This is a genomic window from Pedobacter hiemivivus, from assembly GCF_005144565.1.
Classification (GTDB): domain Bacteria; phylum Bacteroidota; class Bacteroidia; order Sphingobacteriales; family Sphingobacteriaceae; genus Pedobacter; species Pedobacter hiemivivus.
Map to the genome: position 1 here is coordinate 519044 of NZ_SWDX01000005.1, position 115343 is coordinate 634386.

Sequence of the window (115343 nt, forward strand, 5' to 3'; positions counted from 1 at the left end):
CAGCATAGAAGAACAGAACATAAATATGACTGTATATCTCAGAAACCTTCTGTATTTTACATAAACAGAAATGATATTCAACAGCGCTTCCTGTAGGTTTTGCCTGTCCACACTTATTTCTTTAAGCGCCAAGCGCGCCCTGAACAAAAAGATCACCATTACTATACAGCTTAAGACTAAAGCTGCAAGTGGCAGATATTGTACCCTTGAGGTATAATCAAAAGGATTCCCGAAAAAACAAAATGCAAGACATATTATGTAAAACAAAAAAAGGCATATCATTTCCGTATAACGCCTTCTAATCCTGGCTATTCTCGAAACGGATCTTTCCCTGATCATACTTGCAATCACTTTTTGGTTAATTTCTTCCGTAGCCTGTAATCTGCTATCATATTCCAGCCATGCTGTTTTCAACTCATCTAAGTTCATAGCGATCTGATTTAATTATTTTTTCTAGTTTTATTTTAATCCTGTTGATCCGCACCCCAACATTACTCTTGCTGATCCCAATGATCTCACTAATTTCTTCGTAATTCTTTTCTTCCAGGTACAACAGAATGATTGCCCTTTCTATCTCCGTAAGACCTAAAATAGCCCGATTTAACATTGATATCTGCTCATCACTATCAGAAAAGGTGCTCATATCCGGAATTTGAAACTCTTCGCCCGACAATGACATCCGCTCAGGCCTTTTGCTTTCTTTTCTAAAAATGGTGATTGCAGTATTCAAAGCAACCCGGTACATCCAGGTACTTTGCTTCGACTCCGATCTGAAGGATGGAAATGCTTTCCAAAGCTGTAACACAATCTCTTGGAACAGGTCATTCTTATCTTCCTGACTTGCTCCATAGAGGTTACATACCTTGAATATGATTCCGCGATGTGTGTTTATCATTTCGACGAATACCTTTTCCATCATTTTTCAATTTGCACAATAAGTCGCAGAACAGCAGAGGAAATTACACATTCCCTAAAAATTTCTCAAGGGTTTAAATTGTGGTGATTTAGTTATTTCGCATATTTGTTAGAAAAACCACATGTCCGATTTCCGTTTAGCTGTTTTTCATACTGTTGCCAAAAGACTTAGCTTCACCAAAGCTGCTGAAGAATTATTCATTAGTCAGCCTGCCGTTACGAAGCATATTCATGAGCTGGAACAGGAATATGACAGCAAATTATTTGACCGCAATGGAAATACCATCAAACTTACCCCAGCAGGAAATCTACTGTTAAAACATGCCGAAACCGTATTTGCCATTTATAGGGCTATAGATTTCGACATGAATGCGCTACAACAGAAAGATAAGGGCTTGTTGCACCTTGGCGCAAGTACAACCATATCCCAATATATCATTGCCCCAATTCTGGCTGGTTTTAAAAAGAAATTTGCCGAGATTGAGTTAAAGCTGATTACCGGCAATACGGAGCAAATAGAAAAAGCATTAATCGACAAAGAGATTGAACTTGGGATTGTAGAGGGGCAGTCTAAAAATCAGGAGATCAGCTATTCCGACTTCATCAAAGATGAGATCGTATTGGTTTGTCATAAAGACCACCCCCTTGCAAAAACTACCGAGATTGAGGCTTCAGCACTTCCATCTTACAACTTTATTGTGCGTGAACAAGGATCTGGAACACGTCAGGTGATTGATCATGCGTTAAAAACTCAGGGACTAAACTTGTCCGATCTACCTGTCGAGATCCAGCTAGGCAATACAGAAAGCATCAAAGCATACCTATTACATTCTACCGCAGTAGCCTTTTTGTCTATACACGCGATCAGCAGGGAGCTATTAAGCGGAGAATTACGTATGATAGAAATTAAAGACATCAGTATAACCCGAAACTTCTATTTCATTCATCTTAAAGGCAAATCAGACCCTATTGCGGAGAAAATGATGCGGTTTGCAAAGCTGCATTATAACTTGAAGTAATGCCGGATAAACATTCGGAATAACAATACCCAAACATACCGGGGTATTTTTGCAGTATCAAATCTGCAATACGAATGGAATACCCTATAAAACATCTGAGTCAAAAAATCATCTTTATAACTGCTGCATTACTTTCTTTGCTCCCACTTATCTCCCCTGCTATTGCTCTATTAATGGGGCTGATCCTGGCACAAGTAATCGAGCATCCTTACGCTGCTGCAAGTCAAAAAACGACACATATTTTATTAAAGATTTCGGTTATAGGTTTGGGATTCGGAATGAACATCTTTAGCACTATCGAAGCAGGCAAAGAAGGCATATTATTTACCGTCGCCTCCATCTTCGGTGTATTAACCATTGGTTACCTCATTGGAAGATGGCTAAAAATAGACTTTAAAACTTCTTCTTTGATCTCTGCCGGGACGGCTATATGCGGGGGAAGTGCCATCGCAGCTCTTTCACCAGTCATGAAAGCCAATCCAAAACAGATTTCTGTCGCACTAGGAACGGTATTTATCCTCAACTCGATTGCTTTGTTTATGTTTCCAATGATAGGTCATTTGCTGCACCTTTCACAAACCCAATTTGGCCTATGGTGTGCCATTGCTATTCACGATACCAGCTCTGTTGTAGGTGCTGCGAGTAAATATGGTGAGCAAGCACTACAAATAGCGACTACAGTAAAACTAGCAAGAGCACTATGGATTATCCCAGTATCTCTTGCCACTACCTATTTCTTTAAAACTGATAGGACTAAAATGCAAATCCCCTATTTTATCGGATTATTCATCCTTGCCATCATCGCAAACACCTACCTACCCTTTGTCACCAAAACGGGACCGTATCTAGTTGCCTTTGCCAAATCTGGGTTAAGCTTAACCCTATTTCTCATCGGCTCTGGCTTATCATTTAAAACTTTTAAAAGTGTTGGCATTAGTCCCCTTGTTCAGGGCACCACTTTATGGATATTGATATCAATTGCTAGTCTTTGTGCGATTATGGTGTTGGCAAATTAACTTGGCAGCAACTCGAAGTGCTTAACTATAAATATTTTTCAAAGATATCTTCCCCGTTATGAGAAATACGATATAAGCTATTTTCATCCAAAATCGCAATTACGGCTTTACCATTATCCACGGACATTTTCAATTGAATACTTTCCCTACAAGAATCCATCTCAACTATAACTTCTTCGTTGATGGGAAGATTAAAAATAAAAGATTCCGGCTCGTGTATTAATTCTAAATCAGAATTTGAGTTATTGAAAATTTTAAAACTTGTTTTTTGCTCCATAATTATATTTTTTCTAATTCCCGAAGAATGACCTTGCTAAATCCATAGCCTGATCTCTTCTTACTATTGCTGCTAGATTTTTTGCTCCTACTAACTGGGCTTTTACAATTTGGTCATTATAAGCTCTTGCCAATTTGACCAAGTTTTCCTTTGTCCATCCATTTTTTAACAGTTCCTCCTTTGTAAAATTTGAAATTGATTTTGTCAAGGTCGTTTTATTTCCCCATCCAAAAAACTCTGAGGCTCCCTTTGTATTTGTATTCATAGATTCAAACAGTCGTGTTAAACTAGTTCCCGCCCCCTTAGCAGAAGCAGTAATTTCAACAATATTCCCATTTATGGTCGCATCAGTAATCATCTTCGGGGAGATCGGGAGATAGGGGTCTATACCTTCTACTGCTCCAGACCAAATATTCGAACCTGCTTTTGATGTTAATGCACCTAACAACCCTCCCCCAATTCCTCCCAACAATGCTTCTTGACCAAATGACTTTAAAGAATAAGGGTCACCAAAATAAACTTGATTTCCAAGCCCAAGTACAGGGCTGGACACCATAGAACCAGCTAAACCACTAACAATGCCACCACCAATACTTGTTGCAGTAAATCCAGAAGCCGCCAACGCAGCTCCTCCAGTTGCTGCACCTATTCCCCCTGCAACCGCACCAATTCCAAATGCTGCAAGCCCATCGCCAAAGTTATGTATTTTTCCTTGTAGCGCTTTTACTCCTAAATTTATTACCCCACCAATAATTGCTCCTGCTACGATATGTATAAACCTCCCGTCAGGGTCTACATAAACTAAAGGATTATTACCCATTCCAGAATAAGGGGTAAGATCGTCAAATTGGTTGGCCGGATCCATCACACTCCAGCGGCCTAAAACAGGGTCATACATTCTGGCGCCATGATCGTACCAGTTTACGCCCCCCTGCTCCTGTAATTCCTTTCCACTATAGAGGTACATGCTTTTCTCGCCCGACGCAAATGCAAGGTTTAAACCATTACCTGCATCTCCGTACATGAGCATCCCATAAGGATAATAACTGTTTTGTTGTATTACTCTAGCTGTGGTTTGTGTTGGATCATTTGGATCGGCCATAAAGGTAACCCTAACATTACCCAGATGATCGGTAATATCATACTCATAACTATAAGTTTCACCAATTTTACGTACACGCCCTTCACCAGTTTGGAGGAATGCCAGTTGGTTTTGTTCATATTGTATACCATCAATATAGTCGGTAGTAAATAAGGTTGTACCCTGAGTAAACTTACGCTGCAATTTCCGTCCGGTGCAATCGTAGACAAATTCTATTTTTGTATCTGGGTTGGCTGTAAAGCTAATTGTCTCAGGTAAGTTAAAGACATTGTAACTTATAGAGATATCTTTGTTAAGGTCTTGTACCATATTGCCATTATCATCATAAAGATATTCATCTGGCTGGTTCGCTATATCTTCAAATCCTAAAGCCTTAACACCTCCAGTAGCTGTACTCAAATCATCTACACGACTATGTTTATTCCCATTATAGGTATATTCAAGCTTATCGATTTGTTGTTTTGCTCCTCCCGTATAAGCCCATCTATCCAAATTAGTGATGTTGCCTTGTTGATTGTAACTGATCAACTCATTATGATTGCCATCCTCGATACCATTGGTCGATGAAATTGCTACAATTAGCTGATTTACATTATCATACCTGTAATTATAACCCAACTGGGGTGGTGCAACTGACATAGAAGGTACAATTCCTGTTTTCCAAGTCATAGCAGCAATATTTCCATTATACTGAGGATTGTCAGAGGCATTTTCATACTTAAGTGACGTTCCAAACAGATCCGCTCCACTACTGGTATCATCAAGATTTGACTGTGTGTTATTTCCTAACTCAGGATCGTTTATTGTGCTCAACCATCCCCTTACATTATAACGGTAATCAATACTTTGCAGATACTTACTTTCGCCCTGTTTAAGGTGTAGTTTTTTATCTATAAGTTGCCCCAACTCATTATAAGTATTATGCACAAGCGTAATTTCTGCATCGTTACCAGTTTTTTGCTTAACATCAACCAGCCTTGAGCCATGGTCATAGATATAATTATTCTTTATAGTAACCGACTGACCATTAGATCCCGTATGTGCACGCTGACTATTAATCATTTTTCCGGAAAAGTCATAACTACTGCTCATTACGTCTTTTCCGCCAAGGTGATTGCCTGAATGAACCTGTATAACCTGTGCGTCCTGGTTATAATACTGCACTGTCCAAAGGAAGGTACTTGCATCGTTAAGCAACCGAACTTTACTCGCAGTTAAAAGACCTTTAGGTTGGTCTTTCTTTACATTACTTGAAAAATCTTGATAAGAATAAGGTAGTCCGGGTATTTCATAGTTATCATAATAATTTATAATATAATAGCTAGAAATGTTGACAGGCCAGGCTAGATTTGTGTAGCCAATACCATCTCCAACTTTAGTTTCCCATAGCCTATACTGCTGATCTATTTGGATTTGGTTTTGTAAAACTTGACGACTACTATTGTCGATCAGAACACCTGTAATAACTACGCGCCCAAACTTATCGTATTTACTTACCAACCATTCATTTTTGAGCCTTTGGTTTGCATCCTGACTGCCTACCAATTGATTAAGCGGATTATAGAGCATATACTCTACTCCCTTACCTGGAATTTTTTGCTCTATTTTTCTCCTCTTATAATCATACTTATATTGATAACAGATATCATTTAGCAGCGTAGTATTTGGAATCGAAAGATCGGCAAAGGAACCAGGAGGAAGTATAAAGGTAAGGTTGCCAAGGTCATCATAGACATAATAAGTCGATAAGATCTCAATCTGTCCATTCTTTTTATTAAAGCCTCGTTTAAGAACGACTTTACCTTCTTGGTCTGTATATTCTTCCGCAGTCCCAGCACGCCCATCTGCCGCTTTCCAGTTTTCTCCTCTAACCATATTGACGATTAATTGATTCGCTGGATAAACTTGTCCTCCAATTAAAGTTGGTTCAATTCCGGATAAACTAACTCCGTACATCATAACCGCACGGGTATTACTTAAATCTGTTAATGCAACCGTATTGTTAAATGTAGTCACTGCTTTTACAGTATGTCCGCTCTCATTTGGCTGTGGTTGCCACTCCGAGCCTTCGGCACCTTGTTCCAGCACCCTGTTCATCGGCGAATTCTCTAATATAGCTTTCGTGTATGGATGACTGTTTGCAGGCTGACCTAAAGGTGGGCTTTGATAAAATATGGCTTGTTCATTTAAGACTTCGGATCTGTACTGCCCATGATTATTACCTATAGTATAAGGCAAGTATTTTTTATCTTCCCTTCCCAATACATCGTAAACAACTGGTCGTAAAATATCTTTATTTGTTGGACTTGCATTAATAGCGATATCTTGTTCAGGTCTTCCAAAGTCATCGAAGTACTGGACGCTTTTGCTTGACTCATTAATAGCGCTATTAATCAATTCATTAGGATTTGCAAATGGTATATTAGCCTTCCAAACAAAAGTATAATTACCCGCATAAGGCTGGGTCATTACATTTGGCAATCGTACCATAACAGATTGAACCTCGCCATTACCATACGAGTAGGCGGATCCTTCTCCACAAGTAACTTTTCTGCGGTAATAAGTCGTTTGTTCCAAGGGAGAAATGAAACTGAGGGTGGCATCCTTTGAACCTGGCATGGCGATAAACACCTTATTATCTATAGATTGTTCCCATTGATAAGTATAGTTTCCATCACAAAGACCTTCCGAAGGTTCTGTTGTATTAATCAGATTGGGGATCGCTGTAAAAGAAGTTAATACCTGATTAGATGTTGTTATGCGGCCAGGTTCAAAAGGTACAATATCGATTAATGCGTAACTATATAACTCAACGCTAGTGGCAAGACTCACAACAGCAACTCGGTATAATTTCTTCGTATCCGTTGCTATAGGTAAATAAGTTCTTTCGTTCGCCCCAATTATATCCTCCCATGAACCACTTGTCATAATATATTCTTGCCACTGATAATGATAATTACCCTGAATATCCGGTTCATTTATTGACAACATCTCAACAGGGGCATTTTTTGCAATCATTTGTCTTTGCGGCATCACATCACCAATCGTAAAAATATCATTAGGCATTATTTTCACGATATTAGAACTTCTTCCGTCTAATAAGAGTCTTCGAATATAAATGGGCTGATCGAGCATAAAGTCCTCTGAGGGCAGGAAATGTTGTTCAGTCCCTCCTAATAAGTTTTCCCAGTATCCATTACCAATGGCATTTAACCTGGTAATAACCGGATCATAGTCCCGGCTTATCTGCCAAACATAACTGATGTCATTTTCTGTGCCTTCTAGTTTTTCAAAACTTCCATCCGAATTAAAATTGGAAACAGAAGGTGAAACCCCTCCTCCCGCATACTCAAGATAAATGCGCAAGATATCGGAATAGGCAATTTCATTACCACAAATAACCTTACGTCTAAAATACAAAATTGCGCCACTTTCGCCAGGCAAGACTTTAGGCGCAATTTCACCAGAGTGCGCCTCATCATATTGCTTATCAGTGTATCCATATAAATCTTCCCAATCAACTTCATTATATGACAACTGCCATTGATATTGATAAAATCCAGAGCAAGTACCCCCGCTAGCATTCCCGAGATTGCTTATTCTGATTCTTCCATTTCCATAAGTCATATTAATGGTTTCACTAGGAGGTTGGTAATGCCCAATTCCACCACCTATTAACTCCTGGCCTTTTAGGGGCAGATAACTTAGAATTGAAACAAACAACAATGCTATAAAACGGTATGTATAAGTATTGAGTACCATAAAATTTTGTTAATGGTTAAAAAATTGCCTGTTGAATATTTATTGATCTTTGTAATGATGTTCAAACTTTTGGACAATATTCCGATTCCGATCTCTGATATGGATTACTCTACCCAATCCATCGTATTCATAAAATGTTGTATTTCCGAATGAATCCGTTTCACTGGTTTTGCCGAAAAATGGATCAAAAGTATAAGTGGTGATCAAGGCATCCTCAGGGTAAACTCTCACTTCATCTATATCTGTACCGTCCTCTAGGGTCATGTTATTATAATAGTCTTTAATCTTATAATTCCAGTTGCCATCCGCATAGTAATAATAGTCAATTTTGTACCTACGATTAGGATCTGCATCAAACGGCACTCTATAAACTCCGTGATGTCCACCCTTACCTGCATACGGTATAGCTTTGGGCACAACCGGAGGAGCAGGCTGATCTTCAAAATCCTGGAAATAATATTCATTACTTGGGCGATTAAGTGAGAGGGGAACAATAGAAATGTAATCAACTGCTATGCCATCTTGCAAAATCATGTTATCGTAATAGAGCTTACTCACCCCAATCCAAGATCCCTTACTGTAGTAACGATAACTAATTAAGTAATAAACCCCATCCACAAGATCTGTTACTTTAAATGGAACCCTATATTTTCCGGTATGATACCCCCTTCCAGAATAGGCTTTAATAATTTCCTGATCAGAAGCGACCGTCTTCGGCTCAAATCCTTCATAAAAGAATTCTGATTTACCTGTTATTATAGAATCCCGACTAACCAGATCAATACCTCGATAAGAAAACTTCAGTTCGCCAGCCGGGGATTTCCCGTGCTGAGCAGTTTGACATATAACATCGTAGAGTTTTATTGTATAGCTGCCTTTTTCCAGATTAATGGTTTTTGGAATTTGAAGAAACCTATCAGGCTGTGATTTGTAATTGTTCCCCCATGAATTATCCATTTGGGTATCTCCACTTTGTGTAGTATACATTCCGCCAGATTGTAGAATACTACCCCAACAATCATTTTTAAATATTGTATAGTCGGCGAACCAATTTTGGTAAGGACTGCCAAATGACAACAACTCCATTTCCCCATACTCTTCCATAGTAAAGGTCACTTTATATTCAGCTTTATTTATCGAAGAAGGAGAAGAAGGATAATAAGCCCAATTTACTGCCGCAACAAGAGGAATAGCTACAGTTTTGGTTCTTTTCACATAGTTGTCAGTGTAGGATACATATTTATTGTTAATCGCATTGCTAATTTTTACTACAGGCATATTACTTTTATCGTATCCGACAGCATTTGATAATCCATAATTATCTTTAGTTGCTATTACTCGGGAATTAACATCGTACTCAAAATGTTTTTGATCTACTAATTGATTACCTATATAACTTGCAGATGAAATAAGATTTATGGTCTTATTTTTAAGGATACCGTAAGTATAATGAACCTGTGTAACTATATCATTTTTTGTGCTTTTTTCGTGTATAAGGACACTCGTTATATTACTCTCGCGCATAACATTGTGAGCGGATCTTTCATCATCAGCTAACATAGGTATATTATTTTCACCCAAATAGTACGATGTTTTATTAATTATGTTACCTTTTGAATCTGTAGTCCTTACATTATTTATCTGAAATTTATTAGGATGATAAGTGTATACATTCGAAACCTCCGCATAATTATTCTGTTCTAGCTGATCATAGTTACGTTGAATAGTTTTAACCAACCGATAGTTTTCTACATTTGTCCAATACCTACTGGTTATTTCACTCGTACATTGTGTACCTCCACAGTCTGCCATTATAATTTCTGTTCTGACACCATACGCCTTGTTTTCTATAGTCGAATTTAGGGCCGCATACTCGTATAAATTCTCAGATATTTTGTTGCCTGATGCAGTAAAAATTGTTTCAGAAAGCGGCAGGCCTCTTTTGTAAGCATTACTTATAGAAGATACAACATTCGGGGTCATTGAAAATAAAGTTGAAATGCTGTTAAGCTTATCCGGAAAATCCGAAAAATTGGTGAAATTGCTTACAGTATAACCGCCATTTCCACTTAGAACCTTTACCTTAGAATAGCCCACAAAGTTACCGTTAACGTCATGTGTAAGTGACTGAGATTCAGAATGATTATTACGCCACCCGCTACAGGTATTTACTTGAAGGTTGGCATAGGTATTTGTTAATATCTGCCCTGTCGACCGCCCTGCATCATCGTAAATATAGTTCACAGATAAAGCAGGTATGTTGGGTGATTGCTTAGATATAGAAGTAACGCGCAGTCCCCCAACAAATTTGTTCTGATTAAGCGCTACGTCATAATAGGTATTCAGTCCATAACTAATGGTTGTCTCGCCATTAGCAAGATCGCTTACTTTTGTTAAAACATTCGTTTTAGCGAAAACTTCATTCGGCTCCCGAATTGATGGGACAACCAAAGGATCTTCTCCCGAAGGAAAAAGAGTATAATAACCCCAAAAGTCAAATTGATCTGAAGTAGGTGCGGGTAAAGTAAGACTTCTATTATAAGTAAATTTCTTGTAGGGTAGTTCTTTAGTATCTTTACTATATTTCAACCTTATTTGATCAAGACAAAGCCTAAAATCATTTTCATCAGTTCCAAAATAATTATAATCAAAATGATATGATTGCTCTTTAATCATATTTGCGGGCATCACATCCACACTTGCTAACCTTGCGTAATAAGAAATATCTTTCCGATCGAATAAATAATTAAACTTTACCTGACCTTTTTCCGTTATAATTTTAGAGAGGTACTTTGGTTCAACAATATCAATGCTTCTATTTCTGCTAATTCTCTCTTCACAGTCGGATCCTACGTTATAAATTACCGAATAATATCGTTTTAAATTGTAAGTATTTCCCGTAGCATACTCAAAATTAATTGTTTCCGCTTGGTTCGCAGATACTATTTTGTCAAGATACCAGCTAGAGATATACGAGTTACCATTCTTTTCTACAGAACTTGGTGAGGTACCAAAGTAGTATTGGGTCCCACTGCCATCTATTGCTATAAACCCATTCTGACATTCGCCTGAATATGTAGTAATCCTGAGGTTGGTGCTATTAGAAAAAACAGGCTTCCCATCTTCATCAAAAACAAATTGTGCTGAAAAAAATGGGGTTTTAATATAAAAGATATCAGGCTCCCCATCTGCTGTTGCTGATTTATATTTGATACCACCACCTATTCCCAAAAATCCACCACTGATAGAGGCATGCGGACTGACCTCTTCAGGTAAAGCTGAGTTACTTCGGATTGCATCACCAATTCTCTTAGCCCAGTAACCTCCAAGATAACCCCAGTAACCTCCAAGATATCCATTTGAGCTATCATCAGGAAAGCCACGAACAACTCTTGTTATGCTACCTCCTGCATTTAATTGCCAACCTAATCCCACCTGACTTGCATAATCTTGAATTTTGATTCCCCTTGCTCCTACATAACTTAACGACACAGGAATCGTCATTTGCCCAGAGGATAAACTTGTGACTGGAATATTGATTTGCGCAGTGCCGGTGTATAAATCGACTCCTATTTCTGCACCAGCACTCGCAATACCCAAAAAACGATTATTTGGGGAGGGGAGACCTATACTATTTTCCTGAGCCATTAATTCAACGCCGCTTAAAAGCAAAAAAATCAACAAATAATAATATCTTTTCATGGATCATTGAATTAAATCCAATACTAATCCATTTGCGTGCACAGGGCGTGCTCGGAAGAAAATATTTAAAAAAATTTAAAGCTTAAAAAAACGGGTAAATAATAGCAATAGAGGCCACAAACAGACCGGTTTAACAAAAAGTCCAAATCCTTCCGTGCATAAAACGACAAATATCTTACTCAATATCCCCGTCAGTATGATTATATTTTTTTTGCCAATCATGTTTGTACCCATTTCATCAACTTTTGCTTTAACATTAGTTAAGGTTCCGACATCCACCATTCTTCGGAATAATACTAGGCTTCCTTTAACCCTGAGGAGGCTATTGGCGCATCCAAACTGGAGAACCTGTTGCCTGCTTCAAATGCACATTAATAAATTCTTTTTAAGAGTGTGAAATCTACTTTCATAACATTATTATGTTAAGCATTAAAACTATTACTCATCTGGAACATTGGCAAATACATAGCACTCCAACCACTAACCCTAAAAAAATAATGATCAGTGGATCCACTAAACTACCCGACTCTCCTTCTCGCCAACCATTATGAATTTTACAATCCCCTAAAATCCAGTCTCAGCACACACTTCTTCCCCCTATCTCCAACCACATCTGCCTTTGGCGCCTTTACCTTCAATGCAGAAATCTTTCCTATTCCCCGGCTGCGCTCCAGTGTATCCACTAGCTTTACCAGCTGTATATACCCACCGTAAAAATGCAAGGCCTGCAACCTTCCCACTGTCGTATTATCCGCCTCTATCGGTGGCTTATCTAAAGTAAAATCAACCGAAACATTCTGTTTCGCTGCAATGGCCGAGGACTGCATCCACAATTTATCGTTCCATTGCTCATCTACTTTATAGCTTTTTAGTATCAAATTCAATGCAGCCAGTTTCTCCTGTACATAAGCAGGGTTAAAAGAAATATCATTACCCTTTTCCGACTCCTCTTTCAACTTACGATTCAACTTAACCGCCTCGAAAGTTTTATCAAAAGCCAGAAACCAGCACAGCAACAAGCCCAAAACAAATAAAGGAAGCAGCAACTTATTTTTCTGAATATGATCTAACCTGCTCAACATCACCTAATATTTTAAAAGTATGGTAAACACCTGTGTCTCGCGCTGGTCATCAGCAGTATACTTCTCCAACTGCACATCCTTCACCCAGCCCTTTTGTTTCAACTCGTAAATCCAGCCATTAATGGCATACACACTACTCGTCTGCCCTTTAATCTTCATGCTTCCCAATTCCAGAGGTGCCTCTTTAATCAAGCCAATGCCGACCCCAACTAAAGGATTAATCTGTAACTCATCTAACGTAATATCTTTCGGCATGGAAGCACCAATCTGATCACACAAAAAGGCATACTTATAGCCCTTGTTCCAACCTAGCTTCTTCACCAAAGCTTCCTTCTCTTTCACATCCTGCTCTAGCTTTGCCCGGTTCTCAAAAATGTACGACTGTCGTCCAGCCCTGCTCATCAATTCCTCATTGCTCGAATTATACCCACTCAATAGTAAAAAATTAAGCATCAGCAGGGCGAAAAAGAAAAACACCATGGCCATGCCATATCTCTTAAACTTCAACTTAGCAGAAAGCCCAACCAGTCTATCTTTGATCGCATCGACCTCTACTTCAACCAGATCCAAACGATCGTGCAAAATCAACTGAAAAGCAGTAGCATAAGCCAGCAAAAACTCCTCAGGAATCGTCTCTATATCTATCTTCAACGGAAAGCCAGTATCTGTCCCTGCAACGAAACTATAATCGATCCACTCTTTAGCCGCATTCAGCACCACCTGGTGCCCATCAAACTTCAAAGTATCTCCGTACGAATTCAACTGAGGGATCACCTGATCAACAGTAAAAGCCCCCAAACTTAACATCAATACCTCTGCACCCTGCTTCTTAAAAACCGCCATTACCGCATCTGCTATTTCCCTTCTCACAATAGCCACAAAAGAGTGCGCCCCTGCCGGAAAATGCTGTACGTAAAACTCATCCAATTTCAGCGTTGGAAAAAGATGCTGTAGCGTTTGCGCAGAAGCCAGTTCAAGCCTTGCCGTCTTTTTAATCAACACGCCCTTACCCGTCAATGTTACCGCAAGCGGTTCATCTAATACAAAATCTGTAATCTTCGCCGAAGTACCCGAATAGCGCTTCTTCCCATCTATCTGGACCAGCTTTTTGCGAAGCGATAACTTCAATAACCTTACATCATAGCTACCATCTTGCTTCAAATGCACTTCTGCCCCTGCGCAACTGCTAAAACCATGATGTAAACCCAACAGCGAAACCATATTAATAAATGATTGTAGGCTTAATAAATACGATGGTCACCACCTTGCTATTCGACTTGCTTTTGCTGCTAAACAACCATTTCAAGATTGGAATCCTCGATAATATTGGAACCCCAGAACCGCTCTCGCTGCTTTCTGTACGTTCCAAACCACCCAAAATAATCATGTCTTCATTTTTAGCTCTTACAATCGATTCGAACTTACTTGTTGAGGTTGGTGGTGGTGCATTTTCAGGTGGATCACCGATAAAGTCAGAAATGTCAACCTTAATATTTAAAGTCACCTGACTATCGCCCGAAACTAAAGGCTTAATCCGAATTTCCAGATTTGCATCCACCGGCGTAAACTGCTCTGTTACCACAGTCTGGGTGGTTAATGATGGGATTACATTCTGTGTTTTTGTGCTGTAATATCTTTTACTACCTATGCTTAAATTGGCGGTATGCCCATTTAAAGTAGAAAGCTTAGGAACAGACCTGACTTCAACATTGCTGTTGTTTTCCAATGCACTCAACGTCACATAAAAATTAGGCGTCACCCGCCCGATATTGATGGAATTGTTCCGCCCCAACCTGCCCAGCAGATCATTGATTGCACCCGAACCGAAAGTATAATTTAAACCAGGAAACACCGTTCCGCCCCTTTTAATACTGTCCGATACTCCAGCCGTAATTCCAGTCTTAATACTCTTGCCTTTGCGAACATCAATTAACGTCACCTCTATTAAAACCATAGGCACCAGCTTATCCAATTGTTTCACATAAGCCTCAATCTCTGCTATTTGCGGCGCAGAACCCGATAAAAGTATAGTATTCTGCTCCCTAAATTCCTTGATCTCCACCCCCTTGCGCCATTCCGTAGGGATCATATTCTGAATCGTATCAATAGATCGGTTTTGAAGCTTCAATAATTTATGTGTCCGCAAGCCTTCATTCCTTCTGTCGCCAATCATGTAAACCCCATCCTCAACCCGATACGTATATTCGGTACCCTGAAATATAGAAGCCAATAAATTATCAAAGCTGATATCATTTACCCGCGAAGTAATGTTCCCTTTGATATCCGAATACAGAAAATAGCTGACATTGATTTCCTGTGCCCCATTTTTCACTACATCCATGATCGGCACATTTACCGCGTCTATACTCAATAGCTTTTTCCCTTGAAGAATCCGGTTCGACAGTCTAAAGCCACTATTGGATGTCCCAGCCGCCGAATTTAATGGTTTAGGATTTCTCCTTATCGCCGTATTCTTTTCACTGTTGATATAAAGCTCTTCTCCATCGTCCAAAGCTTCAAAAACATATACATTGTCATTCGTTTTCGCCAGCTTCAAGTCGTTGGCATAAGCAATTTTCTCTAAAGCCGTTTCAAAAGGAGCATCGGACAAAAATGCAGTTACCTTTTTGGAGAGCAAAGCATTAGGCACCACCACATTCTTTTGCGAAAGCTGTGTAATTTTACGTGCCACTTTAGATAGCGTATCACTATTTAACTCTACACTCAGCGAGTTGTCGGCCTTGTTATAGCGGACATTAATTTCTTTCATAGGCACAATCGGCCTTGCTTCCTGCACCTTGCTGACCGACATAATCGAGCCCACCAGGTTGATGTCCAAACCATACTCCTTGGTTAAAAACACCAGTACATTCAATGCCGTTTCATTGGTAAAATTATTGTAGACCTTAAAATTAAGGCTTGGATCAATATTGATATTCAAATTATTAGCCTGTGCCAGTGCACGTAAAAATTCCTGTACCGAAACGTTAGATACATTCAACTGTACCTTCTGGTTTAATCCCGGGACAGTAATCGCCAGGTTCTTCAACCGTTCCTCCACTATCCGTACCCGATCTGTAGTTGTTGGCATTTGTGCCAAAGCAATATTAAACTGAAAAAACAACAGCAATGTACAGATCATACCTTGCACTACTCCTTTATAACTGGTGGTTTGAGCGTTCATTAATTTGTAAATAATAATGGATAAATTTCTTCTATGGTGGTTTCACCCGAAGCAAAAAGAGCGAAAGCATTTTCACCCAAAGTTTTAATTCCCCTTTCCGCAAGCAAAGGGTTAATGTACATGTTGCCCTGTTTTATTTCGTGTGTCAATTCCTGATCCAAAGGAATCACTTCATATACTGCCTTACGACCGCTATATCCTGTATAATAACAATGTTCACAGCCCTTAGCTACATAATGTTCTGTAACCACCGAAAACGGTTTAAACTGTTTAGGATAAGCAACCACATCAAAAGCTTCCTGCACCTTACATTTATTACACAGCAAACGCAGCAGACGTTGCGCAACAGAGGTGTTTAAGGTATTTGCCACTAAAAATGGCGGAATACCCATATCCATTAAACGCGACACAGTTCCCCAAGCCGAGTTGGTGTGCACTGTAGAAAGTACCAGGTGACCGGTTAAGGCTGCCCTTATGGCCATGTTAGCCGTCTCCGGGTCTCTAATCTCCCCCACCATAATCACATCCGGGTCCTGCCTTAAAAAAGTACGCAATGCCGCAGCGAAAGTAAGTCCAATGCTTTCCTTCAGCTGAACCTGGTTAATGCCTTGTAAGGTGTACTCAATAGGATCTTCTATGGTCAATATATTTCGGGTCTCTTTGTTCAGATATTTTAGCGTAGCATATAGGGTGGTTGTTTTACCAGATCCGGTAGGACCACTGATCAATATAATCCCATTAGGTCTTTTTACCCCCTGCAGGTAATTGGCCAGATCAAAATCCGAGAAACCAACATGGTTCAGGTCAATATTTGCGGCATTGTTATTCAGCAAACGCAGCACGACCTTCTCTCCGTGTAAAGTAGGCAGCACAGATACGCGGATATCAAAAGCTTCTTCCCCTTCTTTAAAATTGATACGACCATCTTGCGGTAAACGCTTTTCAGCAATATCCAGATTTGCCATAATCTTGATCTTATTGATCAAAGCTGGATACTCTGTTTTTTTAAGCACATAACGCTCTACCATCATCCCATCAATGCGGATCCTTACCCTGCATTTCTCCTCATAAATCTCAATATGAATATCACTGCTTTTTAAGCTTCTGGCCTCACGAATCAGGTCGTTCAAAAAACCATCTCCTTCAATAGCCAATGCCATTTTCTGAAACTGGTGCTGCCCATTTTCTTTTAAGTAATGCTTATTCAGTAACATGCTGATGGTAGCCAAAGGCTGCTGTTCCAGACTGATATTTTTACCCAGTACAACCTCTAACTCATCGCTTAATTGGCTTACATCCGCATCATCATCACATAGCAACACCAATCCTGAGGAATTACTTTCCTTCGGCAAAATCCGATAGTGCCAAGCCTGCTCTTTGCTGATGGCATGGATAAATGCAGGATCAAAAGTATAGCCAGCTGTCATCATATAACATAAATTTTGGAGAGACAAAATCGACCAACATTACCACAACTAACAATGCGGCTTGTAAACCTGCCAGAGGAATATGGGGGTTGTTGGCTTTACCCTTTAGCGAAGCGACAACAATGGTGTATAACAATACTGCAATCAGGCTTATCACATAAAATAAAATATAATTTACTGGAGATAAGTAGAACGGGATAGCGGCTAAAAATAAAACATCGCCCCAACCCAGATAATCATTGGTCAGGCTTATTACTTTCCTATTTTTAATGGAGAAATAACCCCAAAGAATCAGTAGCTGAACCATAAGAAAAGTAAAGCCATATGTAGCATTTGTTACCGTTTCTTGAAATCCCACTAGATTATACTTCAACATAAACATCACTGCCGTTAATACAGGAAAACACAACCAGTATACCGCCCGGTAAACTAAGTCCTGATAGCAAATAAAAGCAAGGCTGAGTAGCATTACAACTTGTAATAAGATCATTAATCCGCGATTACTTCTTTCAGATTCTTTGCATGATCGATCTCCCATACATTAAAAGTTCCATCACCGTCGAAATCCGTAACCGCTGTAGCTCGAGCAAGGAAAGCATTATTTGTGGAATTGACTATTTCGATTTTATAATTAGCTCTGCCGTCTTTTCCATCTGTAGTTAACTTCTCCTGGATAAAACCAAGCTCGGTCAGATCGGAACTGTATTTGGACTTCTCGTAGAAGAAACTTTGCTGCAAGGTTGATAAATGCTCCAGCTGAACTTTAGCTTCTGTGCTTTTAGCTTTAGTAATTAAAGGGAGTAAATTAGGGAGCGCCAATAAAACCAGAATACCAATAATAACCAATACTACCAGTATTTCTGTAAGCGTATATGCGTTAACCTTTTGTTTTAGGAGCCGTTTAATCATGAGCAGCGATAATTTTTATCTAAAATAGTATTTTAATTGGATAGGCAAAAACTTATTGAAGAAAATTAGAGCTCTGTCATCATTAACAGTATATCTTAAAACAGATTTCATAAAATAACTAATTGAATATCGAGAAGAACCAAAATAGTTAACCATTAACTTAGGGGCACAGGATATAAAATGACTAAAGAAGAGCAGCTCGATTATAAGCAAAATCCCGAGGAACGGGGCTTTGAAATCATTTATTATATTCTATTTCCTTTAGATGCTCTATTCCTATGGGAGGCATTTGGCTTTCCCTTTGATTATTGCATAAATGCCTTTACCTTCTTACATCTAAGTTCTGATAGTACCTGCAAGAACAAATTTTGATTTCTCTCTCAATATTTCTTCGTTCTCGTTTTCATCAAAATCTCCAATCAATAAATTTCCATTTATAGCAACAGACTCAACTCCATTTTTCAATTCAATAAAATTTTTTTCAGCATATCTCGGATACAAAACAAAAATATCACCCGAAACGCCCTCAAAGTCTAAAAGGTAATTGGCTTTAAATATTATACAAGTAGCACTTAATATTTTAATGATAATTCCATTAATTATATTTTCGCCATCAACACTATTAAAGTCCCACGGTTCGCCAACTGATATAAAATATTTTTCTTGTTCCATAATTATTATCTTAAATGTTGCCAATTAATCAATTTTACTTTTACGGCGTCTAATGTCATAAACTCAGCCCCTTTTCCCATCATTCCATTTGCAGGTAGAACCTTTGTACCATTACTTAAAAGTGTCGGATTGTTTAGAATTTGAAACTCTACACGAAGTGTAGGAGCTGTAGGTAACGCCAAACGATTTTGAGCACTCGCTGCTGATTTATATAAATCCTTTGTAAAGAATGTTTCCCCCGCTCTACCACCTCTTAGTAATCCTGTAGTTTGAACAGCTTTTAATTCTGCTTCCGTCATATATCTAAAAGCGCTAGCTCCCCCCTCAGCCGCCGTACCTCCGAGTAATCCAACTCCTTTAAAAACCGCTCCACCAATTAACACTTCTTCAAAAAAAGTATTCGTTTCTATTCTTCCAGAATAGCTATTAATTCTTCCTGTAGACTCATTAAAACGTCCCATTTTCCAATCAGAGCGCATCGCGATAGACCTATCCAGATTGCCTTGAATCTTACTCGTCTTAGATTCGGAAAAATGTCCCCTAACGCTCCCATCTTTATCTGAGGTATTAAACCCCCAGGTATTACCATTGTTATAAATCTCATCAGGACGCTCACCTCTTACAAATGATGCAACATGACGCCATAAAGCTCCTATCAATGAATATCCACCATCCGGATCCACCGAAGATATAGGATTATTCCCCATTCCCACATAAGGAGAATCAAATTGCCCATAAGGGTCAGTACTCATCCACCTACCTATTGCTGGATCATACATCCGAAGATCAAAATTATTCCAACCCGTTTCTTTATCAACTTCAGAAAACTGCCCTTGATAACCATATCGATAATCATTATTGGCTAAAGTAAGAGGACTACCAAACGGATAATAATCGGAATAAGAAAGTACATCTGCATCTCCACTCGCTGTTTTACTCTGGTTAATAACAACTCGAACGTTCCCTAAATGATCCGTAAGCTCATATTTATAAGAATCATTACTTCGACTATAAACTCCAATACGAGAAGAAGTATACAAAGGTAATTCCTTTTGCTGTAATGCCGAGCCGTGATTATCATATATGGCCATAACATTTCCAGCGGCATCAGTAACATAATAAGTTGTTATATTTTGAACATGATCAGTCTTGCTTATCCGCGTTCCCATCTCATCATAACCAAATGAAACCTTTAACAGCGTATGACTTGCATCAGAATAAATAGAAACAATCCGACTACTAACATCATATACAGGATAATAACCCAAACCACCAGTCCTAACTTGGCCAGTCATACGGCCTAAATCATCATATATATAATCTCCATAACTATCTACAGATGTTAACTTATTCGTTCCTAGTTGATAATGAAAATTACTTCCTGAAAAGTTATTTTTTATATTTCCAGACTGATCAGTACGGCTTAAACTATTAATGTTCCCATTCGCATCATAGCCCAAATTAAACTCTCTGTTTACATTAATTGTCTCATTAAAGAAATTAGTGTTAAAATCAGGACTCCCATATTTATTATTATTGAACTGATATCTGTTATCATACTCATAAGTAAACATTGCAGGGTTATTTACTCCACCCCCGTAAACACCAACTACCGCACTCGGTTTTAAACTCCTCCAGCTTTGTCCTGATACACTGCCGTTAAAATAAGTCTTATTTGTACCTGTATTTAAACTGCTAATTCCTGTATTATTTCTATTGTAGTCTCCGTAAAAATATTCAAGCGTCATCCCAAAAGCATCTGGTGCAAAACCATTACCAACACCATCTTTGCCCGGGTCCTTAGCATTATCAGGATGATTAATCGCCTTAAGTAATCCCTGCGAAGTATAAGTATAATCTACCCCCTGAAGATTCTCCGCCAGTTCTATTCGCTTCAATGGGCCATGAAGATAATAATGGTAACGTGCTTGTTCTTTACGGCCAAGAAGCGGATCTGTTGAAGTGTAAGCAACCTGAAGGCGGTTATCTCCATCGTACTCATACTCGTGGATAAAACGTTCTGATGAAATATTTTTCTGATAATCTACCTTTACCACATTACCTTTAGCATCATAAGTATAATCAATAGTCTTAACCCCTAAACCAACAATTGATTTAACTAGCCATTTGACACGCCCTTCGCCATCATAGTTATACCAGGTTTTACTCCTCGCATTCTCCGTCCAACTTACGCCTGCACCTAAAAATCCTTCATCCTGTACATAACCAGGCAAACCATGATCATTATTTACATAGTCATAATGAACTATTATATTACTTTGGCGTGCTCCCCCTATCAATCCACCATCCAACGCTATACTTTCTTGCAAAACTTCATTTGTTTTGGCTGATGTAAAAGTAATATCGCCTGAAAAATACTCTCCAGACTCAGAGGATCTTCCCCATTGATCATAATTTGTATAAGAGAACTTCCCCGTTTTACGTTGCTCAGCATTTTGAGAAAAACGAATATTACCATCCTTCCGGTAAATATACTCTGCTCTACCTGCATCAGTATTGATTGTGGCAATTAATCGTCCTTGTAAATCATATTCGTTTCTGGCCACAAAAGGCACATCATCTAATGTGTTAAAGCTGCCAATGCCAAGATCCACGATTTTCTTTACACCTTCTGGAGCTATAGAGGATATTAACTGTCCCAAATGATTATAAAAATTAAAACTCAAATCAGTATAACTATTACTATACGATAAAGTAGCGTCTCCATTACCTGAAATTGCAGCCTTATAATAGCCCTTACTTAGTGTACCGCCACTCGTGAAGCTAATTTCCTGCTCATCCCCATCCATATTGTATAATTTCAACCCATCTCCTACAATCGTTACTGTCGAATTTTGTAGCAATTGAAAATAGTGAACCTGCTTTTTACCAAATGAAGAAACTGAAGCTTGGCATCTATCGCACACCCTAAATTCTGGGCCGACAGAAGGAACCGCATTATAACTTACTTCAAAAACCAGTGGGGATTCTATGCGATATAACCAAGAACCGGTTGATCCAGGATAATCACCTGCGCTCCCATTATAGTACAACTGGTAACTCAGTCCTCCATCATGACTTTCATAAACAGAAACAAATCCTTCTCCTCTTATTGAGATATCCTTAACAGTACCATATGTCCCTCCATTGATCTCAAATCTGTAGCCAACTTTATTATTAAGCTGTACATTATTATTAACAAATAATTGCCAATCGGCCCCTATCCCTGGCCGTGCACTAATTAAAGGATTCCCAGATAAGTCTGAGATTGAAATTCCTTGATTCCCATTCTCGTCAGTAACAACACTCTGAATTGCTTTATTTATTAGAGATTCGCTTTCCCCAATTAGCCCCGGTGAAAAGAACTTGTCTCTTACCTGTTTATAAAAATCAAGCTCATTAATTACAGGGATGTCTACCCCTCTGTTCTCGTGCCCCGCACCCATCTTTAACTGCTCTCCCACTCCAGCAGAACGTTTTAATCCACCGCTCCCATCTTTAAAATAATCACTTCTAGCATAAGGATATACTGTCGCTCCAACATAAGGCTCTGTTGAATTATTATTACTATAGTACCACCCTAATGTTCCCTTATTATTAATTCCAACCTGAGAAGGGTTATCAGTATTATTAAGATCAAAGTCATTGTAACTGTATTTCGCATCTGAAGTATTTTGAACAAAACCGTCTTTATAATTAAAAGCAGTATTATCAATTGGCGCAACTAGCGTACTTATAGCGGGGCGACCGAGAGCATCGTAAAGCTGTTCTGAGGCTAATACTTGCCCTTTTGATAAACTTTTAACCTGAGTCTGTAACGTCTTACCGTTATTGTCCATAAAGGCTTTTGATTCTCCTGTTAAATTACCATCTTCATCATAGGATTTAGTAAGGATCCAATTTCTCAATTGATCGGTGGAAGTAGCTAGAGTAACCTCAAAATTTAAAGTAGCACTACTACTCCCAGCACTGTTAAAAGCTGTGATGGTATACGTTGCAGCTGGCCAAACGCCTGAAGGGGTACCACTAATCTCACCCGTTGTATAATTAAAACTTAATCCAGGAGGTAATGAAGGACTGATCGTATAGGCTGTCATCAAAGTCATTTTACGAACCAAATTAGCTGCATTTTCAGCAACATACATTGTCCCATCCGGACCTTTAGAAATTCCAAACGGAGAGTTAAAACGCACTTCCCCTCCTGTCCCATTCACTGAACTTGCTATTGTTGCGCCTGCAAATGTAGTGACCTCTCCTCCAGGACTCACCTTACGAATCATGTTATTTCCTTGATCCACAACGTAAATATTCTCATCTCCATCCAATACCAAGTTATTTGGAGACCAAAACATCACACTAGCACCCGATCCATTTGCAAACCCTCTTGATCCGTTTCCAGCAATAGTACTCACCACACCCGAAGAACTAATTTTTCTTATCTTATCATTGGCCCGATCAGCTACATATAAATTGCCTGCTACATCAAAGGCCAGCCCCATAGGTAGATTAAAACTAGCAGAACCCGGAGCCCCATTTGCCGCCCCAGCACTACCTGAACCCGCAAAATCACTCACCACGCCCAAGGGACTGATCTTCCTGATTTTATGGTTATAAGCATCCGATACATAAAGATTCCCTGAACCATCAAAAGCCAAACCCATGGGAAATTGGAAACTTGCAGCTGTTCCTGTTCCATTAGCAGAACCAATAGAACCACTCCCGGCAAAGGTACTCACTACCCCTGCTGGAGTAATTTTTCTAATCCGGTGGTTTTGCTGATCGGATACAAATATATTCCCGGATGAATTTACAGCCATAAAAGATGGATGACGAAATAAAGCCGAGGTACCAACTCCATCCGCATACCCTGCATAACCACCACCAGCAAAAGTTGTCACCACTCCCGACGGAGTAATCTTGCGAATACTCTGGTTACCCACATCACTAACAAATACATTACCTGACGCATCTACTACAGTATTCAATGGATTATTGAAACTCGCTCCTGTGCCTATCCCATTTGTAAAACCAGCATATCCAGCCCCTGCAAGCGTAGTGGTACTTTGCCCCCCTAATGAAACTGCACCACCAGTATTAACCGGAATTAAACTTACCACTGAGCCAACAGTAAGACTGGAGGGACTAGTATAGGAAATCACGGGCAAAGAAGGCAAAGGTGGCGCCACAGACCCAACAACATTAATCGAGGTGGTGATATTTCCAACATTACCAGCATACCCCTCCGAAACAACGTAATAAGTCCCCGCTGGAAGAGTTGTTTGTATATAAGATTGTACTCCAGGGCAAGCTCCTTCCGGACTATCATCATTAAAAGCTATCTCATTTCCAGAAGCATCCAGCAAATGCATATAGGTATCGAATCCACTCCCGCAATGCGAAAGCGTAACTTCTGACTCACCTGATAAGCTGAATTGGTAATAAATATCATTACTTGCCTGCCCTATATCATTTCCCAGACAACCATCGGCATTGCTCCTACTATCTGTATAGCTACCAGAACTACCAAAACTACCAGCATGGATCGCATTACCAATATTGGCTCCTTCAGATGGTGTACCACCCGTACTCGAAATATCAAAACTAAGTGCTATATCCCCCGTATTATAACCTGAACCTTCTGCTACAATATAATACGTACCTGCACCAAAGTAAGTATAGATATAGGAAGTAACCCCACCGCACATTGACCAATCATCATCACTAGATGCAATCACATTATAATTCCCGTCAAGTACATACAAATAAGTATCGAAAGTACTCCCACAAAGAGAAATACTAACGTCTGTGGCTGACAACAGGTTAAAACTATACCATACTTCAGGGTTAGGATTACCAAAACTGTCGTTAAAATAATAATTATTCTGGTAATCTGTAAAGGTCGTATTCCCACATGAATTTATCGCGATGGGAAATGCATCATACATCGAAGTACCACTTTGAGCCTTTGCCGGATTCCAGCCAAGCCCCAGTAGCACAAAAAGTAGCAATATATGTTTCATATCAGGGGTTATTAAGTTAAATACGAATGCTTATGGTTTACTTACCTTCTTCAGGTTTTCCCTCTCCGTAGTCGGAATCACCTTATCCAGCTGCTCGGGACTAAGCACCTTTTGTAACTTGAGATTCTTACTATCAATAAGCGTACTAATCCTAGCACGTTTTGCTACAATATTCAATCCGGTATCCGACACGACTAACTTTAGTGCAGCTTTATAACTATCTTGGATCTCGGCTACTTGTTGCGCCTTTAGAGAATCCAACTGTAAAGTCTTACGGTAATAATTTCGTTGTTGCTTTTGTCTTTGGACATCTACTGATTCTTTTTTTTCGCCTCCTTGTTGTCCATAACTATTAAAGGCTATTCCTGTTAATAACAAGAACAAAAAATATATTTGTAGCTTCTTCATATGATTAATTTTATGACCTGGTATAAGAATCGTTACGTTTAACAACTCGCTTAAGCTTGCCTCCACGAGTTTTCGTCTTTGCATCTTCAAAGAACCTTGATTGCTTTATTTGTATATCTTCGTAGTACTTTTTAGTATTGGGGGAGGCGTCTGATTGCAGCTTACTGACTTGTTCAGGTGTCAATAATTTATTTAATTTTTGTTGTCGTTCCTTAATAATCACCTCCAGCATTTTACGCTTATCTATCGGCTTTAATTTGTTATCCTTTAAAGTCTGCATAATTAGTTCCTTTTTATAGTCTAATGCCTCAATAATTGCTTTCGACTTTTCAGGTGAAACAGATAATGTTTTCCCAATTTGAGACATACGTTCATCACTCACCTCCTTGGTTTGCCCAAAGGTTATTGTTGGTGACATGCTGCATATAGCAGTTATAAAAATCAATCTTCTTATCATATTAATATTGTAAGGTCGGCAAAGCATAATAACGACTGCTCGTCAAAGAAGTCACCTCAAAAAATCTATCATAGGTATTTAATGTGCCTGAAGAATTGGTGGAATAAGAGTTTGTTAAAAGCTGTCCTATTGAAATCTCTGAGGACCCTTGATAACCTTGGTATGGGCCATCATAATAAACAACTTGATTATAATCCCCAGAGTATATATCAGTTATCATCGTTGAGAAATCCATATCTGCCGAAAGCACGGCAGGAATTGTACATTCATAATCCTGATAAAAACGTATATACGCTTCTTTCCAGGTTTCAGTAACATTCCAACCATCAAGCTCATACGTCGATGTATAACCATTTAAAACTTCGGCACGGACGTAAATCTCCTGGGTACAAACTCCCGCCCCCGTATTTGCATAATTTTGACCATTGGCATTCACGTCAGCCCATGCAATCGCATCTGCACCAGCCTGTGTAGAAGATGAGTACCTACCGGCCGGAACTATATATTTTACAACGCTCCCCATGTAGCCTGGTCCGCATTCCTTCCTAAAGTCTGCACTAACCTCAGCATTCCCTTTAAACATAGTACCATAGTTATAAACAGTTTCATGTCTCAACGGTATTGTTTCTTTACCTAAAACTTCTCTATAAGTTTTCACTAATCGTCCCATCAAATCGTACTCATATTTTGTATAGATATTATTATTATCCAAAACATAGGTAAGCTCACCAGAGAAAGTATCGTAAACATAGGATTGAACAACTGAATTTAAAGGTTGAAAACGTATATCATCGAAATACAAGTTCTCCGATCCATCTATATTTTTACATCCCACTGTTAGATTACTATTAGAAGCAGCAATAGCGGAAGCCGGTATACGCATTTCGATTAAATACCACCCCGCTGCCGACTTGTTAAAAACAGGATTATTAAAGACCGGAGATGCCCCATCAATTTGATAAAAAATCCGCGCGTTGGAAACATCACTACCTTTAACCCATACTGAAACCTGATAATCCTTAGATATTGGATCCAATTTTGAACGGGAAACCTGGTAAGAAAAACCCTGATTCCCAGGAGATAAGGACAAGCTTTTATTCCCTGAATGCGCCACGGAACTAACTACTACTCCAGCCCCCGTAGAAATATTACAACTAAATTTCCCATTGCTTAGCAGAGGATCTTCGGCTCCTGCATAAGCTATCTCATCATACCGAGCCAAGCTAGCAGAAACAATAGCTTTACTATTGTTATATCCCATTCTTGTTGCAGCATATTGATTATTAACATCCCTTGCTTCAAGTGCTTTGGAATATACATCATAAAGGGTTACGTCAAAAGACTTCTTCCACGATGAATTCTGCGAGTTCAAATTATCCCAATCAAAGTCAATAAAATTCCCTAATGCTGTAATACCATTCTGACTCTCTCCAGATGGGCTCCATATATAACTTGCACTTCTCCTCCAAACTTTACCATTTGCTAAATCATTTTGAACAATCTGGTTCCCATCAGCATCTAACACCGGTACACTATTACTCCAAAGTCCCACACTAGCTGACACCAATCCAACTTTGTTATTACCTGCATCAACCTTATAAATATACCTTGCAGCTTCCTGGCTAAGCATATTTTTACTATAACCAGTATATAACTTAGGTCCCAATTCTCTATGTTTTTTGTATGCAGGAATCATTTCTGACATCATCCGATTTCCGTAAGAATCAGTACTAACAGATTTTGTTACCGCTCCACTATAAAAATCAAAGGCTAAATTGTTCTGGGAGGTTGTTGTTCCAGCTACATAATCAAAAATAGTTTGTCCGATAGGAATTGCAGGATAAGTTTCCCTCGCTGATAAAGTAGCTTTGATATGGTGATCATTATTACTACCCGTCCATACAGACTTAACTTCAGAATACCTTTCCTTTATTAGACCTTGTTTTTGGTACTCACCCAAACGCTGCTCATACTGAGTCATAAAATCAGAGAATGGTAACAACTCTAATCCATCATGCAGATAATGATTAACAATCTCCTTCAGTTTGTTGCCAGTTTTATCATAAACTACAGATCTCTTCAATGCACCGATATTACTCAAGAATTTTTTCATTACAATATTCTTTGTAAAATATGATTCAGTTGAGGAGCGAGGCGCAGATCTTGGAGGAGAAACATTTTGTCTTCCAACCATATTATCACGAAAAACTTCAAATTGAAATGTAGTTTTCCCATCCCCGACTCGTTCAATATTATCCTCCGCGTTTATTACCGAATTTTCAGTTGTCACATATTCATACATCACACCCGGACTAGGAACCTCTCTTGATATAGAAAGCAAATGATTCATGTCTCTATACAATAGCCTTCGATAGTCCTTCAAATTTGATTCGGCATTAGGGACAGCCAATGATGGTACTATAATATTTTCAGCTTCATCTACTTCAAGGGTAATCGGTTCATACGAGGTGACACCCGAAGAGCGTTGTAGCCCTACAGGATCATTAATATATTGATAATTATAATTGTTTATATTTTTTATACCGGAAAGATTATCAATAGTAATATTTTTAACTCTTACTCCTCCTCCATAATATCGAGAATCACCACTAGACTGTAAATTCCCGGTTCTTATAACGGACGGAAAACCTCCAGAGCTCAAGATATCCGTGTTCATTTGCTGACTAACTCTAAAAAATATACGATTATTAGATATGGATGTAATTATTGGGCCATCAGGATAAGAATCACTACTAATAGGTAAGAAATTACTCTTAACATAAGTAGGAAAACCATTAAGTGACTTGACTTCCTTAAGCAATATAAAATCCAACTTATCATTGATCTTAAAAATACTAGCCAAATCCTGCCCCAGGCTATTTACATCAAAATAATAATTATTTGAGCCTTGCTTGGTAAAATTGCTTATTACGAAGGACCTGTTTTTATTTAATACAGACCTACTATAAGTATCTCCTTCGAGATTTATATTAACCTCCGCACCAAGAACGGTACTTACTTTCTTTAACGACCAGACGTCTGTAGCATTGTTTGAAATATGAGTCGTTCTTCTCGATAAATTTTCATTATTTGAAGCAATATAGTCTGCCTTATACATACCCCAGGAATCATAAAAATCCTTATTGTATGGTGGATTTTTAGTCTTTTGAACGGATCGATTTGCATTCCCCGTATTATTACCATTTCTAAGTGTATAAATATATCCGGATCCAGATGTTGATTTGGAAACAATTACACCACAAAAAACCTGCGTCCCAAAATCTGCTGTTTCAAGAAGATCTCCAATATTATAATTACCATTTGCAGTGCTATAGTAAGGGTAATTTAATGACCCGGAAGATTTATTTGCAGAGGTTTCGTCTAAATCATAACTAAACTTAATTGGGGGCAACAATGACGCTCCTCCTTTACCTCTATATGCTATTGAATTAAGACTTAATTTTCCACTTTTTGAAGCTGCATTGTTTATATCAAAACTATTTACAGTCCCCTTAGTTAAGTGATAATCATAATTAAAATCAATAATCCGAATGGATTTAGATTCTAAGACTCCCCTACCTATTACATCCACATCATTTTTATCGATAATGTTATTAGGCAACTCACAATTTGAACATGAAACAGACCTTCCTGAGGGTATATAATTTCCATTTCCACCTGCGGAAGGATAAACTAAATCTGCATCTGACGAATTCAACAAATATATTTTATCTAACCTTAAACTTTGACTGGAATTAGTACTAAAAACACCTCCATTTCTATAGTCAGTCTCTGCACTATTATTACTAGACCAATTCTTTTCAAAAATTTCTGGCGAAGCACTTTTCCCATCAATCCTGAGGTCTTTTTCAAAGATCGCAGCATGACTTCTAGTCCTAATAGCATTAAGGTAATAAATCTCTTTCTTACCCATTGACACCATATTAAAATTTGCATCGTCGTCTGTATGAGACCCCTCGGATGGATTTCTCCAAGAGTACTTATCAGACCATTTTCCATATTCAAAACTTACATAATATCCATAATCCTGTGAATCGATTTTTCCTATTGTCCCTCGATCCACATAATCAGGTCCTGTAACCGCCGTCAAATACCAGGTATAGGCATACCCTTCATTCTTTTTTTGCCGACTAAAATACAACCCCTTATCAGTTTTAATCTTTTGTTGATAAATTTCTTCATCATAAGTATAGGCGGGGAGATTATAGTGATAAGTAACTCCACTTTCGTTTGTAATGGAAAAACCTGCTATATGTGTAGAGAAAGTTGCTTGCGATGTATGTGCGATTCTATCTAGTCCATGCACAACAGGAGTTATAAATGATTTTGGTTGATCGTGATCCCAAACAGTCCCATCCCATTTGGTAGTATAATAATTGATACTTCTGGAACCTGCCACTTTATTGCCTGATACTCCTGACTCCCACTCAGAATCTTCATACTGCGGACCGCTATTAGGAGGGCTGGAAAAAATAATTCCTGCGTCAAGAGTCCAATAATCCGGATAATCCTGCAAATAATTATTCGAAAAATCTCCTTCAAATCGGAATTCAGGTGGTCCTGTTGCCGTACTGTTGCTAATGTATCCAACAGCACGCACAAGTGTATTATTATCTATACGCTCAATCTTGTTTTGGGAGTGTGCTTCTCCGTTAAATCTAAATGGTCGCATTGAGCCTCCCAGCCCCTGAGCAGTAACTTGATAGGAATCATATGCCGGATATGCTCCACCCTGAAGTTTAGCAGGATCCGGATTATCAATTACATTTGTACCTTCTTCTTGAAGTGAATAACTATCATAAGCCTCGCTATCTGGTATTTCGGTGTAATAATAGTAATTCGGATGAAGGCTACCTGTAATATGTGAGCTTTGCGTTTCATCAGACCAATACCTGGTTTTCTCCTTACCCCAGCTAACAATGCCCAAATCAACTGAAGTACTCCGTGTGGATGTACGAACACCGCCAGAACCACTATTCTCCAATGTCGATGAATACCCTCCAACTGATATACTAGGATTACTTGATGATGAAAGTGAACCACTCACCCCTACCAAACTTTGACTGGTCATCCCTTTGCCATAAGAAACTGAAGCAGATACCCCAAAACCACCAGTATGAAAATTTGTCGAATAATTTGCACCATAATTTAAACTTAAATTACTACTACTATTACCAATTGGCACTTTTACTCCCAATCCTATACCAACATATGGTTGTTGCCCATAAGCGGTTACTCCAACAGTTGCATTCAATGACAATGGAGAGTTTTTACCCAAACTAACCCCCACTCCTAAATTCCAGCCAACACCATTACCTTTATAAGTATCATTGGAAAAAGAAAGGCCAAAAGAAGCACTTACAACATTACCAATAATAGGTACTGTGACACCAAAACTTCGAGTCACTGTTATTCCACCCTCCCAATAATCCCTTTTACTTGCACTCGAGGCCATCCAATCATCTGGATACCCACTGACATTTCTATTAATTGCACCAGGATTTAAAGTCCATCCTAGGCCAACCCAGCTCGCATCCTCATTTGGCTGAATACCAGCATGATTGGATAAAGAAAGAGGATACCCCCCCTCAGGACCGGGCACCTCTAATAAAGGAAGGCTGTAAGCTAAATCACCTGTCAATAGATTGACCATATCAGTCGTATCGACCGGCTCAAAACTACTAGCTTCAGGAGCCGTTGGCCCTGAGGTTAAAGCGTAAGCAACTATAGGCGTCGCCAGTTGATTCAGTATACTAAATACCAATATTAAGCATACTGTCTTTTTTACTTGTCTCCTAAATGTTCTAGTCATTTTTGCAATTCACTAAAGGTTCCTATAATCCAGGTTATATAAACTATTTATATTATTCACATTAAAATCGAACTCCAGCCTTCCCAGCTTCAATCCAAATTCCTCTACTACTATTTTAAGATCCGTTTTGCTTCTAATCTTATCGGCCTCAAACACAACTAATAATTCATTTGCACCAGATAGTCCGAACGTTTGCTGAAATGAACAGTCTCCTGCTTGAACTATGTTACTTCCAGACCATGCATTCACCTTGCCCTGCATTCTAAATGATAACACTTGAACTAAGTCACTGTAAGTATTAAAGTCCAATTGCTTTAATAATTCTTTACCCTCTTTTGAAAAACTCATTAGAAAAAAATAATTCTTCTTTAGCTTATTAATTACCACATCTTCTTTTGTTTTGTATCTTAAAGCGATCAGTTGCCACGGTAAATATTTTAGTGTAACATCTATTTCATGTATGCTTTTCTTTTCTGTAAGTCCATTTTTTTCCGAATTGATAAACTTATTAAGCGCAACTCTGTCATTTATTTTTGGTTGACAGCCTAATAACAAAGAAACAATTACAGTCATAGCTATATGTCCGGAAATATTCATTACTTATTCTTTAAATATTCTTTATTAAGTTTTTCCAAAACATCATTGGTAATATCAAGTCCTTCACGGGCATAAGCAATAGTCCCCACTTGATTGGCAATAAGAATAAGCTTATAACTGTTCTTTTTACCATAATCTTCTAAAACTGCATTTATCTGAGAAACTATCTCTTGATTTACCTTTGCCTGTTCACGACCATCATTTTCTCTTATAGCTCTTTGATAATCTGAGAGCTGTTTTCTCTTATTCCCAATTATTTGTCTTGAAAGTTCCTGTTCTTTTTTAGACATCCCCGATAATTCCTTCTCGTATTTCTTCATCAACCCTTGAACCTCAAATGTTAATGTATCAATATTAGCCTTCCATTGATTAGCCTTCACTTCATAGGCTTTCCTGGCCTTTTCAGATCCTTTATACTCACTAAATATTTTAGCAGAATCCACATAAGCAACTTTATCATTTTTAAATAGATGTTGATACAATAAGAAACAGACTCCAACCGAACACAGTAATAAGAGAAAAAGGATAGCCTTAAAAAATTTGGTGTTTTGTAATAAATTCATGAGATGATGTTATAGCTTAACTAATTATTTTTGTTTCTTAAAATTACGACTATTGGCCTTAGTGGCTTTTTTCAGCCTTGATTCAAAATCTGGAACAAAAACCTTTATTTTGGAATCAGTATCTTTTCTAATCACAGACAACCTTTTTATTTTCTCAGGCTGAGATAAAGTAGAATCATTGTAAATTTGATTTAAACCTTCTGTCGATCTATCCATTAATGCAATAACTTTTTTTGCCTCTTCTATGGACACCCCCATCTGTTGACTGAAATACTCCACTCTTTTAATTTGAAAGCTCTCAGATCCTCCCATAGACTTCAGTACTTGAGCCTTAACAGATGTGGTATTGACAAACACAAAAAGAAAGAATATGGATGTAACTGAAAAAGTCTTAAAACAAAATAAAGTGGATTTCATGGTCATGTTAATTATTAGATATTTCAAATCATATCAATACTAACAAAACCCAGTGCAGTCGCTATGCACTAAAAAAATAAATTAAAAAAAAGTAAAAAATAAAAAACAAGCAAATTAACTCAGAAATGCAATAAATATAAATGAGAAGAAAAAAGCTAAATTCCTTCAGTGCACAAAACTGAAAATCCAGCTCTTAAAAAACCATTACCCCAATCACTATCGCAATCCTTACAGTGTTGTGAATAGTCTCCAAAACACCTTTTATCAATTCTGATTTAATCCGTTTCAGATCTCCAATATAGAACTCCCACTCTTCGGTGTAATAGTAAGTTTCCCGAAGCCTAGAGTAGGCTATTGGAGCATCGAACTCTGATTTGAGGTAATCCAAAATAACATGCAGAAACCGCTTAGAAATACCCAATTTTTCGGCCATAAAATCTGGAGAACCAGTTGTCTCTTTTAAAATGCATTCATGAATTCTTTTTAAGAGCGTTAAATCTACTTTCATAACATTACTATATAAGCGTTAAAAACTATTACTCATTTGGAACATTGGCAGATACATGGCAATCAAAATCACTCCGACTACTAATCCTAAAAAAATAATGATCAGTGGCTCCAATAAACTACTAATCGTATTAGTACGATATTCCACTTCCTCCGTGTACTGTGCTGCTATTTTTTCAAAGAAATAATCCATCCGGTTTACCTCCTCACCAACCTTAATCAGTTGGATCATTTTGGGAGGATAAAAAGGAAAAGCGGACAGGCTTTTATGCAAAGATTCCCCTTGCAAAATATCCTGCTCAACTTTCAATAATGAAGTTTCAATCGGGTAGTAATCGATCATCTGCCTTACCAGGGCAATAGACCGCAATAAAGGCGTATCTGTACTCACCAGCAAGCGCATGGTGTTGGCAAAACGTGCCAAGTAAATTTTCTTCACCAAATCGCCCACAACTGGCACCTTCAACAACAAACTCGACGAAAAGCTCCTAAACCAATCGGCTTTACGTTTAAATAAATAAATGACTACCAACACCAGAACAAACAACACCAGAAATATAAAATACCGGTCAAACCAACCCGAAAAACTAATAATCAAAGCGGTAATCCAGGGCAACTTACCCCCAAAGCGTAAAAACACATCGGCAAACATGGGCACCACAAACTTGATCATAAAAAATACCGCCCCAAGAGACGACAGCAACACAATGGCAGGATAAGTAACCGCACTCACAATCTTCCTTCGCTGCTGTATCTTACTCTTGTAATACTTAGCCAAATCAGTCAATACATCACCCAGCTTACCCGTCTCTTCCCCTATCCTGATGCTATAATATTCATAATCGCTAAACCGCTCCGTTTCCTTTAAAGCTTCCGACAAAGCAGCGCCAGACAATATCCTTTGCCTAATGCCTTCAAACAAAATCTTGTCTTTAGCGTTTTCCTGATCCACCAAGATCAACTCCAAAGAAGTCCGTAAATCGATACCCGATAAAAGCAAAGTGCTCAGCTCTACATACAAGCCTTCCTTCTTTTTATCCGAGACTTGTTTGCTACCAAAACTAATGTCCTTGTTCAGAAAGGCAAACAAATCGCCATCCCCGCTTTTCTGAACTGGCTGTTTTTTTTTCTGATAACGTGAGATATCTATTGAAGGCATAATTATTTAAATAAATCCTGAGCACTATATATTTTTTGGTAATGAAGGGGAATCAACTGCCCCTGCACCACCGTTTCAAAACTAAACTGATCAATAGGCTGTCCTTCTTCCGCAACATTACTTTCAAACAAAAAAGTGGGACTGTTCAGCTGTAACTTAAAAGTATCCGTCCTTATGGAAAACTGGTCACGCAGCACAAAACCAGAATCAATACGATAACTAATCAATCCGCCCTCCATTTCCATAGCCAGTCCATCCGAAGATTTTACAATGTGCCTGGCGCCTAAAAAATCCTGTTTTAACAATTTATCTACCAATACAAACCCAGCCAGGTCATCCTGTTTCTTCGAAAAACCGATATAAGAGCCACTTACAATGCGGTAAGCGGTAAATGTAATCGCAATAGCAATCCCCGCGATCAGCATGGCGATAGTCACTTCCATCAGTGTAAAAGCAGGAACCTTCTTATTCAGGCTCATCTTTTCCAACTTTAACAACACGTTTCAGCACTCCTATTTCCTTACCTTGTTCAATCGCAACGACCTTCACTAACCTCAAATCAGGATAAGTCTGATAAGGTGTAACCGTTTTTTGGAAAGCCATGCTATCTATCGCAATCACTTCATCTTTCCAATTGCCTGCAGCAATGCTTTCGGCTATCCATCCAGAAAGAATAGCCTTTACACGTTGTTGCTTTACTGAAGGCGAAGACCGCATCACATTGGCATAAATACCTGTAGCCAGCACAAATACAATCAGGATCACGACCATCGCTACAATCACCTCCAACAGCGTAGAGGCCTTTATTTTTCCTTTCAGTTTAGCCATCTTAAAATTCTTTGCTCGCGGTGATCTCTTTTAAATATGGACGAGCTGAGATAATATTTGCTCAACATTTTACGATTCAACGTAATGTCTATTAGGTAATTTTCGTAAAGCGTAGTAGGTGTTTGCATGATAAAGCGTTTGGCACTGGTTTTCCCATAAACTGCAGTCGTTTTCTCCATTTTTACATACGCTGTAGCATATACCTCTCCATTTACTTTGCAATTTTTGGCCAATGAAATAATCGTTTGTAAAGGGCTTCTCGTTTTTTCATAACTGAATAAAACACCCGAAAATCGTCCGCCCTCTCCTAAGCTAAGCTTCGCCTGGATCTTACTTTCCTCAGGCTTAAATATCCCCGCAAATGAAGGGTAATCAAACACACAATTCTTACCGATAATAATGGAGTCCCGGGCAAACAACTGACAACTACCTTTAAAGCCCCCGGCAACAATTATAGCTGGGGCATAGATCTGTACATGATCCAATCGGGTATCGGCATCGATGTTAACTGTAGTATCCGAAACCAGTATAATTTTTCCGTTAAGCTTCCGGCTCCCAAGATTCATTTGAGTAGCAGCTAATTTATAGATATCAGTAGCGTTAAAAAAAGAGCACGAAATTGAATCTTTAACAAAAAAGGGCAGGCCCTCCACAGTCTTTAAATTGGCTTCAATCTCCTGAATTAATTTGTCATTCAACACCGGTAAGCCCCGATCGCTATTTTTAATAGCTCCATAAATCAACTCTTTTCCAGCGTAAGGCTTGCCCTCTACATAAGCTTGCTTAAGCCCGGATTTAGGCAATTGTCCATCGCCCGTTATTTGAGTGTTACCACTAACCGATAGCGGTCGGTCTTCGTCTGCCAGATAAATGGCATTCGGGTCTGTGAAGGCATCCCCCGAAAAAAAGGCACGCTTCAACGTATCCTTCGCCTCAAACGCTTTGACTGTATTTAACTCATAAACACCCCAAAGCTCTTTCTTTAGAACAAGACTATCCTTTTGGTCTTCAAATAGGTCAACAGATTTTGCTTCATCATAATAATTAAATCCTTCAGAAAGCAAAACAGCAGTACCCGATTCCAGATTAACCAGCAGCTTATCGAATCTCGTCTTTTTCTGTACCTCTTGCCTGTAATAAAAAGCGATGGTTAATAGCGACGCCGAGATCATTGCAATAAGCAACGACACAATAACAACAATATAGAGCGCTCCTGCTTTAATCATGACCAGCTATGCTGCTTTAGGCTTTTTCTTTTTATCAAATAGTTTACCCATAAAACGTGGTATACGCAATTTCTTCCGTACTACTACTTTCCCATCTTTGTACCGCAGTTCTTTTACCCCAGTCCCAGCATAAGTATATTGTTTCCCATTCAGTAGATCGTTTTTATACTTCCCCGTTTCCAATACCTTTCCTACAGAATCATACTTGTGGTAAATACCATCCATACGTCCCAGATTCCAGGTATAATCATCCTTTAACTTCCCTTTCTCATCCCAACGCTTCCACACGCCACTTTTTAGCCCTTTATCCAGACTCCCCTTTTCTTTTAAATTTTTATCGGCATAAAACTCCTCATAACGGCCATTCAGCAATTTACCACTAAAACCACCTTGTGTACTCTTAATTCGGTCATTAGAGAACCAATAATAACGTTTATCGGTATCCAAAGAAATCTGTTTTACGGGCTTCACATAAGCCACAATTGTCCTATCCTCCTCATTCACGATTATTTTGTGCGTCAAATAATCCTTTTCATACTTCTGTCCCACAGCTACACCAACTGATCCGACGAAAAAGAGCGAAAGCAAAAAAATTCTTATGTATTGTCTAATCATTGTTTTATGTATTTCTGTTTATCTTTCCAGCTCACTAGTACCGAATCTTTTTTATTCTTAAGCAATTGAAGGCCTTCAAAATGCTCTCCTTCCGCCAGCATTCGTTCTTTACCATTAACCAGAACTATAGCTACCATTTTCTTAGTTACCGGATTAATGATATAACCAGAATATTTAATGATACTCCAATCTACAGTTGGCTTTGGAGGCAGTGCTGGAGCAAAATTTACTGGTTTCAATGTAGGCTCGGCAATTTTTGACTCTGCCAATACAGGGGCTATTCCAGCCAAAAAAGGATCTTTATAGTTTAAGACAAGCTTAAAAGTATCTTCCTTTAAAACATACTGATCATAAGGTTCATGCTTAGCTGCAACTGAAGGACTTTTCAATACGTAATCCTCTTCCGTATTGTTAAAAAAGAGCCGATACAAAATTACACCCCATACCACAGCTACCGCACAGATCAGAAACCAGGTGAGCTTTTTATTTTTAGCAGCTTGCATATTACTGAATTACAAAGCTTCTTAACTCGCTATACGCTCCAGTGTTTCCAGCCTCATCTATTGCCCGCACTTCCCAGTAAACCTTCTCGCCGCTTACACCTTCAGTAAAGCTGTAATTAGTTGCAGTTAAGGTCATCGGAAATTTGCTGCTATAAAGCACTCTACCTTCGCTTTTATAAGCATACAATTGATACTTTGTAGCAGTCGCCGTTGTATTCCACCTTAGATTAACAGGCTTTGCTACCGATTCATTATTTGCCGGAGCATTTAAAAGCACGATTGTGGGTGGAGTTTTGTCGTAGGTAATATTTTGAATGACCGACCACTTGGATTCAGCCGTATCATTTTTAGCTTTTACCCGCCATTTATAAAGCTTATCCCGTTCAAAGGTTACTGCAAATTCCTGCCCTGGAAGCGTTTTATCCAGAAACAGCTTACTTTCATCGATAAAATTATTGGTGTCTATTTGCAGCGTATACTTATCAGCGCCAAACAACTTAAGCCAGGTAAAAGTATGCGCAGCTTGATTGCTCAGCGTATTGTTCCCTGGCAATTGCAGCTGCACCTGCTGTTCTTTTATGGAACTTGCATAGATAAAAAAAGAAGATCTAAAATAGGGTGTCTGACTGCTTCCATTCTCGCCCCTTACCCGCCACTCGTAATTTCCTGGATCTAGTGTATAATTGAACCTATTGGTCTCTAAGAGTGTGTCCAATATGAGCGTCAAAGTCTGATCGAAATTAGGGCTTACGACCTGCAGTCGATATTTTAAAGCATCCTCAACGGGCTCCCACCAAAAGGTTTGGCTATACCGACTACTTTCCGCCCCATTTGTAGGAGCCAACAATACCACATTTCTTTTTTCAATAGAAGGTTCTATAAATTCCTTGCAGCCTGTTAGCAGAATAGCCAAAGCTATAGTGAAGGTGAAGAGCGCTTTCATAATTAGAGATTAATTACCCTAAATATAGGAAAACCGTTTTCAAAAAAACAAATGGTTTATAAAAATACTGAGATAAGTAAAAAATAATCATCTCAGTATAGAACATCCGTCAGCCATTAGTATGGGTAGGGGATGACTACGGCTTAAGTTGGGAATAAGTAGCGGGTTGCTTTACCCTTGCTTTAGGGTTGGGTTAGGGTTGCTATACCCTAGGGGTAAACCAAGGGTAAGGCAACCCTAAAGGAAGGGTAACGCAAGGGTAAAGCAACCCCCTACTTATCCTCTATTCATTCCCAACTTATCCCCCACTCATAGCAATGCCTGACAAAGACAAATTTAAGCTGTGATAATTTAGCTAAAGCGGTATATTTGCTGAACAATAAACGCAGCTCCTACAATAAAAAACAACAAATCAGACATAGATGAATATCTTACTATTAGGTTCCGGAGGCAGAGAAAGTGCCCTTGCATGGAAAATCAGCCAGTCTTCGCAATGCGCACAATTATTTATCGCACCAGGTAACGGCGGTACAAATGCTTACGGTAAAAACGTAAACATCAACCCCAACAACTTCGAAGCGGTAAAAGCCCTTGTACTTAAAGAAAATATCCAACTGGTTGTAGTTGGTCCAGAAGAACCATTAGTAAATGGTATTCATGATTTTTTTGTAAATGACGATATCCTTGCCAAAATCCCCGTAATCGGACCGAAAAAAGAAGGTGCCATCCTGGAAGGAAGTAAAGATTTCTCTAAGCAATTCATGGCACGCCATAACATTCCTACACCAGGTTCTGAATCATTTACCAATGAAACCTTACAACAGGGCTTAGCCTACCTGGAAAACCACAGCTTACCGGTTGTATTGAAAGCCGACGGTCTTGCAGCAGGTAAAGGTGTAGTAATTTGCCAGACCATCGCAGAAGCTAAAGAAGAATTGCAACTGATGCTAGGTGGCAAATTTGGTACTGCCGGATCACTAGTTGTAATTGAAGAATACCTGACAGGTATCGAGCTTTCGGTATTTGTACTTACAGACGGTGACAATTACGTAATATTACCTGAGGCAAAGGATTACAAAAAAATTGGTCAGGCCGATACCGGCTTAAATACCGGTGGTATGGGTTCTGTTTCACCAGTACCTTTTGCCGACAAAAAGTTCATGGATGCAGTAGAAGAAAGCATCATCAAACCAACTATTAACGGACTAAAGAAAGACAAAATAGACTATACTGGCTTTATTTTCTTCGGTTTATTTAAAGTTGGCGACAAGCCAATGATTATCGAATACAATTGCCGCATGGGCGATCCGGAAACGGAAAGCGTAATGCTAAGGATAGAAAACGACCTTGTGGAACTATTCATGGCAACGGCTAATAAAAAACTAAAAGATTATAAACTAAATATCAGCCCTAAAAATGCCGCAACGGTTATGATTGTAGCTGGTGGCTATCCAGGCGAATACGAAAAAGGCAAAGCCATCACTGGAATTGAAAACGTACGTCAATCCCTGGTATTCCATGCAGGGACAAACCTTGAAGGCGGCGTAGTAAAAACCAATGGCGGACGTGTCTTGGCAGTCTCAAGCTTGCAAGACAGTCAATTCGAAGCCCTTCAATCAGCGACAGCTGATGCAGCACGCATTTACTTCGATGGCAAGTACTTCAGAGAAGATATTGGATTTGATTTAGTATAACGCTTTAAATCATTAACCACGCAAAAGGGCGTATCACACAAAATGATACGCCCTTTACATTTATAAATAAATCCGATTAAGGTTGTGGTTGCAATTTAAGTCCGGAAATCCCCGTAACCACTTCTTCTTCCTCTTTTCCTTTACCTTTTTTCTTCTTTTTCTTAGTGCCACCATTTAAACGATCTTCCAGCACTTTTTCAAACTCAGGTAACTGATCTCCTTTTAAAATCGTTCTGATGTTATCATTGGTATCGTTCTGAAGTTTATAAAACTTCGTTACATCATCTTCTTTTGATGTTCCCGCCTGCTGCCTTTTAATCAAATCCAGTTGCTGCTTCGACATATCAAACACATAATTGTAAATCACACTTTTCTGTGTTGATGTCAGCTTCAATCTTTTTTCTAACTCATCAACACTTTTAACAGTCATTTCCTGCGCTGTAGGCATCTTCTGCTGTGCATTAGTAAAGGTGTTAAAACCTAACAACAGCATCACAGCTAAAATATATCTTTTCATGATCATGTAATTCTATTGCGCAATTTAAAAATAAAATAGGGATTCTCCTCGCAGTCTGGAATCTTTTCCCTGAAGAAGGAAAATCTTCATAGGTCTCCTCGGAAAACCCAATTTTGCCCTCACAAACGCATAGCCTGAAAACAGCATGTCCCCCATAGGCAAAAAAACCTAACTAAAAAGGGCGAATAAACCGGTTAACCCGACCTATTCACCCTTTTACTATTTTATAGGAAGCACCTCTTTTTGTGAGTCCCCCCTCTTTCGTTTTTGTGAGGAAGAAAATTACCTTCTCAGAAAGAGCCTCAGCGTTCTTCGCCCTTCAGCGAAGCAATGCAGCTCTTGAAGAGAACGGTTATTTTCTACTTTCCTTTCACTAAAACCTCAGCCAATTTCTTCTGCAACTCTTCACCTCTAACATTTTTAGCGATGATCTTACCATTAGGATCGATTAAAAAGTTTGCAGGGATACCACGTACACCGTACATTGTTGAAGCTGCATTCTCCCAACCTTTCAAGTCAGATAATTGAGTCCAAGCTAAGCCGTCTTTTGCGATCGCAGCTAACCAAGCATCTTTTTTACCTGGGTTATCTAAAGAAACACCAAGAACAGTAAAGTTTTGATCTTTGAACTTGTTGTAAGCAGCTACCACGTTAGGGTTTTCAGCACGACAAGGACCGCACCATGAAGCCCAGAAATCAAGCAATACATACTTTCCACGGAAGTCAGACAATTTAACTGGTTTGTCATTCACGTCATTTTGAGTGAAATCCATAGCCATTTGACCTACACCTGTTTTTTTAGCAGATTCAATCTCTTTAGTAATGCTTTTACCAAGATCAGTTGCTTTTACAGCAGCAGAGAATTTATTGAATTCAGCTTCAGTACCTTTAAGGTCCGCATCTACATCCGCTGTTGCTTTAAATGCTACTAAACCCACATAAGAGTTAAGGTTAGCTGCATAAAACTGTTTGTTTAATACATCTAATTCTTTTCTGATGGCTTCATCACGGCTAATAATTCCTTTCATGAATTCCTCATCCTGACGTGCATTAGGACCTTTGGCACGAAACTCAGCCATTAAAGCCGCGTTCTTATCACTAGCTGATTTAGTTAATGCTTTGTATTTAGCATCATCCTCATTCACTTTAGAACCTTTGATAACAGCGTTTACTAATGAATCTGTAGTTGAAACCACTTGAATGGTTGCTGGCTCAAGATAAAACATAATAGCATCAGGAGCAGTACCACGTTTTGTAGGTTCAGCATGAGTAACTCTAATAGAAGCCTGAGTAATTCCGTTTACAGTTCCTGCAAATGCGAATTTACCGCCAACGATATTTACAGAGTCAACGATTTGTTTAGCCCTTGGGCCATAATATAAAAAGGCTTTTGCAGGTGAACCTAAGTTCCCTACCTTACCTGTAACTGCAAATTTGCTTTGTGCCATAACGGCTGCAGGCAACAAACAAGCTGCGATCAGTGTGATCTTTTTCATAGTTTTTCTTTTATTGAAATAATAAGTTTGGTTATTCAAGTCCAAATGTAATTAATAGACCAAAAATATAACGCATGGTTTAATGTAATATTATAGTAGCTTTTGGAAGGTGCGCCACCATAAATCAGGCATATCGCCATTCACCGCGGTGGTATAATCGTCATAGCGACAAGGGACTAGATGATATCTTTCGTTTTTAGAAATCCCTGTTGGATAAGGCACCTGCATCCACCAACGATCAGATTTTTTACTCTTTACAAAAAGTAATTCTGATGAACCATCGTTTAAGCTAGCCCTGTAAATGAGGTATTGCGACTTAGGCGTCAATGGAAAATCCTTCTTGCGGTTGTAAAAGCCATCCACAAAGTACCATACCATTTGAGCAAGCAACATTGCCGTTTGTCCATTTTGGTCAAATGCAGGATTAAACTCATAAAAGCCTATAGAAGTTAACTTATCGCTCATTCCGGCATAGCGCGTAATGGCACAAGCCTGCTCCCCGTAAAAACCATTCGGTCCGGCATTGGCATTGGCACCGGCATCCGATGAACGGATCGCACCGATATCGAAACTAATCATGCTCGCATTGCGGATGATGGGTTCTGTTAAAGTGATATCGTCAGAAAACTCACCCAATCGATGCGCATCAAAATATAGCTTGTTCATTACCTTTAAGCTATCCTGATTTACATAATAGGTTTGGTAACCTACATTGCTAAAGTTGAAAAGATAATTGGGTTGGTGTAAAAGAATCTTGTTCAGATATGTGTCTGACTTTGCAGCAAGTCCTTCCTGATCTTCCTCATCCAAATCAAACTTATTGTCGACCACTACAAGGTCTACCTTTTGCTCCAGACTCTCGTAAGCGAGGTACTGCGCATAAGTAAGGTCTTGTCCGCCGCCAATGATGACCGGCACAATATCCAGCTTTATCAATTCAGCAACGACTGTTTTTAGCGCTACATAAGTATCTGAAATCGATGCTCCAGCTTTGATGTTGCCCAGATCAATGATCCTTGTGGTAAAAGCACCTTCATTCAAACTGTAAAACTGAGCCCTAAAATAATCTGGTGCCAATCCACAGCCTTCATTATTTACCGCAGCGCGATCATCTTGCACGCCAAAAATGGCAATATCATACTGTTTTTCGTCCAGCTGAGGGAATTTATCGGTAAAAAATCCGGCCTTTAAACCTAGTTGACTGGTATAGAATCCCTGTTTAGGTGCAAATTTATCGGGGTTTACCGGAGAAAAAAAATCTGATAAAGACATATTGTGATATAATGTATGGCATCAAATATCTATTTTTGAGCTCGTATTTTAATGAACATCCTAAAAAAAATGAAATGATATTGGTTACGGGTGCTACTGGGTTTTTAGGCGCTGAACTCATCCATCAGTTAACCAGCCAAGGCATAAAGCTTAGGGCGTTGAAACGGGAACACTCCATTGTTCCGGATTTAATTAAGGACAATAGTCTGGTTGACTGGGCAATTGCCGACATAAACGACATTTCGGCAATTGAAGATGCTTTCGAAGGTATCGAGCAGGTATACCATTGTGCAGCCCTCGTTTCTTTCGATCCTAAAGATAAAGCCAAACTTTTGCGGGTAAACATTGAAGGAACCAGTAATGTGGTGAACCTTTGTGCGGATCTTGGGGTGCGCCTACTGCACGTAAGCTCTGTAGCGGCTTTGGGCAATGCCAAAAAGGGAGCCCTTATTACGGAGAAAGATTTTTGGGAATATGATGCCAAAGCCCATTCTTATGCCATTTCAAAATATGAAGGCGAAATGGAAGTCTGGCGGGGCATAGCCGAAGGGCTTGACGCTGTAATTGTAAATCCATCAGTTATTATTGGTGCCGGAGCAGGTTTTGAAGGAAGTGGTGCCATTTTTAAATTGGTAAAGGATGGCATGAGCTATTACACCAAAGGGGCCACAGGATTGGTGGATGTAGCTGATGTCGCCAAAAGCATGATCGCACTCATGAACAGCAAGGAGACAGCCGAAAGATATATCCTGTCAGCGGAAAACTACCACTATAAACAATTCTTTGGAGAGATCGCAAAAGGCTATGGAATTAAAGCTCCAAACAAGGAAGCTAAACCATGGATGTTGGGCCTTGCCTGGCGAGCTGCAAAGCTGGCTTCCCTATTTACCCGAAAGCCTGCAGCACTAACCAGCGACGCGGCCAGAAGCAGCTTAAACGAGAGTTTGTACAGCAATGAAAAAATAAAGCAGACTATTTCTATCGAATTTAAGCAAATAAAGCAAAGTATTGAAGAAATCTGCGTTCAGCAGTATTGAAATTCCTATATTTGGGTCAATTATTAGCGATATTAAGACCCATCTAAATATCATTACCTCTAAACGGATGAAGCAAAAGAATTTTTACATCATTGATTTTGACAGCACTTTTACGCAAGTTGAAGCTTTGGACGAGCTGGCACGCATTTCTCTTAAAAAGCACCCTGAAAAGGAAGCCATATTTCAAAAAATTGAAGATTATACCAACCTTGCTATGGAAGGTAAACTCTCATTTGGTGAAAGTTTAGCCCAAAGAGTAAGACTTTTGGAAGCGACAGAAGACCACCTAAAGCAGCTGATCAAAGTCTTGAAGAAAAAAGTATCCGCATCTTTTTCCCGTAATGCAGCATTCTTTAAAAAACATGCGGATGAAGTATTGATCGTTTCTGGCGGTTTTAAAGAATTTATTACCCCGGTAGTAAGCCAATACCATATTAAAAAAGAAAATATCTATGCCAATACCTTTGTCACTACTGGAGATGGCAAAATTATAGATTACGACCATTCTAACCCCTTGAGTGAAGAAGGTGGAAAGGTAAAACTGATGCAGCAAATGAATCTTGAAGGTGATTTGTATGGAATTGGTGATGGCTATTCAGACTTTCAACTTCGTGAAAGTGGCCTGATCAAAAAATTCTATGCTTTTACAGAGAATATCTCAAGAGAAAGTATTGTTAAGAAAGCAGATCACGTTACCCCTAGCTTTGATGAGTTTTTATATGTAAACAACCTACCAAGGGCAATATCTTATCCAAAAAACAGGATCTTATGCCTAATCATTGGCGAGGTTGATCCTAAAAGTATAGAGATGCTAAAGAAAGATGGTTTTTCCATTCGTCATAAAACCAGCTTTGAGGAAAAATATGTGGCAGATGTACACATGCTGTTACTTGCTGATGGAGAGAAGATCACGGAGGATCAACTGGTTAGAGCGGTTACCTTAAAAACAATCGGCTACCTTGGAAATGCAAAAAACAAAATTGATCTGCAAAAATGTACAGAGCAGGGAATTGTTGTTTTTGATGACACCAAGGCAAACCCACGCAACAATAACTTCATTCCTAAAAGAATGATCGATTTTATGAATACAGGCACAACACACCTGAGCAACAACTTCCCTAACCTGCAGTTGCCAAGAATCGAAAAATCGCACCGTCTGATTCATATCCATAAAAACGTTCCTGGGATTATGGCCAAAATCAACACGGCCTTTGCTTATCACGATATCAATATTGTGGGGCAGTTTCTAATGACCAATCCAAGCATCGGTTATGTAATTACGGACATCAATGCAGAGTACGACAAACAATTGTTTAAATTCTTAAAGAAGATTGAGCATACGATAAAATTTAGGGTATTGTATTAACCGCATAGGCCTTCGTTTAATTACATTTGTGGTAAACTAACTTTCTAATGGAACTTACACCACAAATCAAAGAAAAGCTGGATAAGCTGCAGGAGAAGTATGCTGCCATGGGGCAGGATATGGCGGCTTATCTGGATGGTCTGTTGTATGCTGACTTTTTAACTTACTGGGATTATATCCACCTGGATACCCTCTTAAGTCTGCAAAGTCCAAAAACGCCTTTTCCTGACGAGGAAATCTTTATCATGTATCACCAGATTACGGAGCTTTATTTTAAGCTTTCGTTACATGAGTGTAAGCAAATTGCGGAAAACCCTTCTTTGACTGTCGAATTTTTTACGGAAAGGGTAAGACGTATTAACGCTTATTTCAATGCTTTAACTACTTCTTTTGAAGTGATGGTGAATGGCATGGAAAAGGATCAGTTTTTAAAGTTCCGTATGTCGCTACTGCCTGCCAGCGGCTTTCAATCTGGTCAATACAGAATGATTGAGATCTGCGCGACAAACTTTACCCAACTTGTAGACAAAAGTAAAAGAGAAGAACTGGCAAATGCTGACATTGAAACGCAGTTTGAACACATCTACTGGAAATTTGGGGCTACTGAATTGGCAACTGGTAAGCAAACGCTGACCCTAAAACAGTTCATCAACAAATATGCTACCCAGTTTTTACAATTGGTAAAAGACAGAAAGGAAACTAACTTTTCGGCCCTATACCATAAACTGGCTAATGAAGGAAATGACGTCACAGCATTGGCAGATGAGTTGAGAAAGCTGGATCTATATGTAAATGTGGAATGGCCCCTATCTCATTATAAATCGGCAGTAAGGTACCTGGAACGTGATCCGGTTGACATTGCTGCTACTGGTGGAACCAACTGGCAGAAGTACCTGCCTCCGCGCTTTCAAAAAAGAATCTTCTATCCATTTTTATGGACTGAGGAGCAGATTGAAGAATGGGGTAAAGGATGGGTGCTTGGCGTACTAAAGGATTTAAAATAACCACCAATTATTACTATTTGTAAAGCACACCTGTAAAATAGTAGTACTATTTACATAGTATACTTTACAAATAGTATTACTATTTTTGCATCACACTATACAAATAGTAATATGAATTTTTACAACAGGGCAATTTATCCCTCACTATTCGATCACCTTGGGAAGAAACAGATTACTGTTTTAACAGGAATGAGGAGAACTGGAAAGACCACGTTGGTAAAACAATTGATAGCAGAATCCTCCATTGCCCAAAAATATTATTTTGATCTTGAACGGATGGACAACAGGCTTCTGTTCTCTGAGCCCAATTATGAAACAATTATTTACGCCTTAACGCAACAAGGTGCAAATTTCGGTGAGAAAGTATTGATTGCGATTGATGAAATTCAATTGGTTCCAAATCTACCAAGTGTCTTGAAATATCTTTATGACACATACGATATAAAATTTATTGTAACAGGATCCAGTGCTTATTACATGAAAAACATGTTTTCTGAGTCCTTAGCTGGCAGAAAAAAACTTTTCGACATATACCCCCTGAGCTTTGCTGAGTTACTTTCTTTTAATGGAGTATCTGTACCAGAAATCTCATTAGACAAAACTGAAAAATTTGTACGAGCAGAATATGAACGATTGAAAGGCTATTACGAAACCTATATTAACTACGGAGGTTTTCCTGAAGTAGTATTAGCAGAATCTGTAGGTGATAAAAAAGACATGATACAGGATATCATCAGCAGTTATATTAATTTTGATATTGCCCTGCTCTCTGACATCCGGAATCCGGCAAATCTTTACAAACTGATAAGACTGCTATCAGTAAGGATAGGAACAAAGTTGGACGTTTCCAAGTTAACCAGCCTAACAGGAATATCCAGGCCTACCATAGAAAATTATCTAGACCTACTTGAACAAAGTTATCTAATCCGTACCATTCCGGTTTTATCAAAAAGCCCGGATAGGGAAATTACCAAAGCAAAAAAGATTTACTTTCTGGATAATGGCATTGCCTCTATATCAGGCGAAGCTGGTAGTGGCGCATTGTTTGAAAATGCAGTTTTTAACCAATTACATCATAAAGGAGCGATTGCTTATTATCAGCTAAAATCAGGAAAAGAGATTGATTTTATTTTAGACCAAAATAGGTGTTTTGAAGTAAAAGAAACTGCTGATGAGTCTGATTTAAAAAACGCAATATCATTAGCAGAAAACCTTGACATTAAAAAGTGTAATGTAATAGGTAGACATCCGGTTAAACTATTTGATGGTTATATATGGGGTGGTTTTATTCATTAAAAAATAAAAACCACTGAAAGGCCATTTTTTCTTAAATTTGCACTAAGTAATACTACTACAATGAATGATACACTTGATATAACAATCACTAAAGCTGAAACCAGCAGACTTACAGTAACTGATTTTTCTCAGTTGCCTTTTGGAAAGGTATTTTCTGACCATATGTTTATTGCAGAATACGATAATAGCCAGTGGTCGAACCTACATGTGCTACCTTACGGTCCTATTCCAATGAGTCCTGCAATTTCTGCATTACACTACGGACAAGCAATTTTTGAAGGAATGAAAGCTTATCGCCAGGCGAATGGTAAGATCAGTGTTTTCAGACCTGAGAAAAACTTTGAGCGTTTCAACAAATCAGCGGCACGTATGTCTATGCCTGCTATAACTAAAGATATCTTCATGCAAGGTATTGCTGCATTAATTGATATTGATGAAAAATGGGTACCTGCACAAGATGGTTATTCATTGTACATCCGTCCGGTAATGTTTGCTACTGACCCATATTTAGGCGTTAAACCATCTGATAAATATATTTTTGCTTTATTAACTACGCCTACTGGCCCTTACTACAGCAAAGCTTTAAATGTTAAAATCGAAACTGAATATACTCGTGCTGATGATGGTGGTGTTGGTTATGCCAAAACTGCTGGAAACTATGCCCGTTCTTTATTCCCTTTTGCGGAAGCGCAAAAAGAAGGTTTTGACCAGTTAATCTGGACTGATGCTGCTGCTCATGAATTTATTGAAGAGGCTGGAACAGCAAACCTAATCTTTGTGATCAATGGTAAATTGGTAACGCCTTCGGTAAGAAGCACCGTTTTAGACGGAGTAACCCGCGACACCATCATTACCCTTGCTAAAAAAGCAGGTATCGAGGTTGAAGAAAGACGTGTAAGCGTTAAAGAAGTAATCGAAGGTATCGAAAACGGAAGTCTTACTGACGCATTTGCAGCAGGTACTGCAGCAACAGTTACTCCAATCGGTGCAATTGGTTACCAAGGTAAAACTTATACTTTAACAGATCCTGCAACGCGTACTATTTCTGCTGGCATTGCAAAAACACTGAACGACATCCGTTACGGATTAGCTCCGGATGAGTTTGGCTGGAACTGGGTATTGTAATACCAAACTAGCTTAAAATATAATACAGGCGCCTTTATTAAGGGCGCCTTTTTATTGTCAAATCATAAAAAAACTAACCATACTTATTCGAATGAAACTAACCTTAACCCTGGGTTTAGCAGGCGCATTGCTTTTCAGCATTCCAGCAGAGGCCCAGCTTAAAAAACTGAACCAACAACAAATATTTTCGGGCCAACCTTCGCTAACCAAGCCAATGAGTATCATAACAGGCTGGAGTGACGACAGTCATTACATTGAAATGGACGCAAAAGATCGCAAATTGTATGCTGTCGATGTAAGATCTGGTGCAAAAATAGCTTACAGTCCCCCAGCCCAAAGTGATGTAAATGTATATGTAGAAAAGAACGACATCTACATCAAATCAGGAAAAAATGAGCCTAAACGCCTAACAAATAACAAGGATGAGGAAAAGAATCCAGTCTTATCTCCTGATGGAAAATATGTAGCCTTTACCAGAAACAACGACCTTTTTGCTGTGGATACGGAGAACGGCAACGAAATCAGATATACCAAAGATGCGACCGATGTAATTTATAACGGTTGGTCATCATGGGTATATTATGAAGAAATTTTAGGTCGGCCAACCAACTACCGGGCTTTCTGGTGGGCACCCGACAGCAAACACATTGCTTTCATGCGCTTTGATGACACTAAAGTTCCTATGTTTCCTATTTATGGATCAACCGGTCAGCATGGCTATGTAGAGAAAACCCGTTACCCAAAAGCGGGAGATCCAAACCCGGAAGTGAAAGTAGGCTTTGTAAAAACCGCTGGCGGACCGGTTATATGGGCTGATTTTAATGAGAAAGATGACCAATATTTTGGAACACCTTACTGGAGTTACGATGGAAGTAGTCTAATGGTTCAGTGGATGAACCGTGGACAGGACGACCTGAAATTCTACACGGTAAACCCTATATCAGGTGCAAAAAAAGAAATCTATGATGAGAAGCAACCTTCATGGGTTGATTTAGATTTTGGTGGCAGAATTGAATATCTACAGGATAAAAAACACTACATCCTTAAGAGCGACAAAACAGGCTGGGCACATTTCTACTTGTATACTTTAGATGGCAAACTGATTAATCCAATAACTAGTGGAAACTGGCAGGTAACTAATCTAATGCAGGTAGACGAGAAAAATAAGGTGGTTTACTTTATGGCTCGTAAGGAAGCTTCTACAAGAACCGATCTTTACCGTGTCGACTATAACGGAAAGAACTTAAAGCGTTTAACTTTTGGCGACTATACCCATCAGGTGCAGATGTCACCAGGCGGAACTTACTTCATCACCAACTACTCTAATGTTTCTACACCAACGAAACGCAGTTTGCTGGACAACACCGGAAAAGTAATTAAAGAACTTGGAGATAGCAAGTCGGCTGATTTTGATCAATATATTTTTGGTAAAACAGAGATGATCACCATTCCTACAGATGATGGCTATAACCTGCCTGCGGTAATTACCTACCCTACTAACTTTGATCAAAACAAGAAGTATCCTGTAGTGATGAGTATCTATGGAGGTCCCAATGCCGGCACCGTAACCAATACCTGGAAAGGAACAAACAACCAATGGTGGGCTAACGAAGGCATTATACAAATTGCAGTAGATCACCGTGCTTCTGGACAATTTGGTAAAGCGGGTGTAGCACTAATGCATCGCAACCTGGGTAAATGGGAAATGAAAGATTACACGACCGCAGCAAGGTGGTTAAAAGCTAAACCTTGGGTTGACAACAAAAAATTGTTAATTACCGGACATAGCTATGGTGGTTACATGACTTGTATGGCTTTAACTATGGGTGCAGATGATTTTGACTTTGGCTATGCAGGCGCGCCAGTTACCAGCTGGGACCTGTACGACACGCATTATACCGAACGCTTTATGGACACGCCAGAGGAGAACCCTGAGGGCTATAAAAAAGGCTCTGTATTGACGTACGTGAACAATTACAAAGGCTTACTGCGCATTATGCATGGTGACATGGATGATAATGTGCATATGCAAAATACAATTCAGTTGATTGATAAACTTCAAAATGCCAATAAGCATTTTGAACTGATGATTTATCCAGGTGGTAGACATGGTTGGGCTGGCGTTAAAACTCCACATGACCGTGCTGAGCGGATTCGCTTTTATTACCAAAACCTGCTGAATAGAGCAGTACCAGAAGAGTTGCTAAAATAAAGAATTTGAGAGCCTGTATCAACAGGCTCTTTTTTTGTACGTTCGTCATGCCGGCGAAGGCCGGTATCCCGCAAGAGAAAGACCACCCTTCTATTGAGAGATTCTGATACCGGCCTGCGCCGGCATGACGAATTCAGAATGACGAACGCTTTATAACATCCCCCTATTCCTTCCCTCCCCCCTCTACTTGATTTAACACTCGCTTAACACTGCATGCTTTACTTTTAAAGCGTGAAACAGCCAAACCTAAAAAGCATTCAACAAGGCCTGCTCCTATGCATGCTTTATCTCATTACCCCTTGCTCAATTATACATGCAAAGGTTATTGAAAAAAGCACAATAGACTCTTTAATCAAAAAGCAGCCCAATGCGGCCTTTATAAAGATTAAAGATGCTTTAAACAAGGCTCTTTCTCAAAATGACTCTATTTCAGCAGCAAATTGCTATCTGTATCTGGCCGAATTATTTTATTATCAGGCAGCCTACCCACAAGCGGTTGACTATTACTACAAGGCAGACCGCATCTTTAGAAAAAGTAATGACCTTAGCAACCTGGCAAAAACAGTAAACAAGACAGGGGAAGCTTATTACTATAGCAAACAATACGAAATCTCTCTTACAAAGTTCCAGGAAGGCCTAGCACTCTACAAAAGACTGAACAACCCGGGAGGGATCGCAGAGTCGTATGGTTTAATTGGCCAAACCTATGAAAAAAGCGGAAAATATGCACAGGCCATGAAGTACCAGCAGCTGGCTCTTAAGGAGTTTCACAAAACAAAAGACAAAACCGGCATTGCCAAGATCTATGAAAATCTGGGAAGCATTTATGAAGATGAGCCAAAGATGGATTCTGCGCTAAAATATTATAACCTTGCGTTAAATCTGAATAAAGCCAATTCAAATGACCTTGCCCAGATAGAGATTATCAATAACATTGGGGATGTTTACAGAAAAACGGGCGGGTATAATGAAGCACTGGGCTATACGCGTAAAGCCGCCCAAATGGCCCTGGCCATGAACGATCAATACCAGCTGAGTAGTGCATACCGCGATCTTTCGAAAAACTTTGACCTCATGAAAAGGTATGATAGTGCTTATCATTACAGCGAACTGGGTAGAAATATCTTTCTGAGAATCTTTACCGAGGATACCAATAAACAAATGGCTTTACTACAAACGCTATTTGAAATACAGCAAAAGGATTCGGCTATTATGGGTTTTGAAAAAGAGAAGAAAGCCAATCAGTTTATCATTGTCTCAGTTGTACTGATTGTTATTTTGCTAGGCTTGTTGGCCGCCAGTATCTTCAGCAGACAACGCCTCAAAATTAGAAACGAACAACAACTCAATGCTCAGAATCATGCGCTTTATCTGGCCCAAAAGGACGCCATAGAGGCCGAACTTGAACTGAAAGGCAAGGAACTAACCAGCAATACGCTCCATGTGATACAAAGCAACCAGTTCTTAGAAGAGCTGCGTACCGAGCTGGAGGAAATGATAAAGGATGATAAAAGAGATCAGAAAAAGAGGTTGCAGCAAATCGTAACAAAGATCAACCAGAGCACCAGTCGAGATAAACACTGGAAAGAATTCAGTAGCCTATTTGAGCAAATTCACCATAGCTTTTTTGACAACCTGAAGAAATATAGTGAAGAATTAACTGCAAGCGATTTACGTTTGGTTGCCCTGATTAAAATGAATTTGAACTCGAAGGATATGGCTACACTTTTTGGCATATCTCAGGATAGTTTACGTGTTGCCCGCTACCGATTAAGAAAGAAACTGGATATCCCGCAAGGCGAAAATCTCAGCACTTTTATACAGACTTTATAGCTAAAAAACGCGAACCACCCCGACTTAACAGATTGTTAATATTACGCTAACCTAATGATAACGGCGTTTTTTGCTACAAATAAACACTTAAAGAACAACCAATTAGACAAAAACAGTATACGATGTATACGTTCTGTATATAGTCTTTGTAACGCTGTATACATTTTGTACACGGACAAAATTGACAAGTATCTGTGGAGGTTTACACATTTGCAGCATAATTAAAAACACAAACAAATTATTCGCAAGATGAAGTCAACTTTACAAGTTCTTTTATGCTTATTACTAAGTATAGCTACTGCAAAAGCCACAAGCTTGAAAGGCTATGTTTATGACCAGAAAACCGGTGAAGCCATTGCAGGCGCATCTGTACAGTTAGAACAAACCGATAAGGCAGTCTTAACAGGGCTCGATGGATCTTTTGAGATTAAGCATCCACCCGCAGGAACTTTTACGCTAAAAGTATCCTATTTAATGTATAAAGCTTTATTAAAACAAATCGTCATCTTAAAAGAAGACAATCCTACCTTAAAAATTTATCTGTCAGAAAGTAAGGACAAGGATTTGAGTGAGGTATTGATTTCGGGCAAAGGCGATGGTGGTTCAGAGAAAACGGCCAGACGTATTGAACAGAAATCATTGCAATTGGTTAACGTGGTATCGGGCCGCGCCATTGAGGCCTCTCCAGATTTAACCGTAGCGAACGTTATTCAACGTGTATCAGGAATATCTATTGAAAGAAGCAGTAATGGTGATGGACAATATGCTATTGTACGAGGAATGGACAAAAGATATAACTACACGCTAGTTAATGGTGTAAAAATTCCGAGTCCTGATAACAAGTTCCGTTACGTACCATTAGACATCTTCCCATCTGAATTATTGGAAAGGCTTGAAGTATACAAAACATTAACTCCGAATATGGAGGCTGATGCCATTGGCGGCGTTGTAAATATGGTGATGAAAGATGCTCCGGAAAAATTGCAGATCAATGCAAACCTTGCAGCGGGCTACAGCCAAATGTTTATCGATAGAGATTTTATGGGCTTTAACGCCTCCGACATCAGTCACAAATCACCTTACGAGGTTAATGGCAAAGATTATAAGGCTACAACCTCAGATTTCCCTAAAGGAATGGTCGACTATACCTCCAAACATCCCGCACCAAACGTAATAGGCGGTCTTTCTATAGGTAACCGTTATTTCAACAACAAGTTCGGGATTCTACTTGCCGGAAGTTATCAGAACAACTACAGAGGAAGTAACAGTACATTTTACAACTCACAATTAGTCGCAACTGATAAAGTAGAGAAAGTCAAGAACATGGATGAACGACAGTATTCGGAGCAGCAAAAACGTTATGGCGCACATGCTAAATTAGATTATGTGTTCAATAAAAACCATAAGCTGAGCCTGTACAATGCATATGTTAATCTAAACAGTCTACAACTCCGAGATTCAAAACTAGTAGATTTCAGCAGTGAGTATGATTCCGAAAAAGGAAATGCGAAGCTCATTTATGCTACGCGTACACGCCTGACAGAACAACAGATCTACAATGGCACCTTACAGGGAGATCACCAGCTTATCGCTGAAAAGCTAAAACTACACTGGTCAGCCGTATACTCATCTGCTAAAAATGAAGTTCCAGATCAGAACAACATCAATATACTCGGTGTACGTGAGAACTTTATAGACCGTCGGACTTACGCCCAGGCCATTGGAGATGCTTACACACGTCGTTGGGAAAGAAATACCGAAGATGATAAGGCTGGATACCTGGATTTTACCTACAACACTTTAATTGCAGGGATAAAAACAGAATTTACTGTCGGAGGTTTGTATCGCGATAAACAACGTAGTAGCTTTTACAATCAGTATGTACTCACTACAAATACCCCTTTCGCATTGTATGGCACAGATTTCAACAACTATACAGAAATTAATTGGACAATAAAAAACCCTGCTGGATCAGTAGACAATGCATTAACCTATGATGCCTCTGAAAAAACGACTGCGGGTTATGGAATGGTTACTTTGAGCACCGAAAAGTTACAGATCATAGGTGGCTTGCGTATAGAGCATACCAACCAGGGATACAAAATGCTTTTCCCCGCTGCAGAACTGCGTCCTATAGGGTCACAGATTTATACAGATTACCTACCGAGCTTAAACTTGAAATATAAACTGGCCGATAAACAGCAGCTGCGCGCTTCTTATTTCCGTTCTTTAAACCGTCCAGGGTTTTATGAGATCGTACCAGGAACTGGTTTAATCCAAGATGATTATAAGGAAAAAGGAAACCCGGATTTGAAACGTGCCATGGCCGACAACTTTGACCTGCGCTATGAACTGTTTCCTAATGGAAATGACCAGCTGTTGGTAGGTGCTTTTTATAAAAAAATAAAGAATCCTATCGAATACACCATCCAGGCTGATCCTACCCGTCCGCAAGACACATACTATATACCTGGCAACTTTGGAGATGCACGTAACTACGGGTTGGAGCTTGATTACATCAAGTTTATCCATAAGTTTGGTATCAAAGCTAACTACACCTATACACACTCCAGAATCACCACTTCAAAAAGCACAAGATACAGAGATGAAGCCGGAGATTTGCAACCCGCTACTGTTGACCAAAGCAGACCACTATACGGGCAGTCTGAGCATATTGGCAATATTTCCTTACTTTATAAAGGCGGTAAAAACGGATTTGATGCCCAAATCGCAGCAGCCTATACAGGTCCTCGTATCAACACAATTTCCCAATTCCTAAACAATGATCTATGGCAGCAAGGCTTCATCCAGATGGATCTTTCTGCAGAGAAAAAATTCAAAAACAACCTGAGCATCTTTGTAAAAGGAGGAAATCTACTGAACACCCCATTAAAATTATTCATTAAGGGCACCAATCCTAACGACCCTAATGCAACAGTATTTGATGGCAAAACGCTGATTCGTAATGATTACTATAAACAAACCTATTTATTAGGCCTACGCTACAAACTTTAACCCATTTGATCATTCATCATAAAAGAAAAAAATGAAAGCAAAACAATTGTTTATCTACCTGGCCCTGTTCATGGTAGTCTTTACAGGCTGCGAAAAGGCTAATATCGATGTAGATCCTGGTACAGGAAATGGATCAGCCATTGGCGAAGTTTCTGGCATCTGGAAAAGAGGAAGCGTGCAGCACATCACAGGAGACATTATTATCCCTGAAGGGCAATCTCTAACCATAGAAGAAGGTGTAACCGTGATTATGGATGCTGTAGCTAAACCTGAGATCATTGTGAAGGGAAACCTTTACGCAGAGGGGACTCAGGCATTCCCAATAAAATTTACCGTTGAGGAAGCATTAAGAACAAAAGAAAATGAATTCGGCCGTTTATGGGGTGGAATCTTAGCTGCTCCAAGTTGTGCCGAACTATTGCTTAACTATACCATTATTGAATATGCTGGTGCAACAACTTCTGATGCATCGACCTCAGTAAAACAAAAACTCTATAAAGGCAAGGCTGGAGAAAACCTGCCAGCATTATGGTTTGCCAACGTAAACGGCAAACTGGTTGTAACCAATAGTGTTTTTAGAAACCTACAGGAAGATTGTACATACATTGAAGGGGGAAAGATCATTTTTGCGAACAACCTATTCTACACTACGGGAGTAACAGGCGGAGAAGCCATCAACCTAAAATCAGGTTGTTTAGCTGACGTAGCCTACAATCTGGTATACAGTACAAATACCAATGCATTAAAGCTATCTAATAGTGGTGACCGTAGCCCTCAAACCTTTGCTGTGGTATATAATAACACCCTTATTAATACGGGATGGCGCAGACCATCAGCCAAAGGTGGATCTATCTGGGTAGAAGCAACAGTCCGTGTAAGTGTATTTAACAATATGTTTGCAAATACGCGCTTTGGCATAAAAAGAGATACTAAAGCCCCTGAAGATGCCAGATCTTTATTCGGGAACAACCTATACTATGGGTACAATCAAACCACAGTTAATCAGTTTCAGCCAACCGCGGATATCGTAGGTGGCATCAATGATGTGATTGGAAAAACCGCGGGAGACAACGACCCTAAATTTTTGAACTATCCGACGAGCACAGATGTTAACAATGCTTCGTTTAACACCGCATGGAACTTCCATTTGCAAGCTGGCTCTCCGGCAATTGGCAAAGGAAAAACGGACTTTACACGTCATCATGCTGCAGGTTTAGTCCTAAATGGAATTACTTATACCTCACCAGCACCAGCTAACTATATTGGTGCTTACGGATCAGCTAACTAAACAAATTATCAATCATGCTGTTGTTCCGGACAACCGGACAACAGCATATAAACCTATATTTAATGAATAAACCCAATTCAATCCTCTGCCTTACAACATCCATACTATTATTTACAGCTGCTTGTAGCCAAAATCAACCAGTAAACACTGCAGCAATTAAACCTCTTTACGTAACTGAACCTCTACAATTCGACTCTGATGATCCTGCGATATGGGTAAATCCGGCAGATAGTTCCAAATCACTAATCATTGGAACTGACAAAGATGAAAACGGCGGTTTGTACGTTTTTGACTTACAAGGAAAGATAATTAAAGAGAAAACAGTTAAAGGACTAAAGCGACCTAATAACGTTGATGTGGCCTATGGTTTAAACCTGGGTGGAAAGAAAGTAGACATTGCTGTGGCTACCGAACGAATGACGCACAAACTGAGGGTATTCTCTTTACCTGATATGAAGCCGATAGACAATGGCGGACTACCCATGTTTGAAGGTGAAACCGGCGAACTATACAGAGACCTGATGGGCATTGGTATGTATACAGATCCACAAGGGCAGATCTATGCTATCGTAGGCCGCAAATCCGGTCCTAAGGAAGGGGAATATTTGTGGCAATACTTACTGGAAGACAATGGCAAGGGCCAATTGAAAGCGACCTTAAAAAGGAAGTTTGGTAAATATAGCGGCAAAAAAGAGATCGAATCTATAGCAGTTGACAACGAGCTAGGCTATATCTACTATTCTGACGAGCAATTTGGGGTTAGAAAGTATTATGCTGATCCAGCAAAAGGAAACCAGGAACTGGCTTTATTTGCTACAACAGGATTTAAAGAGGATAACGAGGGGATTAGCATTTATAAAACTACCGATAGCACTGGGTATATATTGGTTTCAGATCAGGCAGCAAATCACTTTCAGGTATTTAATCGTGAGGGCACTAAACAAGATCCGAACAAGCATGTGCTGATCACCAGCATTCCTACCTCCACCAACAATAGCGATGGTTCTGATATCTATTCAAAAGCACTTAACAATGACTTTAAGCATGGACTCTTTGTTGCGATGAGTGATAACAAAACGTTCCAACTTTATCGCTGGGAAGACCTGGCGGGGAAGAAATTGAAAGTCAGATAAGGATTTAGGAACAAAGAGTAAGGAATAAAGACTGGGCGTTTAGTCATTATTCCTTGCTCCTTTATCTTTGCTCTTTTTATCTTTTCACCCTTTTCAACCGTTCTGCCCGGCGCTTCTGCCTTGCTTGCCGATCTGCTTTGATCTTTCCAAATTTAGCAATCTGCTCTTTAATCTTTTTCTCCTTTGCTGGCGTAAACCCTACACTATATTTAACACCCTGAAAAAGTGTTTTCCATATAAAATTAAAGAAAGAGGCTGTTGGTACGCGTTTATAATCAACAGTAGCGGTGACAAACTTTCCATCTACACTGGGATTAGAAGAATTGATAACCAATGCATTTGCCAGGAATGAAATTAAGCCCTGTTTTACCAGGCGATCCTCTCCTTTTACTCTCTTAAGTACAGCCAGAGAAAGATCTTTGTAGGCAAAGCTAACTGTCCCCTTTGCCACCTCATCATTTGCCTTGACATCAAATGCCAGCTTATCGATATGCCCACTATTTACCTTTACCAATCCCAATGGTTTAGTGATCCTGTTAAATGCTCTTCCCTCCATATCCTCCAACACACCTGCATAAGAGAAAGCCCCATCTTTGGCAGCAAGATTGAATTTAAAGTTTACATCCAACTTCCCCGAGCCCATCACACGAGAAGTTAATGCAGCTACAGCTAAAGAATCCTTAGCAATCACCTTTTCTAGATTGGTCACATTCGTAATTGTCCCCCTTGTTTCTTCAAACATAATGACCCCCTTGCCTTTTCCCTCCTGACCAAATTCGCTATAACTGATGTCTATATTGTCTAAATTCAGCTTCGCTATCGTCAATTTAGCATTTGCCTTTTGCAATAATTGGTGTGGGTAGGATCCTATTTTATTGACTACTTTTTTAGGGAGTGTATTGTTATTTAGCACTGCCAGAGTCCCATCGGCGAGCGTCATTTCTCTAGCAAACAACTCTTGTTTTAAGATATATAAAGGAAGGTTAATTCCGGTAAAGCCGATACTGCTGATCTGTATGTTATACCTGTCTTTAGCATAGCCTAAGGTACTACCAAACTGATGTTCACTCTCCCGAGGCTCAAGACTAAAATTCTTTACATCTAGCTTGCCCGAAGATGCAGCAAAATCAAGTCGGTTAAACTTGACAAAATACAAGCTATCAGAAGTTGCATAGGAATAGGCATTAAGGTTAATAATCACATCCTTCAACAGGTAAAGCCTGCTTTTGTCATTAGCCGAATGCCGATCGATCAGCCAGTCTTTCAATGTGATATTTAAACTATCTACGTAATCAATTTTCGGCTGATCAGGAGTATTATTGTCGATGTATTTAAAGCTGGCATTTTTAAAATCTACTGTTTTTATGCGCAACTCTTTGAGGTACTTTTCAATGTAATCATAAGGAGATTTTATAGGATGAGGGAGCTTCTCATCATTGTAATCAAACTGCCGATTGGTCATTTCAATAGATGGATTATCGAACAACAGCAGATCGATGTTTAACTTTTTATCCCGCCACAACCTAAAAGGATGAAAGTTTCGTACGGCTAATTTTTTAAGCTTTATCTTGTACAAATTATTGGGGGCATGTTTAAGGGCGATGAGCTGACGATATACAGCAGTATCGGGCGTAATCGTTACATCCGACAAAGACGATATGCCTGTTAACACATTCACATTAACAGCAGAGAAGTCTACTTGATAAAGGTTTTCTGTGGTTTTCAAAACCAGCTCCTTTAATTCGGCCGTAACTATAGGTTTCAATTTAACACTAAAGTACCAGGTTATTCCAATAAGTATTAAAGCAACAAACAGCAAGGCTGCAGCAAACCATTTAAGTATGATGTATTTCTTTCCAACATTTACAGTCATAAGCAACAGGGTGGTTAGCCTAATATACAATTATTGTGACAGCTTAGGTATTAATTCTTCTTTGTAGCTTCTTTTTCTTTTCGGCGCTCTTCCTTCTTATCTTTTATTTTATCCATGGCTTGTTCTGGGGTTTTAACTGGAACAATACCTAATCCTACTGTTTCTCGCATACCTATAAAAATGCTTTTCCACATCAGGTTAAAAAAAGATGCCGCTGGGGTTCTTTGAAAAGTAACATTCGACGTACGCGCGGCTTCTCCCTTAATCGGGTTCGCGTCTTCAATCAAGAGCTTATTAGCCAGAAAGGATAAAAATCCTTTCTTTTTAGGAGCCATTCCATTTTCGCCCTCTTTCAGTAGTTTTATCTTAAGATCGGTATAATAAAAATGAACCTTCCCAGAAGAGCCTTTGGCATTAGCGTGTATATTAAAATCCAGTTTTTGCATTTGTCCACTTTCAATTTCCACTAATCCCATATTTTTTGCCATCGGATTTAAAGCCTGTAAATTCATGGGAGCTACATTTCCGTTATAGCTGAAAGCGGCATTCTTGTCCGTGAGGTTAAAATTTATCTGCACATTTATACGACTGGTTTTCATCACCAGAGCAGTCAAATTTGCTACAGCATGGTTATTTTTAGTCAGCTGCAGGGTATCATTGGTCACATTGAGGATGCGACCACTTAAGTTTTGAAAATATACTGTTCCCCTCTTCTGACTGATTGGATTGTACTCTGTATAAGCCAGGTCAATATTAGTCAATTTTACCGTGTCTACAACGGTAGGTATAGGTAAACGCTTAAGCGCCATATGCGGGAAATTCCTGACTTTATCCAGGTTGGGTGGTGGGGGCAGCTCTCGGTTTACAAAAATATTTACTTTGGCAGGCCCTATTTTTAAAGCTTTTGCCTGTAGTTTCTCTTCAGCATCTAACAATGCAAAGTTTACGCCTTCAAGGCTAATGGTATTAAATTTAAGATCATATCGATCTTTTCCATAAGTGTATTTACGGGAGAAGGCCAGATCGGGATACATAGGAATCATTTGAACCCCCGTGATGTCTATAGATTTATGCAATGCTGAACCTCTGATCGTATCGACCTTGATGGTATACATTTTATCTTTACTAATCGATTTGTAGCCTGTTAATTCAAAGCCAATATCCTTTGCGTAGTAATATCTTGTGGTATCAAACTGAGAAACAGAATCCAGCAGAAAATCATTGACATTAATGCTCAGGTGTTTTACGGAATGTATTTTTTTAAAATTATCCCCATTGATATAGTCGAAATCTGCATCAATAATTTTAATTCGCTTAACATCAATCGATTTAACTCTATTGGAGATCAGGTCATACAAAGTCTGATCCTCCTTTTCAAGTTCTTCCGGGAGTTTTTCTACCTTATAGTGAGTCACATTAATCGACGGGTTCTCTAAAACAATCGATTTTATCTCTACTTCTCTTTTAAAATAAGCAGTTAACAAGGCCACTCTATTCAATTGCAATCGCTCAAGTTTTACCTCGAAGATATTGGCTGGAGCAACCCTTAACTTTCTAAACTGATTATAAACACTAGTGTCTGGAACTAACGACACGTCCTGTAATTCGATACTTCCTGTTAGCAGATTAATGCTAATATCTTTAAAATCCAGCTTATAAAGATTAAAGGAGCGGTTATACACCCCATCCTTTAGCTTTTGAGAAAGCAGGGGCTTCCACCTCGCCATTAGCAACATTATTCCGGTTACAACTACAATCAACACAATTAATATGGAAATTATCCATATTCTCTTTTTGTATTTCCCTGATCTACTTTTGATAACAACGTTTTGCATATGAGTAGCACTAACAATTTCAGCGCCACAATATATAAAAGGAAACTTAGTTATTATTATTCCGTCTCTGCCAATCTGTCATTTGTAAATTAAATTCCGTATTTTTGAAGCCCATAATAATGTTAACCAATGATTGATTTACAACTTACAGATAAAACACACGATGAAGAGCGCCAGGGAGAGGCTTTGGTTATTGATGCACCTTTAGTGCGTAATGGACGAAAGTTGTATATTGAAAGCTATGGTTGCCAGATGAATTTCGCCGATAGCGAGATTGTAGCTTCTATTTTACTGGATCAGGGTTTCGAAACTACCGGCGACTATAAAGAAGCAGATGTGGTATTCATCAATACCTGCTCGATCCGTGAAAATGCAGAACAAAGAGTACGCAACAGGTTATCACAATTTGGTGCGGAGAAGCGTAGAAATCCTAAATTAATCGTTGGGGTATTGGGCTGTATGGCTGAACGTTTAAAATCAAAGTTTCTGGAAGAGGAAAAATTGGTTGACGTTGTAGTGGGTCCAGATGCTTATCGTGAGCTTCCGCAATTGTTAAGCGAAGTAGAAAGTGGCCATAAAGCCATTAATGTATTGTTATCTCGTGAGGAAACTTATGCAGACATCAGTCCTGTTCGCTTAAATGGAAATGGCATTACTGCTTTTATTTCTATTATGCGTGGTTGCGACAATATGTGTTCTTTTTGTGTAGTTCCTTTTACCCGTGGCCGCGAAAGAAGTCGTGACCCATATTCTATATTAGCCGAAGCCCAAGACCTTTTTGATAGAGGTTATAAAGAGGTAACGCTATTGGGACAAAATGTGGATTCCTATAAATGGAAAGGCGCTGATGCGGAAGAGACTGCGGAAACAGAAGTTAACTTCGCCCAGTTGCTTGAAAAAGTAGCACTAATCAGTCCTGATTTGAGGATTAGATTTTCGACTTCGCACCCGAAAGACATAACTGACGAAGTTTTATATGCCATAGCGAAATACGACAATATTTGTAATTATATCCACTTACCTGTTCAATCGGGCAGTACCAGGGTTCTGGAACTGATGAACAGGACTTATACACGCGAATGGTACATCAATAGAGTTGATGCCATTAGACGGATTATACCTGGTTGCGCAATTTCATCTGATATCATTGCTGGTTTCTGTACGGAGACCGAAGAAGAGCATCAGGAAACGTTGAGCATCATGGATTACGTAGGTTATGATTTCGCCTTTACCTTCAGCTACTCGGAAAGACCGGGAACATTGGCTGCACGTAAGTATGCTGATGATATCCCTGAAGAGGTAAAAAAACGCAGACTTGCTGAAATTTTATTAAAGCAACAACAAACTTCTTTGTTCCGACTACAACAATTTGTTGGAAAAACTGTTAGAATTTTGGTGGAGGGTACTTCTAAAAAATCGGATAAAGATTTTTGTGGAAGAAATGATCAGAATGCAATGGTTGTTTTCCCGGCAAGTGAAGGAGTGAAAGCAGGTCAATACGTAAATGTACACGTTGATCGTTGTACATCTGCCACGTTATTGGGAACTGTAGTTTAAGTAATATTAAATGGATATACAAGACATTAAAAACCGTTTTGGAATTATAGGGGGCTCTCCGCTACTCAACCGAGCGATAGATATAGCCAGACAGGTTTCACCAACCGACATGTCTGTATTGATCACCGGAGAAAGTGGTAGTGGTAAGGAAGTTTTCTCGCATATCATTCATCAACTGAGCACCCGCAAACACGGTGCATTTATTGCCGTAAACTGTGGTGCAATCCCTGAGGGCACCATTGACTCCGAATTATTTGGTCATGAGAAAGGATCTTTTACAGGTGCCCATGAAGCCCGTAAAGGTTATTTTGAAGTCGCCAATGGGGGTACCATTTTTTTAGATGAGGTAGCCGAATTACCTTTGGGTACCCAGGCGCGTTTGCTTAGAATTCTAGAAAGTGGCGAATATTTACGGGTAGGTTCATCAAAAGTGCAAAAAACTGATGTGCGTATTATTGCGGCTACAAATGTTGATGTTTACAACAGGGTAAAGTCGGGCAAATTCCGTGAAGATCTTTATTACAGATTAAACACTGTGCCTTTGCGCATTCCTGCTTTGCATGAGCGTAAGGAAGACATCTATCTTCTTTTCAGGAAATTCTCTGCAGATTTTAGTGATAAGTATAGAAGTCCGGGCATACAGCTTGAGCCTGAAGCCATACAAATCCTGAGTAATTACAGCTGGCCTGGAAACGTTAGGCAGCTAAAAAATATAGCCGAACAAATCTGTGTGTTGGAAAAGGACAGGAATGTAACTGCTGCAGCCTTGCTAAATTACATCCCTAATGAAAGCGCAAACAACTTGCCTGTGGCCATTAATGGTGGCGGTAAGGAGGATTTTACGGAACGTGACATCCTTTACAAGGTTCTTTTTGACATGAAGAAGGACATGATGGAGTTGAAAAAACTGGTTGCTGAGATTATTCAAAGCGGCGGCAATACGGCTCATATCATGGCAGACAACCCACATTACATCAATCAACTTTACCAGGATGTGGATCAAACGATGAGTAATGATTCCACCTTAACGATTAAAAATCCTTCACAGAATTCGCCGGTTGATTACAACTATACGCAGGATGCGGAGGAAATTGAAGAATCCTTGTCCTTGATTGACAAAGAGTCTGACCTGATTAAGAAGGCGCTGAAAAAACACAAAGGCAAGCGTAAATTTGCTGCACAGGAATTGGGCATCTCGGAACGCACGCTATATAGAAAGATTAAAGAATTGAACCTAAACTAACAATGAAAAAACTAGGTATACTTGTCATTTTGTTTTTTACGTTGAGTGGATGTAAAATAGCCTTGAACGGCGCGTCTATTCCAGCAGAGATGAAAACTGTTAATGTAGCGGTTTTTGAAAATAATGCACCATTGGTAGTTCCTTACTTAAGTTCGCAATTCACGGAAGAATTGAAAACAAGGATCCGTAATCAAACTCGTTTAAGCATAACAACTAATGATCCTCAAGGCGTTTTTTCGGGAAATATTACTGGATACAGCATCACTCCTGAAGCGATTACGGACAATCAAAACCCTATAGCAGGCGCGAACAGATTGACGATCAGCGTCAATGTAAAATACACCAACAACTTGAATCCTAAGCAGAGCTTTGAAAAATCATTTGAACGCTATAAAGTGTTTAAACTTGTCGGGAGCATTCAGTCTATGGAACAGGGCTTGATCAAAGATGTGACAGCGCAATTGACGGAAGATATTTTTAACGCAGCTTTTGCACAATGGTAGGCTAAAGTAGAGATCAATTATTAACTTAGCGACGTGGAGCAGGAATTAGATATAAAACAACAATTGGGGGTATGGCTTTCATCGCCTGAAAAGGTAAGCAGGGAAGATGCTCCTGTGTTAAAAGATTTAGCATTGCTTTATCCTTATTTTCAACCATTGCATCTTTTATTGGCTAAAGCTACGCTAGAGGAACCGGAACAAAATAACAATCTGGCCACTGCTGCTTTATATGCCAATGGGCAGTTACTCCATACTTTACTTCATGCTCCTGAAGATCTTCATACCGCTAATTTTGAAGTTATCAGCTCTGCATTTGATCAGACCAGTCAGCCTGATCCGCTTGAAGCATCAACAATAGATGAAGTTCCTGCTGAAATTCCTGAGCCAGTTGAAAACCCGATCAGCATGGATGAGCAGGAAGTGTTTGAAGAAATTACTGAGGTTAGCCTAAAACCTGAAGATGAGTTGGTGATGGAGAGCATTGTTTCCTCAGACTTCTTTGCTTTTCAGGAGAATTTTATTGCAGAAACGGTTATTCCAGATCAGGAAGATCCAAATTTCAGACCTTCTTCGCCACCTTTGTCAGCCTCGTCTAAACCAGAAGAGGAGCCTATTGTAATTAGCAAGTATGACGATGATCAATTGCCATATACATTTTTATGGTGGCTGGCAAAGACAAGGAAAGAACACCAGCAGATCTTTCAACCTTATGCTGCACCGAAAAGGGTAAATTCACCTGAAGGACAAAAACCGGCTTCGACCCAACGGCCAAATGAATTGCAGCAGCAGTATGTGGAGCATATATTCCATCTCCAGAGTCCATTTAACGACGATTCTGACGAAGGCTACAATACGGATGGATTTAGAACGACCAGCAAGGGCAATGAGATCATAGAGAGTTTTATTAAAAATGATCCTCAGATCAGTCCACCGAAACCAGAACAAATCGACAACGAGAATAAAGCTAAAAAGAGTGCCGAGGATCATAATGACCTGGTATCAGAAACTTTAGCTAAAATATACATTGAGCAAATGCTTTACGACAAAGCAATAGAAACGTACGAAAAATTAAGTTTGAAGTTTCCAGAAAAAAGACGTTACTTTGCCGACCTTATCCAATCTATAGAAAAGAAAATTTAACAATATAAGATTATGCTATTTTTAATTATTTTATTAATCATTATTTGCGTGGCTTTAGGGCTGTTTGTTTTGGTACAAAATCCTAAAGGCGGTGGTTTGGCTACTGGTGGATCAGGCAGTAACATGTTTGGTGTTCAACGTACAGGTGATGTTTTAGAAAAAGGTACATGGGTTTTATTGACTTTAATTGTAGTGCTTACGTTATCGATTACAACGATCGCTAAATCTGGAAGTTCTTCTACTGGTGAGGCTTCTAAAATTCAAGAGCATTTAGATAAAACACCTACTCCATCTCCTATTGGTGGCAGAACAGCACCAGCTGCAGTTCCTGCAACCGGAGATACAACAAAAAAATAAAAACTCTATTTTAAATAGAAAGCCTGGTATAAACAATACCGGGCTTTTTTGTGTCCTGCCACTCTGACACAAAAGTACTTTAGGAAAATATGTTAGCTGACAATGCTTGCAAATTTGTCAATCCGATTTGCATTGGCATAAAAACTGATATACTTTTATCACGTAGTTTATACGATTTTAAATTTTAACTTAAAAAATAAATTAATATCAAGTTATGGCTTTAAACCTTAAACCCATTTCAGGTACAGCAAACAGAGTTATTGTTGAACCTGCTGCGGCAGAAGAAAAGACGGCATCTGGAATCTATATTCCTGACACTGCAAAAGAAAAACCATCTAAAGGAACTGTTGTATCTGTTTCTGAAGAAGATTCAGAAGGTAAAAAACCAACTGTAAAAGTAGGTGATGTTGTTCTTTATGGCAAATACGGTGGCACAGAGCTTCCTATTGATGGTAAAGACTATTTAATCATGCGTGAAAGCGATATCTACGCAGTACTTTCTTAGTACTGAGATATTAGATTAATGGCAGGGCCGTTCTGGCTTTGCTCTTGAAAAACAAACTAATTAATAAACACAGTATTTTTTCTAGATACTTACTATTAAAAAACAATGGCAAAACAAGTAAAATATAATGTAGAAGCCCGTGACGCCCTGAAAAGAGGTGTTGATACTTTGGCTAATGCAGTAAAAGTAACTTTAGGTCCAAAAGGACGTAACGTAATTATTGACAAGAAATTTGGTTCACCTGCAATCACTAAAGATGGTGTAACTGTTGCGAAAGAAATTGAGTTGAAAGACCCAATTGAAAATATGGGTGCGCAAATGGTTAAAGAAGTAGCTTCTAAAACTGCAGATATCGCAGGTGATGGAACAACAACTGCAACTGTATTGGCTCAGGCAATTGTTACTGCTGGTATTAAAAACGTTGCTGCTGGTGCAAATCCAATGGATCTGAAACGTGGTATCGATAAAGCGGTTACTGCAATCGTTGAAAACTTAAAAGCTCAGTCGCAAACTGTAGGTGAAGACAATAACAAAATCAAACAAGTAGCTTCAATTTCGGCTAACAATGATGAGGTTATTGGTGCTTTAATTGCAGAAGCAATGGGTAAAGTTGGTAAAGATGGTGTAATTACTGTTGAAGAAGCAAAAGGTACTGAAACTGAAGTAAAAACAGTTGAAGGTATGCAATTTGACCGTGGTTACTTATCTCCATACTTTGTAACTAATGCTGATAAAATGGAAGCGGAATTAGAAAACCCTTACATTTTGATCTATGACAAAAAGATCAGCAACATGAAAGAATTATTACCTGTATTGGAGAAACAAGTTCAAACTGGTAAGCCTTTATTGATCATTGCTGAAGATTTAGATGGAGAAGCATTAGCTACTTTGGTAGTTAACAAGATCCGTGGATCTCTGAAAGTTGTAGCTGTTAAAGCTCCAGGTTTTGGTGACAGAAGAAAAGCAATGTTAGAAGACATCGCTATCTTAACTGGTGGTACTGTTATTTCTGAAGAAAGAGGTTATAAATTAGAGAATGCTGACCTTACTTACTTAGGTACTGCTGAGAAAGTTCTTGTTGATAAAGACAATACAACTATCATCAACGGTGCTGGTCAGTCTGAAGATATCAAAGCTCGTGTTAACCAGATCAAAGCTCAAATCGAGACTACTACATCTGATTACGATAAAGAAAAATTACAAGAGCGTTTAGCTAAATTAGCTGGCGGTGTTGCTGTTCTTTACGTAGGTGCTGCTTCTGAAGTAGAGATGAAAGAGAAAAAAGACCGTGTTGATGATGCATTACATGCAACTCGCGCAGCGGTTGAAGAAGGTATTGTTGCTGGTGGTGGTGTTGCTTTCATCCGTGCTATTGAGGCATTGGAAGGCATGAAAGGAGCTAACGATGATGAGACTACTGGTATCCAGATCATTCGTCGTGCTATCGAAGAGCCATTACGTCAAATCTGCCAAAATGCAGGTATTGAAGGTTCTATCGTAGTTCAAAAAGTTAAAGAAGGTAAAGGTGACTTTGGTTACAATGCACGTACTGATGTTTATGAAAACTTAATTGCAGCTGGTGTTATTGACCCAACTAAAGTTGGTCGTGTAGCTTTGGAAAATGCAGCTTCAATTGCAGCTATGTTGTTAACAACAGAAGTTGTATTGGCTGATGATCCAGAAGATGCTCCTGCTGGTGGTATGCCTCCAATGGGTGGCGGCGGCATGGGTGGCATGATGTAATCAGCCTCCATTTCATTGATTTTAAAGAAAACCCGCAGGTTAATTCCTGTGGGTTTTTCTATTTTTATTAGTTTCATTTTATTCTTGTGAATTAAAGTAAAAATATCTTTACATTTATACAGCATCCCGTATATATGGTAAGACATTTACTTTTTTTTACAGTTGCTCTCTTTTTTTTCCAAATATCTGAAGTTTTTTCTCAGATCAGCATAGGTACGGTTGATCCGGGGCCGTATGGCAATGGAAGTCACATTACTGTCCCTATTATAATTCCACAAACGGCATCCTGTCTCCCAAGAACGGGCAATCTTTTTAACTTGTATCTCTCAGATGAAAATGGAAACTTTGTTAATGAACGATTAATTGGTAGTTACGCTGGTTTTTATACAAACTTTGTCAATGGAATAATTCCGACAGCGGCTCCTGCACTTGTACCTGGAAGCAATTACAAACTAAGAGTAAAAATTACTGGCGATAATTCAATTATTGAATACCCTACTCCAATAACAATCCAAGGCGTTACAATGCCTGATATTGCAGTAGAACCGTCTTCAGCAAGTCAGATATTAGGCATAGACACTTATGGCTTTTGTGGCAGCTCTATAAGTGACGGTAAAAATATTATCCTAACAAATAAAAGTGCAGCCTCTGTATCTACTCAATTGATTGTAAAAAATGAGATGTCCAATAGCTCCCAAACTTACAATCCAGGCCCAGCAGGATTTCAGGTTACTAATCTTGCTAACTCCTATTACACTGCACAATTAAATGGCAATCAGACTATTTCTGGAGTATTAATTAAATCAAATAAATCATATCTACTACTTAATAGTTCATCAAAAGTAAGTATACAATCAACAGGTGATGGCTTCGGATGTATTGATCCTGCAACTGGAAACATAGCACCCGTTGCTTATTTTGTTACACTTAATGGTGCCTCTGGTATTCTAAATAACTACCCAGGTTCCACATACAGAATAAACTGGGGAGATGGAACAAATCCTGATTTCTATACGCATTGCGAACTTGTTGAGAAAAATGGGGCTATGACCCACAATTTCACCCAAACTTCATGTGGAAAAGCTCCTATCGATTTGGGAGGAGGGAATCAAGTAACAAATGCTTTCCTAATTAGCGTTACTACCATAAATCCTTTTTGTTCCTCTGATCCAAATTCAGCTCTTTCCTATGCAAAAATATACGTTAAACCTATAGCCAAAATTAATCCTCCCCTACCAGTTGCTTGTGTAAATCGAACCGTCACGTTCAACAATGGTACTATCGCTGGCTACAATTCAAATTGTACTAGAACAATGCTTTATGAATGGTACGTAGATGGAAATTTAATGGCAACAACAGAAACATTTAGCTATGCATTTCCTACAAATGGCCTCCATGAAGTTAAACTAATCGCCAAAAATGATGTGGGAATATGCAGTCCAAGTGAGGCCATTTTTAACATTTGCGTGCAGAATCCCCCGAAACCAGCATTTGATTTTACAGGAAATTCAACTGCACATTGTGCTCCATTTACTATCAAGGCCAACGATAAATCAGTTGTTGATGCAATTTGTAACACCAACAACACTTATAACTGGATAGTAAAGAGGTCGGGAATACCCGTCAATTCTTCAGAAGTTACTTTTACAAACGGCATTACCGAGCCGGAGTTTACCTTTCTTAAACAAGGTACTTATGAAGTTACACTTCAAATTAATACAGCAAGCTGCGGTCCGGTAACTTCAGGTCCCCCGCAAACAGTCGTAATTATAGATAGTACGCCCAAAACAACATTAGCAGCAACGGCGATTTATTGTGGACTTGGAACATACACCTACAACAATACAATAGCAGGCCCAACAAATGTTCAATTTTCAGGAACGGAGGTTGATGCCACAGATACCTATACTTGGGCAGTAACAGCTGCAGACGGCAGTACTTTACCCGGTTCAGATTACAGCTTTACAAATGGGACTAATGTAACCAAATACCCTTCCATTAAATTTAACCAATACATCACTTATAAAGTTTCTGTAACGCATAAAAACAGTTGTGGAACAATTACAACAGATCAATTAGTCACATTCAAAGAATCTCCTAGTCCTTCAATTATAGCTCCAGCAATTTGTTATAATACCAATGCCAGTATAACTGGCTCAATCTCAAATAACAACTACATTAGCTATACCTGGAGTAGCCCAGCAGGGGGAGGCTCGTTCCTTAATGCGAATACGCTAACGCCTACTTATGTACCGAGTCCAGCCGATCTACTGGCCGGAAAAGCCACAGTGACTTTAACGGTTAATACTGGTTTAGGGGGTGTTTGCCAATTTGTATCTAAGTCAGAAGAGTTCGTTATTCATCCAAATAATACAGGGACTAATGCGACTCAAATAATCTGTACAGCAGCTGCTGCTAACCTTATACTAGGTTCAAGTGTCGCAGGAAGTACATTCGCATGGACCGCCGCAAACGCAGATGGATTTGCAACTGGTTTTAGTCCAAGTGGCAGTGGAGATATTAACCAAACGATTACCAATACCAATGCGACTCAGAACGCGATTGTAGTTTACACCATTACACCGACGGCTAATGGTTGCGCGGGTGTTCCTTTTACTTTTACAGTTACGGTTACTCCAAAACCAATAATCGACCCAGTTCTTGATAAAACCATTTGTCAAGATAACCCTGTGGGAATAACGGTAACCTCCAATATCCCAACTCAGTTTAAATGGGCAAGCAGTGCCTCATCGCCAAGTGTAACAGGACATACAAATCCGCCGGCTTTAAGTCCCACTTCAGGTAGTATAACTATCCCCGATGTGTTGTTAAATCCTACGTTTCTCCCACAAACCGTTACTTATATCATTACGCCTTATTCTCCAGGAGGATGTGCTGGCGCTCCAATAACAGTAGTTGTTACTGTCGATCCGAAAGTTACCCAAGCGAATGCCGGCCTTGACGCCAGTCTTTGTGCAACAAGCCCATCCAATACCTACACGTTAAAAGGGAACAAACCTGATGTAGGGACTGGAGAATGGAAACTTATTTCTACACACACAGGTACTCTTCCAATTATTACTGCTCCTACTGATTTTGAAACCACTGTAACTGGTCTTCTTGTGGGAGAAACTTACAGATTTGAATGGGGCATAACAGGCACAGGAAAATGTGCTAGCACAAGTGATTGGATGGAAATTACGGTTACACCATTACCAGTAATATCTGCCCCTGTTACTACCAAAACCATTTGCGAAGAGAGCCCAGTAAACATTGTCATAAACTCAGATATCCCGACCAAGTTCACATGGACAAGTAATGTAACTGGTGGGATAACAGGTAACACTAATCGAACGGATTTAATAACAGTATTGAACTCGATAACGATTACAGACGTATTAGTGAACACTGGAATTACCCAAGGAACAGTTACCTATACTGTTACACCTTACTCCGCAACAGATTGTCCAGGAACCCCAATTACAATAGAGGTTAAGGTTGATCCGAAAGTTACCAACGCTAATGCAGGAACCAGTACAAGCATTTGTAATACGACTACCTACGATTTAAAAGGTAACAAACCTATAGTGGGTACAGGAGTATGGTCAGTTGTTTCCGCAAGTATTGGGATACCTTCAATATCTAATCCTTCTGACTTTGAAACGGCTGTTAGCGACCTTGTAGCCGGTGGAGTTTATGTATTTAAATGGACGATAACAGGAGCAGGAACAGGCGAATGTGCAAAGTCTGAAGCTGAAGTAACCATTACGGTAAATATGCCTACCATACCTGGAACTACTGCAACGTTGGAACCCTTAGTATGTCAAAATAACAACACAGGAACAATTACGTTAAGTGGGAATACTGGTTCTGTTTTGGGATGGCAAAGTTCACCAGATGGCCTGGCCTGGACAGATATTTCTGGCGTTAATACAGGCTTAACTTACACATTTAATAACCTAACAATTACAACTCAGTTTAGGGCTGTTGTACAAAATCCAGGATGTACCATTGGGTATTCAACACCGACAACAGTAACCGTAGCCCCTGCTACAACTATAGCTGATGCGGGTCCCAATCAAATCTTATGTGCTGAAACATCTGTGTCCTTAAAAGGAAACCCCGTTAAATCAGGAGAAACTGGTGTTTGGACTATGGTATCTGGAGATGCAAATGCCATAATTACACCTGGTGTAAATTCAGAAGCTATTGTTACCAAACTGACTCCAAATGTTACTTATATTTTCAGGTGGACCATTACGGGTAATTCACCTTGTGGGCCAACTGATAAAGACGTTACCATCCGTAACAATAGAGCAATTGATCTGAACAGCCTTACTTCAACCGCTGTAGTCTGTAACGGTCAGCAGGTAGTTATTAACGGTAGCGTCCCAATTGGGGGTGAAGAAGGTGTCTATAATTACGTTTGGGAAATACAAGTAAATGGAGCGCCTTGGGCTGTAATTCCCGGTGAAACAGGCGAAGATTTAACCACAACATTAAGTACGACTGGAACAGTCGGTTTCAGAAGAACAGTAAGTAGTGGAACATGTACATCAGTTAGCAACGCATTCCCAATTATTGTTCAACCTCCAATAGCAGGAAATACAATAAGAGATAATCAACCTATTTGCAGCGGAATTAGACCGATGCCAATCACCGGAGATCTACCAACTGGAGGAGATGGTAATTTCTCGTACCAATGGCAATCTAGCCTGAACGGAACAACATGGACAGATATTAATGGTGTTATATCTCCTGACTTTCAACCTCAAATTCTAACAGAAACTACTTATTACAGGCGTATAGTGAGTACACTTGAATGTAGCGGCGCCCTGAAGAGTATAAGTAACACAGTAACAATAACTGTTACCCCAAATGCTAAAGCTGAGTTTACATGGGGCTCAACAGACACAGATTGTTACCCTTACACCTTACCTATTCAAGTTGTTCCATATGCAGATAGAAATAATACATACACCTGGTTTGCAAATAATGTACGCATCCCATCGACCGGGGCTAACTTCCCTGGCTACATCATTCAAAATAGCGGTCAATCTGTAACCATTAAACTGGTAGTTACCAGTAGCCGCGGTTGTGCTCCAGACTCGCTTAGCCATACATTTAGCACCAACCAAGCCGTTCCAGCTTCATTTGATCAAAGCGCTACAGAAGGTTGTGGCCCGTTACCCGTAATCTTTACCAATACCTCATTATTAATTCCGGGGGCCCGATTTGAATGGTATTCAGGAGATATACTATTTTCAACGGACGTCCATCCTCCAACCATGACTTTACAGCCAGACCCAACAGGGAAAGATTCAACTTACGTTATAAAATTAAAAGCTATTACTGATTGTGGAGTTGATTCGATATCTAAAAATGTTTTTGTAAAAGCAAAACCGATTGCTGTGGTTACCCCAGATAAAGTAGAAGTATGTTCTCCCTATAAAATCACCTTTATCAATACTTCGCCTGGAAGTACAAATACCTACTATTATGATTTCGGTGATGGATCAGCTATTGAAGAGAGAACAGATAAATTACCAATAGACCATATTTATAATGTAACCGCAACCACTGAGTTTACGTTTAAAATGATCGCCAAAAATGAGTGCGAGGTGGATACAATGAAATGGACAATACGTGTATTCCCTCAAAACATGACACCTGTACTAGGCATAAGACTAGAAGAAATCAGAGGCTGCGCACCACACACCGTAAATTTCGAGAACAATTCTATTGGAGCAAGTAGGTTTGAGTTTGATTTTGGCGATGGAAACAAACAAACCACCTATACTACTGGGATCGTGTCCCATACTTATACCACTAGTGGAATTTTCCCTGTTACCATGACTGCTTTTAACATTTGTTCTAAAATGACAGTTACAAAAAGTGTTGAGGTATTGGCACAACCAGTTGCTGATTTCGAAGCAGACAATACTTTAGGTTGTCCTGGGTTAGTTGTTAAATTCAAAAACAAAACAGTGGGTGGGCTTGACAATAAATATTTATGGGATTTTGGAGATGGTACTTCTTCAGCAGAATTTGAACCAGAACATACCTACAGCGGAGATCAGGAATATTACACAGTGAAATTATTAGCAACCAATCAACTTGGCTGCCCAATTGAAGTAATCAAAACCCAATACATCCACATTGTACCACCACCAATTGCGGCCTTCAATGTTAACCCTTCTACCCTGATCAGCATCCCTAATTACACCTTCAAGTTTGAAGATGAAAGCACCAACACACCTACCATTTGGGAGTGGGACTTTGGTGATAAAGTAGGTACTTCACAACTTAAAAACCCTAGCTATACCTATCTGGATACAGGAACTTATAAAGTGACCTTAAAAGTCATGAACCAGCAGGGCTGTTTTACTACTACATTTAAAAACGTAACCATTAAAGGCGTTCCGGGATACCTATTTGTACCTAACTCATTTATACCAGGAAATACACAACCTGAATTGCGCGAGTTCCGTGCCAAAGGATCAGGCATTGCCTCATGGCGTTTCAGCGTCTTCAATAAATGGGGACAAATACTCTGGGAAACCACAAAACTAGACGAAGGAAGACCTGCAGAAGCTTGGGATGGCACCTTCAATGGACAACCTATGCCACAAGGCGTTTATTACTGGAAAATTGATGTCCAGATGGTAAACGGAACAGAATGGAAAGGCATGACCTACGACAAATCTGCACCGAAACGTACAGGACCAATACATTTAATCAGATAAGGATGAGCGGGAGATTAAGATATACGATAGCGTTAGTAATGACAATGATCAACCTGTCTGCCATCGCACAGGATCATGTTTATTCCCAATTTTTTAATGCCCCCATCTATCTGAACCCTTCACTAACCGGGCAATTTGAGGGGGACCTCAGAATGAACCTGATTTACCGGAACCAATGGTCGGGGCTTAGTGGCGACTTATCCTACATCACGGCTTCTGCCGACCTCAATATCTCTAAATTTGCTGGTGGTGTTGGTTTGATGTTTAACCGCAGCAGCGAGGGCACAGCCTTCTTAGTTAAAAACAATGCTGCAGCAACCTATGCTTATAGCGTGGGTGGAGACGATTTTATAGCTTCTTTTGGAATACAAGCAGGCTTCACCAGTCGACAAATAGATTGGAGTAAACTGGTTTTTTCTGATCAGATAGATATGCGACTCGGATATATTCCTGGCAGCGTATCCTCGGCTCTGCCACCTGAAATGTCTAACAAGTTTTATTTTGATGGCGCTGCAGGTACAAACATCATCTATCAAAATTTCATGGCAGGCGTTGCAGTTCATCATATCAATCAGCCCGACGAATCTTTTAGCGGAACAGTTGCCAAACTTCCTATGCGCATTACCGCAAATGCAAGTTACAGGATCCCCTTAAGTCCAGGCATGTATTACGACCAGGATGAAGGCTCTTACCTCATCCCCTCTGTTGTTTACTATAAACAAGCCAGCTCTACCTCTATGAGTGCCGGAGCGCAGTTTAAATTTAAAGGACTAAATGCCGGATTATGGTACCGAACTGGCGGACAAGGTGGCCCTGATGCAGTAGTAGTTTCACTAATATTCGATTTATTTAAAGGGAACAGAAATGGCGAAAAGCTAAGATTAGGCTTAAGTCATGATGCTACAACCTCGAAAATTAATTATACCAATACCAGCGGCACCACCGAAGCTAGTATTGGTTACGAAAAGTATTTCCCTAACAGCTCAGGCTACAATAAGTTTAACGGACTGAGGTGTTACGATTTCTACTAAACCATACCAACAAAGAACCTGCATAAGTTACTGCTTATAGAGAATCTTTGGTATATTAGGTCATACAAACAGATATGGAGAATATTCTTGAAAGCAATCATTTCCTGACCCAATCAGAGGTAAACAAGTTTTTAATGGCTACTTTGCTTTGTGGCCTTATTGGTGCAGAAAGGGAGTTTAGAAGTAAGCAAGCTGGTTTAAAAACCATGATCATGATTGGCCTGGGTTCTACCCTATTTACTATCCTTTCTATTAAAATCGGACTAAGCAGTCACGATCGTATCGCTTCCAACATTGTTACTGGGATTGGTTTTCTGGGTGCCGGGGTTATCTTTAAAGAAGACAACCAGGTAAAGGGCTTAACTACCGCCTGCGTAATCTGGATAGTTGCCGCCATAGGCATGGCCATTGGTTCAGGCTACTTTGAACAAGCAATTGGCGTAACCCTCGTTGTACTACTAGCCTTATTGATTTTCCCTTTTTTGGAGGAGATGGCCGAACGTCGCTTTACCAAAAGGGTGTACAGGATTGTAAAACGATATGAGGGCGAAAGCCTTGAAAAATACGAGCAAGACATTAAAACCTCTAAGCTAAAACTTACCCGCGGCAAGCAAGAATTGGCCAATGGCATCATCAGCGGAACCTGGATTGCAATTGGCAGTCCGAAGAACCATAAAACATTTGTAGATCGGATGCTGCAGGACAAAAACATCATTGCATTCGATTTTTAGGCAGTATCATTCTTGTAACGTATTAATAATCTCATCAAACTATAGTAGCTTTGCATTATGCAAAGGGAACAGATCTCGGTATTCGACATTTTTAAGATAGGTATTGGCCCATCAAGCTCACACACTTTGGGCCCATGGAGAGCAGCGCAGCAATTTACAGCTTCGCTAAAACAGAAGGGCTTATTGGCGCAAGTAGAGCAAATAAAGGTTTTACTTTATGGTTCTTTGGCCAAAACGGGCAAGGGACACGGAACAGATGTGGCCATATTGTTGGGACTAACCGGTGCTGATCCAGTTACTTTTGATGTAAATGCCATCGACAGTACCATTGCTTCGATTAAAGATGAACAGTTACTATCTCTTTCAAGTGAGCAACTCATCTCGTTCAATTACAATGACGACATGGTTTTCCTTTTCTTCGAAAGTCTGCCATTTCACCCCAATGCAGTTACTTTTCAGGCTTTCTTAAATACCGGAAAAGCCTTTTCCGAGACTTATTATTCAATAGGTGGCGGCTTTGTGGTAAAAGAAGGCGAAAACGGAAACGAGAAAGAGCAGGTTGACTTGCCTTTCCCTGTCGAGAAAGCCAGCGAATTATTGCACTGGTGCTTATCTACCGGTCTTAAAGTTTCAGAAATCGTGATGGAGAATGAACTTTCATGGCGTACCGAAGCTGAAACCAGAAAAGGCATCATGCAGCATTTCAATGTGATGAAAGACTGCACCTACCGTGGATGTCACACTTCTGGTTTTTTACCCGGTGGACTAAATGTTGGTAGAAGGGCCGCAGCCTTAAATAAAAGATTAATTGGCAGCAGCGTATACAACGATTATTCCAGCTGGATCATGGCCATCAGAAACGGCGGAAACAGCTTTAACTATATTCTTGATTGGGTAAGCTGCTTTGCTTTGGCTGTAAATGAGGAGAATGCCTCTTTTGGCCGCGTAGTTACCGCGCCTACCAATGGTGCTGCTGGGGTTATTCCGGCAGTATTGCAATATTATATCGCTTTCTGCGATGGATATACAGATGAAAAAATTACCCAATTTATTGCCTGTGCTTCCGAAGTAGGTAGCATCTTCAAAAAAGGAGCAACAATATCTGCGGCAATGGGTGGCTGTCAGGCCGAGATTGGTGTATCATCAGCGATGGCAGCGGCAGCTTTAACCGAGTGTTTAGGCGGCTCACAGCGCCAAGTATTGATGGCTGCAGAAATTGCCATGGAACATCATTTGGGCTTAACCTGCGACCCTATAGGTGGCTTAGTTCAAATTCCATGTATCGAAAGGAATACCATGGGCGCAATAAAAGCCATAACAGCTAGTCAGCTGGCTTTACAAAGTAACCCTGATAAAGCAAAAGTTAGTTTAGATGCAGTGGTAAATACCATGTGGGAAACTGCATTGGATATGAACTCAAAATATAAGGAAACATCTGATGGAGGTTTGGCAACAAACATCCCAATCAGTTTACCAGAATGCTAAAATAAGCGCAGCAAGAAATTAGATTTTTTGCTGTGCCTTAATGGCTAAATACCTGTTCACCACATTTACCGTTAATTTTTCAGGTGGCGTAAGAATGCTCAGGATACCATGTTTGGCCAGTTCCTTTACCATTAATTTTTTCTCGTAAGCAAACTTAGTGGCTATGGTTTGTATATAAATACCCTCTACATCAAGTACCGGCTTTTCGGTAATGACCTTAAGTTCTGTATTCTCAAAAAACACAACCAGTAACAAGTGATACTTGGCCATCCGCTTTAAATAGGGTAACTGCCTGTTTAAGGCCGACATGCTTTCAAAATTCGTAAAGAATACGATCAGGCTTCGTTGTCTCAATCTCCCACGAATACTGGTATACAAAGCTTCCATGTTCAGCTCCAGGTAGCGGCTCTTTTCTTTGTACAAAATCTCCATTATTTTACCCAGCTGTGCAGGTCTGCGATCTGCTGGCACAATGCTTCCAGTCTTCTCTGCTATGGTAATTAAGCCCGCCTTATCTTGTTTTACCAAGGCCACATTAGAAAGCACCAAACTGGCATTAATGGCATAATCCAATAAGCTCAATCCCTCGAAAGGCATTTTCATGGCCCTCGATTTATCAATGATGCAATACATGTGTTGCGCTTTTTCATCCGTAAAGGAGTTTACCATCAACTCCCCTTTCCGGGCAGTAGCTTTCCAGTTTACAGTACGGTAATCATCACCCTGCACATAATTCTTTACCTGATCAAACTCCATGCTATGCCCAACCCGTCGGATCTTCTTAATTCCAAATTCACTCAGCCTGTTCGATATGGCCATCAGCTCATATTTACGCAATTGTAAAAAGGAAGGATAAACCGGCACAGTCACTTCTTCCCCGAAATTAAACCTCCGAGTGACTAACCTTAAAGGCGATTGTACATATAAACGGATCTGTCCGAAAACATATTCACCTCTTTTAGTTGGCCTTAATAAATAGGCAATCGTTTTCCGCTCTCCCGATTTCAGGTTGCTTTTAAACCAAAGGTCTCTTTTTTGAAACTGAAAAGGGATTTCATCAATAATACCGATGTGGATGCCGAAGGAATAAAAGTTTTCTATATAGATCTGAAGCTCATTGTCATCTCCATTACTTAACCTTTCTGGGACATTCCTTCGCAAAAACACATCACTTTTTGTTTGGTACAACAGCAACAAATCAATTACCACCAACAAAAACAACACGCCCAAAGCGACATATGGCAAATCCCCAAGCCAAGGCAGAAAAAAGGAAAACAGGAACAAACTTACGCATAGACCTATACCGGCAAAAATTCTTTTGCCCAGAAAAAGGTCTGTGTAGTATTTTCTAAAAAAGCGTTTCAATATCCTTATGTTTTATCTAGGTACTTCTATTTTTTGTAGAATCTGAGCTACAATATCATTGGGTGTTAAACCTTCCATTTCCCGATCAGGACTCAGCATAATTCTGTGCGACAATACCGGTGGCGCGACTTTAATGATATCTTCGGGCGTTACAAAATCACGCCCCTGCATAGCGGCAAATGCCTTAGCTCCATTCACCATGGCCAGCGAGGCACGAGGTGAGGCACCCAAATAAAGTGATTTATTATTCCGCGTTTCATGGGTGATTTTTGCCACGTATTCGATCAGCTTAGGCTCAACATGCAGCCCTTTTATAATTGCTCGGCAAGCTTTGATCTGTTCGATACTTAAAACTGCTTTAACGGCATTCAGCGCGTCATCTAACCTGTACTGATGCTGATTTAGCAAAATAGCCGTTTCTTCCTCTAGCGTTGGATATTTCACCTCAATCTTAAATAGAAAACGATCCAGTTGCGCTTCAGGTAATCTATAGGTCCCCTCCTGCTCAATCGGATTTTGAGTAGCCAACACCATAAATGGCTCATCCATCAGGTAAGTATGCCCATCAACGGTAATCTGCCTTTCTTCCATCACCTCAAATAGGGCAGATTGAGTTTTCGCCGGAGCACGATTAATCTCATCAACCAATACAATATGTCCAAATATTGGGCCTTTACGGTATTCAAAAGATGCAGATCGGGGATCAAAGACTGAAGTTCCAATTACATCAGAAGGCATCAAATCTGGCGTAAACTGAATCCGGGCAAAAGAAGCATCAATACTTTTGGCAACCAATTTTGCACTTAAAGTTTTGGCTACACCCGGCACCCCTTCCAAAAGCACATGCCCATCAGCAAGCAGTCCGGCGATTAAAAAATCAATGGTATCTTTCTGGCCAACAATGATACTGCCCAGCGTTTGTCTGATTTGCTCTACGGCAGTATTTAGCTGTGTAAGGTCGGTTCTTTGGGTAAACATTTCCACTTCCATAATTTATTGGGCTTGTTTATAAAATTTCTCTATTAATTTATTCAGGTTGATGAGTTGCTCATCATTAACCATAACAGCGTTATTCACCCTGTTTATCATTTCAATCAATTGCTGAACAACAGCCTCGTTTACACCCGATTTAAGCACCAGATCGGCCATAAATTCCTGATCTAATTTTGAGGTCTTTAAACGATAGTTAGTTCGCACATATTCCAAAAAATAACTGATCTTCTTTTGTACGATATCCCGGTTGTCGCGCTGCTGATAATAAACCTTGCCCACCACCTTTACAAAATCGACAGAGGTATTCTTTAATGGTACTATAACCGGGATGATGCGCTGTCTGCGTTTCATTTCAAAAAGGATAAACAGCAATAGTCCAGTCAAGGCTAAATAATAGGCCCAGCGCAATTGATCATGCTTAAACAGCACCCTCAGCACAGATTGATCGTCCACATTTCCTTTGGTATTGTTTTCGTCCCAGATTACCCTTTCGGCAACCGGTAGATGAGAAAGCACTTTAGCAATGTACCTAGCACCAGCAGGATTTAGCAAGTTGTAGTTGCTCAGCAATTGTGGACTTGGCAACATATACAACGCCCCTTTCCCATAATTGTATTTTACAAAATTAACTTCGCCCCCTTCATTGCGGCCAAGTGCAGCGGCTCTCAGCGTATCTACCAAACTAAAATATTGATCGCCCAGTCCCTTGTTAAAAATATAAGGACGTTTTTCTTTTAAAGCCGGATTTACAAAATTAAGTGCGGGCCCCTTTAGATTACTAATACTCGCTACAGAGTTCATCCTCAAATTAAGGGTATCACGTAAAAAGTCGCTTAATTGATAAGCCGCAATAAATACATTATTACCTCTTTCCATATATTTAACCAATTCCTCATAATCCAATGCGTCCATTTGGACCTCTCCAGCAATAATAAGGTAATTGGTATGCTCAAAACCCTTATCCTTTAAGGTGTTGTAAACGGGCAAATTCGACGGACTGATTAAAGCCTTTGGAAACAAGCTTTCCAACTCATGATATAAAATATAGGTACCGAAAGGGTTTTTATCCTCCTTTACATAGGTTGGTGTCCAGTCTGTAGGCTTTGGCTTGTAATATTGCGCAATTAAATACAATACCATCACCACCGCACTCCCTACTAAATATAGCTTTAATCCCTTCATAGCGCCTTCACGTTAAATCGTTCAAAACTACCTTTAACAGCGATGAAGCTTTCCTTATCAATAAAAAACTCCCCATACCAGATGTATTCAAACTGTCGGGTTAGCCCCGCAAATTGTTGTTTCCTATCGGGATCAATAATTTCGTTAATATAGGTCTGATTTGTTTTTTCAGGCTGCCAGTTGATCAACTCTTTATCGTTCAACAACTTTAACGAACGCAAGTAAGACAAGCGCACTGCCAATCGGTAATTGCCATTTGCAACGGCCTTTTCTATCTCCTCATTAAAATTGATTTCATGAATATTCTCGTGCGACTCATTATAAGGGACATCAATAGATTTAGATTTTCCGGCAAAGATATTCAAGTCGAGTCCGATCAGTTTAATTACCGCAAAAACTACCAGGCCCACTACAATAAAAATAACTACATACTTTAAAAATCCCCAGGAATAATTGTTCTTTAAAGCGCCACTAAACAAATCCCAAAACCATGCCCAAAAACGATCCCACCAGCTCATATTTAGCGGGGCCACATCATCATACTTAAATTCTTTTTGGGTACTGTATTCCTTTATTTTTTGCAAGTCAAAACTTCTGACCGAAATCGCATTTGTATCATTTTTTATGGGTATATTTTTTACAGCCTTTCCCTCCGGTAAGCTTGTCGAAAAACCATTGGTAGTTACAAAAAACAATAAGAATACGATAAGAACTTTATACATGTTTAGTATTCTTCTAAGCCTTGGGCATGGTCTTTTCCTTCACCAAATTGATTGATCCGGTCCATCAAGCCTGTACTTTCCTGCACTTCTACCAAGTTAAAATAGCAAAGCGAAACCCCAATTACCGGAATCACCATGAATACGTAACTCAAATACTGAAGGACGACACCAATTATAGTAAACATCTTGCTCCATCCCTCGAGTCCTGGAAAAAACGCTCCCCCCATTTTTAATACCAATGTAGGAATAGCCGCGAAACTCATGCAGGCATAAGCAATTACCCAAATGATAAACATGGCGCCGGCAGTTACCCACCATTGATTTTTCAGTAATTTAAATGAGCGGCTAAAAGCATATTGAAAATTAGTGTTTTCCAATACCATGATCGAGACCAGCAAGGACATGGCTGGAAATAGATAAATTCCCGGTAAAAGGCAGAAGAGAAAGCCCAGCGAGATGAAAAGTATAGCAATGATATTGCTGAGAAATAACCTGAAGTAATAATATTTAAAATATCCCCAAACTTCTTCAGGACTTGGTGCAACGTTCCCTTTTTGAATGTATAAAGCAATGTAGCTGAGCGTAGAAACCAATATTGCAGCAGAACTAAAAATGGAAAATACCACAACCAATAGATAGTTAAAGGTAAAAAGCGTTGCCATGGTAGCCTGCCAACTCCCCTTGCTTTGTTTCAGATGATTTAGCGCTATATCCATCTCTAGCTGTTGCATAATCCCAGCAACCATTCCGGTAAGGATAAAGAAACCACACAAGTAAGCAAACATCTTTAATAATGGCCTAAAGTTTTGTCTGATAAATAAGAATGTATCGTTAATGATCTCTCCGAATTCTCTGGCTTTTTTTAATTCTAAGTTTGGCATACTAGCTGATTTGATTGCGTTTATTTAATTGTAAAGGATAGATGATCACATACCAGATGATAAATAGCAATGATCCTCCCAAAATACTTATGCTTAGCCATAAAGGCATGTTTGTATAACGTGTAATAAAACCTTCGAAAAATGCTGCTACAAGCAGAATTGGCACAATACCAAGGGCAATCTTTGTCCCATCCTTTGCGCTGTTTTTAAATGCTTGTAAGCGAGTATAAGTTTTGGGAAAAAGTAAACCGTGCCCAAGTACCAGGCCTGCAGCACCAGCTATAATAATCGCTGAGATTTCCAACGTTCCATGGATCCATATGACGAGCACAGATTCTGCGCCCAGACTTTTACTGAAAAAGTAATATTCAAATGCGCCTACCATAATCCCATTTCTCAATAACATAAAAACAGGTCCGATGCCTAGGAAAATCCCACTTAAAAATGCAACCATAGAAACATAAATATTATTGGTTGCAATAGAAAAGAACATCGCAACTGGTCCCTGGCGTTTATAAACTCCAAAAGGATCACCTTTTGCAATATTCTCATTGGTCATATTTACATAGCCATCACCCAAGATCAACCTTAAAAAAGCATCGTCATATTTTGCGGACAGCACACCGATAGCGCCCGATATCAAAAAGAAAATAAAGGCGTACAACAGCTGTCGACGATAAGTATAAAATAAGACCGGCAGTTCAAACTTCCAGAAGGTTGAAAAGCGATTGGTATCTTCTTTTTTATTTTTATAAATAGACTGATGTAGCACTGATGCTAAGCCATTTAAATAGGCTGTCGTTTTAGATTTCGGGTAGAAAGTCTTAGCGTATGCCAGATCATTGGTTATATCTATAAAGCGCTCGGCAACTTCATCCGGACTGCTTGCTTTCAAGTGTTCATAGGATTTCCATTTCCCAGAATTCTGTTTAACAAACAACGCCTCTCTCATAGATTTTATTAAAAGCTTAATTTTCCGTTAAAATAACTGTTTTTATTCAACATAAAAAACAAGATTGCCTCAAATACACACAAACACGTACGAACTTTTGTAAGTTTCCACACTTTTCCTAAGGAACATGCCCTACAATACTGAGTTAAGCATTTATATCCTGCCAGTTTACATTCTCCAAAATATTGGATTTCCGTACAAAATTTCATTAAACTAAACCTATAGTTAATTATTGAGATAATTTTGTTATTTAAAGTTTTCTAATGATCTTTGAATAGAGGTTATAACCCTGTATATAAACCAAAATATCGCGCCAATGAACTAAATAATATAAACAACATATCAATTACTTCTTAAATGAGGTATTAATTTAAAGAGTCTCTTCTGGCAAATTCTCACAAGTACAGAACAGGGACAATAGATTAATGCCCATAACAAATATTGTTGTACTTTTGAAGGTGCGCTATAGTGTTATGGGCTCTATTGTAAACCCGTGTTCAAGGTCGTGAGAAACCTGCCAGGGCGGTATTTAGAGCTTGCTATAGTTGCACCTTCGTTTTAACCCTAATCCGTGGTTAAAACAGATCGCTAAGCCTCCTGCTAAATCCCGTCCACAGACTCCTATTATTAACTGTTTAACAAACAATAATATGGAACTCAACGACGACGAAAACAATGAAAGCCTTTATTTTATTCTGGAGCCAAATGCAGAAACAGACATCCCTGTTCATGTAGTTTTTGATGATGCATTTGCAGCTAAAGCCTATTTCAACAGGTTTAGAACATTTAGCGATGCTCAGATTCTGGAATGTCGCCTCAATCCCGGTTTTTACACCGATATCACCAGGGACTGTTATTTTATCCAACTAGAGACAAATTCTGATGTATACGTGATTTCACTGGCCAATGACCTCCATAGATCTGAACTGGCCATCAAGGAACATTACTTTTTTGAAGGAGATAGAATTTGTATTTATCTGATGGCACCATGCGAAGAGGATGCCATAAAAGCGGCTCGCAAGATCCGTGATAAGGCTATTGCAAACAATGAATTTGTAACCCCCCCGACTTTAGGTAAAGTTCTGGGAATAGCGTAAAGCGGAATATCAGGTGCTGCGGACAGTAGCACCTGATATTCTTTACGATAAATATGATCTTGAATATTATATTTGAATTAAGTATGGAAACAATAAAGGTAAACACCAGTCAGCATGTAGACATAGATTATCCAGTTGCAGGTCTGGGCGAGCGCATAGCGGCAAGGCTAATCGACTTGGGCATATTCTTAGGATTATATGTAATTTTTATACTGTTGACGTTAATTTTCGGCCTTTCGGTAGGAATGGAAAGCACACCATACCTTATCATCGGCTTGGCTATCCTTTATGGTGCAAGCTATGTGTTCTACAACCTGATTTGTGAAATCTTTATGAACGGCCAGTGCGTAGGCAAACGTTTAATGAAAATAAAAGTGATTAGCCTGGATGGTAGTCAGGCCAGCATAGGGCAATATTTTATCCGCTGGTTATTTCGTCTGGTTGATTTTGCTTTTACAGGACAGGTGGGTGGATTAATATGTATTGCAGTATCAAAAAATAAACAACGAATTGGAGATATCGTTGCCGGGACAACGGTCATCAAAACTGTTCCTCATACGGATATTAGCCACATTGCCTTCCATCCCGTTGAAGAAGATTATGTTCCTATTTTTAACAATGTAAGTCTGCTTACTGATCGAGATGTGGAGCTGATACATGAAGTGATTGCCACTTATTATAAAACTCACAATACCGAGCTGATTTACACTATGTCGGCAAAAGTAGCCACCCTACTTTCCCTAATTATCCCCGAGGGCATGAATGAAATGGAGTTTTTAAAAACAGTGATTAAAGACTATAACCATCAAACGGCTATTGCTTTATAATTATTTCAAAATCTTAACTACAGCAGGCAACAAACTTGCTACCCATTCGGCATGCATTTTTGCGGAATAATGTAACCCATCTGTAGCCACAAGGTCTTGATCAGAAAGCGCTTTTCTCGAAGCTACAGTAATATCGGTATAACTAACACCCATAGCCAGCGTTTCTTCCTTATTGATCGCATTAAAGGCATCTATCTCAGAAGCAATAGCCTGCTGATCCCGATCGCTGTTTAATCCATAAGGCGTAACACCCCAATCGGGTATGGAAACTACAAATACATGGGCTTTATTGCCATCTACAAAATCGATAGCCGTTTGCAATAATTCTTTAAATTCCCTACGATAGGTAACTAGGGATTCGCCCCGGTATTGATTATTCACCCCAATCAACAAAGTAACCAGACCAAACTTCTGTTTTAATGCTGCTTCTTTTATGGCTGTCTGAAGTTCGCTGGTTGTCCAACCGGTTGTAGCAATAATGTGCGGCTGGCCAACGTCCAGTCCCTCCTCATTTAGTTTAGCGGCCAACTGATAAGGGAAATTGCTTTCCATAGCTACGGATTCACCAATGGTATAAGAATCACCAAGCGCCAGATAGGATATTTTATGTTCCGTCATGTTATTTACACTGTTTTTTTCGCAGCCCAATATTACAACTATTGAAAGAATTATTACAGAGAATTTCATTAGCATATTTTTCGTTTTAAAAAGGCATATATGAGGTATATACGAAAAAAGAAGAGATCAGAATTAGCCGTAGCTAAACAGTAGACTGGTATTGCTATCAAATTGCTTTGATTTTTGCTTTAAACCTGCTTTTCTATTGCTTGAGCAAAACAATAGCAAAAGAAAAGTACAATCCTAACACATCTTAAACAGGTAACTAACTAGTACAATGGCGCCAGTAATTAAGTACATAGTTTTAATCAATATGGCATGGTCTTTTTTTGAGAAATAGTTGACCGGCACAGCCACGATAAAGGTGAGTAGTAAGGGAATTGTTGCTGGGTACAAATGGAAACTCTCATGCAAATCACCTCTTAGCAAGGCCACAAATGAGCGTTGAAACCCGCAGCCCGGACAATCAACCCTTGTTAAAGCCTTAAATGGGCAGGGTAGAAAAAAATTATCCGCCTGATCTAGTAGAAAAGACCAGGCGGATAATAGATATATGTTTAAAACTAACAATTAAGCGTTTGGAGTTTTTGGAGGTTGATTAAATGGATCAGTCGAACCAAAAGGATTATTTCCACCAAAATTATTAAATCCATTTTGTGCTTCCGCAGCTGAAGGGCCTAGGTATTTAGCATCGCCAAAGCCTAACATCGGATAAAATACAATTGGCAACAACAATAAACCTACTGTGTAACCTTCTGTCTTACCAAAACTTTTGCTTAGTAAATTGGTAAGCCATATACCAAAAACAATATTTACACAAGGTATAAGCATCCACAATACCCAAATCGTAGGTTTACCTACAATTTCTATCATAACTATTAGGTTATAGATAGGGATAATTGCTGCCCAACCGGGTTTTCCTGCTTTAACAAAAACTTTCCATAGTGATGCATAGACCAGCACCATAACAGCAAGCCAAAAAATAACCATTCCGGCGCCAATGCCAGCTCCGGCGGCTGAGTACTCTGAGTTGTAATCCATAGTTAATAGTTTTAGGGTTTTAATGTAAATATAACATTTGTTATAAAAAACCAAGCCTATGCTATCACCTTTTTTCGAGAATGTTTAGAAAAGTTCCATATTAAACAATGTAGAGATGTGATACTTCAACCGCTCCTTAACATCTTCCATATCAATTACATAATCCAACTCCCGCTGCATGGAGGTTACATCCTTATCATCTATCCCACAAGGAACTATGTTTTTAAAGTAATCCAGATCAGTATTTACATTAAATGCAAAGCCATGCATGGTTACCCATCGACTACAACGAACACCCATTGCACAAATCTTGCGAGCACGTTCATTGTCGGCATCGATCCACACACCAGTAAAGCCTGGATAACGGCCTCCTATAATACCAAAATCGGCCAAGGTATAAATAACAGCCTCCTCCAGTGTCCTCAAGTATAAATGTATATCTGTAAAGAAATTATCAAGATCTAATATTGGGTAACCGACAAGTTGCCCGGGGCCATGATAAGTGATATCGCCCCCCCTGTTTATTTTATGGTAAGTAGCACCCTTAGCTAATAATGCCGCATCATCTAGTAACAGATTTTCCGGCTTACCACTTTTACCAAGCGTATACACATGTGGATGCTCACAAAAAATAAGATAGTTAGGTGTTTTAAGTTGCGTATTATTGGTCCGGTTCTGTATTTTTAACGCTACAGTCTGGTCAAAAATTTCTTCCTGCTTACGCCATGCCTCCTGATAATCTGTAAGGCCCCAATCTATAAATTCAACTTTCTTATTCATTTTGCAAAAATTAAGCTACCACGTAGCCCAGCATATAACCATCCGTAGTCTTAAAATAATGAACGGTAAGTTCTTGAGTACCATCAGGCAGATCAACCAATGCATTCAACTGTCCTTCATTTTTCAATTTAAACGGCTTAATGTGGATGTCTTGCTTAAACTCCAATCCTTTCCTACCATTCCATTTATAAATAGCCTCCTTGGCACACCAACAAACATATAGTCCATCAATATTATCACCAACATATTTCTGCGCCAGCTCAACATCCGAAAGAAATTTATGTTTAATGCTTTTTATTTTATGCTTGATGAGCTCGATATCTACGCCCACTTTCTTCGTTTTACCGATAATTACCGAAGCATAATCATAAGAATGGCTTAATGAAATGTGATAATCAAAGTCTGGAAGATAAGGCTTACCATGATCGTCCATTTGGCAATCAATATATTCATCGGTATTCAGCATCGTCCTCAGCAACACGCGGGTACTTAACCAGTGCAGTAGGCGCTTGCCATTATTTAAGGAAGAAATGAAATCGAGTTCATGCTGCTTCAATTGTAAACCCGAGATCAGCTGTTCTTCGGTTTCCTCGATTTTCCAGACCGCCAGTATGGTATCCTCGTCAATATTTTTGTTAAAAACTACAGGCATCTCTATTTTAGACAACTTTGCAAAAGTATCTTAAATTAATCATAATTTCGTCCAAATACTATATAAAATGATCCTGTCTGACAAACGAATTCTCGAAGAAATAGAGAAGGGCACAATTATCATTGAGCCTTTTAAACCCGAAAGCCTTGGAACAAACTCCTACGATGTACATTTAGGTAAATACCTAGCTACCTATACAGACAGGATACTTGATGCAAAAACACACAATAAAATTGAACACTTTGAAATTCCTAAGGATGGTTATGTGCTGCACCCAGGCACTTTATACCTTGGCGTAACCTTAGAGTATACCGAAACTCATGCTCACATTCCCTTTTTGGAAGGCAAATCGAGTACCGGAAGATTGGGTATTGACATCCATGCTACTGCCGGAAAAGGCGATGTTGGCTTTTGCAATACCTGGACACTTGAAATCTCCTGTGCACAGCCTGTCCGCATATACGCAGGCATGCCAATAGGTCAGCTGATTTACTTTGTTGTAGAAGGTGATATCGAAACCATGTACAATGCAAAAGAAAATGCTAAATACAATAATAAAACAACCAAACCAGTTGAAAGCATGATGTGGAAGAATAAGTTTTAACGGGAACAACCTTAATTTTAATGCTATAATAATTAGCCTCAATATTTGTATATTGAGGCTTTGTTATTTATGCTCACAATATGAAATTTAAATTCGTTATTCCTGCTTTATTAGTACTTGGAATCTGTTTTTCATTCGTTTACAAATTAGCTGACGATCCATTTTCTGATTTGATTAAGCGCTTGCAGGAATATAATAAAAAGTACGCACAGGAAAAAGTGCACTTACACCTCGACAAACCTTATTACGCCATCGGCGATGACATCTGGCTAAAAGCGTATGTTGTAAACACTCTAACCTCCGAACCAAGCAACATCAGTAAAGCTTTATTTGTTGAGCTGATCGATGAAAAAGATAAAGTAAAAACCCAGTTAAAACTACCTATGAATGGCGGAATAACCTGGGGAGACTTTAAACTTCCAGATACCTTAAGCGAAGGCAATTATCGCATAAGGGCTTACACACAATGGATGAGGAACGCAGGGCCTGAATATTATTTTGACAAGACCATAAAAATAGGAAACTCCTGGGCCAACAAGGTTTTCACCAACACTAACTATAGCTTTACTAAAGAAAATACAACCGAAAAAGTAAATGCGAAGATTAGGTTTACAGACAAAAATGGCCAACCTTATATCAACAACGAGGTTACCTACGAAATACAGCTTAATGCCCGCAACATAACAAAAGGCAAAGCCACCACCAATAACGATGGCGAAGTTAGTATCAACTTCTCCAACACCCAACCAGCATTATATAAATCAGGTAAAATCGTTGCCACCATCAACCTGTCTAACAACCAAAAAATAGTAAAAAACATTCCAATAACTGCGACATCCAATAATATCGATGTACAGTTTTTCCCGGAGGGTGGTAACCTAGTTCAGTCGCTACCAAATAAGGTTGCCATAAAAGCAGTAAACGCGGCAGGAAAAGGCGAGGATGTGACTGGCATTATTGTAGATAGCGAGGGTACTGAAGTCAATCGATTTGAAACTCAACACCTGGGGATGGGTTGCTTTGTCATTAACCCACAACCGGGTAAAACATACACTGCAAAGGTGAAATATAAGGATGGCTCGGAGCAAAGCCTTGCTTTACCAAAGGTCCAAACGAGCGGCTATGTTTTATCTTTAAATAATAGTACCCCGGATAAGATTATCGTTAAAATAATGATGAGCGAAGATCTGATAGGCACTAACGAATTAAAAATCGTAGCACAGAACAGCGGAAACGTATACTTTGTAACCCGAGCTCCTTCACAAAAACAAATTATCACTGCTACTATCCCTAAAAAGGAACTTCCTTCGGGAATTGTACAGTTTACTTTATTCAATGGAGCCAATACCCCCGTTGGCGAGCGACTTGCTTTTGTAAACAATACCGAAGATCGCATCAATACAACTATAGAAAATTTAAAGCCAAGTTATACGAAAAGAGAAAAGGTAGACCTAAACCTGCTTACCAGCTTTAATGGTAAACCTGTGCGTGGCAGCTTTTCTGTGGCTGTAACCAATACTGCAGCGGTAAAACCTGATCCAGAAAATGAAACCAACATTTTCACAACGATGTTACTTACATCAGACCTTAGTGGTTATGTTGAAGATCCGAACTATTATTTCCTTAATCAGGATAATAAAACCCTGCTAGATCTCGACAACTTAATGCTTACACAGGGTTGGCGCAGGATATTATGGAAAAACATCATTAGTAATATTCCACCTCCCGACACTTTTAAACCAGAAAAATCTATTGGCATTAGTGGAACCATTACCAGCTATGGCGGCAAACCACTTCCAAATAGCAAGGTTTCTCTATTCTCCTCTTCGGGCGGATTTTTTGCCATTGACACTTTAACTGATGCCCAGGGTCGCTTTAATTTCGACAACCTCATTTTTACCGACAGCACCAAATTCATTGTACAAGGCAGAACTGCAAAAAATAAAAAGAGTGTAGATATTAAACTAGACGTTGTACCTGGCCAAATTGTAACCAAAAACAAAAGCACTGGAGATTTGGAGGTAAACGTAAACGAAGCTTTATCAGGCTACCTTAAACGTAGCAACAACTACTTTGATGAACTAACCAAGCGTGGTTTGCTGGAACGAACGATTGTACTAAGCGAAGTAAATATTGTAGAGAAAAAGAATCCAGCTCAGAATTCATCCAACCTAAATGGTGGTGGTCGCGCCGACTATGTGGTGACTGCAGATATGCTGCAGAACTGTGTTACCCTTGTGCAATGTTTACAGGGTCGTGTGGCTGGTCTAATATTTGAAGGTAGCGTACCCTATCTGATGAGAAACATGTCCTCGGGAAAACGACCAATGCAAATCGTTTTAGATGGAATGAATGTAGATTCCGAATTTCTGGATAACATCCAGCCTTCTGATGTAGAAACCGTTGAGGTGTTAAAATCTATCGGAAACACGGCCATCTATGGCTCACAAGGCGGTGGCGGAGTCCTGATCATCACAACCAAAAGAGGCGGCGGCTCCACAGGTAACATTTTTGCACCGGGCATCATCACCTACTCGCCTAAAGGATATCACATCGCCAGAGAGTTTTACTCCCCTAAATACGACCCTGCAACACCAGACAACAGGCTTGATCTGCGCAGTACAGTATACTGGCACCCGCACATTGTAACCGATACTGCCGGCAAAGGCCCATTTAACTTTTTCAATACGGATGAAGCCGGCACTTATAGGGTAGTTGTGGAAGGTATAGATATGATGGGCCACCTGGCTAGAGCGGTATACACTTATGAAGTAAAATAAACACCTACTATGAATACGATTAAAGTTACCATTAAAGACCATTTAAGCCTGATTACCTTAGACAGGGGCAAATCAAACGCCCTAAACAGGGAAATGATTACAGAGTTAAATGATATACTGAATAATATTTCGACAGACCCGAACATAGGCGGAGTGATTATCGCGGGAAAAGAACCTTTCTTTTCGGCCGGGCTGGACCTTATCGAATTGTACAATTATAATGAAGCCGAAGCAGAATCCTTTTGGCACCTATTTCTGAATTTTGTAGCCAACATTACGGCATTTAAAAAGCCTTTGGTGGCAGCCATAAATGGCCATAGTCCTGCTGGAGGCTGCGTAATTGCATTAGCTTGCGATTACAGAGTAATGGCGGAGGGTAAATATATCATTGGTTTAAATGAAGTCCCAGTTGGCATTATTGTACCCAACAGCATATTTAACCTGTATGCTTTCTGGATAGGAACCGCAAATGCATCACGCAGCCTGCTAGAAGGAAAACTATTTAGTCCTGAGGAAGCATTGCAAATTGGCTTGGTAGACGAGCTGGTAAACCCAGCAAGTATAATTACCGCTGCAGAGCGAAAAGTTAGGAAGTACATGGGTATGGAACGCAACACCTGGGAACAAAGTAAGCTCAGCATCAGAAAAGACCTGATTACCAGCACCAGTGCCGATCAAAGTGAAGCCCTTGCCGTTATGTTGAAACAATGGTGGGCACCCAGTACCAGAAGTATATTAAAAACAATTATTGATAACCTGCAAAAAAAGTAAGCCATGTTTAACGAACCTATGTTAAGAGATGATGCCCTAAAAGGTAAAACAATTGTGATTACAGGCGGCGGTACAGGCCTTGGAAAGGCTATGGGAACTTACTTCCTTAAACTAGGAGCCAACCTGGTTATTACCAGTCGCAAACTCGGTGTACTGCAAAAAACAGCACAGGAGATGGAGCAGGAAACAGGCGGAAAGGTTCTTGCCCTGGCCTGCGACGTAAGGGAATATGAACAGGTAGAGCATGTACTTGCCGAAAGCATCAAAGCTTTTGGCAAGGTTGACAGCCTACTAAACAATGCTGCGGGGAACTTCATCTCTCCTACTGAGCGTTTATCGGCCAATGCCTTTTCCAGCATTATCGATATCGTATTAAAAGGTTCTGTAAACTGTACGCTGGCGTTTGGTAAACACTGGATCAAGGAAAAACAATCAGCTAGTATTTTAAATATAGTAACCACTTATGCTTTTACCGGATCAGCTTATGTGGTGCCTTCGGCTTGTGCAAAAGGTGGTGTACTGGCCATGACCCGCTCTTTAGCGGTTGAATGGGGAAAATATGGTATCCGCACCAATGCCATTGCGCCAGGTCCATTTCCCACGAAAGGGGCTTGGGAGCGATTGTTGCCAGGCGATCTTGCTGAAAAATTCGACTTTAAAAACCGGGTTCCATTAAAACGTGTTGGCGAGCATCAGGAATTAGCCAATCTGGCCGCATTTCTGGTTAGCGATTTCTCTGGCTATATCAATGGCGAGGTGATCACCATTGACGGTGGTGAATGGTTGCAAGGAGCGGGTCAGTTTAATGGCTTGGAGGCTATTCCTAACGAAATGTGGGATGCCTTTGAGCAAATGACACGATCAGCTAAGGGAAGCTGACTGAAATCATTAGCAAATGTATCGGAGGTCAATTAAGTCAATTCGCAAATAATCTTCATTATCCCTGTTAAGGATATTACTGTGGCATCCTTTGAAGTAGGAAAATGCTCTCTTCCTGGATAGACAATAAAACGTTTAGTGGCTCCGATGTCTTCGCAACCATGATAAAACCCTTTGGATACGGTCGGCGTCATTGAACGTTTTATCTCAATGGCATATATTTTTGTCGGTGATTGTTCTATAACAAGATCAATCTCTGCTCCTGCTGAAGTACGATAAAACCAAGGTGTTACACCTACTGGCAGGCATGACAACAAATTTTCCAGCACAAAACCTTCCCAGCTAGCTCCAACAATGGGATGACTAAGTACATCATCAAGCGTTTTTAAGTTAAGTAATGCATGTACAAGACCACTGTCCCGTATGTAGACTTTTGGAGATTTAACTAACCTTTTCCCAAGGTTGCCAGACCAAGGCCTAAGGGTCCGGATCAACAACAGATCTTCTAGTAGATCCAAGTATCTTTTTGTAGTTGGTGAAGTAATATCAAGATTTGCACCAAGCTGTACAACATTGACTTGGCTACCTTGCTGATGTGCCAGCATCGTCCACATTCTTCTTAAAGTTGTAGCCGGAATACGTGGACCAAACTGAGGAACATCTCTTTCCAAATAAGTATTAATAAAGTTCAATCTCCATCTTAAGCTCGCATCATCGGTTTTAGCCAAAAAGCTATCCGGGAAGCCCCCTCTTAACCAAAGTTTGTCCTGTTGATTTGGCCTTTCATGTTCAATCTCAGACACAGTCAAAACGGGTAATTCAATATATGCAATCCGCCCAGCCAAGGTCTCAGAAGATTGCTTTAACAGATCAAGGGAAGCTGAACCTAGAATAAGAAACTGGCCAGTCCTATAGCCTTCCTTTCTTCTTTTATCAATAACACCGCGTAGAATAGCAAAGAGTTCTGGCACACGTTGAATCTCATCTAAAATAATAAGTTTCCCCTTATGTAATTCAAAGTAAGCCTCGGGTTCATTTAACTTAGCATGATCAGTTGGACTTTCCAAATCCAAATAAATATGATCTGGATTTATTAAGTAAGCTATTTCTTCTGCTAAGGTTGTTTTGCCAACCTGACGAGGCCCCAAAACTGCAACAGCTGGGAATTCGCCTAATAATTCAGCAATATTTTCTTTAATTTTCCGAGGTATCATCCTTGCAAATTTAACACTTAATATTAATATTACAAGGACGAAGTCTCTACATTACCACCTGAGCAAAGCACTTGCCCAGGTAAAGCCAGAGCCAAAGGCGGCCAGACACACCAGGTCACCATCTTTAATTTTACCCGATTCCCAGGCCTCACAAAGCGCTATGGGCACCGAGGCGGCAGTAGTATTGCCATATTTCTGTATGTTGTTAAACACTCTATCGTCTGGCAGCCCCAACAATTGTTGCACGTACTGGCTGATTCGTAGATTGGCCTGATGTGGCACTAGCAAATCAATATCAGCAGCAGTTAAATCATTAGCCTTTAGCGCCTCATTAATTACTTCAGGAAACTTTACTACTGCTTTTTTAAATACCGCAGGACCATCCATAAAAGGCAATGCTGCGCCACCTTCCAGCTGCTCGGTCGTCATAAATAACCCGCCTAGCTCCTGATCAGGGTATCCGGGTTTATCTTTTAACCATTTATTTGCGCTTGCTCCAGGATAAAACATCGCCAGTAATTCTGCATCTGCCCCATCGCTATGCAAGTGTGTGCTCAAAATCCCCTGACCTTCCTTTTGCGTTGGCTGTAATACTACAGCACCCGCACCATCACCAAATATTACAGACACGTTGCGGCTACGAGTTTCAAAGTCCATTGCAAACGAATGTTTCTCACTCCCCACCACCAATATATTCTTATACATACCCGTTTTAATGAACTGATCGGCAACAGATAAAGCGTACACAAATCCAGAGCATTGATTGCGAATATCTAGTGCTCCAACCTCCTTCATTTTCATTTCGCGTTGGAGCAAAACACCACATCCTGGGAAATAATAGTCGGGACTAAGCGTCGCAAAAATGATAAAATCAACATCTTGCGCAGTAATACCAGCCCGTTCGATAGCAATTTTGGCAGCTTCAACCCCCATAGTTGTGGTTGTTTCTTCCAGTCGATCGGCAAAGCGACGTTCTTTAATTCCGGTCCGTTCTTGTATCCATTCATCACTGGTTTCCATGAAACGCGATAAATCGGTATTGGTATAAACATTTTTAGGAACATAATATCCTATTCCGGCAATCTTTGAACGCTGCATATCCCTTGGCTTTAAGAATAATTTTAAGCAAAATTTACTTTAACTACAACATTATTTTGAAATTAGCTTAAATTTGCAGCATGTCAACAGAAACAAAAGAGGAAACATTTACACTAGAAGAAATACTTACTTCGCTCAAAACTGTTCATCGTTTAATACTTTGGAATGATGATGTGAATACTTTTGATCATGTCATTTATTGCATGATGAAATATCTGGACTACTCTGAAACCCAAGCGGAGAAAATTGCATGGGAAGTACACAATAAAGGAAAATGTGCCGTATTGGAAGGCTCCTTTACTGAAATGGAAGTGTACCGTAAAATTTTACAACAAGAAGGTCTAACCGTTACGGTAGATTAGTAAACAATACTGCCAGCTCTTCCTGGGCTGTTCTAGTCTTATCTTTAGCATACCAACCATGAAGTTTTTCGGCCAGTGCCATCATATCACTTTCCTGGCTTTTCCATCCGTCCAAAAGATCCTTTAATATTTGAGGTCTCGGGCCCCATTTAACCACAACATCTCCACTATTGTTCAACACCAACAATACAGGAATTGCTCTACCCCCATTGGTAAGGTGTGCATCAATTAAAGGGAGATTGGTATCCCTAAGCACAAACCTCAAGTCGAACTTAGTCGGAAAAGTAGTTACAATCTTATCAAAGATTGGTACAATTTGAGCGGCATCACCACACCATCCTTCTGAAATCACCAAAAAACGATAATGACCTTGTACCTTGTTTAAAGCACTGTACAAATCTGGATCAAGTTGAACAGTCTTATCTACTCTACTCATTCTCTGCACATTCATCTTAGTATAATGCAACATCGCCTCAGAATGATCTGTTCCGGTAGTTTTTTTAGCTACCAAAAGCTCATCAATTAAATTCCTGTAAGCTAAATAGCTTAACCCCTCAGTGTTAAAAATATCGTTATAATTGATCATATACCTGTAATAAAATAGTTACGCCACGTTTTTTAAACCTCGGAGTCATTTTTTTGTCCATATTTAGACACACACAAAAACTAAACCCCTTAATGATTACTTACTTCTACAAAGTTCTACTTTTAACACTTGCCATTTGTACGCTCTCTGTAAAAATTAATGCACAAACAACCGGTGACGGGAAAATTACCGCAAAGGTTATTGATGCACAAAGTAATGAAACCATTCCATTTGCTACTGCAATAATCATCGACCGCAAAACCAAGGCTGTTGTAAAAGGTATGCAAGCCGATGTTAATGGGAACTTACTGATCAACGGCCTACCTAAAGGCGTATTTACCTTTAAAGTAAGCTATGTTGGCTATCAAACCATGGTTAGAGATTCTGTTTCTGTCTCGGATGCCCAAAACACGGTTAACCTAGGTACGGTAAGAATGAAGCCGGCCAAAGGAACTGCCTTAAAAGAAGTTGCCATTACTGCTCAGAAAAGCACAATGCAACTAGGTATTGATAAAAAAGTATTCTCAGTAGATCAAAGTTTGGTTAGCGAAGGTGGATCGGCCTCCGATCTTTTACAGAATGTACCCTCCATACAGACAGATGTAGACGGAAATGTAAGCTTAAGAGGCTCTACAGGTGTGAAAGTTCTGATAGATGGTAAACCCTCATTAATTGCGGGTGGCGACATTGCGCAGATCCTGCAATCTATACCGGCAAGCTCAATTGAAAGCGTGGAAGTGATCACTAACCCTTCGGCAAAGTATGACGCGGAAGGACAATCGGGGATCATCAACATTGTATTAAAAAGAAATAAAAAACTGGGTTTAAACGGTAATATAGGCTTAACAGCAGGCAATAGGGACAATTACAATGGAAACACTAGTCTAAGTTTCCAGAATAATAAAATTAATCTATATGGAAATTATGGCTATCGCTATGGTAACCGACCAGGGGGTGGATTTAACAACATTACTTATAAAAAACCCCAGACAGATTTGGTCTATGCTGATCAGACCACGGAGTCTGCGGGATTAGATAAAAGTCACAATGCGAAAGCAGGTATAGATTATTACTTAACTAGTAAAGACATTTTAAGCTTATCGGGAGGCTTTAACAGTAGGAATCAGAAAGAAAGTGACCTGACCATGATTTATAAATATGGGTCGCAAAGAAATCCACTAGAATTCAGCACCAGGAACAATAGTAATGATGGTTCTGGAAATAGTTACGACCTGAACTTCGATTATAGTCATAAATTTAAAACACAGGGGGAAGAATTAACCTTCAACTTCGGTTATTCTACCGGTGACAATGACAGATTTCAGGAGTTCAATACGGCTGTTTACAGTCGTGCCGGAATACCTGTTTCTGAGCAGGTTGAATTACTGAGGAATATAAACAATGGTGAAAATAGCAATTATAATATCCAGGCCGACTATACCCTGCCCTTGGGCAAATTAGGTAAAATCGAGACTGGATACCGCAGCCAGATTCGCTACTCAGATAACAGTACACAGGCTTTGAAGTTTAATAATAATACAGGTGTATATGACGCAGACTATGCCCTGTCTAATTTGTTTGACAGTAAGGATCAGGTTCATGCCTTATACTTAAACTACCAGAATCAGTATAAAAATTTTGGCTACCAAATCGGATTGAGGGGCGAAGACGCACTATTGAATACCAGCTCAGGAGGATTTAACAATGCCGGGAACATAACTTTTACCCCTGGTAAAATTGAATATCAGCGTTTGTATCCAAGTGTTTATCTGACTCAGAAGTTTAAAGGCGAACAACAATTACAGTTAAATTACTCGAGAAGAGTGAACAGACCACGACCATGGGATACCAATCCGTTTACAGACTATTCAAATATAATGAACTGGCGTCGTGGTAATCCGAACTTGCTTCCAGAAGACGTACATTCCTTTGAATTAAGTTACAGCAAGTTTTGGCCCAAAGTAACCTTAATTTCATCGGCATATATGCGCCGTACAAATGACCTCATTCAAAGAGTAAGATCGGCTCCTAATTCGGATGGAGTTACGATCACTACCCCTTATAATTTAACAAGAGATATATCTAGTGGATTTGAATTTATAAGTAAAGTTGACGTCCTGAAAGCCTGGAACTTCACCGCCAATGTGAATGTATACCACAGTGATATTGCTGCTGCCCCGGCTTATGATATTGAGGGCAACTCGGGCTTTAGCTGGAATACCAATGTAACAAATAACTTTATTCTCCCATACAGCATTACGCTTCAGGTTAAGGGTGAATATGAGTCTGATGAGGTAATGGCTCAGGGAAAGAGAAATGCCAACTGGGTAGCAGATGCCGGAGCAAAATATGATTTCCCTAATAAAAAAGCATCGCTGAGTTTTAATGTACGAGATGTCTTTAACACCCGTAAATGGAATATGGAGTTTGAAGACAGCAATACCAAATCGGAATTTCAAAGAAGAAGATATGGCCCTGTAGGAAACCTTACCTTCTCTTATCGTTTCGGAAAAACAACCTTCATGAAAAAGAGCAAAAAATCTGACCAGGGAGAAGGGCGTTCTGACGAAGAATCTTTCTAGACATACACCACAAGCATAACCAAATATTGAAAAAACTATTAACCCTCGTTTTTTGTCTGTTATTGTTGTTTGTCGGCACTACTGATTTGTATGCCGCAGCCGACAAAGGCATAATTACCGGTAAGGTGGTTGAAGAGGTTGGGGCACTCCCCATCCCCTCGGCTGTAGTTGCAGTTTATGAAGCTGATGCTGAACGTCCATTTGCAACCACATCTACAGATGAAAATGGCGTCTTTAAGTTTAATGCCTTAAAGTATACAACCTATAGGGTAAAAATCAGCTATGTCGGTTTTACCGCGTTAACAGTTAATGAGGTAATCCTTACCGAAAAAAATGCGGAACGCAATCTAGGCACGCTAAAATTAAGCAGTGAACAGAACAATTTAAGCGAGGTAACCATTACGGCAGAAAAACCTGTTATTGAGTTTGCCGCCGATATGATTACTTACAATGTAGATAAATCTATTTTAGCTGAGGGAAGTACCGCTACCGATATTCTTAAAAATGTACCTATGGTACAAGTCGATATTGATGGGAAGGCAACGATTGCTGGAAAGCGATCAACCCGGATTTTTATTGATGGGAAACCTTCGGATTATATGACTTCCAATATCTCCGACCTTTTAAACGTATTGCCTTCTGATGCGATAGAAAAGATAGAGGTCATGACAAATCCCCCGGCCAGATATTCTGGCGATGGGGAGGGTATCATCAACATTGTGATGAAAAAAGGGTTTGCAATTGGTTTTAATGGCAATGCAGGTATAACTGCTGGTTTGCAAGGGAATACCAATACAAACGCCAATGCCTCTTACCGCAGCAAAAATTACTCACTGACGGGTAGTGCAGCTTATAGAAGCAATATTGGTAGAAGTACATCCCATTCCTACCGAGAAAACTTTGACCTGGTAAAAGACACAACTTTCTATTACGACAATTACGGCAGCAGCAGAAGCAATAGCAATGGTGGAAACTTTAGAGGGGGCCTGGATTGGGACATTACAGCTCAGCAAAATCTACGCGTAAGCACCAACTTTAACACCAACAACAGCTCCAGTAGGTCGGGTACGGATTTCAATTTCTTAAGTGAGGAACTGGCCCTAAAACGTGTCCGTAACCAATTGAGTACTGCCGATGGGGGCAGTCATAGTTTGGTTTTTAATGCAGATTATAGTTTAAAGGGAAAAGAAAACGGCGACAAGCTAACCATTGGGCTAACCTATAACAACAACGCTAATGATAACTTAAGATTACTGGATCAGCATTACAGCTTACCGGTTACCCTTAACCCTTCCCTACGCGAGAATACCGACGAGGTAGGCAATAACGGGCTTACGCTTAACCTGGATTACGACAGGCCCATTTTTAAGAAGCGTGATCAGTTTGAAGCTGGACTAATGTACACTCAACGGAAAAACGACAACGACATGTTGGTGCGGGATTTTAACTTTGCTACTCCGGAGTATGTCATTGCCGAAAAGCTAAGTAACCAGTTCCTTTACAATGAAAGGATCATTGCTGGATATACGTCCTATAACTATAAAGGCAAAAGCTTTGGTGTTAAAGCGGGTATTAGGGCCGAGCTGACAGATGTAGACTTCGACCTATCGACCGGCGATAGTTACAACATCAAGCCTTACTTAAGTTTATTCCCAAATATCTCCATCAATCATTTCTTCAAAAAAAGATATAACATTGGGGCTACTTATAGTGTACGGGTAAACAGGCCAAGGGAAAATACCCTAAACCCACAGATCAATAACAACGATACACTTAACGTTTCGTTTGGTAACCCTGGATTGGTTCCAGCTTATACCCAGCAAATGGACATTAGTTTTGGTGCATTTGGCGAAAAGTGGTCTTTCACCCCCCGACTATCTTACTCTACCAGCAGCGGCGTAATAGAACGTTACCGCACAGTAAATGTAGTAAACGGCGTGGCTACTTCCGAAACCACTTATTTCAACGTAGGCTCTAATGATATTTTTGGATTGATATTAATCGGAAACTACAGACCAAGTAAAAAACTAACCGCTAATGCTAATTTTACGCTTACACAGAGCAAATACTCCTCTTCCCTGAATAGTGCGCTGAATAGAGATGGTTTGAGCATCAGGAGCGCCCTGGGGCTATCTATGCAACTCCCGTTTAAAACGGCTTGTGAGGCCAATATTAATTATGCCAACAATGCGAATGCACAGGGCCGAACTAAGGCTTCTGTATCGAGCAGCATGGCCGCCAGAAAAACTTTCCTAAAGAACAGACTTAGCGCAAGGATAACTGTTAGCGATCCTTTTGGCAAACGCAACAATACCCTGTTTAGTGAAGGGGTTAATTTCAAGTTGCAAAGTTATTCGACCAGCAATACGAGTAATGTAACCATGAGCCTGAATTACCGCTTTACGAAAATTAAAAAAGTTCCAACTCCACCTAAAGCCAAATAGCCTAGCTAAAATCAGAAATTCGTATATTGCGAACATGGAAGAGCATAATCCCTGGATAACAATTGATAGCCATAAAATCTACGAAAACAACTGGATTGGGCTAACAGAACACAATGTAATCAACCCTTCAGGGGGTAAAGGTATATATGGCGAAGTGCATTTTAAAAATTATGCCATTGGCATTATGGTATTGGACCAAGATCACAACACCTGGTTGGTTGGGCAATACCGATTCCCTTTAAAAGCATATAGTTGGGAGATCCCCGAAGGTGGTGGCCCACTTGAATCTGATCCATTAGAAAGTGCACAACGTGAATTACAGGAAGAAACAGGTCTTTTGGCAAATGAGTGGATAGAGCTACAACGGATGCATTTATCTAATTCCGTAAGCAACGAACTAGCTATCATTTATATGGCCAGAGACTTAACTCAGGGTGAATCTTCGCCAGAAGAAACGGAAGAGCTGGTATTGCGTAAACTCCCGTTTGAAGAGGCCTACCAGATGGTAGTGAATGGCGAAATTACCGACAGCATGAGCGTTGCTGCGATTTTAAAGACCAAAATATTGATCCTCGAAGGCCATCTATAATTTTTTATCACATTAAATAAACTATGAACAAATTTCTAGGCTATATCTTCAGTCTACTATTTTATATCTCCTTTGGCTTAGCATTGGTCATCTTCCATCCCATTCAATGGGTGTGCTACAAGTTTTTTGGCTATAAAGCACATAAAGCATCTGTTGATGCCCTTAATTTCTTCTTAACCTACACTGATCTGCTGATGGGCTGCTCCATCACCTTCATAAATCAACAAAACCTGCCTACTGATAGACCGATCATTTTTGTGGCCAATCACCAAAGCATGTATGATATTCCGGGCCTCATCTGGTTCTTAAGAAAACACCATGTAAAATTCATTTCTAAAATTGAGCTGACGAAAGGGATTCCTTCGATTTCTTACAATCTGAAATATGGAGGGGGTGCAAATATAAACCGTAAAGATAGCAAGCAGGCTGTCTCTGAACTGATCAAACTAGGCCGAAGGATGAAGGAAAACAACTGGTCGGCCATGATCTTTCCCGAAGGCACCCGTGCCAAAGACGGCCAAATGAAAGCTTTTCAGGTTGGCGGCATTGCAACACTTTTAAAAAAAGTCCCCAATGCTTTAATTGTGCCTGTAGCCATTGAAAACTCATGGAAATTAGTGCAGTATGGCTTCTATCCTTTAAGCTTTGGGGAGAAATTAAGGTGGACCGTATTAACTCCTATAGAGCCCGGCAATAAGAACCCTGAAGATATTGTGCTTGAAGCCGAGCATGCAATCCGAATTAAGCTAAACCAGGTAATATCTAATCCGATTTAGATATTTTTATTGTCTATATGCTTAAAAAATTCATCCCTATAGGTATCACCTATTGGAATAATTTTGCCGCAAATAGAGATCCTGCTACGTTCAATACTATCAATCTTGTCCAAAGCAATGATGTACGATTTATGAACCCTGATGAATTTCCCTTTCGGTAAGGTCTCTTCCATCTTTTTCATATTCTGCAACGTGATTACACGCTCTGTTTTTGTAAATATGGAAATGTAATCCTTCAAGCCCTCAATGTAAAGTATATCATCCAATTCAATCTTCTGGATTTTATGCTCTGTCTTCACAAAGATAAAGTCTTGAATAGGATTAACCGGATGCGGCGCAGGAACAATGGCCATTAATGGCTGTATAGGAGCGTCAGGCGGACTAGTCACCTTTACCTGATTATGCACCTTCTCTACAGCTTTATAAAAGCGATCAAATGCAATAGGTTTTAATAGATAATCAGACACATTAAGGTCGTAACTTTCTAAGGCGTACTGAGAATATGCCGTCGTTAAAATGTAATTGGCCTTTCCACTGGCAATCTTTAAAAACTGTATTCCCGTCAATTCAGGCATCTGAATATCCAGAAACACAATATCCACCCCACCCGCCTGCACCATTTGCAGTGCTTCGATGGCATTTTCTGTACGTTTAACCAACTCCAGAAAAGGTACTTTAGAAACGTAATCCTCTATAATATCAAGCGCCAGCGGTTCATCATCAACAGCTATACATTTTAACTTTATCATATATCAAGCATTAGTTCGGTAGTATAATGAGTTGCCGAATTTACAATATTTAATTTATACCTATCAGGATAAAGTAGTTGCAGCCTGCGTTCCACGTTGTTTAATCCCACACCCCCCATTATATCTTTGTTGTAGGTGTTCTTCTTATTCGTCACACTGAAGTGCAATATCTTTTGATTGGCAATGATATTGATCCTGATTGGATCTTTGGGATCGTTAGCTACTCCATGTTTAAACGCATTTTCTACAAAAGAGATCAAAATCAATGGTACCACATGCTGATCATCAATCTCACCATGTAGAGTCAACTCAACCGCAGCTCCATCCTTAAACCTCAATTTCTGCAACTCTATATAACTTTGCACATAGGTAATCTCTTTACTTAATGACACCCAGCTATCGTTACTTTCGTAAATCATATAGCGCATAATTTCTGATAGCTTTAAAATGGCATCAGCCGTTTTATCAGATTTTTGATAGGCCAGGGAATAAATATTATTTAAGGAATTGAACAGAAAATGCGGGTTAAGCTGCGATTTTAAAAACTGTAGCTCCATATCTCTTTTTTCGCTTAGTAGGTTGCGCTGAACACGTTCGCTGCCAAACCAATCTATAGCAAACTTTAGCAACGCACTTACCACTACAAAAAAGCCGGATACAAAAATGGCAAACACAATATATTTAGTAATCTCGAAGTACTCTATTTTACCAGATTCCTGACTAAAATAAGTTAAAAACAGATCGCTATTCAAGCTTGCGACCACCGTCTTTATAATCACCATAATGGCGATAAGCATAAAGATGGCGAACATATATAGTCCGTATTTCTTTTTCTGCTCCACCAATATGGGAATCAGCAAAGTATAATTGATGTAAAAGATAGAAAGGTTGATGATGGCGAAGTAACCAAACTTCACCATTACTTCATAGGAAGATGGTCTTTGATCGCCATTAAAAGTGTCCCAAAGCAATACTGACAATATAAGCAGCCAAAAAAATAGGTGTACAGCTAGAGGGCCTTTGTTTTTCATTTATATAGGGTAATAATTAAATATCTGAGCTATCAAATTACACAAATCTAATTATTTTAAGACGGAGGCATTCGACCAACGGGCATTTTTCTTCTACCAACTGGCATAAATGATTTGATTGATGGGATAACACTCCAATTCAACCGTTTATCTAGTATAAAATACACTTGGTCTAAAAGATTTTAGCAGCCTATTTTTATTTATTCTATTTGTTTCATCAAAGCAAAACAAATAAAGGACTTATGAAAAAGTTAGCAAATACTTCGCCATTCTTATTACTACTGGTTCCAGTATTTATAGTGATATTATTGACATTCATAACTGCTGGTTCTGATCGTCAAAATGAGGATTTAGCTGTAAAAGCTCCTGCTATGAAAACTACCTTGACCAAAGTAGTAAGCCCATTTTCCAAATAACAGCAGCCTTTTAGCCGAGGCTACATACTACCTACGTGCATTTAATGCTCCAGGTAAATAGCATATAAATTTTAGTTTAGTTAATAATAAAAGATGGCAGTGGATACCGCCATCTTTTTTGCATTCAGGTTGTTGTGAAATTATTTATAATAATATTTTGAAAACTAAAATATTAGTTATAGCTTTGTACTAAATCTTTAGTTATACCGAAAACTGCGCATAAAACGGAATAACCTATAAGAACAGAACTACAAACCGAATATAATATGGAAATAAAAGATCTAACCAAGGCAGAAGAGCAGATCATGCAAATCATCTGGCAAATCGAAAAGGGCTTTGTTAAAGAAGTAATGGACTTTTTACCAGAACCAAAACCCGCCTACAACACCGTATCAACTATTATCCGCATTCTCGAAACCAAAGGTTTTGTTGCGCATGCGGCTTTCGGAAAATCGCATCAGTACTACCCCCTGATCAGCAAGGAAGATTATAAACGACACGCTACAGAAAAGCTTTTAGATGGCTACTTCGAAAACTCTGTAGAGAGCATGTTCTCCTTCTTTGTTAAAGAAGAAAAACTGGATTTGAGCGATGTAGATGAAATCCTAAAAATGATTAACAAAATTAAAAACAGACCAAGATGAGCTGGGCACATTACATACTGCAAGTCAATATTTACCTGCTGGTATTTTATGGCTTTTATAAGTTATTGTTAGACAAAGAAACTTATTTCACACTTAACCGAATTTACTTGCTTTCAGCAGGCCTACTTTCCTTAACTATCCCCTTTTTAAGGTTCGAGTGGTTTACTGAACAGCCGGCAACACAACCCTTTTCTGCTGGTATTGGGGAATTAAATGACCTGATGACCGATGTAATGATCGGGAATGCCGCTCCGGATAGATTTAGCATGGGCAATCTGGCAGTCTCTATTTACCTCATTGGAATCCTATTTTTTCTAGGAAAATTCATTTGGCAGCTCTTTGCTATCAGTAAGCTATTAAAAAGGACGGACAAGGGCACTGCTTTTTCATTCTTTAAACACAAAAGAATCGATAAAAATCTGCCTCAGCTATCAACCATCCAAAAACACGAGGAGATACACATACGCCAATACCACAGTCTGGATATCATTCTTTTTGAAGTCCTAGCCATCTTTACTTGGTTCAACCCGGTGATCTATGCCTACAAAAAAGCAATAAAACACATCCATGAATATCTAGCAGATGAAGAGGCCGCAAAGTTTCAAGGCGATAAAGCAGAATATGCCCTATTGTTATTGAGCAAGGCTTTTGGTGTTCCTCAAAACGCATTAACGAATAGTTTTTTTAATAAATCACTTATCAAAAAAAGAATTTATATGTTACACAAACCAAGATCAAGGAGATCAGCCATCCTAAAATACGGCATGTTTGTTCCCCTATTTGCCATAGCATTAACTATGTCATCGGCAACCATCAGAAACAATAAGGACATCAAGAAAATTGCTGATGAGATCCCTTTAAATACACCTTTAGAAGCAATTAAAGAGGTAGTACAAGAGTCTATAAACAAGCCATTACCTCAGGTTCTGAAAAAAGCTACTGCTACAGGTCAAACAACAGGAATTACCGAGGAGGGCTGGGAAGACTTTTACATCTACGCGAAACGAGCCATTAGGTATCCTTATTTCGCTCATAGGGCCAAATTACAGGGCAATACTATGATCCAATTTAAAGTAGCAGACGGCTTAGTAGAGAACGCCGCTATTGTTGCCAGATTAGGAGAAGGCTGCGATGCAGAGGCGATGAGAGTAATTGTGAGTTATCAAAAATACAAGGACATTAAAGATGGCAATTATACCTTGAAGGTTAAGTTTGTACTTGATGGCGCCAACACTCCTTTAAAAAATGAGACTATAGCACCAGTAAAAGGCTATAAAGCCTTAAATGACATCACCATAATGGGTTATGCATCCACTCCAAAAGAAACTGTTGATGCCAACTCAAATGATCCCAATAAAGTTTATGACTTTGTGTCAATTGACAAACAGCCAACTTTTGCAGGAGGATTTGAACAATTCTATGCCTATCTAAAAAAAGAGATAAAATACCCTGCCGAAGCAGTTAAAAACAATGTTCAAGGTAAAGTATTCCTCTCTTTTGTAGTTGAAATAGATGGAGACCTAACCAATATTAAAGTTGAAAGAACTCTTGGATCTGGTACAGATGAAGAAGCGGTAAGGGTATTAGAGGAATCACCAAAATGGATTCCAGGCACGCAGAATAGCAGACCAGTACGTGTAAAATACAATATCCCCATTACTTTTAGTTTAAACAAAGAAGGGAATCAATCAGGCAAGAGTCAGGGGCAAATCAACAATAGTAATAGCAATGGTCCGAGCTTTAGCAGCAATAACATTACGGTGACAGGATACGGAACTAAAACTGCAAATCCTCCACTGTATGTAATAGACGGAAAAATCATGGAAAATGCAGATATCAATTCCATAAAACCTGAAGACATTCATTCAATCAATGTATACAAAGATGCTAAAGCCACGGCTATATATGGAGCAAAGGGCGCCAATGGAGTAATCGTAATTACAACCAAAGCAGCAAACAATGCCGAAAAAGCATCTGAAGTAAAACAGAAGTAATTACAAAATCTAGAAAAAAAAGAAACCCGACCAATACAGTCGGGTTTCTTTTTTATATCAAGCAAATTGCTAGTCTCTAAAGGTCTGAGGGAATTGTCCAAAAGCTATAACCATATTATATTTTACGCGTATAAGCTTTTCCTTCTGCATCCCCGGAATCCATTTCGGGGATTCTTTTAATAACCTAACGGCTTCTTCATCCGTGCCCGAACCTAGCGGCCTTTCCACCTTAACATTGGTTTCTTTAATTGTGATTTGTAATACATAGCGTTATTTAAGTAAGCATTTAATTATCTAATCTATAAAGAAATAACTACAAAACCTATATAAGCAAAGAACCCCAACCAAAATGGTCGGGGTTCTTCGTGTAGTACCTTGTCTCGTGGTATAAAACTATTAAATATCTTCCTCAGATACAAATTTTGCAGAATAAAAATCTCTATTCATGCGTGCAATGTTCTCTAAAGAGATGCCTTTAGGGCATTCTGCCTCACAAGCTCCTGTATTGGTACAATTACCAAATCCTTCCGCATCCATCTGCGCAACCATACTTTGTACCCTACGGTAACGTTCTGGCTGTCCTTGAGGCAACTGTGCCAACTGAGAAATCTTTGCAGACACGAAAAGCATAGCTGAAGCATTTTTACAAGTAGCCACACAAGCACCACATCCAATACAAGCTGCAGCTTCGAAAGCTGAATCCGCTTGTACTTTAGGAATTGGAAGGTTGTTAGCATCTTGTGCATTCCCTGTATTTACCGAAATAAAGCCACCTGCAGCAATAACTCTGTCAAATGCAGATCTATCTACAGTTAAATCTTTAATTACGGGAAAAGCCTTTGCTCTCCATGGCTCAACAACGATGGTATCTCCATCCTTAAATGAACGCATGTGTAACTGGCAAGTAGTAATTCCGTCTTTTGGTCCGTGCGGTCTGCCATCGATATACATAGAGCAGGCACCACAGATCCCCTCTCTACAATCGTGATCAAACACAACAGGCTCGTCACCCTTAGAAATTAACTGTTCGTTTAATACATCAAACATTTCTAAGAAAGACATATCAGGAGAAATCTCTGATAGTTTATAATCCACCAAACCACCTTTGGCTTTTGTATTTTTTTGACGCCAGATTTTCAGCGTTAAATTCATATTTCCTGTACTCATGATATTGAGATTTTAGTACTTAGCTATTATTTATAACTTCTTTGTGCAACCTTGATGTTTTCAAATTTCAGCTCTTCTTTATGCAGCTCAAATTTAACACCCTCTTTGAACTCCCATGCAGCTACGTAAGCATAGTTTTCATCGTCACGCATCGCTTCACCTTCTTCAGTTTGATACTCTTCTCTGAAGTGACCACCACAAGATTCATTTCTGTTCAAAGCATCGATACACATCAATTCTCCAAGTTCGATAAAGTCGGCCACACGACCTGCTTTTTCTAACTCAGGGTTAAACTCGTTGGCTTCTCCCGGTACACGAACATCGCTCCAGAATTCCTTACGTAGTTCTTGAATTTCAGCAATTGCCTCAGTTAAACCTTTAGCATTACGTGCCATTCCACATTTGTCCCACATGATCTTTCCTAATTTCTTATGGAAATGATCAACAGTCTTAGTTCCTTTAATCGCAAAGAATTTATCAATAATTCCTTTTGCATTAGCCTCAGCTTCAACAAATGCAGGGTGATCCTGTGGAATTGGTTTTGTTGCCAGTTCTTTAGATAAATAAGCACCAATAGTGTAAGGAATTACAAAATAACCATCCGCTAAGCCTTGCATCAACGCAGAAGCACCCAAACGGTTTGCACCGTGATCAGAGAAGTTAGCCTCTCCTAAAGCATATAAGCCCGGCACAGTGGTCATTAAGTTATAATCTACCCATAAACCACCCATAGTATAGTGAACCGCAGGATAGATACGCATTGGCAATTCATAAGGATCTTCTCCAGTGATCTGCGCATACATATCAAACAGGTTACCATATTTTTCCTTGATTACCTCACGGCCTAAGCGCATACAGGTTTCTTTATCAGGATTATGGATATTTTGTACGTTAGCTTCAATACGACCGTAACGTTCAGTATTGGCTTTAAAATCAAGATAAACAGCTAATTTAGATTTACCTACACCATAACCTGCATCGCAACGCTCCTTAGCTGCACGTGATGCAACATCGCGCGGTACAAGGTTACCAAAAGCAGGGTATCTGCGCTCTAAATAATAATCTCTTTCATCCTCAGGAATCTCAGAAGCCTTACGGGTATCATCTTTCTTTTTAGGAACCCAGATACGTCCATCGTTACGTAACGACTCAGACATCAGGGTTAATTTAGATTGGTGATCTCCAGAAACTGGGATACAAGTAGGGTGAATTTGCGTGTAGCAAGGGTTACCAAAGAAAGCTCCTTTTTTGTGTGCTTTCCAAGCTGCCGTTACGTTACTACCCATTGCATTTGTAGAAAGATAGAATACGTTTCCGTAACCACCACTGCAAAGCAATACCGCATGTCCCGAATGACGTTCTAGTTCGCCGGTAAGCAAGTTACGGGCAATAATACCACGCGCTTTACCATCAACTACAACAACTTCAAGCATTTCGTGACGGGTAAACATTTCAACTTTACCCATTCCGATTTGACGCTCTAAAGCGCTATAAGCACCTAAAAGCAATTGCTGACCAGTTTGACCTGCAGCATAGAATGTACGTTGAACCTGTGTACCACCAAAAGAACGGTTGTCTAATAAACCGCCGTACTCTCTGGCCAGAGGCACACCCTGAGCCACACACTGATCTATAATGTTTGCACTTACTTCAGCTAAACGATGTACGTTAGCTTCACGTGCACGGTAATCACCACCTTTTATTGTATCATAAAATAAACGATAAGTACTATCGCCATCATTCTGATAATTTTTTGCCGCGTTGATACCACCTTGAGCTGCAATAGAGTGCGCTCTTCTTGGTGAATCCTGGAAACAAAAACATTTAACCTTATAACCCATTTCAGCAAGGGTTGCTGCTGCCGAAGCACCTGCAAGTCCAGAACCTACTACGATAACTTCTATGCTTCTTTTATTGGCCGGGTTAACCAATGGCATAGATGAACGTAATTTAGTCCATTTTTCTGTTAACTCTCCTTCAGGTATATGAGCATTTAATTCTGCCATGTTATTTAAACTTTAAGATCAAAAATTATTTAATAAGGCCCAGGTACATTGCAATAGGCATTGAAGCGAACAACAAAGAAATGATAATTGAATACCATATTCCCAAACTTTTAATGATTGGTGTATACTTCTTGTGGTTCCAGCCTAAAGTTTGGAATGCCGAAGAGAAACCGTGCAGCAAGTGATAAGCCAATGAAACCATTGCCAATACATAAAGCACAACCAACAAAGGATCTTTAAAAGTTTCTACCATTACAGCAAAAAGATCATGGTTGCCATTAGCATCTGTCGTAGGAATGCCTGTAAAACGCGACATAACCCAGAACTTGTTGATGTGAACAATTAAGAAGATTAAAAGCAAAGTGCCTAATAAACCCATTGAACGGGAATACCATTTGCTATTTGCAGCGCCATTGGTAACGGCATACTTAACAGGACGTGCAGCCTGGTTTTGAAACACCAACCTGAAACCCTGAATAATATGCGCAAGCAAACCTGCAAATAAAACGATTTCCATAGCCCTGATTAACCAGTTAGTACCCATAAAATGCGCACCCATATTAAAAGTTAATCCGCCGTCATTCACATATATCAATGCATTGATAAAACAGTGCACTAAAAGAAATGAAATGAGAAACAGGCCCGTTATGCCCATTATTAATTTTTTTCCAATTGATGAGGAAAAAGCGTTTCCTAAACTTGCCATTAGATTGTTTTTTTATTTCTGTTATGTGCAAAAGTATTTAATAAAAGAATTAATCGGTTAATTCAAAGCACAAATCAGCTATTTAGAAACATTCTAACATTACATTTGGATGATAAATGTATCAAAACCAAAAAAGGGTAGCCGGAAACACCGACTACCCTTCTTCTATCGAGATTTTATATTAGAAAGAATAGGTAAACTTACCTTCTGCCGTTACCCCCGATATGGTAGTCATACCATTTCTTGACTGTGGTAAGGCAGCTTCAATATCCTTAGCACTATTTACAGGTCTACCATTTACAGCTGTAACCAACAGCCCTTTAGATATGTCCAAAGAATCGAAAATCTTACCTGGCACAACGCCTGTTACTACTACCCCGCTTTTTGCACCATACTTATTTTTAAGTTGTGCTGAAGCAGGAGCAAATGAAGCACCCAACTTTTCTATACTCGCACTACCGCCATTTTTAGCAATTGCCTCAGGTTTTGTCGCAGCTCCATCACCTTTCAATGTCACACGTGTATCTTTCAACTGTCCATTTCTAGAGTAAGTTAACTCTACTTTATCACCAGGGCTTAAACGACCTATTTTCTCTTGTAAATCTGGAGAATCATAGATGATGTTACCATCAATCTTTTTAATGATATCACCTTT

Annotated in this window: 91 protein-coding genes (2 of these 91 running past the window's edge); 38 read left to right on the top strand and 53 right to left on the bottom strand. The window is 39.5% G+C overall.

The window, feature by feature from the left end; genetic code table 11:
- Nucleotides 1-429, bottom strand: the 5' portion of a protein-coding gene (locus FBD94_RS15325; protein WP_136880813.1) for a hypothetical protein. The gene continues 198 nt to the left of window position 1, outside the view; 429 of the gene's 627 nt are visible here — the first part of the coding sequence; the start codon lies at nt 427-429; its stop codon lies off the left edge, out of view.
- A complete protein-coding gene (locus tag FBD94_RS15330; protein ID WP_205945887.1) occupies nt 416-919 on the bottom strand; it encodes an RNA polymerase sigma factor in 504 nt (167 codons plus the stop codon). The genes FBD94_RS15325 and FBD94_RS15330 overlap by 14 nt, the downstream gene beginning before the upstream one ends.
- A 118-nt stretch (nt 920-1037) precedes the next feature.
- On the opposite strand from FBD94_RS15330, the gene FBD94_RS15335 reads away from it, so the two are divergent.
- Nucleotides 1038-1934 carry a LysR family transcriptional regulator gene (locus FBD94_RS15335; protein WP_136880814.1) on the top strand — a complete coding sequence of 299 codons (897 nt, stop codon included), beginning with the start codon at nt 1038-1040 and terminating at the stop codon, nt 1932-1934.
- 74 nt (nt 1935-2008) lie between these two features.
- Entirely contained in the window at nt 2009-2950 is a 942-nt protein-coding gene (locus tag FBD94_RS15340; RefSeq protein ID WP_136880815.1) for a YeiH family protein, read from the top strand.
- 25 nt (nt 2951-2975) lie between these two features.
- Here FBD94_RS15340 and FBD94_RS15345 read toward each other — a convergent pair whose 3' ends face one another.
- The 25 genes from FBD94_RS15345 to FBD94_RS15465 form a co-directional block, all read right to left on the bottom strand.
- Complete coding sequence (locus tag FBD94_RS15345) at nt 2976-3227, bottom strand: hypothetical protein (protein WP_136880816.1); 252 nt, start codon at nt 3225-3227, stop codon at nt 2976-2978.
- 13 nt (nt 3228-3240) lie between these two features.
- Nucleotides 3241-8091 (bottom strand): DUF6443 domain-containing protein, encoded by a 4851-nt coding sequence (locus tag FBD94_RS15350; protein ID WP_136880817.1) that lies wholly within the window; start codon nt 8089-8091, stop codon nt 3241-3243.
- A 39-nt stretch (nt 8092-8130) separates the two neighbouring features.
- Nucleotides 8131-11793 carry a hypothetical protein gene (locus FBD94_RS15355; RefSeq protein WP_136880818.1) on the bottom strand — a complete coding sequence of 1221 codons (3663 nt, stop codon included), beginning with the start codon at nt 11791-11793 and terminating at the stop codon, nt 8131-8133.
- Nucleotides 11794-12347: 554 nt separating this feature from the next.
- Nucleotides 12348-12875, bottom strand: coding sequence for a hypothetical protein (locus FBD94_RS15360; RefSeq protein WP_136880819.1), 528 nt, complete (start codon nt 12873-12875; stop codon nt 12348-12350).
- A 3-nt stretch (nt 12876-12878) separates the two neighbouring features.
- Nucleotides 12879-14096, bottom strand: a complete 1218-nt coding sequence (locus tag FBD94_RS15365; protein ID WP_136880820.1) for a PilN domain-containing protein — start codon at nt 14094-14096, stop codon at nt 12879-12881.
- A gap of 1 nt (nt 14097) precedes the next feature.
- Nucleotides 14098-16059 carry a type II secretion system protein GspD gene (locus FBD94_RS15370; RefSeq protein ID WP_235884498.1) on the bottom strand — a complete coding sequence of 654 codons (1962 nt, stop codon included), beginning with the start codon at nt 16057-16059 and terminating at the stop codon, nt 14098-14100.
- Nucleotides 16059-17489, bottom strand: coding sequence for a GspE/PulE family protein (locus FBD94_RS15375; protein WP_136880821.1), 1431 nt, complete (start codon nt 17487-17489; stop codon nt 16059-16061). Before FBD94_RS15375 ends, FBD94_RS15370 begins: the two co-directional genes overlap by 1 nt.
- Complete coding sequence (locus tag FBD94_RS15380; protein ID WP_136880822.1) at nt 17464-17976, bottom strand: hypothetical protein; 513 nt, start codon at nt 17974-17976, stop codon at nt 17464-17466. Before FBD94_RS15380 ends, FBD94_RS15375 begins: the two co-directional genes overlap by 26 nt.
- Complete coding sequence (locus FBD94_RS15385) at nt 17976-18395, bottom strand: type IV pilin protein (RefSeq protein ID WP_136880823.1); 420 nt, start codon at nt 18393-18395, stop codon at nt 17976-17978. The genes FBD94_RS15380 and FBD94_RS15385 overlap by 1 nt, the downstream gene beginning before the upstream one ends.
- 336 nt (nt 18396-18731) lie before the next feature.
- The gene (locus FBD94_RS15390) at nt 18732-19067 is read right to left on the bottom strand and encodes a hypothetical protein (protein ID WP_136880824.1); all 336 of its coding nucleotides are present in this window, start codon (nt 19065-19067) and stop codon (nt 18732-18734) included.
- A 5-nt stretch (nt 19068-19072) separates the two neighbouring features.
- Nucleotides 19073-25087 carry an RHS repeat-associated core domain-containing protein gene (locus tag FBD94_RS15395; protein WP_136880825.1) on the bottom strand — a complete coding sequence of 2005 codons (6015 nt, stop codon included), beginning with the start codon at nt 25085-25087 and terminating at the stop codon, nt 19073-19075.
- A 30-nt stretch (nt 25088-25117) separates the two neighbouring features.
- Entirely contained in the window at nt 25118-25495 is a 378-nt protein-coding gene (locus FBD94_RS15400; RefSeq protein ID WP_136880826.1) for a hypothetical protein, read from the bottom strand.
- A gap of 10 nt (nt 25496-25505) precedes the next feature.
- A complete protein-coding gene (locus tag FBD94_RS15405) occupies nt 25506-25913 on the bottom strand; it encodes a hypothetical protein (protein WP_136880827.1) in 408 nt (135 codons plus the stop codon).
- Between the two features lie 40 nt (nt 25914-25953).
- The gene (locus FBD94_RS15410) at nt 25954-31785 is read right to left on the bottom strand and encodes a DUF5977 domain-containing protein (RefSeq protein WP_136880828.1); all 5832 of its coding nucleotides are present in this window, start codon (nt 31783-31785) and stop codon (nt 25954-25956) included.
- A 12-nt stretch (nt 31786-31797) separates the two neighbouring features.
- Nucleotides 31798-32382: a hypothetical protein gene (locus FBD94_RS15415; RefSeq protein ID WP_136880829.1), complete on the bottom strand. Its 585-nt coding sequence runs from the start codon at nt 32380-32382 to the stop codon at nt 31798-31800.
- A complete protein-coding gene (locus FBD94_RS15420) occupies nt 32382-32945 on the bottom strand; it encodes an OmpH family outer membrane protein (protein WP_136880830.1) in 564 nt (187 codons plus the stop codon). Before FBD94_RS15420 ends, FBD94_RS15415 begins: the two co-directional genes overlap by 1 nt.
- Before the next feature lie 24 nt (nt 32946-32969).
- On the bottom strand, nt 32970-33368 hold the full coding sequence (locus tag FBD94_RS15425) for a hypothetical protein (protein ID WP_136880831.1): 399 nt from the start codon (nt 33366-33368) through the stop codon (nt 32970-32972).
- A gap of 187 nt (nt 33369-33555) precedes the next feature.
- Nucleotides 33556-33870, bottom strand: a complete 315-nt coding sequence (locus tag FBD94_RS15430; protein ID WP_136880832.1) for a hypothetical protein — start codon at nt 33868-33870, stop codon at nt 33556-33558.
- A gap of 18 nt (nt 33871-33888) precedes the next feature.
- A complete protein-coding gene (locus FBD94_RS15435; RefSeq protein WP_136880833.1) occupies nt 33889-35028 on the bottom strand; it encodes a type II secretion system F family protein in 1140 nt (379 codons plus the stop codon).
- Between the two features lie 2 nt (nt 35029-35030).
- The gene (locus tag FBD94_RS15440; protein ID WP_136880834.1) at nt 35031-35507 is read right to left on the bottom strand and encodes a prepilin-type N-terminal cleavage/methylation domain-containing protein; all 477 of its coding nucleotides are present in this window, start codon (nt 35505-35507) and stop codon (nt 35031-35033) included.
- Nucleotides 35494-35856: a PulJ/GspJ family protein gene (locus tag FBD94_RS15445; protein WP_136880835.1), complete on the bottom strand. Its 363-nt coding sequence runs from the start codon at nt 35854-35856 to the stop codon at nt 35494-35496. Before FBD94_RS15445 ends, FBD94_RS15440 begins: the two co-directional genes overlap by 14 nt.
- A complete protein-coding gene (locus tag FBD94_RS15450) occupies nt 35844-37082 on the bottom strand; it encodes a hypothetical protein (RefSeq protein WP_136880836.1) in 1239 nt (412 codons plus the stop codon). The genes FBD94_RS15445 and FBD94_RS15450 overlap by 13 nt, the downstream gene beginning before the upstream one ends.
- 6 nt (nt 37083-37088) lie before the next feature.
- A complete protein-coding gene (locus FBD94_RS15455) occupies nt 37089-37697 on the bottom strand; it encodes a toxin-antitoxin system YwqK family antitoxin (RefSeq protein ID WP_136880837.1) in 609 nt (202 codons plus the stop codon).
- Nucleotides 37694-38200 carry a hypothetical protein gene (locus FBD94_RS15460; RefSeq protein ID WP_136880838.1) on the bottom strand — a complete coding sequence of 169 codons (507 nt, stop codon included), beginning with the start codon at nt 38198-38200 and terminating at the stop codon, nt 37694-37696. The genes FBD94_RS15455 and FBD94_RS15460 overlap by 4 nt, the downstream gene beginning before the upstream one ends.
- 1 nt (nt 38201) lies before the next feature.
- Nucleotides 38202-39143 carry a hypothetical protein gene (locus FBD94_RS15465; protein ID WP_136880839.1) on the bottom strand — a complete coding sequence of 314 codons (942 nt, stop codon included), beginning with the start codon at nt 39141-39143 and terminating at the stop codon, nt 38202-38204.
- A 422-nt stretch (nt 39144-39565) separates the two neighbouring features.
- Between FBD94_RS15465 and purD the strand changes: the two genes are divergently transcribed.
- Nucleotides 39566-40837 carry a phosphoribosylamine--glycine ligase gene (gene purD / locus FBD94_RS15470; RefSeq protein ID WP_136880840.1) on the top strand — a complete coding sequence of 424 codons (1272 nt, stop codon included), beginning with the start codon at nt 39566-39568 and terminating at the stop codon, nt 40835-40837.
- 76 nt (nt 40838-40913) lie between these two features.
- Here the strand turns inward: purD and FBD94_RS15475 are convergent, their stop codons facing one another.
- The 3 genes from FBD94_RS15475 to FBD94_RS15485 form a co-directional block, all read right to left on the bottom strand.
- A complete protein-coding gene (locus tag FBD94_RS15475; protein WP_136880841.1) occupies nt 40914-41354 on the bottom strand; it encodes a hypothetical protein in 441 nt (146 codons plus the stop codon).
- Nucleotides 41355-41713: 359 nt separating this feature from the next.
- Nucleotides 41714-42850: a TlpA disulfide reductase family protein gene (locus FBD94_RS15480; RefSeq protein ID WP_136880842.1), complete on the bottom strand. Its 1137-nt coding sequence runs from the start codon at nt 42848-42850 to the stop codon at nt 41714-41716.
- Nucleotides 42851-42940: 90 nt separating this feature from the next.
- Nucleotides 42941-44122 carry a formimidoylglutamase gene (locus FBD94_RS15485; protein ID WP_136880843.1) on the bottom strand — a complete coding sequence of 394 codons (1182 nt, stop codon included), beginning with the start codon at nt 44120-44122 and terminating at the stop codon, nt 42941-42943.
- A gap of 74 nt (nt 44123-44196) precedes the next feature.
- Between FBD94_RS15485 and FBD94_RS15490 the strand changes: the two genes are divergently transcribed.
- From FBD94_RS15490 to FBD94_RS15535, 10 genes are all read left to right on the top strand, one after another.
- The gene (locus tag FBD94_RS15490; protein ID WP_136880923.1) at nt 44197-45159 is read left to right on the top strand and encodes an NAD-dependent epimerase/dehydratase family protein; all 963 of its coding nucleotides are present in this window, start codon (nt 44197-44199) and stop codon (nt 45157-45159) included.
- A gap of 67 nt (nt 45160-45226) precedes the next feature.
- Entirely contained in the window at nt 45227-46525 is a 1299-nt protein-coding gene (locus tag FBD94_RS15495; protein WP_136880924.1) for an HAD-IB family phosphatase, read from the top strand.
- Nucleotides 46526-46572: 47 nt separating this feature from the next.
- Nucleotides 46573-47529 (top strand): tryptophan 2,3-dioxygenase family protein, encoded by a 957-nt coding sequence (locus FBD94_RS15500; protein ID WP_136880844.1) that lies wholly within the window; start codon nt 46573-46575, stop codon nt 47527-47529.
- 111 nt (nt 47530-47640) lie between these two features.
- Nucleotides 47641-48825, top strand: coding sequence for an ATP-binding protein (locus FBD94_RS15505; protein WP_136880845.1), 1185 nt, complete (start codon nt 47641-47643; stop codon nt 48823-48825).
- A gap of 60 nt (nt 48826-48885) precedes the next feature.
- Entirely contained in the window at nt 48886-49950 is a 1065-nt protein-coding gene (locus FBD94_RS15510; protein ID WP_131608030.1) for a branched-chain amino acid aminotransferase, read from the top strand.
- Between the two features lie 91 nt (nt 49951-50041).
- Nucleotides 50042-52162 carry a S9 family peptidase gene (locus FBD94_RS15515; protein ID WP_136880846.1) on the top strand — a complete coding sequence of 707 codons (2121 nt, stop codon included), beginning with the start codon at nt 50042-50044 and terminating at the stop codon, nt 52160-52162.
- A gap of 231 nt (nt 52163-52393) precedes the next feature.
- Nucleotides 52394-53995 (top strand): tetratricopeptide repeat protein, encoded by a 1602-nt coding sequence (locus FBD94_RS15520; RefSeq protein WP_136880847.1) that lies wholly within the window; start codon nt 52394-52396, stop codon nt 53993-53995.
- A 249-nt stretch (nt 53996-54244) separates the two neighbouring features.
- Nucleotides 54245-57010, top strand: coding sequence for a TonB-dependent receptor (locus FBD94_RS15525; RefSeq protein WP_136880848.1), 2766 nt, complete (start codon nt 54245-54247; stop codon nt 57008-57010).
- Between the two features lie 31 nt (nt 57011-57041).
- The gene (locus tag FBD94_RS15530) at nt 57042-58298 is read left to right on the top strand and encodes a right-handed parallel beta-helix repeat-containing protein (RefSeq protein WP_136880849.1); all 1257 of its coding nucleotides are present in this window, start codon (nt 57042-57044) and stop codon (nt 58296-58298) included.
- Nucleotides 58299-58360: 62 nt separating this feature from the next.
- The gene (locus FBD94_RS15535) at nt 58361-59431 is read left to right on the top strand and encodes a phytase (RefSeq protein WP_136880850.1); all 1071 of its coding nucleotides are present in this window, start codon (nt 58361-58363) and stop codon (nt 59429-59431) included.
- Nucleotides 59432-59507: 76 nt separating this feature from the next.
- Here the strand turns inward: FBD94_RS15535 and FBD94_RS15540 are convergent, their stop codons facing one another.
- Complete coding sequence (locus FBD94_RS15540; RefSeq protein ID WP_136880851.1) at nt 59508-61304, bottom strand: AsmA family protein; 1797 nt, start codon at nt 61302-61304, stop codon at nt 59508-59510.
- A gap of 50 nt (nt 61305-61354) precedes the next feature.
- Nucleotides 61355-63139 (bottom strand): AsmA family protein, encoded by a 1785-nt coding sequence (locus FBD94_RS15545; protein WP_136880852.1) that lies wholly within the window; start codon nt 63137-63139, stop codon nt 61355-61357.
- Nucleotides 63140-63268: 129 nt separating this feature from the next.
- On the opposite strand from FBD94_RS15545, the gene miaB reads away from it, so the two are divergent.
- From miaB to FBD94_RS15600, 11 genes are all read left to right on the top strand, one after another.
- Entirely contained in the window at nt 63269-64696 is a 1428-nt protein-coding gene (miaB, locus tag FBD94_RS15550; RefSeq protein WP_131608022.1) for a tRNA (N6-isopentenyl adenosine(37)-C2)-methylthiotransferase MiaB, read from the top strand.
- A gap of 10 nt (nt 64697-64706) precedes the next feature.
- Complete coding sequence (locus tag FBD94_RS15555) at nt 64707-65939, top strand: sigma-54 interaction domain-containing protein (protein ID WP_131608021.1); 1233 nt, start codon at nt 64707-64709, stop codon at nt 65937-65939.
- Between the two features lie 2 nt (nt 65940-65941).
- Nucleotides 65942-66442, top strand: a complete 501-nt coding sequence (locus FBD94_RS15560; RefSeq protein WP_136880853.1) for an LptE family protein — start codon at nt 65942-65944, stop codon at nt 66440-66442.
- A gap of 33 nt (nt 66443-66475) precedes the next feature.
- The gene (locus tag FBD94_RS15565) at nt 66476-67582 is read left to right on the top strand and encodes a hypothetical protein (protein ID WP_136880854.1); all 1107 of its coding nucleotides are present in this window, start codon (nt 66476-66478) and stop codon (nt 67580-67582) included.
- Nucleotides 67583-67594: 12 nt separating this feature from the next.
- The gene (secG, locus tag FBD94_RS15570; protein WP_136880855.1) at nt 67595-67939 is read left to right on the top strand and encodes a preprotein translocase subunit SecG; all 345 of its coding nucleotides are present in this window, start codon (nt 67595-67597) and stop codon (nt 67937-67939) included.
- 214 nt (nt 67940-68153) lie between these two features.
- Nucleotides 68154-68444, top strand: coding sequence for a co-chaperone GroES (locus FBD94_RS15575; protein ID WP_131608017.1), 291 nt, complete (start codon nt 68154-68156; stop codon nt 68442-68444).
- Between the two features lie 105 nt (nt 68445-68549).
- The gene (gene groL, locus FBD94_RS15580; protein WP_131608016.1) at nt 68550-70187 is read left to right on the top strand and encodes a chaperonin GroEL; all 1638 of its coding nucleotides are present in this window, start codon (nt 68550-68552) and stop codon (nt 70185-70187) included.
- 134 nt (nt 70188-70321) lie between these two features.
- Complete coding sequence (locus FBD94_RS15585) at nt 70322-76933, top strand: PKD domain-containing protein (protein ID WP_136880856.1); 6612 nt, start codon at nt 70322-70324, stop codon at nt 76931-76933.
- A gap of 2 nt (nt 76934-76935) precedes the next feature.
- On the top strand, nt 76936-77964 hold the full coding sequence (locus FBD94_RS15590; RefSeq protein ID WP_136880857.1) for a PorP/SprF family type IX secretion system membrane protein: 1029 nt from the start codon (nt 76936-76938) through the stop codon (nt 77962-77964).
- Between the two features lie 74 nt (nt 77965-78038).
- A complete protein-coding gene (locus FBD94_RS15595; protein ID WP_136880858.1) occupies nt 78039-78695 on the top strand; it encodes an MgtC/SapB family protein in 657 nt (218 codons plus the stop codon).
- Between the two features lie 57 nt (nt 78696-78752).
- Nucleotides 78753-80180: an L-serine ammonia-lyase gene (locus tag FBD94_RS15600; RefSeq protein ID WP_136880859.1), complete on the top strand. Its 1428-nt coding sequence runs from the start codon at nt 78753-78755 to the stop codon at nt 80178-80180.
- Between the two features lie 18 nt (nt 80181-80198).
- Here the strand turns inward: FBD94_RS15600 and FBD94_RS15605 are convergent, their stop codons facing one another.
- From FBD94_RS15605 to FBD94_RS15630, 6 genes are read right to left on the bottom strand one after another with little or no spacing between them, the layout of a single operon-like run.
- Complete coding sequence (locus tag FBD94_RS15605; RefSeq protein WP_136880860.1) at nt 80199-81545, bottom strand: DUF58 domain-containing protein; 1347 nt, start codon at nt 81543-81545, stop codon at nt 80199-80201.
- A gap of 12 nt (nt 81546-81557) precedes the next feature.
- Nucleotides 81558-82535 (bottom strand): AAA family ATPase, encoded by a 978-nt coding sequence (locus FBD94_RS15610; RefSeq protein ID WP_136880861.1) that lies wholly within the window; start codon nt 82533-82535, stop codon nt 81558-81560.
- Between the two features lie 3 nt (nt 82536-82538).
- Nucleotides 82539-83720, bottom strand: a complete 1182-nt coding sequence (locus FBD94_RS15615; RefSeq protein WP_136880862.1) for a DUF4350 domain-containing protein — start codon at nt 83718-83720, stop codon at nt 82539-82541.
- The gene (locus FBD94_RS15620; RefSeq protein ID WP_136880863.1) at nt 83717-84442 is read right to left on the bottom strand and encodes a DUF4129 domain-containing protein; all 726 of its coding nucleotides are present in this window, start codon (nt 84440-84442) and stop codon (nt 83717-83719) included. The genes FBD94_RS15615 and FBD94_RS15620 overlap by 4 nt, the downstream gene beginning before the upstream one ends.
- 2 nt (nt 84443-84444) lie before the next feature.
- Nucleotides 84445-85323 (bottom strand): hypothetical protein, encoded by an 879-nt coding sequence (locus tag FBD94_RS15625; RefSeq protein ID WP_136880864.1) that lies wholly within the window; start codon nt 85321-85323, stop codon nt 84445-84447.
- A gap of 1 nt (nt 85324) precedes the next feature.
- A complete protein-coding gene (locus FBD94_RS15630) occupies nt 85325-86275 on the bottom strand; it encodes a stage II sporulation protein M (RefSeq protein WP_136880865.1) in 951 nt (316 codons plus the stop codon).
- A 650-nt stretch (nt 86276-86925) separates the two neighbouring features.
- Here FBD94_RS15630 and FBD94_RS15635 point away from each other — a divergent pair.
- A complete protein-coding gene (locus tag FBD94_RS15635) occupies nt 86926-87372 on the top strand; it encodes a hypothetical protein (RefSeq protein ID WP_136880866.1) in 447 nt (148 codons plus the stop codon).
- 83 nt (nt 87373-87455) lie between these two features.
- Nucleotides 87456-88199: an RDD family protein gene (locus FBD94_RS15640; RefSeq protein WP_136880867.1), complete on the top strand. Its 744-nt coding sequence runs from the start codon at nt 87456-87458 to the stop codon at nt 88197-88199.
- Here the strand turns inward: FBD94_RS15640 and FBD94_RS15645 are convergent, their stop codons facing one another.
- The 5 genes from FBD94_RS15645 to FBD94_RS15665 all read right to left on the bottom strand — a co-directional run bounded on the left by FBD94_RS15645 (nt 88200) and on the right by FBD94_RS15665 (nt 91290).
- The gene (locus FBD94_RS15645; protein ID WP_235884499.1) at nt 88200-88817 is read right to left on the bottom strand and encodes an SGNH/GDSL hydrolase family protein; all 618 of its coding nucleotides are present in this window, start codon (nt 88815-88817) and stop codon (nt 88200-88202) included.
- A 243-nt stretch (nt 88818-89060) separates the two neighbouring features.
- On the bottom strand, nt 89061-89387 hold the full coding sequence (locus tag FBD94_RS26460; RefSeq protein ID WP_131608000.1) for a DUF2752 domain-containing protein: 327 nt from the start codon (nt 89385-89387) through the stop codon (nt 89061-89063).
- Nucleotides 89388-89858, bottom strand: a complete 471-nt coding sequence (locus tag FBD94_RS15655) for a DUF5684 domain-containing protein (protein ID WP_131607999.1) — start codon at nt 89856-89858, stop codon at nt 89388-89390.
- 84 nt (nt 89859-89942) lie between these two features.
- Nucleotides 89943-90638 carry a lipoyl(octanoyl) transferase LipB gene (gene lipB, locus FBD94_RS15660; RefSeq protein ID WP_136880869.1) on the bottom strand — a complete coding sequence of 232 codons (696 nt, stop codon included), beginning with the start codon at nt 90636-90638 and terminating at the stop codon, nt 89943-89945.
- A 10-nt stretch (nt 90639-90648) separates the two neighbouring features.
- On the bottom strand, nt 90649-91290 hold the full coding sequence (locus FBD94_RS15665; RefSeq protein ID WP_136880870.1) for a 4'-phosphopantetheinyl transferase family protein: 642 nt from the start codon (nt 91288-91290) through the stop codon (nt 90649-90651).
- Between the two features lie 67 nt (nt 91291-91357).
- On the opposite strand from FBD94_RS15665, the gene dcd reads away from it, so the two are divergent.
- From dcd to FBD94_RS15685, 4 genes are all read left to right on the top strand, one after another.
- The gene (gene dcd / locus FBD94_RS15670; protein WP_131607997.1) at nt 91358-91894 is read left to right on the top strand and encodes a dCTP deaminase; all 537 of its coding nucleotides are present in this window, start codon (nt 91358-91360) and stop codon (nt 91892-91894) included.
- A gap of 80 nt (nt 91895-91974) precedes the next feature.
- Complete coding sequence (locus FBD94_RS15675) at nt 91975-94674, top strand: TonB-dependent receptor plug domain-containing protein (RefSeq protein WP_136880871.1); 2700 nt, start codon at nt 91975-91977, stop codon at nt 94672-94674.
- Between the two features lie 9 nt (nt 94675-94683).
- Nucleotides 94684-95445 (top strand): enoyl-CoA hydratase/isomerase family protein, encoded by a 762-nt coding sequence (locus FBD94_RS15680; RefSeq protein ID WP_136880872.1) that lies wholly within the window; start codon nt 94684-94686, stop codon nt 95443-95445.
- Nucleotides 95446-95448: 3 nt separating this feature from the next.
- Complete coding sequence (locus FBD94_RS15685) at nt 95449-96324, top strand: SDR family oxidoreductase (RefSeq protein WP_136880873.1); 876 nt, start codon at nt 95449-95451, stop codon at nt 96322-96324.
- Between the two features lie 32 nt (nt 96325-96356).
- Here the strand turns inward: FBD94_RS15685 and FBD94_RS15690 are convergent, their stop codons facing one another.
- Together FBD94_RS15690 and FBD94_RS15695 are read right to left on the bottom strand one after the other, a co-directional pair.
- A complete protein-coding gene (locus FBD94_RS15690) occupies nt 96357-97538 on the bottom strand; it encodes an ATP-binding protein (RefSeq protein WP_136880874.1) in 1182 nt (393 codons plus the stop codon).
- Nucleotides 97539-97589: 51 nt separating this feature from the next.
- Complete coding sequence (locus tag FBD94_RS15695; RefSeq protein WP_136880875.1) at nt 97590-98636, bottom strand: 3-oxoacyl-ACP synthase III family protein; 1047 nt, start codon at nt 98634-98636, stop codon at nt 97590-97592.
- A gap of 80 nt (nt 98637-98716) precedes the next feature.
- Here FBD94_RS15695 and FBD94_RS15700 point away from each other — a divergent pair, with 80 nt between their 5' ends.
- Nucleotides 98717-98998 carry an ATP-dependent Clp protease adaptor ClpS gene (locus tag FBD94_RS15700; RefSeq protein ID WP_131607992.1) on the top strand — a complete coding sequence of 94 codons (282 nt, stop codon included), beginning with the start codon at nt 98717-98719 and terminating at the stop codon, nt 98996-98998.
- Here FBD94_RS15700 and FBD94_RS15705 read toward each other — a convergent pair.
- The gene (locus FBD94_RS15705; protein ID WP_136880876.1) at nt 98985-99584 is read right to left on the bottom strand and encodes a thioredoxin family protein; all 600 of its coding nucleotides are present in this window, start codon (nt 99582-99584) and stop codon (nt 98985-98987) included. The two genes, FBD94_RS15700 and FBD94_RS15705, sit on opposite strands and share 14 nt — an antisense overlap.
- A gap of 92 nt (nt 99585-99676) precedes the next feature.
- Here FBD94_RS15705 and FBD94_RS15710 point away from each other — a divergent pair, with 92 nt between their 5' ends.
- Genes FBD94_RS15710 through FBD94_RS15725 form a run of 4 tightly spaced genes read left to right on the top strand, consistent with a single transcriptional unit; the run spans nt 99677 to nt 105975 of the window.
- The gene (locus FBD94_RS15710; protein ID WP_136880877.1) at nt 99677-102166 is read left to right on the top strand and encodes an outer membrane beta-barrel family protein; all 2490 of its coding nucleotides are present in this window, start codon (nt 99677-99679) and stop codon (nt 102164-102166) included.
- A 26-nt stretch (nt 102167-102192) separates the two neighbouring features.
- Nucleotides 102193-104610 carry an outer membrane beta-barrel protein gene (locus FBD94_RS15715; protein ID WP_235884500.1) on the top strand — a complete coding sequence of 806 codons (2418 nt, stop codon included), beginning with the start codon at nt 102193-102195 and terminating at the stop codon, nt 104608-104610.
- Nucleotides 104611-104644: 34 nt separating this feature from the next.
- Entirely contained in the window at nt 104645-105199 is a 555-nt protein-coding gene (locus FBD94_RS15720; protein WP_131607989.1) for an NUDIX domain-containing protein, read from the top strand.
- Between the two features lie 23 nt (nt 105200-105222).
- The gene (locus FBD94_RS15725) at nt 105223-105975 is read left to right on the top strand and encodes a lysophospholipid acyltransferase family protein (protein ID WP_131607988.1); all 753 of its coding nucleotides are present in this window, start codon (nt 105223-105225) and stop codon (nt 105973-105975) included.
- Here the strand turns inward: FBD94_RS15725 and FBD94_RS15730 are convergent.
- Entirely contained in the window at nt 105972-106724 is a 753-nt protein-coding gene (locus FBD94_RS15730; protein WP_131607987.1) for a LytR/AlgR family response regulator transcription factor, read from the bottom strand. The genes FBD94_RS15725 and FBD94_RS15730 overlap by 4 nt on opposite strands.
- Nucleotides 106721-107755 (bottom strand): sensor histidine kinase, encoded by a 1035-nt coding sequence (locus FBD94_RS15735; RefSeq protein WP_131607986.1) that lies wholly within the window; start codon nt 107753-107755, stop codon nt 106721-106723. The genes FBD94_RS15730 and FBD94_RS15735 overlap by 4 nt, the downstream gene beginning before the upstream one ends.
- Before the next feature lie 242 nt (nt 107756-107997).
- On the opposite strand from FBD94_RS15735, the gene FBD94_RS25955 reads away from it, so the two are divergent.
- The 3 genes from FBD94_RS25955 (at nt 107998) to FBD94_RS15745 (ending at nt 110809) form a co-directional block, all read left to right on the top strand.
- A complete protein-coding gene (locus FBD94_RS25955; RefSeq protein WP_165503545.1) occupies nt 107998-108171 on the top strand; it encodes a hypothetical protein in 174 nt (57 codons plus the stop codon).
- A 266-nt stretch (nt 108172-108437) separates the two neighbouring features.
- On the top strand, nt 108438-108815 hold the full coding sequence (locus FBD94_RS15740; protein ID WP_136880878.1) for a BlaI/MecI/CopY family transcriptional regulator: 378 nt from the start codon (nt 108438-108440) through the stop codon (nt 108813-108815).
- On the top strand, nt 108812-110809 hold the full coding sequence (locus tag FBD94_RS15745; protein ID WP_136880879.1) for a M56 family metallopeptidase: 1998 nt from the start codon (nt 108812-108814) through the stop codon (nt 110807-110809). The genes FBD94_RS15740 and FBD94_RS15745 overlap by 4 nt, the downstream gene beginning before the upstream one ends.
- A 69-nt stretch (nt 110810-110878) precedes the next feature.
- On the opposite strand, the gene FBD94_RS25960 is transcribed toward FBD94_RS15745, so the two are convergent.
- The 5 genes from FBD94_RS25960 to FBD94_RS15765 all read right to left on the bottom strand — a co-directional run.
- A complete protein-coding gene (locus FBD94_RS25960) occupies nt 110879-111037 on the bottom strand; it encodes a hypothetical protein (protein ID WP_169472321.1) in 159 nt (52 codons plus the stop codon).
- 168 nt (nt 111038-111205) lie between these two features.
- Nucleotides 111206-111976 carry a succinate dehydrogenase/fumarate reductase iron-sulfur subunit gene (locus tag FBD94_RS15750; protein ID WP_131607983.1) on the bottom strand — a complete coding sequence of 257 codons (771 nt, stop codon included), beginning with the start codon at nt 111974-111976 and terminating at the stop codon, nt 111206-111208.
- A gap of 26 nt (nt 111977-112002) precedes the next feature.
- Nucleotides 112003-113982 carry a fumarate reductase/succinate dehydrogenase flavoprotein subunit gene (locus tag FBD94_RS15755; protein ID WP_131607982.1) on the bottom strand — a complete coding sequence of 660 codons (1980 nt, stop codon included), beginning with the start codon at nt 113980-113982 and terminating at the stop codon, nt 112003-112005.
- A 25-nt stretch (nt 113983-114007) separates the two neighbouring features.
- On the bottom strand, nt 114008-114688 hold the full coding sequence (locus FBD94_RS15760) for a succinate dehydrogenase cytochrome b subunit (RefSeq protein WP_136880880.1): 681 nt from the start codon (nt 114686-114688) through the stop codon (nt 114008-114010).
- Between the two features lie 181 nt (nt 114689-114869).
- Nucleotides 114870-115343, bottom strand: partial view of a S1C family serine protease gene (locus FBD94_RS15765; protein ID WP_131607980.1) — the final stretch only. Its footprint extends 1050 nt past the window's final position; only the last 474 of its 1524 coding nucleotides appear in the window; its start codon lies beyond the right edge, outside the window — the gene reads right to left on this strand; it ends in the stop codon at nt 114870-114872.

Bases quoted from the DNA above. Each gene is read 5' to 3' on its own strand.
- FBD94_RS15760 (WP_136880880.1), bottom strand. From the start codon at position 114,688: ATGGCAAGTTTAGGAAACGCTTTTTCCTCATCAATTGGAAAAAAATTA.
- FBD94_RS15720 (WP_131607989.1), top strand. From the start codon at position 104,645: ATGGAAGAGCATAATCCCTGGATAACAATTGATAGCCATAAAATCTAC.
- FBD94_RS15625 (WP_136880864.1), bottom strand. From the start codon at position 85,323: ATGCCAAACTTAGAATTAAAAAAAGCCAGAGAATTCGGAGAGATCATT.
- FBD94_RS15545 (WP_136880852.1), bottom strand. From the start codon at position 63,139: ATGCAAAACGTTGTTATCAAAAGTAGATCAGGGAAATACAAAAAGAGA.
- FBD94_RS15340 (WP_136880815.1), top strand. From the start codon at position 2,009: ATGGAATACCCTATAAAACATCTGAGTCAAAAAATCATCTTTATAACT.
- FBD94_RS15370 (WP_235884498.1), bottom strand. From the start codon at position 16,059: ATGAACGCTCAAACCACCAGTTATAAAGGAGTAGTGCAAGGTATGATC.
- FBD94_RS15485 (WP_136880843.1), bottom strand. From the start codon at position 44,122: ATGTCTTTATCAGATTTTTTTTCTCCGGTAAACCCCGATAAATTTGCA.
- FBD94_RS25955 (WP_165503545.1), top strand. From the start codon at position 107,998: ATGAAAAAGTTAGCAAATACTTCGCCATTCTTATTACTACTGGTTCCA.
- FBD94_RS15525 (WP_136880848.1), top strand. From the start codon at position 54,245: ATGAAGTCAACTTTACAAGTTCTTTTATGCTTATTACTAAGTATAGCT.
- FBD94_RS15350 (WP_136880817.1), bottom strand. From the start codon at position 8,091: ATGGTACTCAATACTTATACATACCGTTTTATAGCATTGTTGTTTGTT.
- FBD94_RS15450 (WP_136880836.1), bottom strand. From the start codon at position 37,082: ATGATTAAAGCAGGAGCGCTCTATATTGTTGTTATTGTGTCGTTGCTT.
- FBD94_RS15730 (WP_131607987.1), bottom strand. From the start codon at position 106,724: ATGATAAAGTTAAAATGTATAGCTGTTGATGATGAACCGCTGGCGCTT.
- FBD94_RS15695 (WP_136880875.1), bottom strand. From the start codon at position 98,636: ATGCAGCGTTCAAAGATTGCCGGAATAGGATATTATGTTCCTAAAAAT.
- groL (WP_131608016.1), top strand. From the start codon at position 68,550: ATGGCAAAACAAGTAAAATATAATGTAGAAGCCCGTGACGCCCTGAAA.
- FBD94_RS15675 (WP_136880871.1), top strand. From the start codon at position 91,975: ATGAAATTTAAATTCGTTATTCCTGCTTTATTAGTACTTGGAATCTGT.
- FBD94_RS15410 (WP_136880828.1), bottom strand. From the start codon at position 31,785: ATGACTAGAACATTTAGGAGACAAGTAAAAAAGACAGTATGCTTAATA.
- FBD94_RS15655 (WP_131607999.1), bottom strand. From the start codon at position 89,858: ATGGATTACAACTCAGAGTACTCAGCCGCCGGAGCTGGCATTGGCGCC.
- FBD94_RS15445 (WP_136880835.1), bottom strand. From the start codon at position 35,856: ATGGCTAAACTGAAAGGAAAAATAAAGGCCTCTACGCTGTTGGAGGTG.
- FBD94_RS15710 (WP_136880877.1), top strand. From the start codon at position 99,677: ATGATTACTTACTTCTACAAAGTTCTACTTTTAACACTTGCCATTTGT.
- FBD94_RS15725 (WP_131607988.1), top strand. From the start codon at position 105,223: ATGAACAAATTTCTAGGCTATATCTTCAGTCTACTATTTTATATCTCC.
- FBD94_RS15390 (WP_136880824.1), bottom strand. From the start codon at position 19,067: ATGGAACAAGAAAAATATTTTATATCAGTTGGCGAACCGTGGGACTTT.
- FBD94_RS15465 (WP_136880839.1), bottom strand. From the start codon at position 39,143: ATGAAAGCGCTCTTCACCTTCACTATAGCTTTGGCTATTCTGCTAACA.
- FBD94_RS15620 (WP_136880863.1), bottom strand. From the start codon at position 84,442: ATGTATAAAGTTCTTATCGTATTCTTATTGTTTTTTGTAACTACCAAT.
- FBD94_RS15740 (WP_136880878.1), top strand. From the start codon at position 108,438: ATGGAAATAAAAGATCTAACCAAGGCAGAAGAGCAGATCATGCAAATC.
- FBD94_RS15415 (WP_136880829.1), bottom strand. From the start codon at position 32,382: ATGAATATTTCCGGACATATAGCTATGACTGTAATTGTTTCTTTGTTA.
- FBD94_RS15750 (WP_131607983.1), bottom strand. From the start codon at position 111,976: ATGAGTACAGGAAATATGAATTTAACGCTGAAAATCTGGCGTCAAAAA.
- FBD94_RS15510 (WP_131608030.1), top strand. From the start codon at position 48,886: ATGAATGATACACTTGATATAACAATCACTAAAGCTGAAACCAGCAGA.
- FBD94_RS15420 (WP_136880830.1), bottom strand. From the start codon at position 32,945: ATGAATTTATTACAAAACACCAAATTTTTTAAGGCTATCCTTTTTCTC.
- miaB (WP_131608022.1), top strand. From the start codon at position 63,269: ATGATTGATTTACAACTTACAGATAAAACACACGATGAAGAGCGCCAG.
- FBD94_RS15755 (WP_131607982.1), bottom strand. From the start codon at position 113,982: ATGGCAGAATTAAATGCTCATATACCTGAAGGAGAGTTAACAGAAAAA.
- FBD94_RS15540 (WP_136880851.1), bottom strand. From the start codon at position 61,304: ATGACTGTAAATGTTGGAAAGAAATACATCATACTTAAATGGTTTGCT.
- FBD94_RS15365 (WP_136880820.1), bottom strand. From the start codon at position 14,096: ATGGTTTCGCTGTTGGGTTTACATCATGGTTTTAGCAGTTGCGCAGGG.
- FBD94_RS15575 (WP_131608017.1), top strand. From the start codon at position 68,154: ATGGCTTTAAACCTTAAACCCATTTCAGGTACAGCAAACAGAGTTATT.
- FBD94_RS15425 (WP_136880831.1), bottom strand. From the start codon at position 33,368: ATGACCATGAAATCCACTTTATTTTGTTTTAAGACTTTTTCAGTTACA.
- FBD94_RS15375 (WP_136880821.1), bottom strand. From the start codon at position 17,489: ATGATGACAGCTGGCTATACTTTTGATCCTGCATTTATCCATGCCATC.
- secG (WP_136880855.1), top strand. From the start codon at position 67,595: ATGCTATTTTTAATTATTTTATTAATCATTATTTGCGTGGCTTTAGGG.
- FBD94_RS15355 (WP_136880818.1), bottom strand. From the start codon at position 11,793: ATGAAAAGATATTATTATTTGTTGATTTTTTTGCTTTTAAGCGGCGTT.
- purD (WP_136880840.1), top strand. From the start codon at position 39,566: ATGAATATCTTACTATTAGGTTCCGGAGGCAGAGAAAGTGCCCTTGCA.
- FBD94_RS15595 (WP_136880858.1), top strand. From the start codon at position 78,039: ATGGAGAATATTCTTGAAAGCAATCATTTCCTGACCCAATCAGAGGTA.
- FBD94_RS15560 (WP_136880853.1), top strand. From the start codon at position 65,942: ATGAAAAAACTAGGTATACTTGTCATTTTGTTTTTTACGTTGAGTGGA.
- dcd (WP_131607997.1), top strand. From the start codon at position 91,358: ATGATCCTGTCTGACAAACGAATTCTCGAAGAAATAGAGAAGGGCACA.
- FBD94_RS15535 (WP_136880850.1), top strand. From the start codon at position 58,361: ATGAATAAACCCAATTCAATCCTCTGCCTTACAACATCCATACTATTA.
- FBD94_RS15360 (WP_136880819.1), bottom strand. From the start codon at position 12,875: ATGTTGAGCAGGTTAGATCATATTCAGAAAAATAAGTTGCTGCTTCCT.
- FBD94_RS15455 (WP_136880837.1), bottom strand. From the start codon at position 37,697: ATGATTAGACAATACATAAGAATTTTTTTGCTTTCGCTCTTTTTCGTC.
- FBD94_RS15475 (WP_136880841.1), bottom strand. From the start codon at position 41,354: ATGAAAAGATATATTTTAGCTGTGATGCTGTTGTTAGGTTTTAACACC.
- FBD94_RS15680 (WP_136880872.1), top strand. From the start codon at position 94,684: ATGAATACGATTAAAGTTACCATTAAAGACCATTTAAGCCTGATTACC.
- FBD94_RS15585 (WP_136880856.1), top strand. From the start codon at position 70,322: ATGGTAAGACATTTACTTTTTTTTACAGTTGCTCTCTTTTTTTTCCAA.
- FBD94_RS15610 (WP_136880861.1), bottom strand. From the start codon at position 82,535: ATGGAAGTGGAAATGTTTACCCAAAGAACCGACCTTACACAGCTAAAT.
- FBD94_RS15385 (WP_136880823.1), bottom strand. From the start codon at position 18,395: ATGATTAAACGGCTCCTAAAACAAAAGGTTAACGCATATACGCTTACA.
- FBD94_RS15700 (WP_131607992.1), top strand. From the start codon at position 98,717: ATGTCAACAGAAACAAAAGAGGAAACATTTACACTAGAAGAAATACTT.
- FBD94_RS15685 (WP_136880873.1), top strand. From the start codon at position 95,449: ATGTTTAACGAACCTATGTTAAGAGATGATGCCCTAAAAGGTAAAACA.
- FBD94_RS15635 (WP_136880866.1), top strand. From the start codon at position 86,926: ATGGAACTCAACGACGACGAAAACAATGAAAGCCTTTATTTTATTCTG.
- FBD94_RS15500 (WP_136880844.1), top strand. From the start codon at position 46,573: ATGGAACTTACACCACAAATCAAAGAAAAGCTGGATAAGCTGCAGGAG.
- FBD94_RS15640 (WP_136880867.1), top strand. From the start codon at position 87,456: ATGGAAACAATAAAGGTAAACACCAGTCAGCATGTAGACATAGATTAT.
- FBD94_RS15735 (WP_131607986.1), bottom strand. From the start codon at position 107,755: ATGAAAAACAAAGGCCCTCTAGCTGTACACCTATTTTTTTGGCTGCTT.
- FBD94_RS15480 (WP_136880842.1), bottom strand. From the start codon at position 42,850: ATGAAAAAGATCACACTGATCGCAGCTTGTTTGTTGCCTGCAGCCGTT.
- FBD94_RS15615 (WP_136880862.1), bottom strand. From the start codon at position 83,720: ATGAAGGGATTAAAGCTATATTTAGTAGGGAGTGCGGTGGTGATGGTA.
- FBD94_RS15555 (WP_131608021.1), top strand. From the start codon at position 64,707: ATGGATATACAAGACATTAAAAACCGTTTTGGAATTATAGGGGGCTCT.
- FBD94_RS15515 (WP_136880846.1), top strand. From the start codon at position 50,042: ATGAAACTAACCTTAACCCTGGGTTTAGCAGGCGCATTGCTTTTCAGC.
- FBD94_RS15600 (WP_136880859.1), top strand. From the start codon at position 78,753: ATGCAAAGGGAACAGATCTCGGTATTCGACATTTTTAAGATAGGTATT.
- FBD94_RS15440 (WP_136880834.1), bottom strand. From the start codon at position 35,507: ATGAGCCTGAATAAGAAGGTTCCTGCTTTTACACTGATGGAAGTGACT.
- FBD94_RS15460 (WP_136880838.1), bottom strand. From the start codon at position 38,200: ATGCAAGCTGCTAAAAATAAAAAGCTCACCTGGTTTCTGATCTGTGCG.
- FBD94_RS15495 (WP_136880924.1), top strand. From the start codon at position 45,227: ATGAAGCAAAAGAATTTTTACATCATTGATTTTGACAGCACTTTTACG.
- FBD94_RS15380 (WP_136880822.1), bottom strand. From the start codon at position 17,976: ATGATCTTATTACAAGTTGTAATGCTACTCAGCCTTGCTTTTATTTGC.
- FBD94_RS15400 (WP_136880826.1), bottom strand. From the start codon at position 25,495: ATGAAGAAGCTACAAATATATTTTTTGTTCTTGTTATTAACAGGAATA.
- FBD94_RS15435 (WP_136880833.1), bottom strand. From the start codon at position 35,028: ATGCCTTCAATAGATATCTCACGTTATCAGAAAAAAAAACAGCCAGTT.
- FBD94_RS15705 (WP_136880876.1), bottom strand. From the start codon at position 99,584: ATGATCAATTATAACGATATTTTTAACACTGAGGGGTTAAGCTATTTA.
- FBD94_RS15590 (WP_136880857.1), top strand. From the start codon at position 76,936: ATGAGCGGGAGATTAAGATATACGATAGCGTTAGTAATGACAATGATC.
- FBD94_RS15405 (WP_136880827.1), bottom strand. From the start codon at position 25,913: ATGTCACCAACAATAACCTTTGGGCAAACCAAGGAGGTGAGTGATGAA.
- FBD94_RS15430 (WP_136880832.1), bottom strand. From the start codon at position 33,870: ATGAAAGTAGATTTAACGCTCTTAAAAAGAATTCATGAATGCATTTTA.
- FBD94_RS15490 (WP_136880923.1), top strand. From the start codon at position 44,197: ATGATATTGGTTACGGGTGCTACTGGGTTTTTAGGCGCTGAACTCATC.
- FBD94_RS15665 (WP_136880870.1), bottom strand. From the start codon at position 91,290: ATGCCTGTAGTTTTTAACAAAAATATTGACGAGGATACCATACTGGCG.
- FBD94_RS15330 (WP_205945887.1), bottom strand. From the start codon at position 919: ATGATGGAAAAGGTATTCGTCGAAATGATAAACACACATCGCGGAATC.
- FBD94_RS15530 (WP_136880849.1), top strand. From the start codon at position 57,042: ATGAAAGCAAAACAATTGTTTATCTACCTGGCCCTGTTCATGGTAGTC.
- FBD94_RS15630 (WP_136880865.1), bottom strand. From the start codon at position 86,275: ATGAGAGAGGCGTTGTTTGTTAAACAGAATTCTGGGAAATGGAAATCC.
- FBD94_RS15345 (WP_136880816.1), bottom strand. From the start codon at position 3,227: ATGGAGCAAAAAACAAGTTTTAAAATTTTCAATAACTCAAATTCTGAT.
- FBD94_RS15690 (WP_136880874.1), bottom strand. From the start codon at position 97,538: ATGATACCTCGGAAAATTAAAGAAAATATTGCTGAATTATTAGGCGAA.
- FBD94_RS15395 (WP_136880825.1), bottom strand. From the start codon at position 25,087: ATGAAACATATATTGCTACTTTTTGTGCTACTGGGGCTTGGCTGGAAT.
- FBD94_RS15745 (WP_136880879.1), top strand. From the start codon at position 108,812: ATGAGCTGGGCACATTACATACTGCAAGTCAATATTTACCTGCTGGTA.
- FBD94_RS15505 (WP_136880845.1), top strand. From the start codon at position 47,641: ATGAATTTTTACAACAGGGCAATTTATCCCTCACTATTCGATCACCTT.
- FBD94_RS15335 (WP_136880814.1), top strand. From the start codon at position 1,038: ATGTCCGATTTCCGTTTAGCTGTTTTTCATACTGTTGCCAAAAGACTT.
- lipB (WP_136880869.1), bottom strand. From the start codon at position 90,638: ATGAATAAGAAAGTTGAATTTATAGATTGGGGCCTTACAGATTATCAG.
- FBD94_RS15645 (WP_235884499.1), bottom strand. From the start codon at position 88,817: ATGACGGAACATAAAATATCCTATCTGGCGCTTGGTGATTCTTATACC.